The organism is Pseudomonas fluorescens, from assembly GCF_902498065.1.
Classification (GTDB): domain Bacteria; phylum Pseudomonadota; class Gammaproteobacteria; order Pseudomonadales; family Pseudomonadaceae; genus Aquipseudomonas; species Aquipseudomonas fluorescens_BJ.
The window spans coordinates 230,687-344,489 of the sequence record NZ_CABVIR010000004.1 but is presented as its reverse complement, the minus strand read 5'-3'; the positions used below and the strand labels follow the sequence as shown (position 1 = coordinate 344,489).

Here is a 113,803-nt window from a genome sequence, read left to right as displayed (position 1 = left end):
TCAAGTGCTCAATTGTGAATATCTGTGATACCTGGGTCACACTATTTAACTGCACATCCAGCCTGTGCCCTATTCACGACAACTAATTTAAATAAACTCCGGTTTAAATGTTTACTTGATGAAACACCCTGACTATTATTGCCGCACTGTCCCCTGCCATCCAGCGCCTAACATAAGGTAGTCCCCATGTCCTTGATCAACGAATATCGCGCCACCGAAGAAGCTATCAAAGAGCTGCAAGCCCGTTTGAAGAACCTGTCCCAAGACGACAAACTGCAAACCGAGCTGGAATTCGAAGGCAAACTGCGCACCCTGATGGGCGAATACTCCAAGTCCCTGCGTGACATCATTGCGCTGTTGGATCCAGAATCCAAAACCAAAGCACCACGCGGCGGCGCAGTAAAAACTACTGGCACCAAGCGTGCTCGCAAAGTTAAACAATACAAAAACCCGCACAACGGCGAAGTCATCGAAACCAAAGGTGGCAACCACAAAACTCTGAAAGAGTGGAAAGCCAAGTGGGGCGGTGACGTGGTTGAAGGCTGGGCTACCCTGCTGGGCTAAGCCGCAAGCTTGTCGCAGAGCAATCCGCGACAGAAAAGGACGCCAGCAAACGCTGGCGTTTTTTTATGCCCGAGATTCAGGCCTGAGCATTTTCAAAAATTCAAACGTTTGCGCAATGTCTGGACATAATTGTTCCACTCATTGAGCACCTCTTGCTGCAAAGGAGTCGCAGTAATGTTCAATTGGGCTGCCGCTTCTTCAAATGCTTCAAGGGTATTGGGCGCCCCCCACTCGGGCGCTGACAAACGTTGCTGACAGAATATTCGCCAGCGTTCTTGCTCTTCGAAACTCAACGTATCGGGAAAGTTACGGGCGCGATATCGAAACAATAATTCAGGTAAACGTTCGTCATCGAACGGCCATTGCTCTTGCGCCAATTGCGCCGGGTCAGCCGCTCGGACTTGCTCACAAAGACGCCGGTCCCGATCACCGATAAAACCATCGTATAACTGTTGTTCAGGGTCTTGGCTCTGGGCAAAATCCTCGCGGGCGTAAATGGCCTGAACTTTATCTCGCCACATTGTTTGTGCGGCACTTAGCCGCAGCGTGCGCTCCTGATAAAGCGCCATATCCAGCCCCAGGCGTTGCTGATCATCGGGACGAAGCACCGACAACGGCGCCACCACCGGGCATTTGTTGATGTGAATGAGTTTGAGCGGCACCGGCAGTTCGCCATCGGCCAGTTCATCGCGACGGGTATACAGACGCTGGCGCAAGGTCTCGGCATCCAGATCGAGCAAACCCTGAGGGTCCAGGTGCAGGTCACAGACAATCAACGCGTTCTTGTTGCGCGGATGCCAGGCCAGCGGCAACACCACGCCGACATAACTGCGTTCCGCCGAAAAACGCCCGGAAATGTGCACCATCGGCTGCAACAGCCGTACCTGATCCATCACCTTTTGTTTGCTGCGCAACTGGAACAGCCAGTCATAGAGCTTCGGCTGCTTTTCCCGAATCAGCCGCGCCAGCGCGATGGTCGCGCGAACGTCCGACAGCGCTTCGTGAGCATTGCCGTGATCGATGCCGTTGGCGGCGGTCAGGCGTTCGAGCTTGAGCGTCACCCGCCCCTCGTCGTCCGTCGGCCAAACCAAGCCATCGGGCCGCAAGGCATACGCCGCTCGCACCACATCGATCAGATCCCAACGACTGTTACCGCCCTGCCACTCGCGGGCATAGGGGTCGAAGAAATTTCGGTACAGGCTGTAACGAGTCATCTCGTCATCGAAACGCAAGGTGTTGTAACCCGCGCCACAGGTGCCCGGCGCCGCCAGCTGCGCGTGGACCCGCGTCATGAAATCGGCTTCGCTCAAACCGTGCTCGGCCAGTTGACCTGGCGTGATACCCGTGATCGCGCAGGCCATCGGATGCGGCAGGATGTCTTCACTGGGTTGGCAATAAAGATTGACCGGCTCGTCTATGACATTGAGATCAAAGTCAGTGCGAAGCCCCGCCACTTGCAGCGGACGGTCACAACGCGGGTTGATGCCGGTGGTTTCATAGTCGTACCAGAAGATCGAGGTCACGGGCTATTCCTGAACTGAAGATCGGCGAAGTCTAGGCGTTCACATCCCGCCCCGGCCAGTAATCTTGCATTCAATCACCTCTGACCACGCACCGTGCAATACATAGTTATGTCGTTTTCACCCGTGAGGCTGCTAGCATCGGCCCCACAGAGAATCCCGATCAGGCCACATCATCAGGTTGCCCATGCTCGAGACCACAGCACTGCCAAGGAAAGCGACGCTGTCCCCGCCACTGGATACGCGGTATCAGGTTGAAACGCCGGAAGGTATCGACTTGCCACTGCGCCCGGCCGGGTTGATGGTGCGTGCGCTGGCGTTCTGCATCGACCTCGGGCTGCGCGGGTTGATTCTGGGCCTGCTGTTTATTGTCCTCGCGTTTCTGGGGAAACTCGGCGCCGGGCTGGGCTCGATCCTGCTGTTCGCCGTGAGCTGGTGGTACATGGTGTTGTTCGAAGTGCTCAATCAGGGGCGTTCGCCGGGCAAGCAATGGATGGGCCTGCGGGTGGTGCAGGATGACGGCACACCGATCGGCTGGTCCGCTTCGCTGTTACGCAACCTGCTGCGATTCGTCGACCTGTTGCCGTTCGGCTATTTCCTCGGCGTCATCAGTTGCCTGCAACACCCCAGCTTCAAACGCCTTGGCGACCTGGCCGCGGGCACGCTGGTGATCTACCGCGAACAGCCACTCACCCGACCGCAAGTGCCCGAGGCAGAACCACGACGTCCGGCCTTCGCCATGACGCTGGCCGAACAACGCGCCATCCTCGGGTTTGCCGAACGCCAGGGTGAACTGTCCGAAGCACGGGTCACCGAGCTCGCCACCCTCCTCGCGCAACCGTTGAAGGTTCCAGCGCCACGAGCGGTGACGGAACTCAACGGCATCGCCCGCGGTTTGTTGGGCCCCGCATGAAGCAGAGTCTTTTCGAGAACCGCCACAAGGCTGAATGGGCGCAGTTTTCCCTCATGCTCGACAGGCTGGAGCGCAACAAAGACACCTCACGAGTCGCCAGTTTCGCGAAAGACTATCGCAGGCTCTGCCAACACCTGGCGCTGGCTCAGGAACGTGGCTACAGCAGCTTCCTGATCGACTCTTTGCAGCAACAGGTCTTGCGCGGGCATCAACAGCTGTATCGGCATCGCAGCCGTTTGGGCGCCAACGTGCTCGGCTTCATCCTCGCGGATTTTCCGCGGCTGGTACGCGAACAATGGCGCTTCGTGCTTGCCGCCAGCCTGATGTTTTTCGGCAGCCTGATCGGCTTCGCGCTGCTGGTGTATCTGTTTCCGGACCTGGTCTACAACCTGATCCCGGCGCAACAGGTCAGCGACATGCAAAGCATGTACGACCCCAATGCCGGACACCTGGGTCGCTCGGCGGAACGGGCGGCCAGTGAAGACTGGGTGATGTTCGGCTACTACATCATGCACAACATAGGCATCGCGTTTCAGACCTTCGCCAGCGGTTTGCTGTTTGGCCTGGGCAGCGTGTTTTTCCTGTTCTTCAATGGCTTGATGATCGGCGCGGTAGCCGGGCACCTGACGCAGATCGGCTATGGGCAAACCTTCTGGTCATTCGTGATCGGCCATGGTGCTTTCGAACTCAGCGCCATTGCCCTCGCGGGCGCCGCCGGCCTGCAACTGGGCTGGGCATTGATCGCGCCGGGGCGCCTGCCACGCGCTGAAGCCTTGCGAGTCGCGGCGCGCAAAAGCGTGTTGCTGATTTGCGGGGTCATGCTGTTTCTGCTGATTGCCGCGTTTATCGAAGCCTACTGGTCATCCATGACCGGGCCGACGCCGATGACCAAATATCTGGTCGGCGCGGCGCTTTGGTGTCTGGTGGCTATGTATCTGCTGTTTGCCGGACGGACTCGTCATGCGCCTGAGTGACGCCACCGTGGTGATCCGCCCTCGCACAACCTGGGAGGCCATGGACCTCGGCGTTCTGTTGAGCCAGCGGCACCGACGCCTGCTGATGACCAGTTGGGCCATCGTGACCTTGCCGGTTTTCGCCCTGCTCACCTTGTTGCTGTGGGATTCACCGTCCCTCGCCGCGTTCATTTTCTGGTGGCTGAAACCGGCCTTCGAACGCCTGCCGCTGTACATCCTGTCCAAAGCAATGTTCGGTGAAACGCCGACCTTGAAACAGGCGCTGCGCCAATGGCCCCAACTGCTCAAGCCGCAATTGCTTGCCAGTCTGACCTGGCGACGCTTGAGTCTGAGTCGCAGTTTCCTGATGCCGGTGGTGCAACTCGAAGGCCTGAGTGGGCAAGCGCGGCAACAGCGCTTGCAGGTGCTGTTGCAACGCGACGGCGGCGCGGCGCGGTGGCTGACGATCATCGGCGTGCATGTGGAAAGTGCACTGTGGATCGGCTTGATGATGCTGTTCTATCTGTTCCTGCCGCAACAGATCGAACTCGACTGGAGCTGGCAGACGTTGCTGTCCGCCGCCACGCAAGACTGGCATTGGCTGGAACACCTGACCAACGTGTTTTACGTGTTGGTGCTGGTGGTGTGGGAACCGGTCTACGTGGCCTGCGGCTTCAGCCTTTATCTGAACCGGCGCACGGTGCTGGAGGCCTGGGATATCGAGTTGGTGTTCCGCCGTCTGCGCCAACGCTTGAGCAGTACCGCCGGCGCCCTGCTACTGGCGGCATTTTTACTGATGCCCGCGGCGCAAAACCTGTGGGCCGCCGAGTCAGTCGTTTCGCCGGACAGCCCGCGGCTGCTGGACCAGCCACTGACCAGTCAGGCGTCCCGGGACAGCATCAGGACGATCCTCGATCAGCCGCCGTTCAAGAACAAGGAAACGGTCACCCGCTATCGTTTTGGCGGCGAAGACAAACCTGACGCCGAAACCCAGGACGAAGGCAAAGCTCCCGAGTGGTTGAAGGCGCTGCTCAAGTTGCTGGATAACCAGCGTTTCGGTGCCTTGGCGACCCTGATTGAAGCGCTGCTGTGGGGTATGGTGATCGGCGCTATCAGTTTGTTGATCTGGCGTTACCGTGACTGGTTGCAGGCGTTCGTCAGTCGCCGACCGGCGTTGCCGCGCAAAGTCACACGGACGCCACCACGGCAGGCATTCGGCCTGGACCTGAGCCGCGAAACCCTGCCTGCCGACATCGCCGCCAGTGCCGAAAGTCTCTGGCAATCCAATCCGCGTGAGGCGCTCGGGTTGCTCTATCGCGCCCTGCTCAGCCACTTGTTGCACGACTACAACATGGCGTTGAAACCGGCCGACACCGAAGGTGAAGTGCTGGAGCGCGTCAAACACCTGCAGCAACCAGCATTGCTGACTTTCAGCAAAAACCTGACGGGACACTGGCAAAACATGGCCTACGGGCATCGCCTGCCCGCCGCGCACGTGCAACAGGAACTCTGTGATGGCTGGCGAGCGCTGTTCGGCCCGGGAGCGGCGCATTGAACCGGCGGCTCTGGCTGGCGGGCGGCGTGCTCATCGCAGTGCTGTTGGCTGCGCTGAGTGTCTATCTGTATTTCAAGGCAACGCCCTATCAGACGGACATCGATCACGGCCCCTCGCCCGAAGCCCAGGCCAACCCTTATCTGGCCGCCGAGCATTTCCTGCGCAAACAAGGCCTGACCGTCGGCCATGCCAACAGTCTCGACATGCTGCCGACACTGGACCCGCGCCAGCACAGCCTTTTGCTGCTCGGCGACCGGTACAACATGACCCCGCGGCAGATTGACCAAGTGATGAACTGGACCCGCGCCGGCGGGCGTCTGTTATTCATCGCCGAATCGCTGTGGGATGAAAAAACCGGCCAAAGCAATGACCTGCTGCTCGACAGGGTCCAGGTGCACCAATCACTGAGCAAAGACCTCAAGGACCCGCCGCCGGAGACCGGCAAGGATCCTTACCCCAACCTGACAAAACTGTATCTTGAGGACGAAGACGGCCCGGCCTACGCCACCTTCGATACCGCATTCCATCTCGAAGACCCGAAAAATCTCGCGCAAGCCTGGGCCAACAGCGGCAAGGCCACGCACATGATGCAGCTCAACCACGGGCTCGGCTCGATCATCGTGGTCACCGATGCCGACCTGTGGAAAACCCCGGCCATCGACCAATACGACAACGCCTGGCTGCTCTGGTACTTGACCGCGGACACCCAGGTGACGCTGCTGTTTAACACCGATCACGACAACCTGCTGACCTTGTTGCTGCGCTACTTCCCTCAGGCACTGGTCGCGCTCATCGCCCTGATCGGCCTTGGCCTCTGGCATGTCGGTGTGCGCCACGGCCCATTGATTGAACCGGTGCCGAGAGCCCGCCGGCAACTTCAGGAACACCTGCGTGCCAGCGCCGATTTCATCTTGCGCCGCAGCGGTCAAGGCAGTCTGTTGCAAGCGTTGCAGCAAGACATCCTGCGCCGAGTGCGGCGCCGTCATCCCGGTTTTGAACAACTCGGCGTCGCCGAGCAATGGCTGGTACTCGCACGCCTGACCGGCCAACCCACACGCGCTATCAGCCAGGCCATGAGCCCACGACCGAAGCAACGGCTGTCCAGCGTTGAGTTCAGCCGTCAGGTCGCTCACCTGCAAACCTTGAGGAATGCCTTATGAGTGAACAGATCGAGCCCGGCGCACCGAGCCACGCCGAGCAGCAGCGCCAACGCGCCAGTCACCTGGCCCAAGCGGTAAGAGTAGAACTGCAAAAAGCCGTGATCGGTCAGAACACGGTGATCGACGACGTGCTCACCGCGTTGATTGCCGGCGGCCATGTGTTGCTCGAAGGCGTGCCGGGACTGGGCAAGACATTGCTGGTGCGCGCCCTCGCCCGCTGTTTTGGTGGCGAGTTCGCGCGCATCCAGTTCACCCCGGACCTGATGCCCAGCGACGTCACCGGACACGCGGTGTACGACTTGCAGACCGAGCAATTCAAACTGCGCAAAGGGCCGTTGTTCACTAACCTGTTGCTCGCCGACGAAATCAACCGCGCCCCGGCGAAGACCCAGGCCGCGCTGCTCGAAGCCATGCAGGAACGGCAAGTCACCCTCGAAGGCCGCGCTCTGCCCATCGCGCAACCGTTCATGGTGCTCGCCACGCAAAACCCCATCGAACAGGAAGGCACTTACCCGCTGCCGGAAGCCGAACTCGACCGCTTCATGCTCAAGGTGCGCATGGACTACCCCGACGCCGAACAAGAGCTGAGCATGGTGCGTCAGGTCAGCCGTTCGACCCGGGCCGACATGCTCGATGTGCAACCGCTGCGCACCGTTCTGCAAGCCAAGGACGTGTTGGCCTTGCAACGCATCGCCAGTGATCTGCCGCTGGACGATCAGGTCCTCGATTACGCCGTACGCCTGGCCCGCACCACCCGCAGCTGGCCCGGACTGACCCTCGGCGCCGGGCCTCGGGCGTCCATTGCACTGGTGCGCTGCGCACGGGCGCGCGCCTTGTTGCGCGGCGGTGAATTCGTGATTCCGGATGACATCAAGGGCTGCGCACTGGCGGTGCTGCGCCACCGTGTACGCATTGCACCGGAGCTGGATATCGAAGGACTGGAGGTCGATCACGTGCTGCGGCAACTGCTCGATCAAGTGCCGGCGCCGCGTCTGTGAAACCCTCGCGCCTGCTGCTGATCTGGCTCGCAATCCTGCTGGCCATCGGCATCGTGCTGGGTACCTTGCGCGCACTGGACATTGCGGTGCCCTCTAGTCTGTTGTCGATCAACTGGGGATTGCTGTTGGCGCTGCTGGCCCTGGCAATACTCGATGCTGTGCGCCTCACACGCCTGCCCTCACCCCGGATAACACGACAAATGCCAGGCAGCCTGGCACTCGGCCGTTGGAGCGAAGTGCTCCTTGAGGTTGAGCACAACATTCCCCAACCACTGACGATCCAGATTTTCGACCACGTCCCCGACGGCCTGAGCTTCGAAAATCTCCCTCTGTCAGTCGAACTTCAGCCCGGCCAACACACGCAGATCGGCTATCGGCTGCGCCCGCTCAAGCGCGGCCACTTCAACTTCGAACACTGCGAAATCAACCTGCCAAGCCCCTTGCACCTGTGGTCCGGCAAACGGCTTCTGAGTGTCACTGACCACACCCGCGTCTACCCCGACTTCGCCCGTCTCTACGGCGGCCAACTACTGGCGGTGGACAATTGGCTCAGCCAGCTTGGCGTGCGCCAGCGGCAACGACGGGGCCTGGGTCTGGAGTTTCATCAGTTACGGGAATTTCGCGAAGGCGACAGCCTGCGCCAGATCGACTGGAAAGCCACCGCCCGCCAGCGCACCCCGATTGCTCGGGAGTATCAGGACGAGCGCGATCAGCAGATCATTTTCATGCTCGACTGCGGCCGCCGCATGCGCAGCCAGGACGGCGAACTGGCACATTTCGATCATGCGCTGAATGCGTGCCTGCTGTTGAGTTACGTGGCGTTGCGCCAGGGCGATGCGGTGGGACTGAGCACCTTTGCCAGCGATCAACCGCGCTATCTTGCACCGGTGAAAGGTGCAGGTCAGCTCAACGTATTGCTCAACACGGTCTACGACCTGAACAGCACCCAACGCAGTGCTGACTATCAGGCCGCGGCAACTCATCTGCTGGCTCGACAAAAACGCCGCTCGTTAGTGGTATTGATGACCAACCTGCGGGACGAAGACGATGAGGAGCTGCTCACGGCGGTCAAACGCCTGAGCAAGCAACATCGCGTGCTGGTCGCCAGCCTGCGCGAAGACGTACTCGACAGCCTGCGTCAGACAACCGTGCAAACCTTGTCCGAGGCGCTGGTTTATTGCGGGACGGTGGACTTCTTGAATACACGGGCCGAACTTCATGAACGGCTGAATGCCCATGGCGTACCGGTACTGGATGCAAGCACTCATGAACTGGGCGCCGCGCTGGTGACGCGCTATCTGGAATGGAAGAAGGCCGGGGTGTTTTAGTGGTGGTACGCAGAGTGCGCCACTGCTTAAGGATCAAGCAGAGCCCGCCAGCTCGTGCGCCTGATGCCTGCCATCCGTCGATACTTATTGTCTGTACCGACGCCATCGCGGGCAAGCACGCTCCCACAGTGTTCCGGGGTGTTCACACATTATGTGATCGCCATAAAACCTTGTGGGAGCGGGCTTGCCCGCGATGGCGATTGTAAATACACCGCTGTCGTCAGGCAGAAGCGGGCAACGGCTGAAAACTGAAGTACCGCTTCAACGCCTCCACCAATTGCCCATACTCCGGCGGTGCCCGTTGCAGACTGAACCCGGCGTCATAGTGGTGAGGCGTCGCATCCTCATGGCACCACAGGCAGCAGGCTTTGAGGTCAATGACCTGTTGGCAACCATCGGCCATGGGAATTTTCAGGCGCAGATCAAAATCGGCGCCGATCATCATCGGCAACTGACTGATAAGCATCAGCCCGTCTGCGGAGACGTTGCCGAGGAAGCCAATCGGTTTGTCGGTGACGCTGTTGAACACTCTCAGAAAATACGGCAGTTGATGCCGCTCGATCCGGCGGTCAGTGAACATGCTGAATTCGCTACGCAAGGCCCTTAAGCAGAGCCGCACTAATGCTTCGGAACGGGCCTGCCTGTCTAAAACGTGAGCCAGGCAATAGGCGCGCTCTCCCCAATCCCGGTGCGACAGTCCGTACTGCGCTGCCGCTTACTCCTGCCGATCACAGGTGTTACCTCGGTCGAGAGTCAAGGCGCTAAACCGGTTACTCGACTATAGCTCACCGTCGCGCGTGAGCCAGCCTTGGAATGACAACTGCAATCAGAAGCGCGTCGGACGCACCACCGCGGTGCTGCGCAGCGGGTAGTGCCCCAGCGACTGCAAGGTTTCCAGCCGGGCGCGGGCGCGGTAGGCATACTCGCTTTGCGGGTACGAAGCCTGGATGAACTGGTAGGTTTGCGCCGCATCCACGAACATCTTCTGTCGTTCCAGGCACAAACCGCGCAGCATCGACACTTCTGGCCACACATAAGGCCGCGCGCGGCTGGCACGTTCAACTTTGGACAGTTCGAGCGTCACCTGCTCGCAATTGCCACGGTCATAAGCGCTGTAGGCATTATTCAAATGATGGTTCATCGAAAAACGGGTGCAGCCCACAACACTGAGGGCAAGGGCGGCTATGAGCACGAATCGCATGGGGGTTCTCCTGTCTTGAGTTCTGTATCGACCCGTAGGCGAAAATCTTCAGGAATGTTCATTTAAAGATAAAGACGAATAACAAAGCGCTTCACAAAAAGTAGTGCAAACGAACAATGACTACACCCCAAGACCATAGTAGCCTCACTCAGCGCTTGAACTCAGGAGTCTTTGCATGTCCGTCCGTCGTACCAAAATCGTCGCTACCCTTGGCCCGGCCAGTAACTCGCCGGAAGTTCTAGAACAGCTGATTCTGGCTGGCCTGGACGTCGCCCGCCTGAACTTCTCCCACGGCACCCCCGACGAGCACAAGGCTCGCGCGAAGCTGGTGCGTGACCTCGCTGCCAAGCACGGCCGCTTCGTTGCCCTGCTGGGTGACCTGCAAGGCCCGAAAATCCGTATCGCCAAATTCGCCAACAAGAAGATCGAACTGAAGATTGGTGATCAATTCACCTTCTCTACCAGCCATCCTCTGACCGAAGGCAACCAGCAAGTGGTCGGCATCGACTACCCGGATCTGGTCAAGGACTGCGGCGTGGGCGACGAGCTGCTGCTCGACGACGGTCGCGTGGTGATGCGCGTCGATACCGCCACCGCCACCGAACTGAACTGCACCGTGATCATCGGCGGTCCGCTGTCCGACCATAAAGGCATCAACCGTCGCGGTGGTGGCCTGACGGCGCCGGCCCTGACTGAAAAAGACAAGGCCGACATCAAGCTCGCCGCGGAAATGCAGGTGGACTATCTCGCCGTGTCTTTCCCGCGTGATGCCGCCGACATGGAATACGCCCGTCAACTGCGCGACGAAGCCGGCGGCACTGCCTGGCTGGTGGCGAAAATTGAACGCGCCGAAGCCGTGGCCGATGACGCCACCCTCGACGCCCTGATCAATGCCTCCGACGCCGTCATGGTCGCGCGTGGTGACCTCGGTGTGGAAATCGGCGACGCCGAGCTGGTGGGCATCCAGAAGAAGATCATTCTGCACGCACGCCGCCACAACAAGGCTGTGATCGTCGCGACCCAGATGATGGAGTCGATGATCCAGAACCCGATGCCGACCCGCGCCGAAGTGTCCGACGTGGCCAACGCCGTGCTCGACTACACCGACGCCGTCATGCTGTCGGCAGAAAGTGCTGCCGGTCTGTACCCGCTGGAAGCGGTGCAAGCGATGGCGCGCATTTGCGTCGGCGCTGAAAAGCATCCGACCAGCAAGACCTCCAGCCACCGCATCGGCAAGGTCTTCGAAAGCTGCGACCAGAGCATCGCGCTGGCGGCCATGTACACCGCCAACCACTTCCCGGGCGTGAAAGCGATCATCGCCTTGACCGAAAGTGGCTACACGCCGTTGATCATGTCGCGCATCCGTTCTTCGGTACCGATCTACGCGTTCTCCCCGCACCGCGAAACCCAGGCCCGCGCGGCCATGTTCCGTGGCGTCTACACCGTTCCGTTCGACCCGGCCTCGCTGCCGCCTGAGCAAGTCAGCCAGGCTGCGATCGACGAACTGTTGAAACGCGGCGTTGTGGAAAAAGGCGACTGGGTCATCCTGACCAAGGGCGACAGCTACCACACCATCGGCGGCACCAACGGGATGAAAATCCTGCACGTTGGCGATCCGATGGTCTGAGTGACCGGTTGCTGAAAACAAAAGCCCCGCCATGTGAATGGCGGGGCTTTTTGGTTTTCGATCTTGAAGGTGTGTTGCCTGGGCTGACGCCATCGCGAGCAGGCTCGCTCCCACATTTGATTTGCGTACACCACAAATCCCCTGCTCGCGATGGCGGCAGCCCGGCCAACGCCAATTCAACGCCGATTGATAAACCCCGACAACGCCGCCATCGCCTCCGGCGAACGCAGCCGCTGGGTGAACAACGCGCCCTCTTCTTCTATCACCTTGCGCAGCTGTTCGCGGTCCGGGGCTTTCATCAATTGCTTGCTGATGCGCACCGCTTCCGGTGGCAGCGACTCAAAGCGCAACGCCATCTCCCGCGCCTTGGCCAACACCGCTTCGCCACTGCCCAGCGCTTCGGTCGCAATCCCCCACTCGGCCGCTTGCTCCCCGCTGAAACCTTCGCCCAGCAGTAACAATTCAGACGCTTTGGCATGCCCAAGCAAGCGAGGCAATAAAAGACTGGAGCCGAATTCCGGACACAAGCCGAGGTTGACGAAGGGCATGCGCAATCGCGCATCGCGGCTGACATACACCAGATCGCAATGCAGCAGCAGCGTCGTGCCAATTCCGACTGCCGCACCGGCCACAGCAGCGATCACCGGTTTGCGGCATTCGAGCAGATTAAGCATGAAGTGGAACACCGGGCTGTCGAGGTTGCTCGGCGGTTGTTGAATGAAGTCGGCGATGTCGTTGCCGGCGGTGAAACACTCGGCACTGCCAGTGATCAGCACGGCGTTGATGTCGGGGTCGGTGTCAGCCTGTTTCAACGCTTCGACCAAGTGGCTGTACATGGCGCGGGTCAGGGCGTTTTTCTTGTCGGGGCGATTCAGGCGCAGGGTCAACAGGCCGCGTTCGCGTTCAATCTGGATGGCATCGGTCATGGTCGGTCTCGCGTCTGAGAAATCAGCGCTCAACCGCGGGGCAGGAAGACGTCGGCCAGCAGTTGATTGCGCGGCAGTCCCGCCAGGTACAGGCGCCGGGCGAAGGCATCGACGCTGTCGGGGGACCCGCAGAGTAAGGCCTGGGTTTGCCGGGAAACAAGCCGCAGTTGCGCCAAAGCCGCGGCCAACTCGGTCGGTGTCCACAGTTCGATGTTGAGGTTCGCACGACTGGCGGCCATGGCTTGCAGGGGTTTGGCCAGATAATGCTCATCGGCATCATGGGCCAGGTGAATAACGCGGATGACGCCCTGGTGATCCTGTCGCAGGGCTTCACGCAAGACGCCAAACAACGGGCCCAACCCGGTGCCGGCGGCCATCAGCCACAGTGGCCGGTTATGCCAGTCGGCGTCGTAATGCAGTGCGCCGCCGCGCAGTTCACCAAGACGCAACGAGTCGCCAATCTGCAACTGACGCGCGGCATCACTGAATGCGCCGGGCTGGCGACAATCCAGGTGAAACTCCAGAAAGCGGTCTTCTCCCGGCAGGCTGGCGAGTGAGTACGGCCGCGCCACGCTACCGGCCCACAGCACCAGATGCTGCCCGGCGCTGTAGCGCAACGGACGCTGAGGTGTCAGGCGCAAACGCAGCACATTGCTGCTCAACCAATCGACGGCGGCGACCTCGGCCGGTTGGCCGTCCTGTTGTGGGTCGAAGGCATGCACCTGCAAATCCTCGACCACCTGACACTGGCACGCCAGACGCCAGCCTTGCTGACGCTGCTCTGCACTCAAGGCATCGGGGCGGCTGTCATTCGGCAATCCTTGCGTGCATTGCACCAGGCACGCATGACAACTGCCGGCGCGGCAACTGTAGGGAACGGACACGCCGTTTTGATTCAACGCATCAAGCAGGTTGCTGCCCGCTGCTACCGACCATTGCCGATCGCCGACCCGCAATTCAGGCATCGGCGTTCTCCCACGCCGCCGCGCAACGATTGCGGCCGTCGCGTTTGGCGCGATAGAGCGCCTGATCGGCACGCTGCAAGGCATCGTCGAGATCGTCACCCAGTTCCAACAGTGTCATGCCCGCCGACAGGCTGATATTGCCGACCTTCAGGCCGATCAACTCGACATCAGTGAAGGCAATCCGTAGCCGCTCGCAACAGGACGTCAGGCGTTCGGCGCTGCAATCGGGTAGCAGCACCACGAACTCTTCGCCACCATAACGGGCCAGCACGTCACCCTCACGCAGACAGGCATTGGCCACACCGGCGAAAGCTTGCAGCACCTGATCGCCGGCAGCGTGGCCGTGCACATCGTTGATGCGTTTGAAATGGTCGAGGTCGATCAGCGCCAGGCCATGCACCACGCCGAGCTCCATGGTGTTGAGCTCGCGGGAGGCCAGGCGCAGGAAATGCCGGCGGTTGAACAATCCTGTCAATTCGTCGGTAGCCACCAGGTCTTCGAGCTGACGCATCATTCCGCGCAGGGTGTCTTGATGCGCCTGCAAGGCGAACCGGCGCTGACGCATCCGCTGGCGCGAGGCCTGGACATGTCGGGCATAAAGCTCCAGCCACACCAGTACGATAAACAGTACGCACACCTGCAACGCGGCCAGCGCCGGGTCGGCCAACTGGAAGTGGTAGCCCTCCCACAGCGTGATCGCACTGAAGCTGAAAAACACCATCAACGCGCATCGAGCAAAGGCCCGGCGCGACAGGTGAAACAGCCCGAACAACAGAATCAGCACGTAGAACACCAGGAACGCGCCACGGGCTTCGTCCAGATGGGCGATCAGCCACGTCTGCCAAGTCAGCCCCAGCAACACTTGCGCTTCGGTCAGGCTCGGGTCGGAAAACCGCAGGTTGCAGCCGCTGTAAAACACCGCGAACAGCGCCGCCTGGCTGATGACCACCAGCGCGCTGCCAACGGCGACGCTGGCCAGGGGTTGATCGTAATGACCGGTGAAAAACGCCAGCCACAGCAGCATTAGAGCCAAGGCGTAGGTGCCGGCCGCAAGGGCAAAACGTTTGAGCAAAAGGCGCTGGATAGCGTTATGGGTCAATCGTTGACTCACCGTGCGAAAGGAGGCTGACCGAGTGTCTTACTCTACAGACCGAATGCCACTGTAGTGACGTGTTTGATAAATGACCATTCAATTTTCAGAGCGAAAAACTGGCGTCAATGCGATGACCGACTGAACGCTAATTTGCGCACGATCCTTTGTGTCTGGGCTTGCTCGCGAATACGGCTCCTACAGGGGAACGCGCTCGCCGACTCAATCCGTATCAACGACCTATGCGACCAACGATTGACTGCCGGCGCGTGTACCCGGGACCGAGGCGCGTTATACTGCCGCGCCTTTTTAGCGTCGCGCCAGCATGCCCGGCGTGCCTTGTAAAGGTGCTTGCAACCGACCGATGCACCCAAGCTGCAAGCACCTTATTGAATGTTCCCGTCTTTTAGAGGAGCGCGACTCATGACCGTGATCAAGCAAGACGACCTGATTCAGAGCGTTGCCGACGCCCTGCAGTTCATTTCCTATTACCACCCCGTGGATTTCATCCAGGCGATGCACGAAGCCTACCTGCGCGAAGAATCGCCAGCGGCCCGTGATTCGATGGCGCAAATTCTGATCAACTCGCGCATGTGTGCCACCGGCCACCGCCCGATCTGCCAGGACACCGGCATCGTCACCGTGTTCGTCCGCGTGGGCATGGACGTGCGTTGGGATGGCGCCACCATGGGCCTGGACGACATGATCAACGAAGGCGTGCGCCGGGCTTACAACCTGCCGGAAAACGTCCTGCGTGCCTCGATCCTCGCCGACCCGGCGGGCGCTCGTAAAAACACCAAGGACAACACCCCGGCCGTTATCCACTACTCCATCGTTCCGGGTAACACCGTGGAAGTGGACGTGGCGGCCAAGGGCGGCGGCTCCGAGAACAAGTCGAAGATGGCCATGCTCAACCCGTCCGACTCGATCGTCGACTGGGTACTGAAGACCGTTCCGGAAATGGGCGCCGGCTGGTGCCCACCGGGCATGCTCGGCATCGGCATCGGCGGCACCGCCGAGAAAGCCGCGGTCATGGCCAAGGAAGTGTTGATGGAATCCATCGACATTCACGAGCTGAAGAAGCGCGGCCCGTCCAACCGTATCGAAGAGATGCGCCTGGAGCTGTTCGAGAAGGTCAACCAACTGGGCATCGGCGCCCAGGGTCTGGGTGGCCTGACCACCGTGCTCGACGTGAAGATCATGGATTACCCGACCCACGCCGCTTCGTTGCCGGTGTGCATGATCCCGAACTGCGCCGCCACCCGTCACGCGCACTTCGTGCTCGACGGCTCCGGCCCGGCCTCGCTGGAAGCGCCACCGCTGGATGCCTACCCGGAAATCGTCTGGGAAGCCGGCCCGTCGGCCCGTCGCGTCAACCTCGACACCCTGACCCCGGAAGACGTGCAAAGCTGGAAGCCGGGCGAAACCGTCCTGCTCAACGGCAAGATGCTCACCGGTCGCGACGCTGCGCACAAGCGCATGGTCGAGATGCTGAACAAGGGCGAAACCCTGCCGGTGGACCTCAAAGGTCGCTTCATCTACTACGTCGGCCCGGTTGATCCGGTGCGCGAAGAAGTCGTTGGGCCAGCCGGTCCGACCACTGCAACGCGGATGGACAAGTTCACCCGTCAGATCCTCGAACAAACCGGCCTGCTGGGCATGATCGGCAAATCCGAGCGCGGCCCGACCGCAATCGATGCGATCAAGGACCACAAGGCCGTTTACCTGATGGCAGTCGGCGGCGCGGCTTACCTGGTGGCGCAAGCGATCAAGAAATCCCGCGTAGTGGCTTTCGCCGAACTGGGCATGGAAGCGATCTACGAGTTCGACGTGAAAGACATGCCGGTGACCGTTGCCGTTGATAGCAAGGGTGAATCGGTACACATCACCGGTCCTGCCATCTGGCAGAAAAAGATCAGTGAAAGTCTGGCGGTAGAAGTGCAGTAAGCGCTTCGACTGACAAAGAAAAAGGCGACAGGAGCAGGCTCCTGTCGCCTTTTTTGTGGCTCATGTTATGGTGCGCCCCCTCCGTACACATTGTGTAACGCCCAGCATGTTTGAGACCTCTCGCACCCTGCGTCTGACGCTGTACACCTTTCTTATCCTTGCCGGTGCAGCCCTCGCCGCCACCCTGGCCATGCGTCACGCCGAGCGCCAGGCGCTGGTCGAAGACGCGGCGCGCGCCAATCAGCAATTGGGTTTGTACGCCGCCTCTCTGCACACCCTGATCGATCGCTACCGCGCCCTGCCCGCCGTTCTCGCCCTTGACCCGCAATTGCGTTCGGCGCTCACCGGGCCGGTCACCGCCGAACAGCAGGACGCGTTGAACCGCAAACTGGAAAAGATCAACGGCGCGGCCGAGTCCTCGACGCTGGAACTGCTCGACCACACCGGCCTCGCCGTGGCGGCGAGCAACTGGCGTTTGCCCAGCAGTTACGTCGGCCACAACTACGGTTTTCGCCCCTACTTCAGCCAGACCCGCACCCAGGGCACCGGGCGCTTTTATGCGGTGGGCGTGACCAGCGGGATTCCCGGTTACTTCCTGTCCAGCGCCGTCACCGATGACGATGGCCGGTTTCTCGGTGCGATGGTGGTGAAACTCGAGTTTCCCGAACTGGAGCGCGAATGGCGTCAGGGCAGCGACACGCTGCTGGTCAGTGACGCCCGCGGGATCATCTTCATCGCCAATCAGCCGGGCTGGCGCTATCGCCAGTTGAAACCGCTGAGTGACAGCGACCTCGCTGAACTCAAGGCCACCCGCCAATATGACAAGCAGCCGCTGACGCTGCTCGGCTATCAATCGCTGCGGCGCTTTGACGACAACAGTGAACTGACGCGGGTCGATGGCCCGGACGGTAAAGCGGATTACTTGTGGGAGTCCTTGCCGCTGGCCGCCGAGGGCTGGACGCTGCACCTGCTGCGGCGTCCGCAAGTGGCGCTTGAAGACCGTCGAAACGCCGCGCTCGCCGCTGCCGGGTTGTGGCTGACGCTGGTGTTTCTGCTGCTGTTCCTCAACCAGCGCTGGCGTCTGGCGAAGATGCGCCAGCGCAGTCGCGAAGAACTCGAACAACTGGTGGAAGAACGCACCCGCGACCTGCGCACGGCGCAGGACGGTCTGGTGCAATCGGCCAAACTGGCCGCCCTCGGCCAGATGTCGGCGGCACTGGCCCATGAAATCAATCAACCGTTGACCGCCCAGCGCATGCAACTGGCCACGCTGCGGCTGTTGCTCGATCACGGCCGGGTCGACGACGCCTACAAGGCACTGAAACCGGTGGATGACATGCTGACGCGCATGGCCGCCCTCACCGGCCACCTGAAAACCTTCGCCCGCAAAAGCCCCAGCGGCTTGCGCGAACGCCTGGACCTGGCTTCGGTGGTGGACCAATCGTTACAACTGCTCGACACGCGCCTGCGCGATGAACAGGTCAGCACCGTGCTGCACCTGACGCGCCCGGCCTGGGTGCGGGGGGATGCGATTCGTCTGGAACAGGTGCTGATCAACCTGCTGCGCAATGCCCTGGATGCGATGCAGGACAAACCCTGCAAACGTCTGGAAATCCGCCTCGAAGCCGACGAACAACTGTGGCGCCTGAGCGTCATCGACAACGGCGGCGGCATCGCCGAAGAGAATCTGCCGAAGGTCTTTGATCCGTTTTTCACCACCAAACCGGTGGGCGATGGCCTGGGCATCGGTCTGGCCGTATCCTTTGCCATCGTTCACGAATCGGGCGGCCGCCTGAGTGCCGACAACCACGACAACGGCGCGGTGTTCACCCTCACCCTGCCCATCGATCCGGAGGCGCCCGGCGCATGCTGAATTCAGTGATGGTGGTCGACGACGAAAGCAGCATCCGCAGCGCCGTCGAGCAATGGCTGAGCCTGTCGGGTTTCGAGGTGCAGCTGTTCAGCCGCGCCGATGAATGCCTGGCGCAGCTACCGAAGCATTTTCCCGGGGTGATCCTCAGCGACGTGCGCATGCCTGGCATGACCGGGCTGGAACTGCTCGCCGAAGTGCAGCGCCGCGATGCCGACTTGCCGGTGATTCTGCTGACCGGGCACGGCGACGTGCCGATGGCGGTCGATGCGATGCGCGATGGCGCCTACGATTTCCTCGAAAAACCCTTCAGCCCGGAAACCCTGCTCGGCAGCCTGCGCCGTGCGCTGGACAAGCGCCGGCTGGTGTTGGAAAACCGCGCGTTGCACGAACAGGCCGATAACCGCGCCAAACTCGACGCGACGTTGCTCGGCGTGTCCCGTGGCCTGCAGACCCTGCGCCGGCAGGTGCTGGATCTGGCGGCATTGCCGGTGAACGTGTTGATTCGCGGTGAAACCGGCAGCGGCAAGGAGCTGGTCGCCCGTTGCCTGCACGACTTCGGCCCGCGTGCCGACAAGCCGTTTGTCGCGCTCAACTGCGCGGCGATCCCCGAGCAGTTGTTCGAGGCTGAGCTATTCGGGCACGAGAGCGGCGCGTTCACCGGCGCGCAGGGCAAGCGCATCGGCAAGCTCGAATACGCCGATGGCGGCACGCTGTTTCTCGATGAAATCGAAAGCATGCCGCTGGCCCAGCAAGTGAAATTGTTGCGGGTGCTGCAGGAGCAGAAGCTGGAGCGGTTGGGTTCCAATCAGAGCATTCGCGTGGATTTGCGGATCATCGCTGCGACCAAACCCGATCTGCTGGATGAGGCCCGGGCCGGACGGTTTCGTGAGGATCTGGCCTATCGGTTGAACGTCGCCGAATTGCGTTTGCCGCCGTTGCGTGAGCGTCGCGAAGACATTCCGCTGTTGTTCGAGTCGTTTGCGCAAAGCGCTGCCGAACGATTGGGGCGCACATTCCCGCCGCTGACCGGCCCGCAGTTGAGCCATTTGCTGAGCCATGACTGGCCGGGCAATGTGCGCGAACTGGCGAACGTGGCCGAGCGGCAGGTGTTGGGACTGGGTGAGCCGGAACCGGTCGGGATCGATCCAGGCCAGTCGCTGGCGGCGCAAGCGGAAGCGTTCGAAGCACATTGCCTGCGCGCGGCGCTGACCCGGCACAAGGGCGATGTAAAGGCAGTGCTTGAAGAGCTGCAACTGCCCCGTCGGACGTTCAATGAAAAGATGCAGCGGCATGGGCTCACGCGGGAGATGTTCCTGCAAGACAGCTGATTTTGCAGTGCCTGCACTGGCCTCATCGCGAGCAGGCTCGCTCCCACATTTTGAACGGTGTACGCGGGCCATTGTGGGAGCGAGCCTGCTCGCGATGAGGCCGGCACACACAACACAAACTCCAAGTTCATAAGCGATTTTTCGCTCACACTCAATTTCCGATAAGCGGATTTCCGCTCACTCAAGCGTCAACCCCCCTCTAAACCGGCCCTCTCTCGATTGGCACACCTCCTGCTATAGCCCCCTCAGGCTGCGTTTAAACGCGCTCCACAAAAACAATTAAACGAAGGATCCTTCAATGGATAACTCCAACGCCCTGCCCCTTGGGTCGGCTGCCGTGCCGGCCAAAGAAAGAACCACCGCCAGTCGCATCAAATCGATCTTCAGCGGTTCGGTCGGCAACATGGTCGAGTGGTACGACTGGTACGTCTACGCCGCCTTCTCGCTGTACTTCGCCAAAGCCTTTTTCCCGAAAGGCGACACCACTGCACAACTGCTCAACACCGCTGCGATCTTCGCCGTGGGCTTCCTCATGCGTCCGATCGGTGGCTGGCTGATGGGCCTCTACGCCGACAAGGCCGGTCGCAAGAAAGCGCTCATGGCTTCGGTGTACCTGATGTGTTTCGGCTCGCTGGTGATCGCCCTGAGCCCGGGGTATGAAACCATTGGCATCGGCGCGCCGATCCTGCTGATTTTCGCGCGTCTGCTGCAAGGCCTGTCGGTCGGTGGCGAGTACGGCACCTCGGCCACCTACCTCAGCGAGATGGCGACCAAGGACCGTCGCGGTTTCTTCTCCAGCTTCCAGTACGTGACCCTGATCTCCGGCCAGCTCATCGCGCTGGGCGTGCTGATCGTGCTGCAAAACTTCCTGACCACCGAAGAGCTGTATGCCTGGGGCTGGCGCATCCCGTTCGCCATCGGCGCACTGTGTGCCGTGGTCGCGCTGTACTTGCGTCGCGGCATGGAAGAGACCGAGTCGTTCACCAAGGTCAAGAAAGAGAAAAAAGAAAGCGCCATGCGCACGCTGATGCGCCATCCCAAGGAACTGATGACCGTGGTCGGCCTGACCATGGGCGGCACCCTGGCGTTCTACACCTACACCACGTACATGCAGAAATACCTGGTGAACACCGTCGGCATGAGCATCTCCGACTCCACCACCATTTCCGCTGCCACGCTGTTCCTGTTCATGTGCCTGCAACCGATCATCGGCGGGCTGTCGGATAAAGTCGGTCGTCGGCCGATCCTGATTGCCTTCGGTGTCCTCGGCACCCTGTTCACCGTGCCGATCCTCACCACCCTGCACACCATCCAGAGCTGGTGGGGCGCGTTCTTCCTGATCATGGCGGCGCTGATCATCGTCAGCGGTTACACCTCGATCAACGCGGTGGTGAAAGCCGAGCTGTTCCCGACCGAGATCCGTGCGCTGGGCGTTGGCTTGCCCTATGCCCTGACCGTGTCGATCTTCGGCGGTACCGCTGAATACATCGCGCTGTGGTTCAAGAGCATCGGCATGGAAACCGGTTACTACTGGTATGTCACCGCGTGTATTGCCGTGTCGTTGCTGGTGTACATCACCATGAAAGACACCCGCAAACATTCGCGGATCGAGACGGACTGAGTTCGTTAGCGCCACAAAAATAGGGGCAGACCTTAACGGGTCTGCCCCTTTTGTTTACTACCGACACAAAACCCTGTGGGAGCGAGCCTGCTCGCGATAGCGGTGTATCAGATACAAATTGGCTGACTGACACACCGCTATCGCGAGCAGGCTCGCTCCCACATTTGAATCTCATCGCTGGAAATTATCCGTTCGTCCTTGCACCATGACTGCCTCCCGATCCTCCCGGAATATATGCCATGCCCGACGACATCCACTTCTACGAACCCGCCAACGGCCACGGCCTGCCCCATGACCCGTTCAACGCGATCGTCGGCCCGCGCCCCATCGGCTGGATTTCCTCCCAGGATGCCAACGGTCGCCTGAATCTGGCGCCGTACAGTTTCTTCAACGCCTTCAATTACATTCCGCCGATCATCGGGTTCTCCAGCGTCGGACGCAAAGACAGCCTGAACAACATCGAGCAGACCGGCGAGTTCGCCTGGAACCTGGCGACCCGGCCGCTGGCCGAGCAGATGAACCAGAGCTGTGCGATGGTCGCGCCGGAAATCAACGAGTTCGAGTTGTCAGGGCTGACGCCCGTTGCGTCGAAAATCATTCAGGTGCCACGGGTTGCAGAAAGCCCGGTGTCCTTCGAGTGCAAGGTCACGCAGATCATTCAGTTGCAACGCGCCGACGGCAACGTGGTGCCGAGCTGGCTGATTCTCGGCGAAGTGGTCGCCGTGCACATCGCCAAATGGCTGTTGAAGGACGGGGTGTACGACACCGCCGCGGCAGAACCGATTCTGCGCGGTGGCGGGCCAGCGGATTACTTTCAGCTGGGCCCGGAAGCCTTGTTCAAGATGTTCCGCCCGGGGGCGGTCAAGTAATTACCAGATCAGCTCGCCGTCTTCGCCGACGCCCTTGAGGTGCGTCAGTTTCAGGGCGGCAGCCTCGTCCGCTTCTTTGGCGGTCTTGAAGGTCTGGTCTTCCAGCAATTTGTTGAAGCGCGGTGCGCCCGAGCCACCGATGGCTTTGGTGGCAATCGCCGCGTAGTAACCGCCTTCGCGGGGCACTACAGCGGATACGGCTTCGAAGGTGTCAAAGGCTTTGCGTGCCATGTCGCGGATCCTGGCTGATTGAGAGTTGCGCCATTAAACCCTCAACCCGCGAGTTTGTGTACCCACGACCGGGACTGCCCCAACGCCTGGGTCGCCGACACCTCCTTGAACGTATGAAAATCCAGACTGTTGACCACCAGTTCCTGCACCAGCTCGGCGAAAATCTCCATTGCCGGCGTGCTGAAATAAGCAATCATCGCTTGCTGATGGGTCCAGAAACCGGAGACCAGCCACAACTCCGGATCGCACTGTGAATGCTGCAAGGAAAAACTCAGGCAGCCAGGCGCGGCGCGCGACGGCTCGATCAAGGCGCTGAGGCGCGCACCGAGTTCCGCCGAACGCCCGGCGCGGGCCCGGACGAAGGCCATATGACTGACGGGGATCTGCGTAGACATGTTCAACCCTCCCAGGTACTCGAGTGGCAGCCGTGGGACGGGCTGCGACAGGATCCAAGGTTAAGCGCCCGCACGCTGCCCCGTTAGTCGATTCCTGCCGGCTTGTTGCACAATCCTGCGAAGCTGCCTTCAGCGCCTGTAACAATGTGTAAAACCTGTAAGCGGGCTGAAACACGAGGTTCAAGCAAGTTTTCCTTGCGCGCAACTGCCATACCGGCCGACCTCTGCAACCCCGTGCAGAATCAGGCAAGCTTTTCGCAGGATGTGTCTACCGCCCTGCCTTGCACAAATTTAAGCTCTGCTCATTCCCACTGTTTCGCCGAGGATGCCCTGCATGTCGTCGCTCGATCACTTTCAAGCCCCGCCGGACGCCGACATGGAGAAGCAGCGCGCGGAACTGGCAGCCATCATCCGTCGCAACACCACAGAGGATGGCAATTATGCGACCGCCGTCGGCTCGCTGTTTTTGGGCAAACACAGCAAGTCCCATGACTTCGCCCCGGTGCTGGCACAACCGGCGTTGTGCATCATGGCGCAGGGGCGCAAAGAGGTCAGGTTGGCCGACGAATTCTTCAATTACGATCCACTGAATTACCTGGTGGTGTCGGTCTCCATGCCCCTGAGCGGGCGGATCGTGAACGTCACGTCTGAAGAACCGATCCTCTCGGTACGGCTGGACATTGACCCGGCGGAAATCACCGCGCTGATTGCCGACGCCGGCCCGCTCGGCGTACCAACCCGTCCGACCGGTCGTGGCTTATATGTCGAACGAATCGACACCGCGATGCTCGACGCGGTGCTGCGCCTGGCGCGTTTGCTGGACACGCCGAAAGACATTGCCATGCTCGCGCCGTTGATTCGTCGGGAGATTCTCTATCGGTTGTTGCGCAGTCAGCAGGGCTATCGGCTGTATGAAATTGCCATCGCCAACAGCCAGAGCCACCGCATCAGCCAGGCGATCAAATGGCTCAACGGCAATTACGAGCAGCCGCTACGCATCGATGATTTGGCCAAGGAAGTGAATTTGAGCGTGTCGACCTTGCATCACCGGTTCAAGGCGATGACGGCGATGAGCCCGTTGCAGTATCAGAAGCAACTGCGCTTGCAGGAAGCGCGGCGGTTGATGCTGGCGGAAGGATTGGAAGCATCGGCGGCGGGGTATCGTGTGGGGTATGAAAGCCCGTCGCAGTTCAGCCGTGAGTACAGCCGATTGTTCGGCGCGCCGCCGTTGCGGGATTTGGCGCGGTTGCGGTTGAGTGTCTGATTCAGCCTTGAGGGTGTAACTGATGGCCCCATCGCTGGCAGGCCAGCTCCCACAAGGATTGCGGGTGATCACACAATAAGTGACCACCGATAAACCTGTGGGAGCTGGCCTGCCAGCGATGAGGCCAGTAAGGCTATAAAAATTCAGGATCCGGCGCCGAGCACCCGACAAGCCTCCCACAAGGATTGCGGGTGATCACAAAATCGTGTGAACACCGATGAACCTGTGGGAGCTGGCCTGCCAGCGATGAGGCCAGGTCAGGCTGTAAAAATTCAGGATCAGGCGCCGAGCACCCGACAAGCCTCCCACAAGGATTGCGGGTGATCACAAAATCGTGTGACTACCGATGAACCTGTGGGAGCTGGCTTGCCAGCGATGGGGCCATTAAGGCCCACATCAATCCGGATCAGGCACCGAGTACGCGGCAAGCCTCGGCCGGCAATGTCACCGACACCGGGTTGCCAATGCTCAACCCAAAACCCTGACACGGCGTGCTCAGCGCCGTAAACGACACGCCCGAACACTCCACGGTCGTCTCGATCGTCGCGCCGATATCACGCACGAACGTCACGGTGCCCAGCAAGCGATTCCCCGCCGACGCCTGCGGCTGCGACAGTTGCAAGTCCTCAGGGCGGATCAGCATCTTGACCTTCTCCCCCGCCGCAATGCTCGTGCAGATCGGCACGTGCAGGGCATCCCCCCCCGGCAGGCTGACCTGGCCGTTACCGAGCGCGGTCGCCGGGAAGATGTTGCCCGAGCCAATAAAGTCCGCGACAAACTCGTTGGCCGGGTGGCGGTAAATCTCGATCGGCGTGCCCACCTGCTGCACACGATGCTCACCCAACACCACGACGATATCGGCCATGGTCATCGCTTCACGCTGGTCGTGGGTGACCATGATGGTGGTGATGTTCAGGCGTTGTTGCAGTTGACGAATCTCCACCTGCATCGACTCGCGCAGCTTGGCGTCCAGCGCCGACAGCGGCTCATCCAGCAGGAGGATTTTCGGGTGGTTGGCAATCGCCCGGGCAATCGCCACGCGCTGGCGTTGACCGCCAGACAGTTTCGCCACCGGGCGATCAATCATTTCCTGCAACTGAATCAGCTCCAGCAGCTCCACCACTCGCGCCTGTTGATCAGCCTTGCTGACCCCGCGCAGTTTCAGCGGGTAGGCGATGTTTTCCCCAACCGTCATGTGCGGAAACAGCGCCAACGATTGAAACACCATGCCGAAATTACGCTGATGCGCCGGGGTGTGGCCGATGTCTTCGCCGTCGAGGCGGATCTCGCCGCCGGTCAGGGTTTCAAGACCGGCGATCATCCGCAGCAAGGTGGTTTTACCGCAACCCGACGGGCCGAGGAAACACACCAGTTTGCCTTCCGGCAAATGCAGGTTCACATCCTTTACCGCGCAGGCCGAGCCGTAATGTTTCTCGACGTTTTCCAGAATCAGACCAGACATATGAATCACCTCAAGAATCAGAACGAAACGCCACCTTCACCGACCAGCTTCTCCAGCGCCCAGATCAGGACGAAGTCGATCAGCACGATCAGCACGGCAAACGAAAATACGGTGGGGTCGAGCGACGACACGGTGCGGCTGTACATCCAGATCGGCACGGTCATGACATCGATGGTGTAAAGGAAATAGGTCACGGTGAATTCGTTGAACGAGACGATGAACGCCAGCAGCATCCCCGCGAGAATCCCCGACTTCATCAGCGGCACCACCACATCGATGATCGCCCGCGTTGGCGAAGCACCGAGCATTTGCGCGGCCTCTTCGACTTCGCTGCCGATGGAGAGCATCGCCGCCGTGCAGTTTTTCACCACGAATGGCAGCGCCAGGATCACGTGGGCAATCACCAGCCGCGAAGTGGTCATCTGGAACGGCAGGCTGTCGAACACCAGCAGCAACGCCAGGCCCAACACCACCATCGGAAACACCAAGGGCAAAGACATAAGCTGCAGCGCCACCGCTTTGCCGCGGAACTCGCACCGGGTCAGCGCGTAAGCCGCCGGCACCGCGATGATGGTGGCGAAGACCATGGTCAGGCACGCGACCATCAGGCTGGTGGTCATGGCTTTGCCGAGGCTCAGCACATCGCTGGAATCCGGCGACACGAAGGTGTGCCAGGCGGCCTTGTACCATTGCAGGCTGTAGCTGCTCGGCGGGAAGTCGAGGTTCGACGCACCGCTGAACGACATGACGATCATGGTCAGGATCGGCAACACCGCCAGCAGCAAAATGAAGCCTGAGAGGATGCCGGCAAACTTGCCGGTTTCGCCGGGCAGCAGCCCATAACGTTTCTTGATCACAGAGCTCATTGCGAAGCCTCCAGCATGCGCCGACGACGGCCAGTGATGTATTCGGACAGGGTCATGATCGCGAGCGTGGTGACAATCAGCACCACACCGGCGGCGGACGCGGCGGGCCAGTTCATCAGCGGGGCGATCTGGTCATGGACCATCACCGCCAGCATCGGCACGCGCCGGCCACCGAGCAGCAACGGCACCACGAAGCTGCTGGCGTTGTAGGCGAAAACAAGGGTCGCGCCGGTGATGATCCCCGGAAAACTCATCGGCAGAACCACCTGGCGGAACACTTGAAAGCGACTGGCGCCGAGGGTGGCGGCGGCCTCTTCGTAAGTGCGGGCGACGCCGCGCATGGCGCTGGCAATCGGCAACACGGCCAACGGGAACGCGGTTTGCACCAGGCCCATCAACACGCCGTTCTGGTTGTACAGGAGCATGATCGGTCGCTTGATCAGGCCCAGGCCCATCAGGGCCTGATTGAGCATCCCGCCCGGGCCGAGAATCACCAGCCAGCCGTAGCTTTGCAGCAGCAGGTTGACCAGCAACGGCAGCAGCACCGCGGCGAGGAAGATCCTGCGCACAAACGGCGAAGTCAGGCGCGACATGGTGTAGGCCACCGGGATCGCCAGTACCACGGCGATCACTGCGCTGATCAGCGCCAGGCGCAAGGTCAGCAGCAAGGATTTGAGGTAATACGGTTCCAGCAACTGGGCGTAACTGGCCAGGCTGAACCCGGTCCATTCCGCGCCTTTGGTGCCGACGCTCATGCGCAGCACCAGCAGGCTGGCGGCAATCAGCACGCCGAGAAACAGCATCGACGGCGTGAGGAAAAACCAGGCGCGGGTCGTCGGCGAAACACCCCGATTGGCGCGCGATGCAGCGGCGGCGACCGGATGAGTCAGAGGTTGGTGTTCCATAGCAAGGGTCTCGTCAATGGAAAGCAGCTGGCAAACACAGGCTTTGAATCCACATCAGCCCCCTGTGGGAGCGAGCCTGCTCGCGATAGCAATCTGTCAGTCACATCAATGTGACAGGTAGGCCGTCATCGCGAGCAGGCTCGCTCCCACAGGGGATCTTCTGTGAGTTGAAGATCCTGTGTTCGCCACTCGATCAGGAAGAAAAGATTTCCGTGTAGCGACGAATCCATTGGTCATGCACGGAGGCCAGGAAGGCGTTGTCGTGCATGATCGCCTTCTCGGCAATCTGCTCAGGCGTGAGGATGTACGGGCTCTTGCGCGCTTCGGCAGAGATGATCGCCTTAGCGTTGACCGGGCCGTTGTAGATGTCTTCAGCCATCTTGCCCTGTACCAGCGGGTCCAGAGAGTGGTTGATGAAGGCGTAGGTCAGGTCGGTATCGCCCGGACGATTCTTCGGCATTACCGAGAGCATCAGGTCGGTGTAGAAACCTTCCTTCATGCCGAACGTGGCACCCAGGCCGTAGGCCGGATCGCGGATCTGCTTCGGGAAGAAGGCCGGAGCGTACAGGCCGCCCATGTCCAGGGAACCGGTGCGGAACAGCTCGGCGATCTGGTTCGGGTTTTCACCCAGGGTCACCACACGATCTTTCAGCTCGGCGAGTTTCTTGAAGCCTGGCTCGATGTTGTGCTCGTCACCACCGGCCAGTTTGGCGGCGATGATGATCAGGTCCATGGCCTCGGTCCAGTTCGGCGGCGGCAGGAAGATGTTCGGCGACAGCTCCGCGTCCCACAGGGCGGCGTAACTGTCCGGCGCTTCCTTGATGGTGCGAGTGCTGTAGACCAGGCTGTTGCACCAGAGCAGGTAACCGATCCCGTGGCCATTGGCCCCGGTGCGGTATTTCTCCGGGACATCGACCAGGTTGGGAATGCGGTTGAGGTCGGGTTTTTCCAGCAGGTTGGCGGCGGCCAGACCTTCGGCGCCGACGCCGGCCAGGGTGATGATGTCGTACTGCGGACGATCACCCGCGGCCTTGAGTTTAGCGACCATTTCCGAGGTGCTGCCGGTGCGGTCAGCGATGACCTTGCAGCCGTACTTGTCTTCGAAAGTCGCCGCAATGTTGCGCAGCGCAGCCAGGCCGGTGTCATCCGACCAGGTCAGCAAGCGCAGAGTCTTGCCCTGGAAACGGGTATCGCTGGCATTGGCCTTGACGAAGGGCAAGCTCATGGCCGCCGCTGCAACCGAAGCCACGCCCACGGTTTTGATAAATTGACGTCTGTTCAGATCATGCTCGCCCATTACGGACTCCCTTTGTTTTTGTAGGTATAAGGCAGGTCGAAACTGTTGCATCCGCGCGGCCGGACCAGCGTTATCCCTCGTATTTTCGGGGGTTTGGCTGAACCAGTGAGTTCATCCTGAGGTCGTGCAAAAAAGCTGACTATCGATAAAAACTCATCGAAGCCATGACATCAGTGCATGCCTCGATACGAGGCATGCACTCACCTTTTTCGTGCCGTCAGACGGCGCGAATCACGTGTTTGATTTCCTGGAAAGCCTGCAAGCCCCACGGCCCCAGTTCGCGGCCGATGCTGCTCTGCTTGTAGCCACCCCAGGCGGTCTGCGGGAAGATCACTTGCGGCGCGTTGATCCACACAAGCCCCGCCTGCAAAGCGTTGGCGACCCGATCCGCCGCCTCGACATCACGCGTCACCACGCTGGCCACCAGGCCGAACTGGCTGTCGTTGGCCAGGGCAATCGCCTCGGCTTCGGAGGTGAAACTGCGCACGCAGATCACCGGGCCGAAAATCTCTTCACACCACAACGCACTGTCGAGGGGCACTTCGGTGAAAATTGTCGGCTGCAAAAAATAACCGCGTGGCAGATCTGCCGGACGATTGCCGCCGCAAATCAGCTTGGCGCCGATACTCAAGCCACGGTCGATGTGGCCGAGCACGCGCTGGTATTGCGCCTGGTTGACCAATGCGCCCATTTCCACGTTCGGGTCGAACGGGTCGGCCACGCGGATGGCTTCGGCGCGGGCCTTCAGGCGCAGGAGGAATTCGTCGGCCAGTTCATCGGCGACCAGCACACGGCTGGTGGCCGAGCACATTTGCCCGGCGTTGAAGAAACCACCGCCACAGGCCACTTCCACGGCCAGTTCGATGTCGGCATCGGCCAGCACCAGCAGCGAGGATTTACCGCCCAGTTCGAGGCTCACGCCCTTCACGGTTTCGGCGGCGCGTTGCATCACCTGCACACCGACCGCATTGCTGCCGGTGAAGGAAATCTTGGCGATGCGCGGGTCTGCCGACATTGGCGCGCCGACCGCCAGACCAGTGCCGCAGACCACGTTGAACACGCCCTTTGGCAAACCAGAGTCAGCGATGATCGCCGCCAGCTCCAGCTCCGGCAGCGGCGTCACTTCAGAGGGCTTGAGCACCACACAGCAACCGGCGGCCAGGGCCGGCGCAAGTTTCCAGGCAGTGGTGACCATCGGGAAATTCCACGGCACGATCAGGCCGACTACACCCGCAGGTTCACGTCGCACACGGGCACTGAAGTCGTCGGTCGGCAGCTCGACGTTGCTGTCTTGCTTGGCATCGAGGCCTTCGGCCAGGCCGGCGTAGTACTCGAATGTGGCGATCACGTCATCGACGTCGATGGCCGCTTCGAACAGCGGCTTGCCATTGTTGCTCGACTGCAAATGCATCAATTGCTCGCGACCGGCCTGTACGCCGGCGGCGATGTTGCGCAGGATCGCGCCACGCTCTGCGCCGGTGGTTTGCGACCAGGCCTTGAAGGCTTCGGTCGCTGCGTTTGCCGCTTGGTCAACCGCGCTTGCATCGCCGCCATTCACGGTGGTCAGCAGCGCTTCAGTGGCCGGGTTGATCACACGCAGGTGTTCGCTGCCGGCCAACCATTTTCCGTCAATGAACAGACCGTCGAGGGTGGTGGGAAAAGTCATTTCGACACCGCCTTCATCCACTGGGTCTGATCGATTTCAATCAGGGTCGGGCCCTGACGATCGGCGGCGATGCGCAAGGCGCTGCGCAGTTGATCGACGCCGTTGACCGCTTCGGCCGCACAGCCCAATGCCTTGGCGACCCCGATGAAGTCCGGGGTATAGATGTCCACGCCGACCGGTTCGATGGCGCGGTTGACCATGTATTTCTTGATCTCTTCGTAGCCTTGGTTGTTCCACAGCAGGACGATCACCGGGGTACGCGCTTCAACGGCGCTGGCCAGTTCCGGCAGGGTGAATTGCAGGCCACCGTCGCCGATCAGGCACACCACCGGAGGACGCGCGCCGTTTTCAGCGCTGCCGCCAAGCCAGGCGCCAATCGCCGCAGGCAAGGCGTAACCGAGGGTGCCGTAGCCGGTGGACGAGTTGAACCAGCGACGCGGGCGTTCCGGGTTGAAGGTCAGGTTGCCGGTGTACACCGGTTGGGTCGAATCGCCGACGAACACGGCGTCCGGCAATTCGTGCAGGACGGTTTCGAGGAAACGGGTCTGGGCCAGGGTCGGCGCGTCCCAAGTGGCGGCGAGGTCTTCGCGCAAGCGCGCGGCGCGGACCTGGCCCCAATCGTTTTGGCGCTCGGCCAGCGATTTGTGAGACAGCGCGCCCAGCAAGGCTTGTGCTGCGTTACGCGAGTCGGCCACCAAGGCGACCTTCGGCGGGTAGTTGCGCACGGTCTGGTCAGGGTCGATGTCCACGCGCAGCAGCACGCCTGGGATTTCGAAACCGCCGGCGAAGGTGACGTCGTAGTCGGTCTCGGCCAGTTCGGTGCCAATGGCCAAAACAACGTCGGCCTCGGCCACCAGTGCGCGGGTTGCGACCAGGCTTTGGGTCGAACCGATCAACAGCGGATGGCCGGATTCGAGCATGCCTTTGGCATTGATGGTCAGCGCCACCGGCGCGTCGAGCAGTTCGGCCAGTTCAGTCAATTCGGCAGCGGCATCGATGGCACCGCCACCGGCCAGAATCAGCGGACGCCTGGCGCCGGCGAGCAGCTCGGTCATGCGGCTGATCGCGCTGGGCGAAGCGCCGGCGCGGTCGATGTTGACCGGCAGGCTGCTGAGCAGGTCATCGGCCTCTTCGACCAGCACGTCCAGGGGAATTTCGATGTGCACCGGACGCGGGCGACCGGCCTGGAACAGCGCGAAAGCGCGGGCCAGGACGCCCGGCAACTCGGACGCCGACATCAGCGTGTGGGAGAACGCTGCCACGCCGCCGACCAAGGCGCTCTGGTTCGGCAGTTCATGGAGCTTGCCGCGACCGCCACCCAACTGGTTGCGAGTCTGCACACTGGAGATCACCAGCATCGGGATCGAATCGGCGTAGGCCTGACCCATGGCGGTGGTGATGTTGGTCATGCCCGGACCGGTGATGATGAAGCACACACCCGGTTTTCCGCTGGTGCGTGCATAACCGTCAGCCATGAAACCGGCGCCCTGTTCGTGACGCGGAGTGACGTGGTTGATGCTCGAACGGGCCAGCCCGCGATACAGCTCCACGGTGTGAACCCCGGGGATGCCGAACACCTGCTCGACCCCGTAATCTTCGAGTAACTTGACCAATACTTCGCCGCACGTCGCCATGTCTTTTGCCCTTTTTGTTCGTTTGAGACGCCGGGCCTGCGCAGTGTTTATGATGAGCGGGCAGGTCCAGGGATGGCCTCATTGGAACGGGCGACACGTAGCCGCAACAATGGATAAAAAGTCATACTAGCCATGTCCTCACGTCATACCTTGGATCCCAATGAAACGATTGCCTCCCCTGCCGGCGCTGTACACTTTTCTGATCACCGCGCAGTGCTGCAACTTCACCCGTGCGGCCGAACAGCTGTTCATCACCCAGGGCGCGGTGAGTCGGCAGATCGCCGGGCTGGAAGAGCATCTGGGTTATGAGCTGTTCATTCGCCAGGCCCGCGGCTTGGATTTGACCGCTGAAGGACGGGAGTGGCTGCCACGGGTGCAGCAGATTTTCGGCCTGATCGACGAGGCGGTGGAGCAGATCGGTGAGAAGCGCGAAACCCTGCAACTCAAGGCGCCGACCTGTGTGATGCGCTGGTTGTTGCCGCGCCTTTTACAGTGGCAACGGGAGCGTCCGGATGTGCCGGTGGAGTTGACCACCACGGTCAAGCACGGCGTGGATTTTCATCGCGAGCAATTCGATGCGGCGGTGATGTATGGCGCGCCGCCGGACAGTGCGTTGACGTCTTATCTGCTGTTCGATGAGCAACTGACCCCGGTGTGTTCACGACCGATGCTGGAAGGCCCGACGGCCTTGCAGGCACCCGCGGATCTGCAACAGCATTTGCTGCTGCACCCGACGCGGGATGAGCGCGACTGGAATGCCTGGTTGAAAGCGGCGGACCTTCATTTGAGCAATGTCAGCAAAGGCCAGCACTTCGAAACCCTGGACTTGGCGATGTCGATGGCATCCCAAGGGACGGGTGTGGCGATTGGCGATTGGTCGTTGATTGGCGACGACCTGAGCGCCGGGCGACTGGTCATGCCGTTTGAATTGAAGGTAAAAACCGGGTTGGCGTATTACCTGGTTTTCCCGGAGAAACCCGCGCCTTCACCGAAGTTGCGCGAGTTGATGGGGTGGTTGGTCGAGCAGGCCCAGAGTCGGTGACGGCCCAAAAGCATCGCCGGCAAGCCGGCTCCTACCAGGTTTATGTTGTCCCCCTGTAGGAACTGGCTTGCCGGCGAAGGTATAAGCCGCGCCATCAATACCCGACAGTAAACCGCTGACGGGAGTGCTTCGGCGTCTCAACTTCGTCCAGCATCGCAATCGCATAATCAGCAAACGTAATCCAGCTGCGCCCCGCCCCGCTCACCAGCAAATCATCCTTGCCGATTCGAAACGACCCCGTGCGATCACCTTCGATGAACTCCGCAGAGGGCGACACAAAGGTCCAGTCCAGATCTTTTTCCTTACGCAGGTTCTCCAGGAATTGAGCACCGGCACTGGCCTCGGTTTTGTACTCTTCAGGAAAACCTTTGCTGTCGATAACGCGAGTACCGTCCGGCAGCAACAGCGAACCCGCCCCGCCGACCACCAACAGACGTTTCACCCCGGCCTGTTTCAACGGCCCGATGACGGCGCTGGCAGGCAGGGTCGCGAAGTGCGCGGCGCTGATCACCACGTCATGACCCGCGATTGCCGCTTGCAGCGCTTGGGCATCGAGGGCGTCAACGTTCTTGTTGACCACCCCGGCACGCTGGCCGATTTTCGACGTATCGCGAGCGATGGCCGTAACGCTATGACCACGACGCAGGGCTTCTTCCAACAATTGGCTGCCGGCACGGCCGGTGGCACCGATGATTGCGATGTTGCTCATGACGTTCTCCAGTGTGGATCAGTGTGAGTGGGTCAATCGGGTTACCACTTCATCTCGCCCTTGGCGACTTTGGCGCTCAGCTCCAGCGAGCTTTCTTCGCCCAGCTTCGGGTAGCGTTTTTTCATCGCGGCGATCAGCGCGGCAGCGTCTTTGGCCTTGGCGGTTTCTTCGTCGAAGGCCTTGATGTAATCGGCAGTGAACTGCACGGCAGCCAGGGAACGGGCGCTCTCACCAAGGTAGTGACCCGGCACGATGGTGTGCGGTTTCAGGGTTTCGATGGAATGCAGCGTAGCCAGCCAATCAGCGTGGGACTGAGCGGTTTGGGTATCGGCCATCCACACGTGAATGTTTTCTGCGACGACTACGCCACCGACCACTGCCTTGATCGACGGGATCCACACAAAGGTGCGATCCGGTTGCCGGCCATCAAGACCGACTACCTGCAGCTTCTGCCCTTCGAGCATCAGGCTGTCGCCCTTGAGCACGCCCGGCACGATGGTTTTGGCCGGCACGTCGGCGCCCATTTTCGGTCCCCAGAACGCCAGTTTGCCGTCGACGGTTTGCTTGATGTGGTCCACGGTCGGCTGCGAGGCGAGCACTTTGGCATCGGGGAACGCGGCGGTCAGGGTGTCGAGGCCGAAGTAGTAATCCGGGTCACCGTGGCTGATGTAAATGGTGGTCAGTTGCTTGCCACTGGCGCGAATTTTTTCCACCACTTGCTCGGCCTGGGACTTGCCGAATTGCGCGTCCACCAGAATCGCGTCCTTGTCGCCGCTGACCAGCACCGACGTCACCGGGAAGATCGCTTTCTCGCCGGGGTTATAAACATCCAGCGTCAGCGTCGATGCCGCCGCGTGGGCCGCGAAACCAAGGGTAGCCGTGGCCAGCAAAATACGCTTGAGGGAAGTGAAACCGATCATCTGTTGCTCCGTTGTCCGAGTGCCATGCTTGGCGATGGAACAGAGCTTAGTTGCCTGACTCAGTACAAAAAATGCGATGCTGGAACATAGTTTGTTTCTGAAAGCGGGCAAATCATGGATCGTCTACAAGCAATGCGCGTATTCGTCACAGTGGTCGACCTCGGCAGCCAGTCGGCCGCCGCCGATCATCTGGACCTGTCGCGGCCGGTGGTTTCGCGGTATCTGGCGGAACTGGAAGACTGGGTCGGCGCACGCCTGATGCATCGCACTACACGTAAATTGAGCCTGACCGCTGCCGGCAGTGAAATACTGCCGCGCTGTCGGCAGATGCTCGACCTGTCCACGGACATGCAAGCAGCCGTCAGCGAACCGGACGATGCACCGCGTGGCCTGCTGCGAATCAGCGTCAGCACCTCGTTCGGCCAGGCGCAATTGGCCGATGCGATGGCCGCCTACGTCAAGCGTTACCCCGGCGTCAGCATCGACCTGCAGATGCTCGACCGCACGGTGAACCTGGTGGATGAGCGCATCGATCTGGCGATTCGCACCAGCAATGACCTGGACCCGAACCTCATTGCGCGGCGGCTGACGGTCTGCCGCTCGGTGATCTGCGCTTCTCCCGCCTACCTGCAAGAACACCCGACGCCAATACAGGTGGAAGACCTGAGCCAGCACAACTGCCTGACTCATTCCTACTTCGGCAAAAGTCTGTGGCATTTCGAACAGGACGGCGAACCGGTCTCGGTGCCGGTGCAGGGCAACATCAGCGCCAATGAAGCCAGTACGCTGCTACGCGCAACGATCGCCGGCGCCGGGGTGGCGATGCTGCCGAGTTATCAGGCGGGTGTGCATATCCACAGCGGCGAACTGATCCGCCTGCTGCCCCAGGTCGAACCGCGCCAGATGAACATCTACGCGGTGTATGCCTCACGCAAACACATGCCGGCGGCGCTGCGCAGCGTGCTGGATTTTCTGGTGCTCAGATTCCCCGAAGAACCCGCGTGGGATATCGGACTTTAAGAGGCCCCTGTGGGAGCGGGCTTGCCCGCGATAGCGATCTATCAGTCACATCATTGCTGACAGGAAGGCCGTCATCGCGGGCAAGCCAGCTGCCACAGGGAACATCAGTGTTCTGAATGTCGGGATACATGCGCAGAACGCGTGACTGGCAACTCACTGCCGCTGACCTATGCTGAAAGGAGTACCGAAGGGTATTCGTTCAGAGGTCAACGCCATGAACACGAAAACAAGAAGATACCTCGCCATTTTCATCACCTGCGCGGCGACGCTGGCGCTGTACGGCACCGCGGCCTGGCGCGTCGAGCAGTTGCGAAACCTGCCCCGTGAGTACGCGAGTTGTAATTTCGAGCGTTGCATTCCCCACAACGCCACCCTCAACGCCCTCCGATAACGACGAAGATCAGGCCTCGTTGTCCTGATCGGCCTTCAAGCGGTCGCGGAACGCCTTGGGCGAGATTCCCACACGACGCCGGAACAGGCGCGTGAAGTTGGTCGGATCGGAAAACCCCAACACATCGGACATTTCGTAAATGGTCATGCTGGTGTAAGTCAGCAAACGCTTGGCCTCCAGCAATTGCCGCTCGTGCATGATCTGCAACGCCGGTTGCCCCGCCAGTTCACGGCACGTGCCGTTGAGGTGCGACACCGAAATGCCCAAGCGATGCGCCAGATCTTCGACCTTGACGTGCTGACGATAGGTCTCTTCCACCAGTTGAATAAATCCGTTGAGATATTCCCGCGCGCGCTGCGGTCGCTGAGTGGCCGAGCGACGCTGCAGCACCTGCCGGCTGACCCACACCATGATCACGCTGACCAGCGAATGCATGAGCATTTCCCGGGCCGGTTGATGGCCGGTGTATTCGTTTTGCAACGCAGAAAACAAACTGTTGAGGTACTCACCGTCATTGCCGGCCGGATAACTTTCGGCCTGCGCCAGGGCGTTCACCGAGTTGCCCAGTTGCGCCTGAAGATGGGCGACCAGCGGCGCTGCCAGCGTCAGGACGAATCCTTCGACATCCTCGGAAAAACGATAACCGTGCACCGATAACGGCGGCAGGACCAGGATCGCCGGTTCGTTCAGCTGCGTGCGTTTGCCTTCGATTTCAAGCTCTGCCTGACCTTTGAACACGAAGAGCAACTGGCACAAATCGGCGTGGCGGTGGGGTTTGATTTCCCACTGATGTTCGCGGCTGCGTTTGGAGATGGTTTCGCAGTGCAACAAGTCCGGGGTCGGCCAGTCCAGGCTTTCACCATAGAGCTTGAACACCGGTATCGAAGGCAGGGCAGGCTTGTTCATAACTTCAATCCAGGCCTCGGAAGGTGGCGGGCGATAATCGCACCGATTGGCAGAATGTACAGCTATCGGCTCAGTTTTCACCTTCAATTGACAGACCCGCAAGTGAAAAATGCAAGCACTCGATCCATAAAAATAATTCACCGACTCTGGTCGTGTGGAGCTTGCGAGTCCTAAAAACAATGAAAACGCTGAAAACCCAAATCGCTATCATCGGTGCCGGTCCGTCTGGTTTGCTGCTCGGTCAATTACTGCACAACGCCGGTATCGACACCCTCATCCTCGAACGCCAGACCCCGGACTATGTGCTCGGGCGAATCCGCGCCGGTGTCCTCGAACAAGGCATGGTAGAGCTGCTGCGTCAGGCCGGTGTCGGCCAGCGCATGGACGCCGAAGGGCTGGTTCACGGCGGCTTCGAACTGGCCCTCGACGGGCGTCAGGTACACATCGATCTGCAAGCCTTGACCGGGGGCAAAACCGTGATGATCTACGGGCAGACCGAGGTCACCCGTGACTTGATGGCCGCTCGTCGGGAGGCCGGTGCGCAGACGATTTACGAAGCCGTCAACGTCGTACCCCACGGCATGAAATCCGATGAAGCCTACGTGACGTTCGAAAAGGACGGCGAAACCTTTCGGCTCGATTGCGACTACATCGCCGGTTGCGACGGTTTTCATGGTGTGGCGCGGCAATCGATTCCCGCCGAGCAACTGAAGGTCTTCGAACGGGTTTATCCATTCGGCTGGCTGGGGATTCTCGCGGACACGCCACCGGTTCACGATGAGTTGGTCTACGCCCGTCACGAACGCGGTTTTGCCCTGTGCAGCATGCGCTCGGCGACCCGAACCCGGTATTACCTTCAGGTGCCTGCTGACGAACACGTTGAGAATTGGTCCGATCAGCGTTTCTGGGATGAGCTCAAATCCCGGCTGCCTGCTGCGTTGGCCGAGTCTTTGGTGACCGGGCCGTCCATCGAAAAAAGCATCGCGCCGTTGCGCAGTTTCGTGGTCGAACCGATGCAATACGGCCGGATGTTTCTGGTCGGCGACGCTGCTCACATCGTCCCGCCGACCGGCGCCAAAGGCCTGAACCTGGCGGCCAGTGACGTCAGTACATTATTCAATATCCTGCTGAAGGTTTACCGCGAGGGCCGCGTCGACTTGCTGGAAAAATACTCCGAGGTCTGTCTGCGCCGGGTCTGGAAAGCCGAACGGTTTTCCTGGTGGATGACCTCGATGTTGCATCGCTTTGACGATCACGACGAGTTCAGCCAACGCATCAGTGAGTCGGAGCTGGACTACTTCGTCAGCTCTGAGGCGGGTCGAAAAACCATTGCAGAAAATTATGTCGGGCTTCCTTATGAGGCTATCGAATAGCCTGCTACCGACTTACACTGGCGAGCATCCCCGCTCGCCATTACCTCTTGCGGGACTTTCACTGCCCGCAGGTTCCAACGTGACCAATCTCAACCAGCCTGACACGCCTAAACCGGCCATTCGCAGCGTGCTGATCGCCCTGATGCTGGCGATTTTTCTCGGCGCGCTGGACCAGACCATTGTCGCCGTATCGATGCCGGCCATTTCCGCACAGTTCAAGGATGTCAGCCTGTTGGCCTGGGTGATTTCCGGCTACATGGTGGCAATGACCGTGGCGGTGCCGATCTACGGCAAACTCGGCGACCTGTACGGTCGGCGCACGTTGATGCTGTTCGGCATGGGGCTGTTCACGATAGCTTCGTTGTTCTGCGGCATGGCCCAGAGCATGGAGCAACTGGTATTGGCGCGCATTCTTCAGGGCATTGGCGCCGGCGGGATGATTTCAGTCAGCCAGGCGATCATCGGCGACATCGTGCCACCCCGCGAACGGGGTCGCTATCAAGGTTATTTCAGCAGCATGTACGCGGTGGCCAGCGTGGCCGGTCCGGTGCTCGGCGGTTACATGACCGAATACCTGTCGTGGCGCTGGGTGTTCCTGATTAACCTGCCGCTGGGTCTGGGCGCGTGGCTGGTGGCCAATCGCACGTTGGTGGGGCTGCCCGTACCGCAGCGCAAGCCGATCATCGATTACCTTGGCACGCTGCTGATGATAATCGGTCTGACGGCCTTGTTGCTCGGTATCACCCAGGTCGGCCAGGGCCACTCGTGGCGCAGCGCCGAGGTGTTGGGTTTGCTCGGCTGTGCGGTGGTGGTCCTGGCCTTGTTCGTCCGACATGAGCGCCGTGCGCGGGAGCCGTTGCTGCCCATGCACCTGTTCGCCAACCGCAATGCGATCCTGTGCTGGTGCACGATTTTCTTCACCAGTTTCCAGGCGATTTCGTTGATTGTGCTGATGCCGCTGCGCTTCCAGAGCGTGACGGGCGCCGGAGCGGATAGCGCCGCGCTGCACCTGTTGCCACTGGCCATGGGTTTGCCGATCGGTGCGTATTTCGCCGGGCGCCGGACCTCGGTGACAGGGCGCTATAAACCGATGATCCTCGCGGGCGCCCTCCTCATGCCGATCGCCATTCTCGGGATGGCATTCAGCCCGCCACAGGCCGTGGTGCTCAGCAGTCTGTTCATGGTGCTCAGCGGGATCGCCTCCGGCATGCAGTTCCCGACGTCATTGGTCGGGACGCAGAACTCCGTGGAACAACGGGACATCGGCGTGGCGACCAGCACCACCAACCTGTTCCGCTCCCTGGGCGGCGCGGTGGGCGTGGCGTTGATGTCGGCGCTGTTGCTGGCGTTACTGCAAGACTCGAGTTTCGCCCATCTGGCCGGCTCGACGCTGATTGCCGAGGGCAGCTCGGGGAACGTCTTGCTGGACGGCCTGAACGCCGCGCCGGGGGATGCACAGAACGCCTTGCGCGCCGAGCTGCTGCTGACCTTCCGGCATTTGTTGATGGTCAGTGCCGCGGTGTCGTTGCTGGGGTTGGCGGCGGCGATTGCCATGCCGAACCGGGTGTTGCGGGGGCGGGAGGACAAGGCTCGATAGATACACCGAGTCGCCTGCTCGCGATGGCGGTCTGTCAGTCACCACCATCAAGGGCTGTAATACCCGACCGCCACCAGAAAATGCCCGACCTTCTTCAGGTACGCATGCTTGTCCTCGACCTTGCCGGTCACCGGGTTTTTCCACCGATATTCATATTCGCCAGAATCCTGCTTGGCGATCAACGCCAGGATCGGCTCGCCCACCGGCTTGCCTTCAGGGTCCTTGATCTTGCCGAAATCGGTATTGATCAGCCGCAGGTTGGTACCGTGGGCGACATAGCGCTGGGTGTCCAGATCGACGACAAACACATACAGGTCATCCTGCAAGTAACCGCCCTTCAGCGAGTTGATCGCCGTGAGCGTACCCTTCTCGTCCTTGGCCAGATCGGTCGCCGCTTTGTTCAGTAACGCCATCGCCTGCTCCGCCGACGCCCGTGGCAAGTAGTAACCCACCGCCAGAATCCGCTGGCCGACCCGTTGATAGAACACATGCTTGCGTTCGACCTTTCCGTCGGACCAGTTCTGCCAGCGATATTCCGCCTGCTGAATGCCATTGCCCTCCGGCACCTTCAACGCGTCCTTGAAGGCCTTTTGCAAATCCGGCCCGAGCACATCCGACACATCACGCCCGATCAACGCCGACGAAGGCCCACCGCTGGCGAGCATCACGCCGTTGGTATCGAGCACGAATACGTAGCGGTCCTTGTCGACAAACTCGCCCTGTCGGCTGAAGGCCGCGAACGCCTTGTCACCGTTGTCGTGGTAATAGGCCAGGGCTTTTTCCAGCAAGGCGATGGCAGCCTTGCTGTCGTCCTTTTCGGTGCCGGCAGCCTGAACCTGCCCCATACACAGCAACAGCATCGCGCCCAGCAGGGCCAACCTGTGCAAAAACCCCATTGCGCATCCCTCGTTCTTGTCAGTGTTTCAAGAGCGTAGACGGCAATGGGGCATGTATGGATATTCAGCGAACCGCAGTCTGCAAAATGGTATTGCAGCGAATTACCGCGTCCTCACCCTCAAGGCCTGGCACGCAACTGCTGCTGCAAGTTCTGAATCTGCGCCTGCAGGGTGTTGATGTTGCGGGTGACCGAAGCACGGAAAGCGTCGAACTCGGCGGTGTTGGACGAGGCAGGCCCGGCGGCCGGGCGGTTGTCCTGCTCGCTTTTGAGCACGATCATGTCCTGTTCCAGACGCTCGATCGCGGCGCTCGGGTTGCCTTGTTTTTTCAGCGCAACGATGTCGGCGCCGAGGCTTTTCAGCTGTGCGTCGAATTTTTCAGTGTCCGCCGGCGCGCTTTTCAGGGCGGCCAGTTCGCTGCTCAGGGCTTTGACCTGGGCCTGCAATTGCGTGTTGGCGGTCTGGTGCTCGGTGTTCTGGGCGGTGGCTTGCGCCAGGCGCTTGTCCAGATCGGCGGTTTGCGCGGTCATTTGCGCCAGACGCTTGTCCAGGTCCGAAGTCTGGCCGACAACGCCTTGCTGCTGCTTGCTCTGGTCCTGGAGTTTGCTTTCCAGCTGCTTGATTTGCAGTTTCAGCGCTTCGCTGTCGCTGGTGACGTTGGTCTGGCTGGCGACGACCTTGCCAGAAATGTCCTGCAAGCGCCCCGCAGCGTCCTCACTGATCCGCGCGAAACTTTCCTGGGTGGCCACCAGTTGCTGTTCCATCAGCGAGATCTGCTGAAAGCTCCACCAGGCAAGGCCAGCGAACGCAAAGAACAAGGCGCCGACCAGTGCCCACAACGGGCCGGAGCTGGCAGCTTTGACCTTGACCACCGGCGGCGTGCGCGAATGCACGGCGGTGCGGGCGGTGGGCACAAAGTCATCGTCATCGAGGCTGTCGGCACGCAGGCTCGGTACATCGTCGAAGTCGTCGTTGGCATCGTTACGCATGGACATTGAGTCAACCTTTGTGGAACGCGGTGATGGCTTGATGCGGCGAAGTATAAACCCGTCGGCCGCATCGATTGACCCTGAACCTCACTCTCCGTTCAGTAACGGGATTTGTCAGTGAATGCCCTGAGCCTTCCACCAGCCGCAGAATTCGTCGAGGGCGGTCCACAGACTGACCTTCGGGTCGTAATCCAGATAATGCCGCGCGCGACTGATGTCCAGGGTGAAATTTTTGTTCATGACCTGCATGCCCAGGCGCGACAAGGTCGGTTCGGGGCGACCCGGCCACAGCTTGCAAGCGCCCTCGTTGAGCGCCGCCACGGCGTAAGCCAAGCCGTAGGAGCGGTAGCGGGTCACCTGTGGGACGTCCATTTTGCGCATGACGTAATTGACCACATCCCACAACGGAATCGGCGCGCCGTTGCTGATGTTGTAGGCCTTGCCCAAGGCTGAATCACTGGCCAGCAAGCTGCTGAGCAAGGCTTCGTTGAGGTTTTGCACGCTGGTGAAATCGACCTTGTTCAAGCCGTTACCGATGATTGCCAGGCGACCTTTGTGTTGCATTTTCAGCAATCGCGGGAAGATGCTCATGTCGCCGGCACCGGTCACGAAACGCGGGCGCAAGGCCAGGGTTTCAAGGCCGAACTCCTGGGCGCCGAAGACCTTTTGCTCGGCCAGGAATTTGGTCGCGGCGTAGGGATGCTTGAAGCGCTTGGGCACCTGTTCTTCGGTCAATCCGAGGTGATCGCGGCCGTCAAAGTAGATCGACGGCGAGGACAAATGCACCAGTCGTCGCACCCGTTGTTTCAGGCAGGCTTCGACCACGTTTTCGGTGACCTGCACGTTGCCCTGATGAAAGTCCTGATAGCGCCCCCACACGCCGACAGCCCCGGCGCAATGCACCACGGCTTCGACATCGGAACACAGGTCGCGTGCCAGTTGCGGGTCACTCAAGTCGCCCGCAATGAACTCGGCGCCACGGCGCACCAGGTGTTCGACGCTTTCGGCCCGGCGACCGTTGACCCGTACATCCAGGCCCTGCTCCAGGGCGAAACGCGCAAAGCGCCCGCCAATGAAGCCGCTTGCGCCGGTGACCAGAATCTTCATGTAGTGCTCCGAATATTTCGTTTTGCGTAGTGCGTGAGGTCTTGACGCTGCCGGTCAGGTCAACGGCACCAGCCATTGCCTCGACGAGCGCACCAATTGATCGGTCAGCAACCCCAGCAACTGACCGCCATTGCGCCAATGATGCCAGTACAGCGGCACATCGATGGGCTTATCTGGCAAAAGCTCCACCAGAACACCGCGTTCAAGTTGCTCGCGCACCTGCAATTCCGGCACCAGTCCCCAGCCGAGACCGGCCTCCGTCAGGCGAATGAAGCCTTCGGATGATGGGCATAAATGGTGTTCGAAACCGCCGTCGACGCCGAGGGAAGCGAGGTAGCGATGCTGTAGGAAATCGTCCGGGCCAAACACCAATGCCGGCGTTTTCGACAACTGTTCGGCGCGAACGCCGTGCGGAAAATGCCGGGCGATGAACGCCGGGCTGGCCAGTGCGCGATATCGCATGGCGCCCAACAGGACGCTGCGCGCCCCGGCCACCGGACGTTCGCTGGCACAGACACACGCGGCCACTTCGCCTGCACGCATGCGTTTGAGGCCGACGGTCTGGTCTTCGACCACCAGATCCAGCAACAGATGTTGTTCGGCGCAAAAGTCACCGACCGCTTCGGCCCACCAGGTGGCGAGGCTGTCGGCATTCAGGGCGATGCGCAGACGTTCCGGCAGACCTTCTTCATCCAGCGCAGGGACCAGCGTCTGCAGATCGCGCTCCAGCAAGCGAACTTGCTGCACGTGGTTGAGCAAGCGCCGACCGATTTCCGTCGGCGCGGGCGGCGTAACCCGCACCAGCACCGGCTGGCCGACCCGCGCTTCCAGCAATTTGATGCGCTGCGAGATCGCCGATTGCGACAACCCGAGCACCTGCGCGGCACGTTCGAAACCGGCCTGCTCAACCACCGCAGCCAAGGCAGACAGCAATTTATAGTCGAACATCAGTTTTCCTAATGAGCGATCAGCATGATTGGTTTTTCTTATACAGGTTAGCAGCAGAGAATGCCCGGCAAGAACTCTTGAACAAGGATTACCGACATGGCTGGCGAAACTTCATTGGCCACATTGCTACGCAGCATGAGCCCGCAACTCAACGCAGGCGAATACGTGTTCTGCACCCTGCGTGACGGTCAGTTGCCATCGGGCCTCGAAATTGTCGGCAGCTTTCGCGAGCAGGAAGGTCTGACGGTGATTCTGCAACGTTCCCACGCTGAACAGGCCGGTTTCAGCTTCGACTACGTCGCAGCCTGGATCACCCTCAACGTGCATTCGGCCCTGGACGCCGTAGGCCTGACCGCCGCGTTCGCCACCGCGTTGGGTCAGGCCGGAATCAGCTGCAACGTGATCGCCGGTTACTTCCACGATCATTTATTTGTCGGCCTGGCCGATGCCGAACGCGCCCTGCAAGTGCTTCGGGATCTGGCAGCCAACGCGGAGTAAAAACTTATGTGGCAAAGCTATGTGAACGGCCTGTTGGTGGCCGCGGGGCTGATCATGGCGATCGGTACTCAGAATGCGTTTGTACTGGCCCAGAGCCTGCGACGTGAACATCACCTGCCGGTGGCGGCGCTCTGCGTGACGTGCGACGCGTTGCTGGTGGCGGCCGGTGTATTCGGTCTGGCGACCGTGCTGGCGCAAAACCCGACTTTATTGGCCATCGCTCGTTGGGGTGGTGCGGCGTTTCTGCTGTGGTACGGCAGCCTCGCACTGCGTCGGGCCTGCTCGAAGCAAAGTCTGCAACAAGGTGAAAACCAGACAGTACGTTCGCTGCGCGCGGTGATGCTCAGCGCCCTGGCGGTGACCTTGCTCAACCCGCACGTTTATCTGGATACCGTGTTGCTGATTGGCTCTCTCGGTGCGCAACAAACCGAGCCCGGGGCTTATGTCGTGGGCGCGGCCAGTGCGTCGTTGCTGTGGTTCTTCACGTTGGCGCTGGGCGCTGCATGGCTGGCGCCGTGGCTGGCTCGTCCGAGCACTTGGCGGATTCTGGATCTGTTGGTCGCCGTGATGATGTTCACCGTGGCTGGCCAACTGATCATCGCTTCCTGATATTCCAAAAGGCTCTGGAACCTCTATTCCACACAGTTGTTGCGTGGTTATGCCGCACCCCCGGTGCTATGATCCGGTTCGATGCGCCGCAAAGAGTACAAACTCCCCGGCGCTTGTATGGCCGCCCGTGATCGGCCTTGCGCTCACCGCAACTGACCTGATTAGGAGAATCATCATGGCTTTCGAATTGCCGCCGCTGCCTTATGCACACGATGCCCTGCAGCCGCACATTTCCAAGGAAACTCTGGAATACCACCACGACAAGCACCACAACACCTACGTCGTGAACCTGAACAACCTGGTGCCAGGCACCGAGTTCGAAGGCAAGACTCTGGAAGAAATCGTCAAGTCTTCCTCGGGCGGTATCTTCAACAACGCCGCTCAAGTCTGGAACCACACTTTCTACTGGAACTGCCTGGCGCCAAACGCCGGCGGTCAACCAACCGGCGCACTGGCTGAAGCCATCAATGCTTCCTTCGGTTCGTTCGACAAGTTCAAGGAAGAGTTCAGCAAGACTTCCATCGGCACTTTCGGTTCCGGTTGGGGCTGGCTGGTGAAAAAGGCTGACGGTTCCCTGGCCCTGGCCAGCACCATCGGCGCCGGCAACCCGCTGACCAACGGCGACACCCCGCTGCTGACCTGCGATGTCTGGGAACACGCTTACTACATCGACTACCGCAACGTTCGTCCGAAATACGTCGAAGCGTTCTGGAACCTGGTCAACTGGAAATTCGTGGCTGAGCAGTTCGAAGGTAAAACCTTTACTGCTTAAGATCGACGCCAGTCAAAAAACCCGGCTTTTGCCGGGTTTTTTTTGGGTTCCAGAACCCCTACAGAATTCGAGTACAACCGAAAAATATCTCTCGGGTATTGGGCCGCCATCGCTGGCAAGCCAGCTCCCACAGGGACTGAGGTGAGCCTGTGAAATCAGGTCGGCTGTCAGGCCGTCATCGCCGGCAAGCTGGTCTCGCTCCCACAATTGAAAGGTGCACATCAGCAGAAAGCAGGCCGATTTCCCACAATGAAACCAGCCATCAGCCCCTTGCCCCAACGCCACAGACGTCTAACATCAACCAAAAGGAAAATATGTCCAAATCCCCCTCAAGTTGAAGGACTCGACTACCGACACAGTACTAATAGGGCAATGACTCCAGGCAACAGCATTTCGGCCAACCCCACAGGCAAATTCCCCTGTGTTCGATTGTCCCTTTGACTGCCATCACCGGATTGCCAATACTCATGGCAACTTGATGCTACCTGCACGGAACAAGGAATGACTCTTTGAAGCTGGAACTCAAGAACAGCTTGTCGGTAAAGTTGCTCCGGGTCGTGCTCCTGTCGGCATTGATCGTCGGCGTGGTCTTGAGCTGCGCGCAGATCGTTTTCGATGCCTATAAAACACGCCAGGCCGTGGCCGGCGATGCCCAGCGCATCCTCGACATGTTCCGCGACCCCTCGACCCAGGCCGTCTACAGCCTGGACCGGGAGATGGGCATGCAGGTGATTGAAGGCCTGTTTCAGGACGACGCCGTACGCCAGGCCTCCATCGGTCACCCCAATGAAGCCATGCTGGCGCAAAAGTCCCGCGAGTTGCAGCAATCCAACAGCCGCTGGCTGACCGACCTGATCCTCGGCAAGGAACGCACCTTCACCACTCAACTGGTGGGTCGCGGCCCCTACAGCGAGTACTACGGCGACCTGAGCATCACCCTCGACACCGCCACCTACGGGCAAGGGTTCATCGTCAGCTCGGTGATCATCTTCATTTCCGGGGTATTGCGCGCCCTCGCCATGGGACTGGTGTTGTATCTGGTCTACCACTGGCTGCTGACCAAACCGCTGTCGCGGATCATCGAGCACCTGACCGAAATCAACCCGGACCGCCCCAGCGCGCACAAGATTCCACAGATCAGGGGCCACGAGAAAAACGAACTGGGCATCTGGATCAACACTGCCAACCAGTTGCTCGAATCCATCGAGCGCAACACTCACCTGCGCCACGAAGCGGAAAACAGTCTGCTGCGCATGGCCCAGTACGACTTCCTCACCGGCCTGCCGAACCGCCAGCAATTGCAACAGCAACTGGACAAGATCCTCGTCGACGCCGGCAAACTGCAACGTCGGGTCGCGGTGTTGTGCGTCGGACTCGATGACTTCAAGGGCATCAACGAACAGTTCAGCTATCAGACCGGCGACCAGCTGCTGCTGGCGCTGGCCGATCGCCTGCGAGCCCACAGTGGTCGACTCGGCGCTCTCGCCCGCCTCGGCGGCGATCAGTTCGCACTGGTTCAGGCCGATATCGAACAACCCTACGAAGCTGCCGAACTGGCACAAAGCATTCTCGATGACCTGGAAGCGGCATTTGCCCTCGATCATCAAGAGATTCGCCTGCGCGCCACCATCGGCATCACGCTGTTCCCCGAGGATGGCGACAGCACCGAGAAGCTGCTGCAAAAAGCCGAGCAGACCATGACCCTGGCCAAGACTCGCTCGCGCAACCGTTATCAGTTCTATATCGCCAGTGTCGACACCGAGATGCGTCGCCGTCGTGAACTGGAAAAGGACCTGCGCGACGCCTTGGTTCGCGACCAGTTCTACCTCGTCTACCAACCGCAGATCAGCTACCGCGATCATCGGGTGGTGGGCGTCGAGGCATTGATTCGCTGGCAACATCCCGAACATGGGCTGGTACCGCCGGACCTGTTCATCCCGCTGGCCGAGCAGAACGGCACCATCATTGCCATTGGCGAATGGGTGCTGGATCAGGCCTGTAAACAGTTGCGCGACTGGCATGACCAGGGCTTCACCGACCTGCGCATGGCGGTGAACCTGTCCACGGTGCAGTTACACCACGCCGAACTGCCACGGGTGGTCAACAACCTGTTGCAAATGTACCGCCTGCCACCGCGCAGCCTGGAGCTGGAAGTCACCGAAACCGGCCTGATGGAAGACATCAGCACCGCCGCCCAGCATCTGCTGAGCCTGCGTAGATCCGGCGCGTTGATTGCCATCGACGACTTCGGCACCGGTTACTCATCGCTGAGTTACCTGAAAAGCCTGCCGCTGGACAAGATCAAAATCGACAAGAGCTTCGTACAGGATCTGCTCGATGACGACGACGATGCGACCATCGTTCGGGCGATCATTCAGCTGGGCAAGAGCCTTGGCATGCAGGTCATTGCCGAAGGCGTGGAAACCGTCGAGCAAGAGGCCTACATCATTTCCGAAGGCTGCCACGAAGGTCAGGGCTACTTTTACAGCAAACCCCTGCCGGCACGAGAACTGGGCGCCTATCTGAAACAGGCTCAGCGCAGCAATGCCGCAATCTTGTAGGAGCGAGCCTGCTCGTTCCTACAGAGTGAAACGAGGCGGCGATCTTTTGATCCACGGCATAACCGTTGGCTGAATAAGAAATATTTCCAAGCACAACCCTTTACAGATAATGCGAAAGATTTGCATTATGTCGCAGCTTTGCGCCCTCGTTGCGCTATTCCACCCCCTTCTCGAAGCAGGATGTTCGCCATGATTCGTATGCCTCTGGCTACCGCCAGTCTGTTGGCCATCGCTATTTCCCTCGCCGGTTGTGGCGAAGGCAAAGACAAAGCTGCCGCTCCAGCGCCTACGCCAGCCGCTACTACCACGGCCCCGGCTGCTGCGCCTGCTGCTGCCGGCAAAGTCGACGAAGCCTCTGCCAAAGCCGTTGTCGCGCATTACGCCGACATCGTCTTCGCCGTTTACAGCGATGCCGAATCCACCGCGAAAACCCTACAAACCGCTGTCGATACCTTCCTCGCGAAGCCAAACGCCGACACCCTGAAAGCCGCCAAGGCTGCCTGGGTCGCTGCTCGCGTTCCGTACCTGCAGAGCGAAGTGTTCCGCTTCGGCAACACCATCATCGACGACTGGGAAGGTCAGGTGAACGCCTGGCCACTGGATGAAGGCCTGATCGACTACGTCGACAAATCCTACGAGCACGCACTGGGTAACCCGGGCGCAACCGCCAACATCATCGCCAACACTGAAGTTCAGGTCGGCGAAGACAAGATCGACGTGAAAGACATCACCCCGGAAAAACTCGCCAGCCTGAACGAGCTGGGTGGTTCCGAGGCCAACGTCGCGACCGGCTACCACGCCATCGAATTCCTGCTCTGGGGCCAGGACCTGAACGGCACCGGCCCTGGCGCCGGCAACCGTCCTGCTTCCGATTACCTGGAAGGCAAAGGCGCCACCGGCGGTCACAACGATCGTCGTCGCGCTTACCTGAAATCCGTGACTCAGCTGCTGGTCAGCGACCTGGAAGAAATGGTCGGCAACTGGAAGCCGAACGTGGCCGACAACTACCGCGCCACCCTGGAAGCAGAACCGGTGGATTCCGGCCTGCGCAAAATGCTGTTCGGCATGGGCAGCTTGTCCCTGGGCGAACTGGCGGGCGAGCGTATGAAGGTTTCCCTGGAAGCCAACTCCCCTGAAGACGAACACGACTGCTTCAGCGACAACACCCACAACTCGCAGTTCTACGATGCCAAGGGCATTCGTAACGTGTACCTGGGCGAATACACTCGTGTCGACGGCACCAAAATGACCGGTGCCAGCCTGTCCTCCCTGGTGGCCAAGGCTGACCCGGCGGCCGACACCGCGCTGAAAGCCGACCTGGCTGCAACCGAAGCCAAGATGCAGGTCATCGTCGATCACGCCAACAAGGGTGAGCACTACGACCAACTGATCGCCGCCGGCAACACCGCTGGCAACCAGATCGTTCGTGACGCCATCGCTTCGCTGGTCAAGCAGACCGGTTCGATCGAAGCCGCCGCTGGCAAACTGGGCATCAGCGACCTGAACCCGGACAACGCTGATCACGAGTTCTGATCAACGCTGGCTGAGTGATTCAAGAGGCGACCTCCGGGTCGCCTTTTTCATGCGCGATATTTGGGGTGATGCCAATGGCCTCATCGCGGGCAAGCCAAGCGCCCACAGGTTCGATGCAAAACCCTGTGGGAGCGGGCTTGCCCGCGATAGCCGCGCCCCGACCTCATGTGAAACCCTGCCCCACATCAACCAAACGATAATTCCTCTTATTCAATCTCCCCTGCCCTGTTAGACTTTGCGCCCTTGTTTTGCTCGTCATGCAGGATGTCTGATGCCCTCGCTGCCTCTTCGCTTGTCCGCACTGTTTCTGGCCCTGGGCCTGAGTGCCTGCGATGACGCCCCGCGTTTTACCCAGGCCGAACCCGGTGAAGCCCGGTCCGGTGGCGCAGCGACCGTGCGCAAGACCGATCAGAACGCCTTCTCCCTGCCCTCCGCCAATCTGCCGCCGTCACGGCGTGTGGACTTCAGCGTCGGCAACAGCTTCTTCCGCAACCCCTGGGTGATCGCCCCGTCGACCACCACCGCCCGGGATGGCCTCGGCCCGTTGTTCAACACCAATGCTTGCCAGAACTGCCACATCAAGGACGGTCGCGGTCATCCGCCCACGCCTGATGCGGCCAACGCGGTGTCGATGCTGGTGCGCCTGTCGATTCCCGACGCGCCGCAATACGCCAGCGTCATCGAGCAGCTCGGTGTCGTGCCGGAGCCGGTCTACGGCGGCCAGTTCCAGGACATGTCGGTGCCCGGCGTGGCCCCCGAAGGCAAAGTTCGGGTCGACTACACGCCGGTACCGGTGCGCTTCAAGGACGGCACCGAGGTCGAGTTGCGCAAACCGACCTTGCAGATGACTCAGCTCAACTACGGCCCGATGCACCCGGACACGCGTTTCTCGGCGCGCATCGCCCCGCCGATGATTGGCCTCGGCCTGCTCGAGGCGATCCCGGAAGAAGCGCTCCTCGCCAATGCCGCCGCGCAGGCCAGAGAAAAAAACGGCATCAATGGCCGGCCGAATCAGGTCTGGGACGACGCGCAACAGAAAACGGTCGTTGGGCGATTCGGCTGGAAAGCCGGGCAACCCAACCTTAATCAACAGAACGTCCACGCGTTTTCCGGTGATATGGGCCTGACCACGAGCCTGAGACCGATCGATGACTGCACCGACGCGCAAACCGCCTGCAAACAGGCGCCGAATGGCAACGGCCCGGACGGCGAACCGGAAGTCAGCGACAACATCCTGCGCCTGGTGCTGTTCTATAGCCGCAACCTCGCCGTCCCGGCACGCCGCGATGTCGGCACGCCTGAAGTGCTGGCCGGCAAGAATCTGTTTTACCAGGCCGGATGCCAGTCCTGTCACACACCGAAATACACCACCGCCGCCAACGCCGCGGAACCCGAGTTGGCCAATCAAGTGATTCGCCCGTACAGCGATCTGCTGCTGCACGACATGGGCGAAGGTCTGGCCGACAACCGCAGCGAATTCCGGGCCAGCGGCCGCGACTGGCGTACGCCGCCGTTGTGGGGCATCGGCCTGACGCAGGCCGTCAGTGGCCACACCCAATTCTTGCATGACGGCCGCGCCCGAAATCTGCTCGAAGCCGTGCTTTGGCATGGCGGCGAAGCAAAAGCGGCCCAGCAACAGGTTTTGTCTTTCAATGCCGAGCAGCGCGCTGCGTTGCTGGCATTTTTGAATTCCCTTTAAACGTATTCCTTAGCGGGAGCCCAACATGTTCCGTCCCAAGCTGTTGTTCACCAGCCTTGCCGCACTCGCCCTCGGCGCTTGCTCACCGCAGGATCCGCAGGCCGTTACCTCGGCCGCCATCGCCAAGTCGGTGATCCTGCCGACCTACACGCGCTGGGTTGAAGCCGACCGCCAGTTGGCCGTCAGTGCGCTGGCCTATTGCGAAGGCAAGGAAAACCTCGACACCGCCCGCGCCGATTTCCTGCATGCGCAGAAAGCCTGGGCCGAGTTGCAGCCGTTGCTGATCGGGCCGCTGGCCGAGGGCAACCGTGCCTGGCAAGTGCAGTTCTGGCCGGACAAGAAGAACCTCGTCGGCCGTCAGGTCGAGCAACTGGTCAGCGCCCAACCCCAGATCGATGCCGCTGCCCTGGCCAACTCCAGCGTTGTGGTCCAGGGTCTCTCGGCCTACGAATACATCTTGTTCGACAGCAAGCCTGACGTGGCCAACGACGCGCAGAAAGCCAAATACTGTCCACTGCTCAAAGCCATTGGCGAACGGCAGAAACAGCTGGCCGAAGACATTCTGAAAAGCTGGAACAACACCGACGGCATGCTCGCGCAGATGAGCAAATTCCCGAACCAGCGCTACGCCGATTCCCACGAAGCGATCGCCGATTTGCTGCGTGTACAGGTCACCGCGCTCGACACCCTGAAGAAGAAACTCGGCACGCCGATGGGCCGCCAGAGCAAGGGTGTGCCGCAACCGTTCCAGGCCGATGCATGGCGTAGCCAGTCGTCCCTGGCCGGCCTTGAAGCCAGCCTCGCCGCCGCCAAAACGGTCTGGGAAGGCGTCGACAACAAAGGCCTGCGCGGCTTGTTGCCAAGCGAGCAGAAACCCTTGGCCGACAAGATCGACGCCGCTTACGCCGCGTCCTTGAAACTGTTCGCCAGCAACCAGCGCTCGCTGACCGAGATGCTCAACGACGACGCCGGTCGCCAGCAGCTCAACGATATCTACGACAGCCTCAACGTCGTCCACCGCCTGCACGAAGGCGAGCTGGCCAAGGCGCTGGGCATCCAACTGGGCTTCAACGCCAACGACGGCGACTGATGAGGGTGACTGCCATGCTGCGACGACAGGCTCTGACGTTAGGTAGTTTGCTGCTGGGAGCAGTGACACTGGGCGGCTGGACGCTGTTCAAGCAAAAGGACAAGAGCCCGCTGCTGCTGTCGGCGCGGGACGATGGCGATGGCAAGCACTACGCCGTCGGTTATCGGCTGGACGGCACGCAGGTGTTCGCCACCCAGGTCGGCCAGCGTTGCCACGACATCATCAACCACCCGACGCGGCCGATCGCGCTGTTCGTTGCCCGGCGTCCAGGCACCGAAAGCTACCTGATCGACCTGCGCGACGGCACGTTGCTGCAAACCGTGGTCTCGCAGCCGAACCGGCATTTCTACGGTCATGCGGTGATTCACCAGAGCGGCGACTGGCTGTACGCCACCGAGAACGACACGTCCGATCCCGGTCGTGGCTTGCTGGGTGTGTATAAGTTCGAAGGCGAGCGTCTGGTGCACAGCGGCGAGATGTCGACCCACGGCATCGGCCCGCATCAGGTGTCGTGGATGCCCGATGGCGAAACCCTGGTGGTGGCCAACGGCGGCATCCGCACCGAGGCTGAAAGTCGGGTCGAGATGAACCTCGACGCCATGGAGCCGAGCCTGGTGCTGATGCAACGCGACGGTACGCTGCTGAGCAAGGAAACCCTCGCCCAGCCAATGAACAGCGTGCGGCATCTGGGGATCGCCAGCGACGGCACCATCGTCGCCGGTCAGCAATTCATGGGCCCTTCCCACGAATCTTCGGAACTGTTGGCCATCAAGCGGCCCGGTCAACCGTTCGTGGCATTTCCGGTGCCGGAGCATCAGTTGCAGGCCATGGGGCATTACACCGCCAGCGTCGCGGTGCACAGTGATTTGCGGCTGGTCGCGTTGACCGCGCCCCGGGGCAATCGCTTTTTCATCTGGGACCTGGACAGCGGTGAAGTGCGCCTGGATGCGCCGCTTCCCGATTGCGCAGGGGTCGGTGCGGTGGCCGACGGGTTCGTCGTGACGTCGGGACAAGGCCGATGCCGGTACTACGATTGCCGCCAGACAAACCTTGTTGCAAACCCCCTCGAACTGCCTGCGGGGCTCTGGGATAACCACCTGCATTTGATGGCGTAATGGAGCAGTTGCTTCAGCAAACGCATTCCCCCTGTAGGAGCTGGCTTGCCAGCGATGGCGATCTGAAAATCACCGCAATAGCTTAAGGCCCCATCGCCGGCAAGCCGGCTCCTACAGGATGGGGAAACCCCGAAAACATCGATTGGAATACCCTGTGCACTCGGAGTAATGTGCCCGACTGTCTCGCCTGATTTTCTCCAAGGAAGTGGAAATATGCTGCGTCGCCGCATGCTGATCATGTTGGGTGTTGTTCTGCTGATCGTGCTGGTCCTGGCCGGTTATAAAGCCTTCTCCATCTACACGATGATTCAAGGCTTCTCCGCGCCTAAACCGCCCATAAGCGTTGCCGTGGCCACGGCCATCGAACGGCCCTGGCAAGCCCGCCTGCCTACCGTCGGCACGCTCACGGCGCTGCAAGGCGTGGACCTGAGCCTGGAGACCGACGGCACCGTCATCGATTTGCAGTTCGAGTCAGGGCAGAAGGTCAAGGCCGGCCAACCCCTCCTGCGTCTCGACAGCGCCGTGGAAACTGCCTTGCTGGAAACCGCCCAGGCCGACCTCGGGCTGGCCCAGCTCGATTACGGTCGCGGTAGCCAACTGGTGGGCAGCCAGGCCATTTCCAAAGGCGAATTCGACCGACTTTCGGCGGTGCTGAAAAAGAGCAAAGCGACGGTCAATCAACTCAAGGCTGCGCTCGGCAAAAAAAGCATCGTCGCGCCCTTCAGCGGGACCATCGGCATTCGCCAGGTGGACGTTGGCGACTATCTTGCCAGCGGCACCATGATTGCCACTCTGCAAGACCTCAGCAGTCTCTACGTCGACTTTTTCGTGCCCGAGCAGTCGGTGCCGAAGGTCGCCATCGGCCAGCCGGTTGAAATCATCGTCGCGGCCTACCCGGCGCAGACTTTCCCCGGCACCATCAGCGCGATCAATCCGAAACTCGAGAACAGCACGCGCAACATGCAGGTCCGCGCGACCCTGGCCAACCCCGACGGCAAACTGTTGCCGGGCATGTTCGCCAGCCTGCAGGTGATGTTGCCCGACCCGCAGCCGCGCATCGTTGTGCCGGAAAGTGCGATCACGTACACGCTGTACGGCAATTCGCTGTACGTCGTCGCGCAGAAAAAAACCGAAGACGGCCAGGTGGAAAAAGATGCCAAGGGTGAACCCATCCTGATCGCCGAACGTCGCTTCATCGAAACCGGCGAACGCCGCGACGGTGTGGTGGTGATCACCAAAGGTGTGCAGAACGGCGAAAAAGTGGTCACGGCTGGCCAGATCAAACTGGACAACGGTGCACACATTGCCATCAGCGACGACAAGACCCTAGCCGAGAAGAACAGCCCGCCGCGCGCGGACTGATCAAGGAATCCCCATGGCTTTTACCGACCCGTTCATCCGCCGCCCGGTGCTCGCCACCGTGGTCAGCCTGCTGATTGTGCTGCTGGGCTTCCAGGCCTGGAGCAAGCTGCCGCTGCGCCAATACCCGCAAATGGAAAACGCCCTGATCACGGTGACCACCGCGTACCCCGGGGCCAACGCCGAAACTATCCAGGGCTACATCACGCAACCGATGCAGCAGAGCCTGGCGAGTGCCGAAGGCATCGACTACATGACCTCGGTCAGTCGCCAGAACTTCTCGGTGATCTCGATCTACGCGCGCATCGGCTCCAACAGCGACCGCTTGTTCACCGAGTTGCTGGCCAAGGCCAACGAAGTGAAAAACCAGTTGCCTCAGGACGCCGAAGACCCGGTGCTGAGCAAAGAGGCCGCCGATGCGTCGGCGCTGATGTACATCAGTTTCTTCAGCAAGGAGCTGAGCAACCCGCAGATTACCGATTACCTGTCACGGGTCATCCAGCCAAAACTGGCGACCCTGCCGGGCATGGCCGAGGCCGAGATTCTCGGCAACCAGGTGTTCGCCATGCGCCTGTGGCTGGACCCGGTGAAACTGGCCGGTTTCGGCCTGAGCGCCAGCGATGTGACCGATGCCGTGCGCAAGTACAACTTCCTCTCCGCCGCCGGCGAAGTGAAAGGCGAGTACGTGGTCACCAGCATCAACGCCAACACCGAGCTCAAATCCGCCGAAGCCTTCGCCGCGATTCCACTCAAGGTCGAGGGCGACAGTCGGGTGCTGCTCAGCGATGTCGCGCGGGTCGAGATGGGCGCGGAAAACTACGACACGATCAGCTCCTTCGGTGGCACGCCCTCGGTGTACATCGGCATCAAGGCCACGCCCGGCGCCAACCCGCTGGACGTGATCAAGGAAGTGCGCAAGATCATGCCGGACCTGGAGGCCCAGCTGCCGCCAAACCTCAAGGGTGAAATTGCCTACGACGCCACGCTGTTCATCCAGGCCTCGATCGACGAAGTGGTGAAAACCCTGTTTGAGGCGGTGTTGATCGTTATCGTCGTGGTGTTTCTGTTCCTCGGGGCGCTGCGTTCCGTGGTGATCCCGGTGGTGACGATTCCGTTGTCGATGATCGGCGTGATGTTCTTCATGCAGATGATGGGCTACTCGATCAACCTGCTGACTCTGCTCGCAATGGTATTGGCCATCGGCCTGGTGGTGGACGACGCCATCGTGGTGGTGGAAAACATCCACCGGCACATCGAGGAAGGTAAAACCCCGCTGGATGCAGCCATCGAAGGTGCCCGGGAAATCGCCATGCCGGTGGTTTCGATGACCATCACCCTGGCGGCCGTCTACGCACCGATCGGCTTCCTGACAGGCCTCACCGGGGCGCTGTTCAAGGAGTTCGCCCTGACCCTGGCCGGGGCGGTGGTGATCTCCGGCATTGTCGCCCTGACGCTGTCGCCAATGATGTGCGCCTTCCTGTTGCGCCACGACGAAAACCCCAGCGGCCTCGCTCACCGGTTGGACCTGATTTTCGAAGGCCTCAAGCGCCGCTACCAGCGCCTGTTGCACGGCACGCTCAACACGCGGCCGGTGGTGCTGGTGTTCGCGGTGATCGTGCTGTGCCTGATTCCGGTGCTGCTCACCTTCACCAAGTCGGAACTGGCACCGGACGAGGATCAGGGCATCATTTTCATGCTGGCCAACGCCCCGCAGCCGACCAACCTTGATTACCTGAACACCTACACCGACGAATTCATCGGCATCTTCAAGGCATTTCCCGAGTACTACTCCTCGTTCCAGATCAACGGCTTCAACGGCGTGCAATCGGGGATTGGCGGTTTCCTGCTCAAACCGTGGAACGAGCGCGACCGCACGCAAATGGAAATCCTGCCCGCGGTCCAGAGCAAACTCGAAAGCATTCCAGGGTTGCAGGTGTTCGGCTTCAACCTGCCCTCCCTGCCGGGCACCGGTGAGGGGCTGCCGTTTCAGTTCGTCGTCAATACCGCCAACGATTACGAGTCGTTGCTGCAAGTGATGGACCGGGTGAAAAAGCGTGCGATGGAGTCCGGAAAGTTTGCGTTCGTCGACGTTGATCTGGCCTTCGACAAACCTGAAGTGGTGGTCGATATCGATCGGGCAAAGGCCGCGCAAATGGGCGTGTCGATGCAGGATCTGGGCGGCACGCTGGCGACGCTGCTGGGCGAGGCGGAGATCAACCGCTTCACCATTGAAGGTCGTAGTTACAAAGTCATCGCGCAGGTCGAACGGCCCTTCCGGGACAACCCCGACTGGCTGAACAACTATTACGTGAAGAACTCCAAGGGTGAACTGCTGGCCCTGTCGACCCTGATTACCGTGACCGACCGGGCACGACCACGACAACTGAATCAGTTCCAACAGCTCAATTCGGCCATCCTGTCCGGGGTTCCGCTGGTGAGTATGGGTGAAGCACTCGATGCCGTGCGTCAGATTGCCGGGGAAGAAGCGCCTGCGGGTTTTGCCGTCGACTACGCAGGGGCATCACGGCAGTACGTTCAGGAAGGCAGCGCGCTATGGGTCACTTTCGCCTTGGCGCTGGCGATCATTTTCCTGGTGCTGGCCGCCCAGTTCGAAAGCTTCCGCGACCCGCTGGTGATTCTGGTGACGGTGCCGCTGTCGATCTGCGGCGCGTTGATTCCGCTGTTCCTCGGCTGGTCGAGCATGAACATCTATACCCAGGTCGGGTTGGTGACGTTGATCGGATTGATCAGCAAGCACGGGATCCTGATCGTCGAGTTCGCCAACCAGTTGCGCAAGGACAAGGGCCTGACGCCGCGCGAAGCGGTGGAAGAAGCGGCGGCCATTCGCCTGCGACCAGTGCTGATGACCACCGCCGCAATGGTGTTCGGCATGGTGCCGTTGATCATCGCCACGGGGGCGGGCGCTGTCAGCCGGTTCGACATCGGTACGGTGATTGCCACGGGCATGTCGATCGGGACGTTGTTTACGTTGTTTGTGTTGCCGTGCGTGTACACGCTGCTGGCTAAACCCGATAAGCCTGTAAACGCTTAACTCCTGTAGGAGCCGCCCGCAGTAAGCCGGCTCCTATAGGGATTGGTGCAAGCCGTGAGGCATCGGGCACAAAAAAGGCCTCGCATTTGCGAGGCCTTTTATTTGGGCTTCAATCTGGTCAACTCTGCGGCCTCAGTCCTTGAGAAAGTCCGAACATGAACAGCAATAAATCATGATCCGGTTGGGTTGCAACGGTCGCCTTCGCGACCCGCGGCATCGGACAACGCGCATCCCCGTTCACCGAACCGAGGACTTGCGTGCGGGGCTGCTCCCAAGCCGCCACCGCCAGTGAAGCAACTGCCAAGGCTCCTATCAAAAACAAACCTCGTGCAATTTCGAGTTTCATTGCTATAAACCTTTGATAGCGCTGCCAAACGCCGTCTCATAAAGGTAGACGAGGTTCTTCCAGTCCGTATCGCTGAACGACGAGTGGCGACGCAATTGCCTCATGTCATGGGCAGCGGCGCGACGGGCGGTCAATCGCTGCCGACACTTCTCCAGATCGATCAACGCAACCTCGACGTTGGCGGCCTCGCCTTCGCCTGTGATTCGCACGAATATGTGCTTGGGATAAAGACAGCCGTGCTGCCACCGGCCCTTGTGCATGCGGGCCAGATTCTCGGCCAGATCCTTCAGCACCCGATCATGCACTGCCTCGCCATGACGCTCGCGACCACCGCCTGCATACCAGTGTTCGATTTCTTCGAAACCGTCCAGTGCCTTGGTCACCAGCAATGCACGCCACGTGTGAACAGGGTCGTGCTGCGCACCGCAGAAAACGATTTCCGGAACGCGTACGTCGATCAGGCGCATTCCCATGAGCGCATCTCGCTCACGCAACACCGTCGGCCGACCGAAAGGATGCAACCAACTACGATAGATATGTCCGGTCTGACGTTTGGCGTAGAGCAGTTGTCCATTGCTGCTCTTGATACGCTGCACACCACTTTCGCCACCGCGACGAACGTTGGGTTCTTCAACCCATTCACCGTGTTGATTCCAGAAATAGTCAAAACGGTCTTGGGAAGCAACGTCATTTTCTGCTGCACATTGCACGGCCATTAAGTTACCTCTTGCGTAAAACGTAAACCCGCCACATGGCATAGAGCGGTAGAAAATCCAGTTGTTCCTGAATACGAAACCCGACCTGTTCGAACTCCTTTTCGATCGTAGCAGCCGGTAACACATATCGGTTTTGGTAACCGACATGCACACGTGTTGTTTCAAGCCGCCTGCGTTTCCAGGCTTTGAAGTTGCCGTCCACCCACAACGAAAGGATCACGCTGTCACGCGTGACGCGCTCGAATTCACGCAGAATGGCCTGTCGATGCTCGGCTTCACCAATGTGGTGCATCAGGCGCATACAAAAAATACTGTCGACGGCGTTATCAGGCAAGGCGATGTCGAACACAGAAGTGTGCAAGGGTTGTACCCGTTTCACCACATCGGCCGGTTGCGCTTTCAAAGCGATCCTCAACATCGACTCGGAGTTGTCCGCTCCGACAATCACCCGGTTGGTTTTTTCCGCCAGTACTGGCCAGAAGCGCCCGGCACCGCAGGGTAAATCGAGAACCAGGCCAGGCTCGCCGGCCAGCGTCAACGCCTTGCGCGCCAGTTGCTCGTCACGCCAGTGGGACAGTCGGCGGCCGATTCCGTCCTGATGTTTGCGCAGGTATTTCTGTGCGTGTTGATCGTCGTATTTTTCGGAGAAATCAAGTTTGATCGGGCCAGCCATCATGAAGGACTCCTGAGCATCTGCTGACCACTACCCTAGGGAGTGGCGTGTCAGCGTCAGGTCATGCCTTCGTGAAAAAATCGTGGTGTAAAACCCCGATGTATTTCGAGGTTTTACAGGGGGACAACAGTGGCCGAGGGCCACCAACGAAATCAACTGTCGCGCTGACTCAACTCCACCTGAAAACGGCAGCCATTGGGCTCCATGTTCGTCAGGCTGACACTCCACCCCTGGTTTTCGCAAATCCGCTGCACCAACGACAGACCCAACCCCAGGCCTTCACCGCGTTTCTCGTTGCCACGCACGAACGGCTCGAACATCGCCTCGCGTTTTTCCTCGGGAATGCCCACACCGCTGTCCTCGACCGTGAAACCGGTGGACGTCAGCGTCAAACGGATGAAGCCCCGTTCGGTGTAATGCAGCGCATTGCGCAGCAAGTTGCCCATGACCGCGTGCAGCAGGGTGGCGTTGTAGCAGGTGCTGGCCGGATTGCCCGGTTCAAACATCAGCGACAAGCCTTTCGCCTCGATCGGTTCTCGCCATAAATTGAGCAGCCCATCGGCGACCTGGCTCAAGGACTGCTGCGGCGCCATGCTGGCGTCTTCACGTTGGGCGCGGGCCAACATCAGGAAGGTCTGCACCAGCTCGCGCATCTCTTCGCAGGCACGGGCGATTCGCTCGACTTGAGCCCGACCGCGCTGGTCGATACCGGGGTTTTCCAGCAGCAGCTCACAGGAACTGGCCAGCACCATCAACGGGGTGCGCAATTCGTGACTGACGTCGCTGGTGAACAAGCGCTCCCGGGTCAACGCCTGGCGCAGGCGGCCGAGGGTGGCGTCGAACGCCACCGCCAGCTCGCCCACTTCATCAGCCGCGTAGTCCGGTGCCAACGGGGGCGCCAGCCCCAAGAGCTGATCGCGGTGACGTACCTGCCGGGCGAGACGCACCACGGGTGCCATCACTTTGCGCGCGAGGATCCAGCCGAGGAACACCGCCAACGCCAGACTCAGGACGAAGCCCACCAGCACCACGGCGAACAACACCCGCTCACGCTCTTCGAAATCACTCTGATCCTGCAGCAGCACATAACGCCGGCCGTCGACGACTTCGACCATCGCGTGATACGACAGCTGCTCGCGGAACACCTCGTGAAAACCCGGCTCAAGATGACGCAAATCCTTGGGTAACTCGAAATCGCCCGGCCCGCCGCTGAAATAAAACAGCTGATCTGGCTCAGGGCGATGGCTCCAGTCCGAGACACTGTCCATCAACAACAGACGTTGCAGATCGCCGCCCAGACCTGCCGATATCAGTTTTTCCTCCACCAGGTGCACGGTCGCCACAATGCCCATGGCGAAGGCGCCTGCCACCAATGCGCTCATCAGTGCAAAGGCAATGATGATCCGTTGAGCAAGGCTCTGCTTAAACTCCATCACGGCCCTCGGCCAAGCGATAACCCACACCGTGCACGGTTTGCAGCAATGGCTTGGCGAACGGTTTGTCGATCACCTGGCGCAATTGGTGGACGTGGCTGCGCAGGCTGTCGCTGTCCGGGCAGTCATCGCCCCACAGGGCCTCTTCGAGAATTTCCCGGCGCAAGACGTGCGGGCTTTTCTGCATCAGCACCGCCAACAGTTTCAGGCCGACCGGGTTGAGTTTCAGCAAGCGCCCTTCGCGAGTGACTTCCAGGGTATCGAGGTCGTAGCTCAGGTCGCCGACCTGCAAGGTGCGACGACCGCCACCCTGGGCCCGGCGCATCACCGCTTCGATCCGCGCGGCCAGTTCAGAGAGGGCAAAGGGTTTGACCAGGTAATCATCAGCCCCTGACTTGAAGCCTTGCAGGCGATCGTCCAGTTGATCGCGGGCAGTGAGCATGATCACCGGGGTGTCGCGACGAGCGTCTTCGCGCAGGCGTTTGCACAGGGTATAGCCATCGATGCCGGGCAACATGATGTCGAGCACGATCAAGTCGTAATGCTCGGTGGCCGCCAGGTGCAGGCCTGACAAACCGTCCTGCGCGCAATCCACGGTGTAGCCTTTGAGCCCCAGATAATCGGCCAGATTGGCCAGGATATCGCGGTTGTCTTCAACCAATAGAATTCGCATGGGCACCTCCTCCGTACACAGTAACGGCCGTCTTGGCCCGCGCAGCTTAAGGCCTGGCGGGGCGCAGAGCCAGAACTGTGTGCAGTGGCCAAACCCATTGATAAACCGGTGTGAAGTTGACGATTTTTTCACTATCGGTTCACACGACGGTGACAGAAACAGGCCCAAACTCCGCGCGGCTGCGCTCTCAAGAACATTTAACCGACCAAGGAACTGCCATGGTTTCGACCACTGCCCGCCCCGCCTCTCGCCCTCTCAACCTTTGGGTGTGCCTGGGTGTTCCCGCCGTTGCCGCGATCATTTTGTTGCTGCTGGAACTGACATCCGTGGACATGGACCTGGCCCGGCTGTTCTATGACCCGGTGGCCGGAGACTTCATCGGACGCCACAGTTTTTTCCTCGAAGACATCCTGCATGACCGTGCCAAGCAATTAGTTATCGCCTTTTCGGTGTTCTCCATCTTCGGTTTCATCGGTGCCTTTTTCATCGACCGGCTCAAACCGTTCAAACGGGAACTGGGCTGTCTGGTGCTGTCCCTGGGCCTGGCGACATCCTTCGTCACGCCGGTCAAAGCAGTGACGGCAGTTCAATGCCCATGGAGTCTTGAACAATTCGGCGGGCACGAGACGTATAGCGAACTGCTCAGCCCACGCCCCCCTACCGATAAACCCGGTCGTTGCTGGCCCGGCGGGCATGCCGCGACCGGGTTCACGTTGTTTGCGTTGTTCTTTGTCCTGCGGGATCGGCGTCCGCGTCTGGCGCGTAAAGCCTTTATCTTTGCCTTCGCGCTGGGCACGGTGTTTTCCGTGGGCCGGATGCTGCAGGGCGCGCACTTTTTCTCGCACAACGTGTGGACAGCGATTTTCTGCTGGCTGATTTGTCTGGGGTCGTATTACTACATCCTGTATCGACCGGCCTCCAAGGCTGAGAGAGAGTCCGCAGCACAGCCGGTCAGCGCCTGAAATACAAAACCAATGTGGGAGCGAGCTTGCTCGCGATGAGGCCATGACATTCACTGTTGATGGTGATTGATAGACCGCTATCGCCGGCAAGCCGGTTTCGCTCCCACAGTGGTCCGATGCAATTTCAAGATCCAGCAAATCGACGGCAATAAAAAACCCCGCCTGCTTTCGCAGGCGGGGTTTTTATGTGCAGGGTAAGGCTGGCTTACATCATGCCGCCCATGCCGCCCATACCGCCCATGTCTGGCATGCCGCCGCCAGCTGGTGCGTCGTCCTTGATCTCGGCGATCATGGCTTCGGTGGTGATCATCAGGCTGGCAATCGACGAAGCCGCTTGCAGAGCCGAACGAGTCACTTTGGCCGGGTCCAGGATACCCATTTCGATCATGTCGCCGTATTCGCCGGTGGCAGCGTTGTAACCGTAGTTACCCGAACCCTGCTTGACCTTGTCGACAACTACGCTTGGCTCGTCGCCGGAGTTGGCAACGATCTGGCGCAGTGGCGCTTCAACAGCGCGACGCAGCAACTGGATGCCAACGTTCTGGTCATCGTTGTCGCCTTTCAGCTCGGAGATAGCCTGCAGAGCGCGAACCAGTGCCACGCCACCGCCAGGTACCACGCCTTCTTCAACGGCTGCACGGGTAGCGTGCAGGGCGTCTTCAACGCGGGCTTTCTTCTCTTTCATTTCAACTTCGGAACCAGCGCCAACCTTGATCACTGCAACGCCGCCGGACAGCTTGGCCAGACGCTCTTGCAGTTTTTCACGGTCGTAGTCGGACGAAGTGTCAGCCACTTGCTGACGGATCTGCAGAACGCGAGCCTGGATGTCAGCCTCAACGCCGGCACCGTCGATCACGGTGGTGTTTTCTTTGGACAGGATCACGCGCTTGGCATTACCCAGGTGTTCCAGGGTAGTGCTTTCCAGGCTCAGACCGATCTCTTCGGAGATAACGGTACCGCCAGTAAGAACAGCGATGTCCTGCAGCATGGCCTTGCGACGGTCGCCGAAGCCTGGAGCCTTGACGGCTGCGACTTTGACGATGCCACGCATGTTGTTCACAACCAGAGTCGCCAGGGCTTCGCCTTCAACGTCTTCGGCCACGATCAGCAGTGGACGGCCGGCTTTGGCAACGGCTTCCAGTACTGGCAACATTTCGCGGATGTTGGAGATTTTTTTGTCGACCAGCAGGATCAGCGGACCGTCGAGCTCGGCAGTCATGGTCTCTGGCTTGTTGACGAAGTACGGGGACAGGTAGCCGCGGTCGAACTGCATGCCTTCAACAACCGACAGTTCGTTTTCCAGGCCCGAGCCTTCTTCAACGGTGATCACGCCTTCTTTACCGACTTTTTCCATGGCTTCGGCAATGATGTCGCCGATGGAGTTGTCGGAGTTGGCGGAGATGGTGCCGACCTGAGCGATGGCCTTGGTGTCAGCGCAAGGCTTGGACAGGGCTTTGAGCTCTTTGACGATCGCGATGGTCGCTTTGTCGATACCGCGCTTCAGGTCCATCGGGTTCATGCCGGCAGCGACGGCTTTCAGGCCTTCGTTGACGATCGATTGAGCCAGAACGGTAGCGGTGGTGGTGCCGTCGCCTGCGTCATCGTTGGCACGGGAGGCAACGTCTTTGACCAGCTGCGCGCCCATGTTTTCGAAGCGATCTTTCAGCTCGATTTCTTTGGCTACGGAAACGCCGTCCTTGGTGATGGTCGGAGCGCCGAAGCTCTTCTCGATGATCACGTTACGGCCTTTAGGGCCCAGGGTCGCTTTTACTGCGTCAGCCAGGACGTTTACACCGGCGAGCATTTTTTTGCGGGCGGAGTCGCCGAATTTTACTTCTTTAGCAGCCATGATCGATATTCCTTAAATACTTTGTAGTAGCGGGAAAATGAGCGGGGAATCAGCCTTCGACTACAGCGAGGATTTCGCTCTCGCCGATAACCAGCAGGTCTTCGCCGTCAACTTTCACAGTGTTGCTGCCGGAGTAAGGGCCGAAAACAACCTTGTCACCCACTTTCACGGACAGCGCACGCACTTCACCGTTTTCCAGAACTTTGCCTGGGCCTACAGCGAGGACTTCGCCCTGGTTTGGCTTTTCAGCAGCCGAACCTGGCAGGACGATACCGCCAGCGGTTTTCTTTTCTTCTTCGCTGCGACGGACGACGACGCGGTCATGCAGAGGACGAAGCTTCATTGTCGATCTCTCCTAATTGTGGTTTTCATCGGCCGGTGTATTCCCGGCGGGTTTAACAAATCCGGCGGTGCCGGGTGCGACTCGACAAGCGAGACGCGGAAGTCTGTCTGGCGTGATTGCCAGAAACCTTGCGGTGACCGTTACATAAGGGCGCATAAGCTTATTACAAGGGCGGGGATCGAAATTTTTTGCGTTGATACCCCGAAAACAAACACGGCACCCGAAGGTGCCGCGCAGGTGAAACGATTTATTTGGAATCGCGGTGTTCGAACTCACCTTCGATCACGTTCGGCTCACGGCCCAGCGGCTCGCGCGGAGCAGGGCCGCCACGTGGCTGAAGATCATCGGCGAACGCACGCTGACGGATCGCCGCCTCTTCGGCACGCTGGCGCATTTTATTGGCCAGCAGTCGACGGGAGATCGGCAGCAACATGATCAGGCCCAGCACGTCGGTGACAAAGCCCGGCAGAATCAACAGACCACCGGCCAGGGCCAGCATCAGGCCTTCGAGCATGGTCTGAGCCGGCAGCTCGCCGCGGTTCAGACTTTCACGCGCACGCAGCGCGGTTGCCAGGCCGGCGATGCGCAGCACAAACACGCCGAGCATCGAGCCGAGAATGACCAGCAGCAGCGCCGGGAAAAACCCGATCGCTCCGCTCACCTTGACGAATACGAACAGCTCCAACACCGGAAACAGTACAAAGAGCAATAAAAAAGGGCGCATCAAATGGTTCCTCAACGCAAGAATGCCTTGCCAGTCTTCCCTAGATGACGTCGCCCTTTCGTGAATTCAAGCGTCGGCCACTTCATTTTTCGGCCAATGTTCGGCGTGAGCCAGAAAAACCAAGGCTTCGCGGACTTGTGTCGGCGTATTACATGGCGCTTGAAACGGCAGCCAGTACAGCGCCTGACCAATGCGCAGGTGCATGCCTTCGGTGTCGATCCCGACCAGTTGTGCCGGCTCGGTGTTCGGCAGGCCCGCCAGTTCGACGTAGTGGGCGATGGCTTTGGCGTGATCGGCGTTCATGTGCTCGACCATGCTCACCTCAGCCTTGCCGGCGAACGGATTGGCCAACGTCAGTTGATCAACCCAATGAATCGCGCCGAAGCCACCGATGTAACGGTGCCGCACGGGTTTGAGCACCCAGAAATCGAAATCGTGGGCCTTGTGATAATTCTGCGAATCAGGGAAGTAACGGTAGTAGCGCTCGGCGGCCGCTTCAATCGCAGCCGCGTCCTCGAGTTGCTCTGCTTCGGCGAGGTACGTCAGGCGGCCGACCGCTTGCACGTCTTCAGCCCCGCGCTCACCGACGAACAGCGAACATTTCGGATCTTTCTGCAGATTGTGGGTGTGCTGGGCGATGCGACTGATCAGGATCAGCGGCCGGCCCTGCTCGTCCAGGCAGTACGGAACCACGGAGCCAAACGGGAAACCGGGCATCGCCTTGGAGTGCGTCGACAGCACTGCGCGGTATTCCTTGAGAAGCAATTCTCGGGCATTCTTGGCCGCTTCAACGCTCAATTTATGACTCCTTATATAGAATCCGTCGAAAAAACGGACAGGCGACTGGTGAAAGTTCCAGTCCGCCATCGGGCAGTTCTCATGTGCACATCCGGTGCAGATCGAGAGGCTCTCTTGAAGGAAGACCACTCCAACCTGTTACCGGGGCATGCGAATGCAACTCACTGACAAAGTAATCATTATCACTGGCGGTTGCCAGGGTTTAGGCCGTTCCATGGCCGAGTATTTCGCCGGCAAAGGCGCGAAGCTTGCGCTGGTTGACCTGAACCAGGAAAAACTCGACGACGCCGTTGCCGCGTGCAAAGCCAAGGGTGTCGAGGCCCGCGCCTATCTGTGCAACGTCGCCAATGAAGAGCAAGTGACGCACATGGTCGCTCAGGTGGCCGACGATTTTGGCGCGATCCATGGCTTGATCAACAACGCCGGCATCCTGCGCGACGGGCTGCTGTTGAAGGTCAAGGACGGCGAGATGACCAAGATGAGCCTGGCCCAATGGCAGGCGGTAATCGACGTCAACCTGACCGGCGTGTTCCTGTGCACCCGGGAAGTGGCGGCGAAAATGGTCGAGCTGAACAACAGCGGCGCGATCATCAATATCTCCTCGATTTCCCGTGCCGGCAACGTCGGCCAGACCAACTACTCCGCTGCCAAGGCCGGTGTCGCTGCGGCGACCGTGACCTGGGCCAAGGAACTGGCGCGCTATGGCATTCGTGTGGCGGGTATTGCGCCGGGCTTTATCGAAACCGAGATGACGCTGGGCATGAAGCCGGAAGCGCTGGAGAAAATGACCTCCGGAATTCCGCTCAAACGCATGGGCAAACCGGAAGAGATCGCGCATTCGGCGGCGTACATTTTCGAGAACGACTACTACACCGGCCGGATACTGGAAATGGATGGCGGGTTGCGGATCTGAAGCCCCCATAGATCAATGTGGGAGCTAGCCTGCTAGCGATTGCGGTGGTTCAGCCAACATATTTGTTGCATGTAAATCCGCTATCGCTAGCAGGCTAGCTCCCACAGTTGATTGTGTTTCAGATCATCAATCGTCGCTGATGGTGATGTTCGGCATCGCCGGCGACACCGCTTCCTGCAACACGATCCGCGCGCCGACATGACGGGCCAGTTCCTGATACACCATCGCAATCGGGCTGTCCGGCTCGGCGATCACCGTTGGCTTGCCACCGTCGGCCTGTTCGCGAATGGCCATTGCCAGCGGCAACGAGGCCAGCAGTTCGACGCCGTACTGGCTGGCCAGCTTCACACCCCCGCCCTCACCGAACAGATGCTCGGCATGCCCGCAGTTCGAGCAGATGTGCACGGCCATGTTTTCCACCACGCCCAGCACCGGGATGTTGACTTTGCGGAACATCTCCACGCCTTTGCGCGCGTCCAGCAACGCCAGGTCTTGCGGGGTGGTGACAATGACCGCGCCGGCCACCGGGACTTTCTGCGCCAGGGTGAGCTGGATGTCGCCAGTGCCGGGCGGCATATCGATGACCAGGTAATCCAGATCGCCCCAGGCGGTTTGTGTCACCAGTTGCAACAGCGCGCCGGAGACCATCGGCCCGCGCCAGACCATCGGCGTGTTGTCGTCGGTCAGGAACGCCATGGACATCACTTCGACGCCATGGGATTCAATCGGCACAAACCACTTCTGATCCTTGACCTTTGGTCGGGTGCCTTCGGGAATGCCGAACATGATGCCCTGGCTCGGACCGTAAATGTCCGCGTCCAGAATCCCGACCTTGGCGCCTTCGCGGGCCAGGGCCAGCGCGAGGTTGGCGGCGGTGGTGGATTTGCCCACACCCCCTTTGCCGGACGCTACGGCGACGACGTTCTTGACGTTGGCCAGGCCCGGAATCTGTGCCTGAGCCTTGTGCGCGGCAATCACGCTGGTGATGTCAACGCGGGCGCTGCTGACGCCGTCGAGGCCTTCGATGGCCATTTGCAGCATCTGCGCCCAGCCACTCTTGAACAGGCCGGCGGCGTAACCCAGTTCCAGCTGGACGCTGACGCGATCGCCCTGGATCTCGATATTGCGCACACACCCGGAGCTGACCGGGTCCTGGTTCAGGTAAGGGTCGGTGTATTGGCGAAGGACGGCTTCCACCGCTGCGCGATTGACGGCGCTCATGGGCAACTCCGATAGCAAGACTGGAAAATCAGGCGGGTATCGTACCTGTTCTGATGGTTTGGCGGGATGCCGAAAAGATTTGCAGGAGTCCGGTTTGCCGGCGATGGTGTCCTCACGTCAGCCATCGCCGGCAAGCCGGGCTCCTGCAGGGACATGTGCCGTTGCGCGAATCCCTGTTACTCATCCAATGAAACAGGCGCACGGGGTGAAAAATATGCGCCGGCGCTTTATAGTGGCCGACCTCCGTTTCATCAAGTAGCCGAGCCCCATGTCCGAGCCACGCAAGATCCTCGTCACCAGCGCCCTGCCCTATGCCAATGGTTCGATCCATCTTGGCCACATGCTGGAATACATCCAGACCGATATGTGGGTGCGCTTCCAGAAGCACCGCGGCAACCAATGCATCTATGTCTGCGCCGACGACGCCCACGGTTCGGCCATCATGCTGCGCGCGGAAAAGGAAGGCATCACCCCGGAACAACTGATCGCCAACGTCCAGGCTGAACACAGCGCCGACTTTGCCGAGTTCCTGGTGGACTTCGACAACTTCCATTCCACTCACGCCGAAGAAAACCGTGAGCTGTCGAGCCAGATCTACCTGAAGCTGCGCGACGCCGGGCACATCGCCACGCGCTCGATCACGCAGTATTTCGACCCGGAAAAGAAAATGTTCCTGGCCGACCGCTTCATCAAGGGCACCTGCCCGAAATGCGGCACTGAAGACCAGTACGGCGACAACTGCGAAAAATGCGGTGCAACCTACGCACCGACCGACCTTAAAGATCCGAAGTCGGCGATCTCTGGCGCCACCCCGGTGCTCAAGGATTCCCAGCACTTCTTCTTCAAGCTGCCGGACTTCCAGGAGATGCTGCAAACCTGGACCCGCAGCGGCACATTGCAAGACGCCGTCGCCAACAAGATCGCCGAATGGCTGGATGCCGGCCTGCAACAGTGGGACATCTCCCGCGATGCGCCGTACTTCGGTTTCGAGATTCCAGGCGAGCCAGGCAAATACTTCTACGTCTGGCTGGACGCGCCGATCGGCTACATGGCCAGCTTCAAGAACCTTTGCGACCGCACGCCGGAGCTGGATTTCGACGCGTTCTGGAACAAGGATTCCACCGCCGAGCTGTACCACTTCATCGGCAAGGACATCGTCAACTTCCACGCGCTGTTCTGGCCCGCGATGCTCGAAGGCGCCGGTTTCCGGAAACCGACCGGCATCAACGTGCACGGCTACCTGACCGTCAACGGTCAGAAAATGTCCAAGTCCCGTGGCACGTTCATCAAGGCCCGGACTTACCTCGATCACCTGTCGCCGGAATACTTGCGCTACTACTACGCGGCCAAACTGGGCCGTGGCGTCGACGATCTGGACCTGAACCTCGAAGACTTCGTGCAGAAGGTCAACTCCGACCTGGTCGGCAAAGTCGTCAACATCGCCAGCCGTTGCGCCGGCTTCATCCAGAAAGGCAACGCCGGTGTGCTGGTGGCCGGTAACGCCGCACCGGAACTGACCGAAGCCTTCCTCGCCGCAGCGCCAAGCATCGCCGAAGCCTACGAGGCTCGCGACTTTGCCCGCGCCATGCGCGAAATCATGGGCCTGGCCGACCGCGCCAACGCCTGGATCGCCGACAAGGCCCCGTGGTCGCTGAACAAACAGGAAGGCAAGCACGACGAAGTCCAGGCGATCTGCGCGCTGGGCATCAACCTGTTCCGCCAGCTGGTGATCTTCCTCAAACCGGTGCTGCCACTGCTGGCCGCCGACGCAGAGGCATTCCTCAACGTCGCGCCGCTGACCTGGAACGATCATGCGACCTTGCTCAGCAACCATCAGCTGAACGAGTTCAAACCGCTGATGACCCGTATCGACCCGGTGAAAGTGCAAGCCATGACCGATGCTTCGAAAGAAGACCTGACCGCGAGCCAGACCGACACCGGCGAAGCTGCACCTGCCGGCAACGGCGAACTGGCGAAGGATCCGCTGTCGCCGGAAATCGAGTTCGATGCGTTTGCCGCCGTCGACCTGCGCGTCGCCCTGATCGTCAAGGCCGAACACGTGGAAGGTGCCGACAAGCTGCTGCGCCTGACCCTCGACATCGGTGATGAGCAACGCAACGTGTTTTCCGGCATCAAGAGCGCTTATCCGGATCCGTCCAAGCTCGATGGTCGCCTGACCATGATGATCGCCAACCTCAAGCCACGGAAAATGAAGTTCGGTATATCCGAAGGCATGGTGATGGCGGCCGGCCCTGGCGGCGAAGAAATCTACCTGCTCAGCCCTGATAGCGGTGCCAAACCGGGTCAGCGCATCAAGTAAGCGCCAGCGGTAAACCGATCCCACAGTCGTGCCCGGCGCGACTGTGGGATTTTCATGTCTGGCCCCCCCTCCTTCCTTGCCGGATAATGCCTAAGCTTTTTAGACCACCCCGTTAAAGAGCCTTCTTTCTTCCGGCACGATCATGACCGAGATGCTTCTTACGCTTATCAGTGCTGCCCTGATCAACAACGTCGTGTTGCACTGGCCGCTGGGCGTCGATCCGCTGCTGGGCACCGAACGCCGTCAGGTGCATGCGCTGGGCATTGCGACGACATGCCTGATGCTGATCGTCGCAATACTCGGCTATGCGCTCTATCACTGGCTACTGGCGCCGCTGGAGCTGACTTCGCTGCGGTTGTTCGTGTTCCTGCCACTGAGCGTGTTGTTGATCACGCCACTGCTGAAGCTGCTGCCGAAAGTGTTTTCGACGCTTTCGTTCGAAGGGCTCTGGCCGCTGCTGCTCGGTAATGCTGGAGTGCTCGGTCTGGCGCTGATCAACACCCAGGAAAACCAGGGGTTTTTCCACGCCACAGCCCTGAGTCTCGGCGCCGGGCTGGGGTTCTGGCTGGTGCTGAGTCTGTTCAGCGACTTGCGCCAGCGCACCCTCGATAACGATGTTCCCCTGCCCTTTCGCGGCCTGCCGATCGACCTGATCGGCGCCGGACTGATCGCAGTGGCTTTTCTCGGATTCAGCGGACTGATCAAAACATGAGTCTGATTCAACGCATCGACGCCCTCTTGCCGCAGACCCAGTGCGGCAAATGCGGTCATCCCGGGTGCAAGCCGTACGCCGAAGGCATCGCCAGCGGCGAGCCAATCAACAAGTGCCCGCCTGGGGGCAGCGAAACTATCGCGGCCTTGGCTGAATTGCTGAAAATACCGGTGCTGGAGCTGGACGTCAGTCGTGGTTCGGCCCCGGCGCAAATCGCCTACATCCGCGAAGCCGAGTGCATCGGTTGCACCAAGTGCATTCAGGCCTGCCCGGTAGACGCCATTGTCGGCGCAGCGAAATTGATGCACACGGTCATCATCGACGAATGCACCGGTTGCGACCTCTGCGTTGCCCCCTGCCCGGTGGACTGCATTGAAATGCGGCCATTGCCGCTGGCCTCGGTGCTGCCGATTGTCGGTGGCCTGGCGGCCAGCCCTGAAGAACAACAGGCGCGCGCCGCCAAACGCAATCACGCGCGACGTCGCTTTGAACAACGCAACGCGCGCTTGCACCGCGAAGAAGAACAGAAACTCGTCGAACGTCAGGCCCGGGCACATCGCACTGCACAGCAGCAAAGTGAAGTGACAACGCTTGACCCGGTTCAAGCCGCGCTGGAGAGAGTTCGTGCGCAGAAAGCGGCCAATGCCGACGCAGCGTTGAAAAAAGCCAAAATCGATCTGGCGATGAGCCGCGCGCAACTGAACAAATCGCTCAAGGCGTTCGGCCATCCGCCAACCTTCGAACAGCAGTCGCAACTGATCGTCCTGCAACAGCAATTCGACGCCGCCGAACACGCCTTGGCGCAGTTGGAAAGCAGCGCACCACCTGCCGCTGCGCCTGCGGCGCCCATGAAGGATGCCGAGCTGAAACGGGCGAAAATCCAGTTAGCCATGCGCCGCGCCGAACTCAAGAAAGCGCAAACCAGTGACGCGCCAGCCGAGCAGATCGAAGCCCTGGAGCAGGCCTTGGGCGACGCTGAAAAAGCCCTGCACGCGGCAGAAACTGCAAGCGAGCAGCCGTTACCTGCCCTGACGCGTGTCGAAAAACGCCCCATCGACAGCCAGCTTCGACAGCTGAAAACCGAATTGGCCTACGCTCGCGCCGATGTCAGCAAACTCGAACGTCGCACCGACACCCCCGCCGAGTTAATGGACAAGGCGCGCGCCCGCTTGCAAGAAGCCGAGCGTCAGGTGGAGGCCTATGTCACCCCTTGAATCGGTCGACGAGCGCCTTCAACAGGCCATGAAGCTGGTATTGCTGGCCACCGTGCCGGGGATGCTGGTGTTGTTCTGGTTGTATGGCTGGGGCGTGTTGATCAATCTGATGCTGGCCGGCATTACCGCGCTGGCCGTTGAAGCGGCGGTGTTGTGGCTGCGCAAACGCCCGCTCAAACCGACCTTGAGCGACGGCAGCGCGCTGGTCAGTGCAACGCTGCTGGCCCTGGCCTTGCCACCGTATTGCCCGTGGTGGTTGACCGTCTGCGCCGTGGCATTCGCGATGTTCGGTAAACAGCTGTATGGCGGCGTGGGGAAAAACCCGTTCAACCCGGCGATGCTTGGTTTCGCTCTGGTGCTGGTGACCTTTCCCCAACCAATGACTCACTGGCCTTCGTCGCACGGCATGGACCTGCTCGGGGGTCTGCAGCAAGTGTTCGGTTTCAGCCTCAGCCAGACGCCGGATGCGTGGGTCCAGGCCACGGCGCTGGATAGCCTGCGAATCAACAAAAGCCTGACCATGGACGAACTCTTCGCCGGCAATCCGGCGTTCGGTCACTACGGCGCGCGTGGTGTGGAATGGGTCAACCTGGCGTTTCTGGCGGGCGGTTTGTTTCTGCTGCAACGGAAAGTATTCAGCTGGCATGCGCCGGTGGGCATGCTTACCAGCCTGTTCGTCATCAGCCTGCTGTGCTGGAACGGCTCGGGCTCCGATTCCCATGGCTCGCCGTTGTTTCATCTGCTCAGTGGCGCGAGCATGCTCGGAGCATTCTTTATCGTTACGGAACCGGTGTCCGGCGCAAAGAGCCCCGGCGCCCGACTGCTGTTCGGCGCGGGCGTGGGACTGCTGACCTATCTGATTCGCACGTGGGGCGGCTATCCCGACGGCGTGGCGTTCGCGGTGCTGTTGATGAACCTCTGCGTGCCGGCGCTGGAGCGGTTTGTCGCGGCCAGGCAGGAGCAGATTTCGTCATGAGCCGGACATCGAGCGCTTTGATTCTGCTGTTACTGGCAGGCCTGGGGATTGGCGCGACCTGGCTTGTGCAGTACAGCAGCGCGCCACGTATCGCAGCCGAACAGCGACGGATCGACAGCCGCAACCTGCTGGATCTGCTGCCCTCAGACAGTTACGACAATCAACCGCTGGAGCAGCCGCTGCACGTCGACAACACGGCATTGACCAACAGCACCTTGCTGGGCGGCTACCTCGCTACCAGGGCCGGCCAACCCGCTGCTGTCCTGCTGCGCAGCCAGACCATCGGGTATGCGGGCGCCATCGATTTACTGATTGCCATCGACACGAACGGCAAACTGCTGGGGGTCAAAACCCTGAAACAATCGGAAACTCCGGGCTTGGGTGCGCGAATCGCCGAATGGCCCAATGCCTGGCTTCAGGGTTTCACCGGCAGCTCCTTGAACGAGCCCGCCGACAGCGGCTGGGCCTTGAAAAAGGATCAGGGTCAATTCGATCAAATCGCTGGCGCGACGATAACCTCCAGAGCCGTGATCAACGCGATCCACGAGGCATTGCGCTACTTCGATGAACACTCGCGCCAGTTGATCGGGAGCAGTCTCCATGAGTAAGTCTGCAAATTTACAGAACTCGCTGATGCTCGCACCATTGATCGGCGCCACTGACTCGTTAGTGACCGCGCTGGGCGTGTGGTTGATGTTCATCGTGGTGATCAGTGCATTTGGTGCGAGCATGGCGGCCTTGCGATCCCGACTGATCCCGGCATCCCGCTTGCTCGCCGGCGTCCTGCTGGCGGCCACGCTGACCAGTTGTGTGGAACTCGCCGCCCAGGTCTGGTCACTTCAATGGCACCAACATTCGGGGCTTTATGCAGGACTGATCGCTTTGCAATGCGTCGTGCTGGAACACACCGGTTTTTTCCAGAGTGCATGGCGTGAGCGCCTGCGCCTGTGTGTCCTGTTCGGCGTGTTGATGGTCGGCCTGGGCCTGCTGCGCGAGCTCCTCGGCGACGCAGGCGTGCGCCTGGCCACGTTGGCACCTGGCGGATTCATTTTGCTGGGACTGCTGATCGCCGCCTGGCAGGCCTGGCCCCGCCCGACGCCCTCACATTGATCACTTTCGAGGAAACGCACTGCCCATGAATGCCGCAAAACGTCTGGAAATATTCCGCAGGCTGCATGAAGACAACCCCGAGCCGAAGACCGAACTGGCCTACTCCTCGCCATTCGAATTGCTGATCTCGGTGATCCTCTCGGCACAATCGACCGATGTCGGCGTCAATAAAGCCACCGCCAAACTCTACCCGGTGGCCAATACGCCGCAGGCGATTTACGCGCTGGGCGTGGAAGGTCTGTCCGAGTACATCAAGACCATCGGCCTGTTCAACAGCAAGGCAAAAAACGTGATCGAGACCTGCCGCTTGCTGGTGGAACGCCATGGCGGGGAAGTGCCGCAAACCCGTGAAGAACTGGAAGCGTTACCCGGTGTCGGCCGCAAGACTGCCAACGTGGTGCTCAATACTGCTTTTCGCCAACTGACCATGGCCGTGGACACCCATATTTTCCGGGTCAGTAACCGTACCGGTATCGCTCCCGGCAAGAATGTGGTCGAGGTCGAGAAAAAACTGATGAAGTTCGTGCCGAAGGAATATCTGCTCGACTCCCATCACTGGCTGATTCTTCATGGACGTTACGTTTGCCTGGCCCGCAAGCCTCGCTGCGGCAGTTGCAGGATAGAAGACCTGTGTGAATACAAGCAAAAGACTTCGGACGATTGAGGCACTATTAGGTTTTTTGATATATCGATTGAAAAAATCTTTTTTACCCGCGAGGCGATTGTCGATATAAGGGGCGCCAAAGGCAGTCTTAGCCTGGAGTTAACCTTATGAGCACTGGCAAAGAGCAATTGGACGTAGAAGACGACTTCACACCCGTTGAGGCCGATGACGTGGAACCGGTGGTTGAAGTGGCAAAGACCAACCTGAGCAAACGCCGCACCATCGACAATCTGCTCGAGGAGCGCCGATTGCAAAAGCAGTTGGCTGATTACGATTTTGACCTGTGACCCCTGAAAGCCTCCCTAAACGGAGGCTTTTTACTAGGTGCGAAACCTTGAAAACGCCCACTCTTTACGCCCCGTCAATCCCTGGCCCCGTCATACCAGCCCATTGCGTTGAGCCAGTTCGATCAGGTCTACCAGGGACCGCGCATTAAGTTTCAACAACAACCGAGTCTTGTAAGTACTCACGGTTTTATTGCTGAGGAACATTCCATCGGCAATTTCCTTGTTGGTCTTGCCACGGGCCAACTGCTGCAAAACCATCATCTCCCGCCCCGAAAGGCGATCCACCATATCGGCTTCACTGGCATTCCCCAGACTGGAGCGCACGGTATGCAAGGCTTGATTGGGAAAGTAACTGTAGCCTGACAATACAGCCTTTATTGCACTGAGCAACTCAGTGAGGTCCTGTTGTTTGCAAACATATCCGGCAGCACCGGATTGCATGCAACGCATCGAAAAATGGCCGGGCGCCTGTGAGGTCAATATCAGTACTTTCATTGGCATCGCTGCCGATGCCAAACGTGCAATGACTTCCAGCCCATCCAGTTTTGGTATTCCAATATCCAGTATGACAATATCCGGCATATGTTCACGCGCCAGTTGCAAGGCATCCACGCCATTATCTGTTTCTGCAATGACCTCGTAGCCATGACGCTCCATCAGCATACGTACCGCAAGACGAATGACGGGGTGATCATCCACGATCAGCACTTTATTCATGGGCAAGTCCAATTTTCGCTGTTCGAATTTTTAGAGCCCGCACAATAGCCTAGTCGTTTCACCCATGGCATGCCGCCCCCCCCGGCCACCCGCACCGAGAGACATTCCCTACAAACAACGCGGAATATTCTTACAAAAAATCTTGAAAAACAGCGAACCAGAAACTTTATCTGTCTCATGATATTTCAACTTTCAACAGTTTTTTGTTTCGACTTACAACCGGAGCGCCCCACAATAACAGTTGACCAAGATGATCCGACACACCTCAACGATTGAGCTACCCTTGTGAAGATAACCGATATTTTCGGCTTGGCCCTTGCACCATAAATATCAAACATAAAGCCTTGCAGCAAAAGTCAATTAACAACAAATGAATAGCAAAACAGACACATCCGAATTATAAATCCACCGCCACCCTATTAACTTCACACCCCAAAAAACAACTCGCTAATCCAATGAGAAAAGACAAATCAATATGAGCAATAATTATGATAAAACCAAAACAAAGAATCACCACCCCCATGACAGTCATCGCGATATTCGCAACACTGTCTGAAACGTCGGCTGCCATCTCACTGCCCTTCCTCGACGACAAAGATAAAGAGATCTATATATGGTTCTTGATCAGCTTTCCCTTTTATTTGCTTCTTCTTTTCTTCGCCACACTTAATTTCAACTATCGATCGCTTTATGCGCCATCCGATTTTGAAAAGGGGAAGCACTTCATAAAGGTCATGGACAAGGCAGAGCGTTCAGGTCACGCACAAGATCAGCCCGACAAGATCGGCCTGCAGCCAAATCTCTCGACTCAAAACCCTATTCGGCTGCCAGAGTTGATCAAGGACCTGCACATCGTTGATGCGCGATGGATGAACAAAAAAAATGAGTTCCGCGCCCTTCTGGAAAAGCTTCGCCAGCCCAAGGGGAATCAGGCACACGTTGTCGTGTTTCTCGTTGTTGGCGAATCGGAGACATTACTGAAAGAAAGCGCACTCAAGGTTTGCAGAAACGCGAAAAAACGCAGCAGCGCAACGTTCTGTATTGCTTACAATTTGAGTTCACATGACGTGACGGTCATTGATCAACGTTGCCGGGCTGACACACAGCAGGCAGTCGCTCTTTAAGATCAATGGGAGAGAAGCAGACAGGAAGATCTTCAAAACAACAAGAATGTTGAATCGCAATGTCAGACAGAAAATCCCTGTTTTCAAATGTGTGGCCTTGTCCAGGACAAGGCCACACATTCCATCAGCGTGTCAAAGGGCTCAGAACAGCTTGCGGCCTTTGTTTGCTGCGATACGCATGCGCAACGCGTTGAGCTTGATGAAGCCCGCCGCATCGGCCTGGTTGTAGGCGCCGCCATCTTCCTCGAAGGTCGCGATGTTGGCATCGAACAACGATTCGTCGGACTTGCGACCGGTGACGATCACGTTGCCCTTGTACAGCTTCAGGCGCACAACGCCATTCACGTGAGCCTGGGACGCATCGATCATCTGTTGCAGCATCAGACGCTCAGGGCTCCACCAGTAACCGGTGTAGATCAGACTGGCGTATTTAGGCATCAGCTCGTCTTTGAGGTGAGCCACTTCACGGTCCAGCGTGATCGATTCGATTGCACGGTGGGCGCGCAGCATGATGGTGCCGCCAGGGGTTTCGTAGCAGCCACGGGACTTCATGCCCACGTAACGGTTCTCGACGATGTCGAGACGGCCGATACCGTGCTCGCCACCGATACGGTTCAGGGTCGCCAGCACAGTGGCCGGAGTCATTTCGACGCCATCCAGTGCAACGATGTCGCCGTTACGGTAGGTCAGTTCCAGGTACTGGGCCTTGTCTGGAGCCTTCTCCGGGGAGACGGTCCACTTCCACATGTCTTCTTCGTGCTCGGTCCAGGTGTCTTCCAGCACGCCGCCTTCATAGGAGATGTGCAGCAGGTTGGCATCCATCGAGTACGGGGATTTTTTCTTGCCGTGACGCTCGATCGGGATGTTGTGCTTTTCAGCGTAATCCATCAGCTTTTCACGGGAGAGCAGGTCCCATTCGCGCCACGGAGCGATCACTTTCACACCTGGCTTCAAGGCGTACGCACCCAGTTCGAAACGAACCTGGTCGTTGCCCTTGCCGGTGGCGCCGTGGGAAATGGCGTCAGCGCCGGTTTCGTTGGCGATTTCGATCAGGCGTTTGGCGATCAACGGACGAGCGATGGAAGTACCCAACAGGTACTCGCCTTCGTAAACGGTGTTGGCGCGGAACATCGGGAACACGAAGTCACGCACGAATTCTTCGCGCAGATCGTCGATGTAGATTTCTTTTACGCCCATGGCCTGAGCCTTGGCGCGGGCCGGCTCGACCTCTTCGCCCTGCCCCAGGTCAGCGGTGAAGGTCACCACTTCACAGTTATAAGTATCCTGCAGCCACTTGAGGATCACCGAAGTGTCCAGGCCGCCGGAATACGCCAGAACGACCTTGTTTACGTCCGCCATGCCATCACTCCACGGGGTTCTACGGAAAGCCGTCAAGTCTACCGGTCATGCAGAATAATTTACAGAGGCGCGACAGCTTATGACGACGAAGCGACAGATTATGTCGAGCGCGCGACGATGACCGACGGGTCAGGAAGTCTTCGCCGCGCTCGCCGATGCTGTTGATTGGGGCGCCGGTTGCTCGGTGGGCGCGACCCGTGCGAGGTGCACATTGACCCGACGGTTCTTCGCCCGATTGGCCGCATTGGTGTTGGGTGCCACCGGATAACGCTCGCCGTGAAAGCGCACGGTAATCTGCGACTCCTGCACACCGTTGGCCTTGAAGAACTCCATGACCGCCAGGGCTCGACGTCGTGACAGGTCACGATTGGTCAGGCGATTGCCGCTGTTGTCGGAGTGGCCGTCGAGCTCGATGTGATTGACCGTCGGATCGGCCTTCATGAACTCCAGCATCACCTGCAACTGAGACTTGGCCTGCGCGTCGAGATCCAGGCCGTCACCGGGAAAGCCGATCTGCGTCTGTTTAACCTGCTCGAAATTCTTCGGCAGCAGTTTCGCCACGCAGCCCTGATAATCGTTGAACGCCTTGCTGAACTTGACCGGCAACAGCCGCACTTCCGAGACCCGGCCATCGCCCGAAAAATGTCGGACAACCGGGCTGCGCCCATCCATCAGACCACTGATCAGGCGTCCGGCCTGAACTTGTGAGCTGTTGAACAGCACGTTGCCGCTGCCGATCCGCACGGAACCCAGGTTGATGTCGCCACGCCCCGGCTGCCAGGGTGCAGCGGCCGCCAATAAGGTCGCCGAGCCGCCGCCAACCATCGAGTTGTAGGCTTTCAGACGAAACGTCGCCTGCTCGCCGGCGCGGCGCACGAACTCACCCGAACCGAAATCGGTGATCGGTTGAATCAGGCGGCACTCGAACTTGTCCCCTTCGACCGTCCACTCGATGCTCTCCAGACGGGTCTGGAAAGTGAGCGCCATCGCGGGAAGGCTGGCAAACACGCTGAGCAAGGCTAAATAACGCTGGCGCACGGGAGGCTCCACTGGCTTCTACAACAAAAAGACCGACACACACATGTTTACGGCATACCTGTTGGATATCGGAAGCTTCCTGCAAAACTTGATAGCGAGTGCCTGAGAGAGTCTTTTCCGGTAGCATTCCCCTCAGTTTGACCCGCCTGGAATCCCCTCATGTCCGACCGCCTGACCCTGCTGCGTCCCGACGACTGGCATATTCATCTTCGCGATGGTGCCGTGTTGACCAATACCGTTGCGGATGTCGCGCGCACCTTTGGTCGCGCCATCATCATGCCCAACCTGGTACCTCCGGTGCGCAACGCCGCTGAAGCCGACGGCTATCGCCAGCGGATTCTCGCTGCACGTCCGGCCGGCAGCCGTTTCGAACCGTTGATGGTGCTTTACCTCACCGACCGCACCCAGCCCGAAGAAATTCGTGAAGCCAAGGCCAGCGGTTTTGTGCACGCCGCCAAGTTGTACCCGGCTGGTGCAACCACCAACTCGGATTCTGGCGTCACCAGCATCGACAAGATTTTCCCGGCGATCGAGGCCATGGCCGAAGTCGGAATGCCTTTGTTGATTCACGGTGAAGTCACCCGTGGCGATGTCGATGTGTTCGACCGCGAAAAAATCTTCATCGATGAGCACATGCGTCGCGTAGTCGAGCGTTTCCCGACGCTCAAAGTGGTGTTCGAACACATCACCACCGCAGACGCCGTGCAGTTCGTCAACGCGGCTCCGGCCAACGTCGGCGCAACCATCACCGCACATCACTTGCTGTACAACCGCAACCACATGCTGGTGGGCGGGATTCGGCCGCACTTCTACTGCCTGCCGATCCTCAAGCGCAATACCCACCAGGAAGCCCTGCTCGACGCCGCCACCAGCGGCAGCGAAAAGTTCTTCCTCGGCACCGACTCGGCGCCGCACGCCCAGCATGCCAAGGAAGCCGCATGCGGCTGTGCCGGTTGCTACACCGCTTATGCGGCGATCGAGATGTACGCCGAAGCGTTCGAACAACGTAACGCGCTGGACAAGCTCGAAGCCTTCGCCAGCCTCAACGGTCCGCGCTTCTATGGCCTGCCGGTGAACACCGATCGCATTACCCTGGTCCGCGACGAGTGGACCGCCCCAACCAGCCTGCCATTTGGCGAGCTGACCGTTATCCCGCTGCGCGCCGGTGAAAAACTGCGCTGGCGCCTGCTGGAGGAACACGCGTGAGTGAAGACCATTTCGACGACGAACAGGACGGTCAAGGCGGCGGAGGTGGTCCACGCCACCCGATGGCAGCTCGATTCCGTGGTTACCTGCCAGTCGTTGTCGACGTTGAAACCGGTGGTTTCAACTCTGCCACTGACGCCTTGCTGGAAATAGCCGCTACCACCATCGCCATGGACGAGAAGGGTTTTGTATACCCTGATCACACCTACTTCTTCCGCGTCGAGCCTTTTGAAGGCGCCAACATCGAAGCAGCCGCGCTGGAGTTCACCGGGATCAAACTCGATCACCCGCTGCGCATGGCGGTGAGTGAAGAAGCGGCGCTGACCGATATCTTCCGTGGCATCCGCAAGGCATTGAAAGCCAACGGCTGCAAGCGGGCGATCCTGGTCGGGCACAACAGCAGTTTCGATCTGGGCTTCCTGAACGCAGCGGTTGCGCGCCTGGACATGAAGCGCAACCCGTTTCATCCGTTCTCCAGCTTCGACACGGCAACCCTGGCCGGTCTGGCCTACGGTCAGACGGTCCTGGCGAAAGCCTGCCAGGCAGCCGACATCGACTTCGACGGTCGCGAGGCTCACTCGGCTCGCTATGACACCGAGAAGACGGCCGAGCTGTTCTGCGGCATCGTCAATCGCTGGAAACAAATGGGCGGCTGGGAAGACTACAACGACTGAATGATTCCTGTAGGAGCGAGCCTGCTCGCGATGAGCCTGAGCGCACCCCGGTGTGTCAGGCCGCCAGCGTTATCGTTGACGACCCTCGCGAGCAAGCTCGCTCCTACAAATCCCGCCCATAAAAAAACCGGCCTCAACGGCCGGTTTTTTTATGCCTCGAATGCGCCTTACAGGGCAGCAGCATTCTCGGTCAGGTAAGCTGCGACGCCTTCGGTCGAAGCGGTCATGCCTTTGTCGCCTTTCTTCCAGTTGGCAGGGCAAACTTCGCCGTGCTCTTCGTGGAATTGCAGAGCGTCGACCAGACGGATCAGCTCTTCGATGTTACGGCCCAGCGGCAGGTCGTTGATGATCTGCGAACGGACAACGCCTTTGTCGTCGATCAGGAACGCGCCACGGAAAGCCACGCCGCCTTCGGATTCAACGTCGTAAGCCTTGGCGATTTCGTGCTTCAGGTCGGCCGCCATGGTGTAGCGAACTTCGCCGATGCCACCATTGTTGACCGGGGTGTTGCGCCACGCGTTGTGGGTGAAGTGCGAGTCGATCGAAACAGCGATCACTTCAACATTGCGGGCCTTGAAGTCGGACATGCGGTTGTCCAGAGCGATCAGCTCGGATGGGCAAACGAAAGTGAAGTCCAGTGGGTAGAAGAACACCAGGCCGTATTTGCCTTTGATGGCCGACGACAGGGTGAAGCTGTCGACGATTTCGCCATTGCCGAGTACGGCCGGTACGGTGAAGTCAGGGGCTTGCTTGCCTACGAGTACGCTCATTGAATATCTCCTGGTGTAAAAACGTGAAGTTCCGGGTTTGCGCCAGCCTGCCACCCTCAGGCGACAGCCCTGTGACACCCACCCGCTTCATAAGGACCGGTCATCATACACTGCGTTTTTGAGCTGTCTTCAACGGTTTTTCACCGACAGGTTAAATTGCCGACGTTGCGCTTACTGGCAGATTGCCCAAAGAAAACCGTTCGTCAGTCCCGCACGCTTATAACGCAAAGCTGTCAGAAACCACTTTGACAATCATTCTCGTTAACATTAAGATCCATCGCAACTGAGTCACCACCAGCGACGGTTCTTAGCTTATGTATGTCTGCCTCTGCACTGGCGTCACCGACGGACAAATCCGCGAAGCGATCTATGAAGGATGCTGCAGTTACAAGGAAGTCCGCCAAGCTACCGGCGTAGCCAGCCAATGCGGCAAATGCGCCTGCCTTGCCAAGGAAGTGGTGCGCGAAACCCTGACCAAATTGCAAACAGCCCAGGCTGCGATTCCTTTCCCGGTAGAATTTACTGCCGCGTGAAATCCCCTATTTCAAAGAACCGGACTCATGTCCGGTTTTTTTATGCCTGAAAATCAATTGGTTACGCACCAGACGCGGAACACAAACATTCTTATTCCGATTAATTTTCACTTAAGTTTCAATAACTTAGGTTTGACACTCTTAATTGTGCGGATCAAACTCTGCTTTATAGACAGCTAATATAGGGCAGGACCCCATCATGAAAGGCGACGTTACAGTCATCCAGCATCTCAACAAGATCCTTGCCAATGAGCTGGTCGCGATCAATCAATATTTTCTGCATGCGCGCATGTATGAAGATTGGGGTCTGAACAAGCTCGGCAAGCACGAGTACCACGAATCCATCGATGAGATGAAACACGCGGACAAGCTGATCAAGCGCATCCTGTTCCTGGAAGGCCTGCCGAACGTGCAGGACCTGGGTAAGCTGCAGATCGGCGAGCACACCCAGGAAATGCTTGAGTGCGACCTGCGCATCGAACGAACCGGCCATGCTGACCTGAAAGTCGCGATCGCTCATTGCGAGACCGTTGGCGACTTCGGTAGCCGCGAACTGCTCGAAGATATTCTTGAATCCGAAGAAGAACACATCGACTGGCTGGAAACCCAACTGGGCCTGATCGATAAAATCGGTCTTGAGAACTATCTGCAATCGCAGATGGGCGAAGAGTAAGTTAGCGCTCGTTAAACTCGAGACAATAAAAAGCCCCGCGCTCTTTTGAAGAGGCGGGGCTTTTTCATGCCCGAGATTCGCAGGGCAAACCTGTAGGATCAGGCTTCGGTCTTGGTCGCAGCAGCCGCTTCAACAGCCGCTTTGATGGTGCTTTGCAGCGAACCGTCTGCAGCCATCTCGGTCATGATGTCGCTACCGCCGACCAGTTCACCACCCACCCACAGTTGCGGGAAAGTTGGCCAGTTGGCGTATTTTGGCAGGTTGGCGCGGATTTCCGGGTTCTGCAGGATGTCCACGTACGCAAACTTTTCACCACACGCCATCACGGCCTGCGCGGCTTTCGCGGAGAAGCCACACTGCGGGGCATTCGGCGAACCTTTCATGTAAAGCAGAATGGTGTTGTTGGCAATCTGCTCTTTAATCGTTTCGATGATATCCATGGAGCACCTCGGCTGAACTTTCCGACTCAGGGGTCGGCACGGTGGCGCATTGTAACGGAAACCCGAGCGCCATGCTCGGTCTCCCCGACAGACTCAATCAAGCCGCTACCACGGTCACTGGCACACCGTTCAATGCCGCATTCCCCGACAACTCATCGAGTTGACACTCGTCGGTCAGGTCATTGGCGCTGGAACCCGGCTGGCCGCTGGCAATCGTCATCTGCACACCGGGTCGCGCATGGCCCCAACCGTGCGGCAGGCTGACCACGCCTTTCATCATATCCAGACTGCCCAGCACTTCCACTTCGATCATGCCGACCCGGGAACTGACCCGTACCCGCTGCCCATCGCTGAGCCCGCGACTGGCGAGGTCGTCCGGATGCATCAGCAATTGATGACGCGGCTTGCCTTTCACCAGACGGTGGTAGTTGTGCATCCACGAGTTATTGCTGCGCACGTGACGACGGCCAATCATCAGCAGTTCATCAGCAGCCGGGGCTTGCAGCGCCGCAAAACGCGCGAGATCGGCGAGGATCGCCGCCGGCGCTGCCTGAATGCGCTGATGGGCGGTTTTCAGGCGTGGCGCCAGGTTGGATTTCAGTGCGCCAAGATCAACGCCATGGGGCTGATCAAACAGCGTCGCCAAGGACAACTTGTGCGGCGAAGCGTCGCCGTACAACCCCATTCGCAAGCCACGGTCGATCATCTGCGCAGGGGGAATCGTCGGTTTCAGCTCCTTGCCGGTCTTCGCGGCAAACGCCTTGGCCAACCCGACGAAAATCTCCCAGTCGTGCAACGCGCCTTCCGGTTTGGCCAGGATCGCGCGGTTGAACCGGCTGACGTTACGCACTGCAAACATGTTGAACGTGGTGTCGTAGTGATCGTTTTCCAGGGCTGAAGTGGACGGCAGGATCAGGTCGGCATAGCGCGTGGTTTCGTTGATGTACAAGTCAATACTGACCATGAACTCCAACCCGTCCAGGGCCTGCTCCAGTTGCCGGCCATTGGGCGTGGACAGCACCGGATTGCCGGCTACGGTAATCAGCGCGCGGACCTGCCCCTCCCCCTCGGTGAGCATTTCTTCGGCCAGCGCCGACACCGGCAGCTCGCCGCCGTATTCCGGACGCCCGGACACGCGGCTCTGCCACAGATTGAAATGTCCGCCCGAAGTAGACGCCACCAGGTCCACCGCTGGTTCGGTGCACAACGCCCCCCCGACGCGATCGAGATTGCCGGTGACCAGGTTGATCAACTGCACCAGCCAATGGCACAACGTGCCAAATGCCTGAGTGGAAACGCCCATGCGCCCGTAACAGACCGCGGTCGGCGCTGCTGCGAAGTCCCGCGCCAATTGACGGATCTGCTCGGCGGGCACGGCACACAGCGGGCTCATGGCTTCGGCGGTGAAACCCGCGACGGCCTCGCGCACGTCATCCAGGCCGTCGACCGGCAAATGGCTGTCGCGGGTCAGACCTTCCGCAAACAACGTGTTGAGCAGCCCGAACAGCAATGCCGCGTCCCCCCCCGGACGCACGAACAGATGCTGATCGGCAATCGCGGCCGTTTCGCTGCGGCGCGGATCGACCACCACCACTTTGCCGCCCCGAGACTGAATCGCTTTCAGACGCTTTTCCACATCCGGCACGGTCATGATGCTGCCGTTGGAGGCCAGCGGATTGCCGCCAAGGATCAGCATGAAGTCGGTGTGATCGATGTCGGGAATCGGCAACAACAAACCGTGGCCGTACATCAAATGGCTGGTCAGGTGATGAGGCAATTGATCGACCGACGTCGCGGAAAACCGGTTGCGGGTTTTCAGCAGACCCAGAAAGTAATTGCTGTGGGTCATCAGCCCGTAGTTGTGCACACTGGGATTGCCTTGATAAACCGCCACCGAGTTCTGCCCGTGGCGCTCCTGTATCGCCGCCAGGCGTTCGCCTACAAGGTTGAAGGCGTCTTCCCACTCGATGGGTTGCCATTCGCTGCCGACGCGCAGCATCGGCTGACGCAGACGATCAGGATCGTTCTGAATGTCTTGCAGGGCAACGGCCTTGGGGCAGATGTGCCCGCGACTGAACGTATCCTGGGCATCGCCCTTGATCGAGGTGATCTGCACAGCACCATCGAGCTCGGTGGTCTCGATGGTCAGGCCGCAGATGGCTTCACACAGGTGGCAGGCACGGTGATGGAGAGTCTTGGTCATGGCCAGTCTCTGTCTTGTTCTGGGCGGGCAATAGCGGCCGCGGGAACAAAACTATGGCGCGTGACCCGTCACTGCGCCAGCGACGTTCGTCTTGTGAATCGGCGGCCATCAGGCCAGCCGATGACCGCTCGGGATCAGTTCGACGGCAGCCTCGGCGGCGCCTGCAACTGAATCTCCTGGATGGTTTCTATCTGTTCGTGAGCGACATGCACGCCAGTGAGTTCGCCGATCAGTCGCCAGTGCTCGTCGAGCCCGGCGCTGATGGTGGCCATGCGGTCGATCATCCGCCGGCCTGCGGCCTTGGTCACCTCGTCATTACTTCGCAAAAGCTCAAAGGACATTGAGGTCATCGAAGCGGTGAGATGCGTCAGTGAGCGGGCCGTGAGACCAAGTAATTCCATCAATTGCTGTTCTTTCGATTCCATTCCGAAGGCTTCCTGCGTCGCTCGTAACTTAGTTATAACCCAGCACATTGCATTAGCAAGTGTTTCAGACGAGGCACATTGCCACTAGAAGACTCGAATACCGGGTCAGAAACCGACCATCAGCGCACCATGGCCGCCCTGTTTGATTGCAAAGCCCCACAGCCCCAGTGTACAAATGAACGGCTGCTGTCAGGAAACAGGCTTCAAAAGCGCTACTGTGGTCCACCCCCATAGCCCCTCTGAAATCCCCTAAAAACCGTAGCCCTATTGGTAAGACGCGACATTTAATTATAAGATCGCGCCTTCCCCTATTTCGTCGCCCCGTGCGGCTTACGCCGCAGGTCTCGCCCGTTGTTCCGTTAAACAAGGCTTTGAGCATCTGCGGTTTGTAGCAAAAAGGTAGTCAATGATGAGCGCAAGGCACTTTCTCTCCCTGATGGATTGCACGCCCGAAGAGCTGGTCAGCGTGATCCGTCGAGGCGTTGAGCTCAAAGACCTGCGTAACCGCGGCGTACTGTTCGAGCCTCTGAAAAACCGCGTGCTCGGGATGATTTTCGAGAAGTCCTCCACGCGCACCCGTATCTCGTTCGAGGCCGGCATGATCCAGCTCGGCGGCCAGGCGATCTTCCTGTCGCCGCGCGACACGCAACTGGGCCGTGGCGAACCGATCGGCGACGCCGCCATTGTCATGTCGAGCATGCTCGATGCGGTGATGATTCGTACGTTTTCCCACAGCACATTGACCGAATTCGCCGCCAATTCGCGCGTCCCGCTGATCAACGGTCTGTCCGACGATTTGCACCCGTGCCAGTTGCTGGCCGACATGCAAACCTTCCTCGAACATCGCGGCTCGATCCAGGGCAAAACCGTGGCCTGGATCGGCGACGGCAACAACATGTGCAACAGCTATATAGAAGCGGCGATCCAGTTCGACTTCCAGTTGCGCATCGCTTGCCCTGAAGGCTATGAACCCAACCCTGAATTCGTGGCCAAGGCCGGTGATCGGGTGACCATCGTCCGGGATCCGAAGGATGCCGTACGGGGCGCTCATCTGGTGAGCACCGATGTCTGGACCTCCATGGGCCAGGAAGAGGAAACCGCCAAGCGCCTGAAGCTGTTCGCACCCTTCCAGGTCAACCGCGCCCTGCTCGATCTGGCCGCTTCGGACGTGCTGTTCATGCATTGCCTGCCGGCGCACCGTGGCGAGGAAATCAGCGTCGACCTGCTGGACGACAGCCGCTCCGTCGCCTGGGATCAAGCGGAAAACCGCCTCCACGCACAAAAGGCCCTGCTCGAGTTTCTCGTCGAACCGGCGTATCACCACGCATGAGCCAGCCATTACTGCTTAATCTGCGCAACCTCGCTTGCGGCTATCAAGACCAGCGCGTCGTGCAGAACCTCAACCTGCATTTGAATGCCGGCGACATCGGTTGCCTGCTTGGCTCCTCGGGCTGCGGCAAAACCACCACCCTGCGGGCGATTGCCGGTTTTGAACCGGTGCACGAAGGTGAAATCACCCTGGCGGGCGAGACAATCTCAAGCGCCGGGTTTACCCTCGCCCCGGAGAAACGCCGGATCGGTATGGTGTTTCAGGATTACGCCCTGTTTCCACATTTGAGCGTGGCCGAGAACATCGGGTTCGGGATCCGCAAGCACCCGCAAAAGGATCGCGTGACCGAAGAGCTGCTGGAACTGGTCAACCTGAAAAACCTCGGCAAACGCTTTCCGCACGAGCTCTCGGGGGGTCAGCAGCAGCGTGTCGCCCTGGCCCGCGCCCTGGCGCCGGAGCCGCAACTGCTCCTCCTCGACGAACCGTTCTCCAACCTCGACGGCGAGTTGCGGCGCAAGCTCAGCCACGAAGTGCGAGACATCCTCAAGGCCCGTGGCACCAGCGCGATTCTGGTGACCCACGACCAGGAAGAAGCCTTCGCGGTGAGCGATCATGTCGGGGTTTTCAAGGAAGGTCGCCTGGAACAGTGGGACACGCCCTACAACCTGTATCACGAACCGCTGACGCCCTATGTGGCCAGTTTCATTGGTCAGGGCTACTTCATTCGCGGCCAGTTGAGCAGCCCGGAATCGGTGCAGACCGAGCTGGGTGAGTTACGCGGCAATCGGGCTTACACCTGGCCGATTGGTGGCGCGGTGGATGTGCTGCTCCGTCCGGACGATATCGTTTATGCACCGGACAGCGCCTTGAAGGCACGGATTGTCGGCAAGTCGTTCCAGGGTGCGTCGACGTTGTATCGGTTGCAGTTGCCAACAGGTGCGCAGCTGGAATCGATTTTCCCGAGCCATGCTGATCATCTGGTCGGTGCAGAAGTGGGCATTCGCGTGGCGGCCGAACATCTGGTGTTGTTCCAGGCGTCCGGCAGCACAGCGGCGCAGATTCCTGCGATGGACTCCGGTGTCCGGCGGCACAGCACCGCCAACTGACCAACACAATCTCTGTGGGAGCGAGCTTGCTCGCTCCCACAGAGGGTAGCGTCAACCCAACATCAATGTTCCACTGGCCACCAGCGTTGCATTTCCGCCGATCTTGACCCGATCGCCTTCCAACCGACAGAACAACTCCCCGCCGCGTTTCGAACACTGATATGCCGTCAGACTCGACTTGCCCAAACGTTTCGACCAGTACGGAATCAGGCTGCAATGGGTGGAACCGGTCACCGGGTCTTCATTGATACCGATCGCCGGCGCGAAGTACCGCGACACAAAATCATGCTTGCTGCCCTTGGCGGTGACGATGGCGCCCGGCCACGGCAGTTTGGCCAAAGCCACCATGTCCGGCTGACAATCGAGCACCGCCTGCTCCGACTCCAGCACCACGAACAATTCATTCGAACCCAACACATCGACCACTTCGACGCCCAAGGCGCGTTCGACATCCAGTGTCACGCCGACTTCAGACGGCACGATTGCCGGAAAATCCAGCCATAAGCGACCGCCCTCACGACTCACGCTCAGCGGGCCGGATTTACAAATGAAGTCCAGGCGTTCGACCGGTTCTTTATAGATCTCGAACAACACGTACGCGCTGGCCAGGGTGGCATGCCCACACAAAGGCACCTCGGTGGTGGGAGTGAACCAGCGGATGTGCCAGCCCTGCCCTTCACGCACCACAAAAGCGGTTTCGGCGAGGTTATGTTCAGCGGCAATTTTCTGCATCAACTCATCGGCGAGCCAGGCATCGAGCCGATAGACCATCGCCGGGTTACCACTGAACGGCCTGTCACTGAACGCATCGACCTGATGAAACTCAAGCTGCATAACTTTCTCCCTGATTCAGGCGCGGCCGATATCGGCGAACTTGGCTTGTGTGTGTTCGGCCAATACTGCGGGGGCGAGTTCCACTTCCAGGCCACGTCGACCGGCACTGACAAAAATGCTGGCGAAGGGCTGAGCCGAATTATCGATAAAGGTGCGCAGGCGCTTTTTCTGTCCCAGCGGGCTGATGCCGCCCAACAGATAACCGGTGGAACGTTGCGCAGCGGCCGGGTCGGCCATTTCGACTTTTTTCACACCGGCTGCATGCGCCAGGCCCTTCAAGTCCAGACTTCCGACGACCGGCACCACCGCCACCAGTAATTCCCCTTTCTCGCTGGCCGCCAACAAAGTCTTGAATACCTGCGCCGGGTCCAGCCCCAGTTTCTCCGCGGCCTCCAGCCCATAAGACGCGGCCTTCGGATCATGTTCGTAACTGTGCACGCGATGTTCGGCACGAACTTTTTTCAACAAATCCAATGCGGGGGTCATGACAGCTCCAGACTGGGCGGCAGAGAAAAAATACTGCGCTGGATTCTAGGACATTGCTCCATAAAAGGCTCTATCACGGCAGCGTTTCCAGTGCTTGGCGCGGTTTTTTACCGTTCGTCAGAGTTCGTCCTGTTCACAAAACAAAACGATCATTCATGTGACTAATAGTTGCATTGTGACCGATAGTTCACTTTCGACCTTTGACAGCAGTGTTTCTTGTCTATATTTTTTCGAAACTGAATACCGTACAACGTGACAACGCAACACTCAGCAGTAAGCCAGGAACAGGATGGGGATCCTGTCCCGGTGAAAATCGCGCTTTGACCATGACGAAAAAAGCGCCAGACAACAAAAACAAAGAGGTTTTCGATGACAACTGCTTTACAACAACCGTCACTTTCAAGCCAATGCATGGCCGAATTTCTGGGCACTGCACTGTTGATCTTTTTTGGTACCGGTTGCGTTGCCGCGCTCAAGGTCGCGGGTGCCAGCTTTGGCTTGTGGGAAATCAGCATTATCTGGGGCGTCGGCGTCAGTATGGCGATCTACCTGACCGCCGGAGTTTCCGGCGCTCACCTCAACCCTGCCGTCAGCATCGCGCTGAGCATTTTCGCCGACTTCGAAAAACGCAAACTTCCGTTTTACATTCTTGCCCAGGTGGCTGGTGCGTTCTGCGGCGCGTTGTTGGTTTACACGCTGTACAGCAATCTTTTCTTCGATTACGAACAAACTCACCATATGGTGCGTGGCACTCAAGCCAGCCTCGAACTGGCGTCGGTGTTTTCCACCTTCCCCAACCCGGCTTTGTCCACTGCCCAGGCTTTCCTGGTTGAAGTGATCATCACCGCGATCCTGATGGGCGTGATCATGTCCCTGACCGACGACAACAACGGCCTGCCCAACGGGCCAATGGCGCCACTGCTGATCGGCCTGCTGATTGCCGTGATTGGCAGCTCGATGGGGCCGCTGACCGGTTTTGCGATGAACCCGGCGCGTGACTTCGGACCGAAGCTGATGACTTTCTTTGCCGGCTGGGGTGAAATTTCCTTCACCGGTGGGCGCGATATCCCCTATTTCCTGATTCCGATTTTTGCACCGATTGTCGGTGCCTGCCTCGGTGCTGCAGCGTATCGCGGGCTGATTGCCCGTCATCTGCCCAGCGCCATACCTGCTACAAAGGACGCAACACCGGCCATTGACGGCAAACCAAGAACTTCTTGATACCGTTGGCGCACGATCCTGCCCATTTGATCGCGCGCCTGACCTCACTCCCTTATTTCGTCCAAGGCAATCGACATGACCGACATTCAGAATAAGAACTACATCATTGCCCTCGATCAGGGTACGACCAGCTCCCGCGCGATCATTTTCGACCGCGACGCGAACGTGGTTTGCACCGCCCAACGCGAATTCGCCCAGCATTACCCTCAAGCCGGCTGGGTCGAACACGACCCGATGGAAATCTTCGCCACCCAAAGCGCCGTGATGGTCGAGGCCCTGGCGCAAGCCGGCCTGCATCACGACCAGGTGGCGGCGATCGGCATTACCAACCAGCGCGAAACCACCGTGGTCTGGGACAAGACCACCGGCCGCCCGATCTACAACGCGATCGTCTGGCAGTGCCGCCGCAGCACCGAGATCTGCCAGCAGCTCAAGCGCGACGGCCACGAGCAATACATCAGCGAAACCACCGGCCTGGTCACCGACCCGTACTTCTCCGGCACCAAGCTCAAGTGGATCCTCGACAACGTCGAAGGCAGCCGTGAGCGAGCGCGCAAAGGCGAACTGTTGTTCGGCACCGTCGACAGCTGGCTGATCTGGAAATTTACCGGCGGCAAGGTTCACGTCACCGATTACACCAACGCCTCGCGCACCATGCTCTTCAACATCCACACCCTGGAGTGGGACGCGAAGATGCTGGAGGTGCTGGATATTCCGCGCGAGATGCTGCCGGAAGTTAAATCCTCGTCGGAAATCTACGGCCACACCAAAAGCGGCATCGCCATTGGCGGTATCGCCGGAGATCAGCAGGCTGCCCTGTTCGGCCAGATGTGCGTCGAGCCAGGCCAGGCGAAAAACACCTACGGCACCGGCTGCTTCCTGCTGATGAACACCGGCGACAAAGCGGTGAAGTCCAAGCACGGCATGCTGACCACCATCGCCTGCGGCCCGCGCGGCGAAGTGGCCTACGCGCTGGAAGGTGCGGTATTCAACGGCGGCTCCACCGTTCAGTGGCTGCGTGACGAGCTGAAAATCATTAATGACGCCCACGACACCGAATACTTCGCCAACAAGGTCAAGGACAGCAACGGCGTGTACCTGGTGCCAGCGTTCACCGGCCTGGGTGCTCCGTACTGGGACCCCTATGCCCGTGGCGCATTGTTCGGCCTGACTCGCGGCGTACGCGTGGATCACATTATCCGTGCAGCGCTGGAGTCGATTGCCTACCAGACGCGCGACGTGCTCGACGCCATGCAACAGGATTCCGGCGAACGCCTCAAAGCACTGCGCGTGGATGGCGGTGCAGTGGCGAACAATTTCCTGATGCAGTTCCAGGCCGACATCCTCGGCACGCAGGTCGAGCGCCCGCAAATGCGCGAAACCACCGCACTCGGTGCGGCGTACCTGGCCGGTCTGGCGTGTGGCTTCTGGGGCAGCCTGGAAGAACTGCGCGGCAAGGCGGTGATCGAGCGCGAATTCGAGCCGACACTGGACGAAACCGCCAAGGAAAAACTCTACGCCGGCTGGAAAAAAGCGGTCAGCCGCACGCGTGACTGGGAACCTCATGAAGGCGCTGAATAAGCCCACGTAAGCACTCGTATCTGTATGTAACTGGTAGGGAGCAGATTCCTGCGGCATCATGGGCAAATTTTGCACGGCAGCCCAAAGGAAGCCCCATGAATCTGCCTCCCCGTCAGCAGCAAATCCTCGAACTGGTTCGCGAACGCGGCTATGTCAGCATCGAGGAAATGGCCACGCTGTTCGTTGTTACACCGCAGACTATTCGCCGCGACATCAATCAGCTCGCGGAGTCCAATTTACTGCGTCGCTACCATGGCGGCGCTGCTTACGATTCCAGCGTTGAAAACACTGCCTACGCGATGCGCGCCGATCAGATGCGCGATGAAAAGCAGCGTATCGGCGAAGCCATTGCCGCACAGATCCCTGATCACGCCTCGCTGTTCATCAACATTGGCACGACCACCGAATCGATCGCCCGGGCGCTGCTCAACCACAACCACCTGAAGATCATCACCAACAACCTGCATGTGGCTTCGATGCTCAGCGCCAAGGACGACTTCGACGTTCTGCTGACGGGCGGCAATGTGCGGCGCGACGGTGGCGTAGTCGGTCAGGCCAGTGTCGACTTCATTAACCAGTTCAAGGTCGACTTCGCCCTCGTCGGCATCAGCGGTATTGATGAAGACGGCAGCCTGCTGGACTTCGATTATCAGGAAGTGCGGGTGTCGCAGGCGATCATCGCCAATGCGCGGAAGGTGATTCTGGCGGCGGACTCCAGCAAATTCGGGCGCAACGCCATGATTCGCCTGGGGCCGATCAGCTTGATCGACTGCCTGGTGACCGATCAGCAGCCTGTGCCGGCGCTGGCGCAATTGTTGAGTCAGCACAAGATTCGGTTGGAAGTGGTCTAACCCCTAGGCTGTACCGACGCCATCGCGGGCAAGCCCGCCCCCACAGGATTTGTACATGACCTGTGGGGGCGGGCTTGCCCGCGATGACGATTGCCCATGCAACACACCTCTAGCGACTTAATCGCGCGCTTAAATGTTCGTAAATTTTCCTTTACCCGCCCTTCGATCAGTATTTTCAATCGAAGTTGACTGGCTGTGCGCGGCTTTATGGGCTACCATTTTCGCAAATGAACATTAATGTTCGAAATCCAATACCGAAAATCAAAAAAACCGAGGCCATCCGATGCCCACTTCTACCTTGCCTACGCCCCCACTCGCCGAGGTCTACGATATCGCCGTCATCGGTGGCGGGATCAATGGCGTGGGAATCGCAGCGGACGCCGCCGGTCGCGGTCTTTCGGTGTTCCTTTGCGAAAAGGATGATCTGGCCAGCCACACCTCGTCGGCCAGCAGCAAACTGATCCACGGTGGCCTGCGCTACCTCGAACATTACGAATTCCGCCTGGTCCGCGAAGCCCTCGCCGAGCGCGAAGTGTTGCTGGCCAAGGCGCCGCACATCGTCAAACAAATGCGCTTCGTCTTGCCGCACCGTCCGCACCTGCGTCCGGCATGGATGATTCGCGCCGGGTTGTTCCTTTATGACAACCTTGGCAAACGGGAAAAACTCGAAGGCTCGAAAAGCCTGAAGTTCGGCCCGGACAGCCCGTTGAAAAGCGAAATCACCAAAGGCTTCGAATACTCCGATTGCTGGGTCGACGATGCGCGCCTGGTGGTCCTGAACGCCATGGCCGCCCGCGAAAACGGCGCCCATGTCCACACTCAGACCCGCTGCGTCAGCGCTCGTCGCACCAAGGGCTTGTGGCATCTGCACCTGGAACGCGCCGACGGCAGCCTGTTTTCGATCCGCGCCAAGGCGCTGGTGAATGCGGCCGGCCCCTGGGTGGCCAAGTTCATTCGTGATGATTTGAAGATGGAGTCGCCGTACGGCATCCGTCTGATCCAGGGCAGTCATTTGATCGTGCCGAAGCTGTACGAGGGCGAACACGCGCACATTCTGCAAAACGAAGATCAGCGCATCGTCTTCACCATTCCGTACCTGAACCATTTCACCCTGATCGGCACCACCGACCGCGAGTACACCGGCGACCCTGCCAAAGTGGCGATCACTGAAGGCGAAACCGATTACCTGTTGAAAGTGGTCAACGCCCACTTCAAGAAACAGATCAGCCGCGACGACATCCTGCACAGCTATTCCGGTGTTCGTCCGCTGTGCAACGACGAATCCGACAATCCGTCGGCCGTCACCCGCGACTACACCCTCGCGCTGTCGGGCTCGGGCGAAGAAGCGCCGTTGCTGTCGGTGTTCGGCGGCAAGCTGACCACCTACCGTAAACTGGCCGAGTCGGCGCTGGCGCAACTGGCTCCTTACTTCACGCACATCAAACCGAGCTGGACCGCCACGGCGACCCTGCCGGGCGGCGAAGACATGACCACCCCGCAGGCGTTGAGCTCGCGGATTCGCGACCAATTCGACTGGGTGCCGACCGAAATCGCGCGCCGCTGGGCCACCACTTACGGCAGCCGCACCTGGCGCATGCTCGAAGGCGTGCAAAGCCTCAGTGACCTCGGCGAGCACATCGGCGGCGGTCTCTACACCCGCGAAGTCGATTACCTGTGCAGTGAAGAGTGGGCAACCACGGCGCACGACATTCTATGGCGTCGCAGCAAGCTGGGCTTGTTCACCACCCCGGACGAGCAGCAGAGGCTCGCGGATTACCTGAGCAAGGTCGAGCAAAACCGCAGCAAGATCGAAGCGGCCTGATCTCACCTCCGTTCAAACGAAAGCCCCTGAATCTCACGACTCAGGGGCTTTTTTGTATTCGGGAAACATCAATCCGCTGTAGCGGCGACCCTTGCATTCGGTTTTCCGAACATGACCTGTCGGTCTATTCGGTTAACCGGATTCTCTAACACCAAAAAACACGCCATAAATATTTAATATCCTTATAAATCAATGATTTGATCTAATTCGCCTGGTCTGGCACGAGTCATGCTCTACACTCTTGGACGAATGCTTGTTGCGCGGACCTTAAGTAGCCGACGGACATTCGAAGCACAAAAGGGCCGATGAACTGGCTCCATAAAAAAAACAATGTCGAGGAAAATTTGATGCGCATCGTTCCCCATATCCTGGGCGCAGCCATTGCTGCCGCTCTGATTACCACTCCAGTTTTCGCTGCCGAACTCACCGGCACACTGAAGAAGATCAAAGAGTCCGGCACCATCACCCTCGGGCATCGTGACGCTTCCATTCCGTTTTCCTATATCGCGGACGCTTCCGGCAAACCGGTTGGCTACTCCCACGATATCCAGCTGAAAATTGTTGAAGCGATCAAGAAAGACCTGGACCTGCCTAACCTTCAGGTCAAATACAACCTGGTGACCTCGCAAACCCGTATCCCTCTGGTGCAGAACGGCACCGTGGATCTGGAATGCGGTTCCACCACCAACAACGTCGAGCGTCAGCAGCAAGTTGACTTCTCCGTCGGCATCTTCGAAATCGGCACCAAGCTGCTGGCCAAGAAGGATTCGCCGTACAAAGATTTCGCCGACCTGAAAGGCAAGAACGTAGTGACCACAGCGGGCACCACGTCCGAGCGTATTCTCAAGTCGATGAACGCCGACAAGCAGATGGGCATGAACGTCATCTCCGCCAAGGACCACGGCGAATCCTTCCAGATGCTGGAATCGGGTCGTGCCGTTGCGTTCATGATGGACGACGCACTGCTGGCCGGTGAAATGGCCAAGGCCAAGAAGCCGACTGACTGGGCTGTGACGGGCACTGCACAATCCTACGAAATCTACGGCTGCATGGTCCGCAAGGGCGACGAGCCGTTCAAGAAGGCTGTAGACGACGCCATTGTGGCGACCTACAAATCCGGCGAGATCAACAAGATCTACGAAAAATGGTTCATGCAACCTATCCCGCCTAAAGGCCTGAACCTGATGTTCCCGATGAGCGACGAGCTCAAGGCGCTGATCGCCAATCCGACTGATAAAGCGGCTGACGACAAGAAATCCTGATTTCTGACTAACCTTACCTCCTGAGAGGGCTACTACTCTCTCAGGAGGTTGTCACTCCCTGCTGGCATTTCTGGAAACACTCGAACCGGTGGCTGTCGAGCCGATCGCGTGTGCCTGACTCTCAAGTCGGGCGGGAACGGAGCTTCCCCAGGCGGGCACTAGTACATCGATCGAATCCGAGGGGAGACCCTAATGAATTACAACTGGGACTGGGGCGTGTTCTTCAAGTCCACCGGCGTGGGCAGTGAGATCTATCTCGACTGGTACCTCACCGGTTTGGGCTGGACCATTGCCATCGCCATCGTGGCCTGGATCATTGCCCTGACGCTGGGCTCGATCCTGGGCGTCATGCGCACCGTACCGAATCGCATCGTGTCGGGCATCGCGACCTGCTACGTCGAACTGTTTCGTAACGTGCCATTGCTGGTGCAGCTGTTCATCTGGTACTTCCTGGTGCCCGATCTGCTGCCGCAAAACCTGCAGGACTGGTACAAACAGGACCTGAACCCGACCACCTCGGCGTTCCTCAGCGTTGTTGTCTGCCTGGGCCTGTTCACCACCGCTCGCGTTTGCGAACAAGTACGCACCGGCATTCAGGCGTTGCCGAAAGGCCAGGAAGCCGCTGCTCGCGCCATGGGCTTCAAGCTGCCACAGATCTACTGGAACGTGCTGCTGCCCCAGGCTTACCGGATCATCATTCCGCCGCTCACCTCGGAATTCTTGAACGTGTTCAAGAACACCTCCGTCGCCTCGCTGATCGGCCTGATGGAGTTGCTCGCGCAGACCAAACAGACTGCCGAGTTTTCCGCGAACCTGTTCGAAGCTTTCACCCTGGCAACGCTGATCTACTTCACCCTGAACATGAGCCTGATGCTGCTCATGCGCCTGGTCGAGAAGAAAGTCGCCGTACCGGGCCTGATCTCCGTAGGGGGTAAATGATGGAATTCGACTTCTCGGGCATCATCCCGTCCCTGCCGGGTCTGTGGAACGGCATGGTCATGACCCTGCAACTGATGGCGCTGGGCGTCGTCGGCGGGATCATCCTCGGCACAATCCTCGCGCTGATGCGCCTGTCCCACAGCAAACTGCTGTCGAACATCGCCGGCGCCTACGTTAACTACTTCCGTTCGATTCCACTGCTGCTGGTCATCACCTGGTTCTACCTGGCGGTGCCGTTCGTGCTGCGCTGGATCACCGGCGAAGACACACCGATCGGCGCATTCGCCTCATGCATCGTGGCCTTCATGATGTTCGAAGCGGCGTACTTCTGCGAAATCGTCCGCGCCGGTGTGCAGTCGATTCCCAAAGGCCAGATGGGCGCTGCCCAAGCCCTGGGCATGACGTACGGCCAGATGATGCGTCTGATCATCCTGCCGCAAGCGTTCCGCAAGATGACCCCTCTGCTGCTGCAACAGAGCATCATCCTGTTTCAGGACACCTCGCTGGTGTATGCGGTCGGTCTGGTGGACTTCCTCAATGCCTCGCGTGCCAGTGGCGACATCATCGGCCGCTCGAATGAGTTCCTGATCTTCGCAGGTCTCGTGTACTTCACAATCAGCTTTGCCGCCTCGCTGCTGGTCAAGCGTCTGCAAAAAAGGTTTGCCGTATGATCTCTATCAAGAATGTCAACAAGTGGTATGGCGACTTCCAGGTACTGACTGACTGCAGCACCGAGGTCAAAAAAGGCGAAGTGATCGTGGTTTGCGGCCCGTCCGGCTCCGGCAAATCCACCTTGATCAAATGCGTCAACGCGCTGGAACCGTTCCAGAAAGGCGACATCGTGGTCGACGGCACGTCCATCGCCGACCCGAAGACCAACCTGCCAAAACTGCGCTCTCGCGTGGGCATGGTGTTCCAGCATTTCGAGCTGTTCCCGCACCTGACCATCACCGAAAACCTGACCATCGCGCAGATCAAGGTGTTGGGTCGCAGCAAGGAAGAGGCCACCAAGAAAGGCCTGCAATTGCTGGAGCGCGTCGGTCTCTCGGCGCACGCTCACAAGCATCCGGGTCAGCTCTCCGGTGGTCAGCAACAGCGTGTGGCGATTGCCCGTGCGCTGGCGATGGACCCGATCGTCATGCTGTTCGACGAACCGACCTCGGCACTCGACCCTGAAATGGTCAACGAAGTGCTCGACGTGATGGTGCAACTGGCCCACGAAGGCATGACCATGATGTGCGTGACCCACGAAATGGGCTTCGCCCGTAAAGTGGCGGACCGGGTGATCTTCATGGACGCCGGCAAAATCATCGAAGACTGCAAGAAAGAAGAGTTCTTCGGCGACATCAGCCACCGCGCCGAGCGTACGCAGCACTTCCTCAACAAGATTCTGCAGCACTAAGCACCGGGCGCTTGCTCGAAGCCACACCAATCCCTTGTGGGAGCGAGCTTGCTCGCGATAGCGGACTGACATTCAACATCCATGTTGACTGGTATGGCCTCATCGCGAGCAAGCTCGCTCCCACAGGGGACGGCATCGGCTCACGATCAAGTGTTGTGGTTGACCCAAGGCATCTGTGATGAAATGCGACACCACTCTTTATCGCGCAGCGCCGCCATCACTCGTCGTGAAACCCCGTCTGATCCGCCATTTGTTCCTGCCGCCGCTGGTCATCGCCCTGATGATCGGATTGGGTTTCCTCGGCTTCTGGGTCAGCGAGCATTACGGGATCCGCAGCCTCAGCGAGAACGGCCAGCGTCAGCTCGAACTGCACGCCCGCGCCGTCGAGAGCGAGATCAGCAAGTACACCTACCTGCCCAGCCTGCTGGAACTCGAAACCAGTGTTTCGAAGCTACTGGCCGCCCCATCGCCGGAACACCGGCAAACGGTCAATGAATACCTCGAAGGCCTGAACCGGCGCAGCCGCAGTCGGGCCATCTACGTGATGGACACCACCGGTCGCGTCATGGCCACCAGCAACTGGCGCGACGTCGACAGTTACCTGGGTGAAGACCTGTCCTTTCGCGCCTACTTCCAGAACGCCGTGCGCGGTCAGCCGGGCCGCTTCTATGGCATCGGCAGCACCAATGGCGAACCCGGTTATTACCTGGCCCATGGCCTGGAAGAACACGGCAAGATCATCGGTGTCGCGGTGGTCAAAGTCCGCCTCGAAGCCATGGAAGAACGCTGGCAGCGCGCGCGCCTCGAAGCCTTTGTCAGCGACGAAAACGGCATCATCATTCTCTCCAGCGATCCGGCGCGCCGGCTGAAATCAGTTGTGCCACTGAGCGACGAGACCAAGGAAAAACTCGCCCGCAGCCTTCAGTACTACTGGTTCCCACTGAACGAACTGCAACCGCTGGCCCGGGAAAAACTGGCCGAAGGCGAGGAAAAACTGACCTTCCCGGCCAACAGCGAAGTGGAGTCCGACGAAGAGGACATCAGTTACCTCTCGCAAACCCGCCCCTTGAGCGACACCCCGTGGAATTTCACCCTGCTCACGCCGCTGCAGGATTTGCGTCGCGAAGCGATCAATCAGGGGATTCTGGTGGCCGTGGCGTTTGCCCTGGTGGCGTTCCTGCTGATTGCCTGGAACGAGCGCCGCAAGGTGATCGCCACCCGCCTCGCCGCCCGGGAAGCCTTGCAGGAAGCCAACAATCAACTGGAGCGTCGGATTACCGAACGCACCACCGACCTGCGCGCCAGCAACGAGCGACTCAAGGGTCAGATCCGCGAACGCCGTCAGGCCGAAGAGACCTTGCGCCGCGCCCAGGATGAACTGGTGCAGGCCGGAAAACTCGCAGCCATAGGCCAGATGTCCACCAGCATCGCCCACGAATTGAATCAACCGCTGGCGGCGCTGCGCACCTTGTCCGGCAACACCGTACGCTTTCTCGAGCGCGGGCAACTGGATGTGGCCAGCACCAACCTCAAAACCATCAACGAACTGATCGATCGCATGGGCCGGATCACCGCGAGCCTGCGCTCCTTTGCCCGGCGCGGCGACGACAAAGGCCAGGCCTGCCTCGGCAAAGCGGTGGACGCCGCGCTGCAACTGCTCGGCGGACGCGTGGAAAGTGTCCCGCTGCAATTGCATCGCGAATTCGCCGACGTACAGGTGCAGATTGACCAGACCCGCCTGGAGCAGATTCTGGTCAACCTGATCGGCAACGCCCTCGACGCCATGCAGTTGCAGCCCCAACCGGAATTGTGGCTCGAAGGCGAAGCGTTCGACGGCAAGTATCGCCTGCGGGTACGCGACAACGGTCATGGCATCGATGCCGAAGCGCGCAAGCATCTGTTCGAACCATTCTTCACCACCAAACCCGGTGAGCAAGGCCTGGGCCTCGGCCTGACCCTTTCCGCCAGCCTGGCCGCCGCGACGGGCGGACATCTGGGTGTCGAACACCCGGCCAGCGGTGGTACCACCTTCGTCCTCAGTTTACCGTTGGTAAGCCCTACTCCTGCCGAGCCAATATGAACAACGACCTTAGTGTGCTGATCGTCGAAGACGACCCCCATGTGCTGCTCGGCTGCCAACAGGCGCTGACCCTGGAAGACATTCCCTGCGTCGGCGTGGGCAGCGCCGAAGAAGCGCTGGAGCGGGTCGGTGACAACTTTGCCGGGATCGTCATCAGCGACATCCGCCTGCCGGGCATCGATGGCCTGGAATTGCTGACCCGCCTCAAGGCGCGCGATCGCAGCCTGCCGGTGGTGCTGATTACCGGCCACGGCGACATCTCCATGGCCGTCGGCGCGATGCAGAAAGGCGCCTATGACTTCATGGAGAAACCCTTCTCTCCCGAACGGCTGGTGGATGTCGCACGCCGTGCGCTGGAGCAACGCAGCCTGGCGCGAGAAGTGTCGTCGTTACGTCGACAGCTGTTCGAGCGCGACTCCCTCGAAGGCCGGATCATCGGGCGCTCGCCGGCCATGCAGAACCTGCGAGAACTGATCGCCAACGTCGCCGATACCTCGGCCAACGTGCTGATCGAAGGCGAGACCGGTACCGGTAAAGAATTGGTTGCGCGCTGCCTGCACGACTTCAGCCGTCGGCACACCAAACAGTTCGTCGCCCTGAACTGTGGTGGCCTGCCGGAGAACCTGTTCGAAAGTGAAATCTTCGGCCACGAAGCCAACGCCTTCACCGGCGCTGGCAAGCGGCGGATCGGCAAGATCGAACACGCCGACGGCGGCACGCTGTTCCTCGACGAAGTGGAAAGCATGCCGTTGCCGTTGCAGATCAAACTGCTGCGGGTGTTGCAGGAACGCACCTTGGAACGCCTCGGCTCGAACCAGAGTGTGGCGGTGGATTGCCGGGTGATCGCGGCGACCAAGTCCGATCTCGACGAGTCGAGCAAGGCCGGCGAATTCCGTAGCGACTTGTATTACCGGCTGAACGTGGTGACCCTGGAACTGCCGCCGCTGCGCGAACGCCGCGAAGACATCCTGCAACTGTTCGAACACTTCCTGCAGCAATCGTCCTTGCGCTTCGACCGCGCCGTGCCGGAGCTGGACAACCAGACCCTGTCGAACCTGATGAGTCACGACTGGCCGGGTAACGTGCGCGAACTGCGCAACGTCGCCGAACGCTTTGCCCTCGGCCTGCCGGCCTTCAAGAAGTCCGGCGCCATCGGCAGCAACCAGGGCCTGGCCTTCGCCGAAGCGGTGGAAGCCTTCGAACGCAACCTGCTCAGCGACGCCTTGCAACGCAGCGGCGGCAACCTGACCCAGGCCAGCCTGGAACTGGGCATGGCAAAAACCACGCTGTTCGACAAAGTGAAAAAGTACGGGCTGAGCCACTGATGGACCTGATGCTCAAGGCAACCCTGGGCGCGGCGGTGGTGCTGATCCTCGCTGCGCTGGCCAAGACCAAAAACTATTACATCGCCGGCCTGGTGCCGCTGTTTCCGACCTTCGCGCTGATTGCGCACTACATCGTCGGCAAAGGGCGCTCGCTGGACGATTTGAAGACCACCATCGTGTTCGGCATGTGGTCGATCATTCCGTACTTCATCTACCTGGCGACGTTGTACCTGATGGTGGACCGGATGCGACTGGAGGCTTCGCTCGCGGTGGCTGCGGTGGCGTGGTTGATGGCAGCGACCGTACTCGTCAGCGTTTGGCTCCGCTTCCAGGCCTGAACACATTCCCCTTGCTCCCACAGTTATTCCGCTCGCCATACGATCAGCTAACGATCCCGCCCTTTGATTCGCTCATGATCTGCCGGATCGCTCCGACAAAGGTCTCAACCGGCTGCCCGCCACTGACCGCGTATTGCCCATTGAACACCACGGTCGGCACCGAACTCACCCCACGCGACAGCCACAACTGCTCTTCCTCGCGGACTTCTTTGGCGAACGCGTCCGACGCCAGGATCGCCTCGGCCCGCTGGCGGTCCAGGCCAACGCTTTGCGCGATCTGCGCCAACTGAGCGGGGTCGGAAGGATTGCCGCCCTCCGTGAAATACGCCTTGAACAACGCTTCTTTCAGATTGAACTGCAACCCCTCCAGCCCCGCCCAGTACAGCAAGCGATGAGCATCGAAAGTGTTGTAGATGCGGCTGTTGCCGTCGGTGCGAAAGGCGAAACCGACTTCGGCGCCACGCGCACGGATCATTTCGCGGTTCTTCTGCGACTGCTCGGGGGTCGAGCCGTATTTCTCGGTGATGTGTTCGGTGATGTTCTGACCTTCCGGGCCCATCTTCGGGTTCAGCTCGAACGGCTGGAAGCGGATCTCGGCCTGGACTTCATCGCCCAGAAGATCCAGCGCCCGGGTCAGGCCGTACAGACCGACGACGCACCAGGGGCAGGACACGTCGCTGACGAAATCGATTTTCAGGGGGGTACTCATCACTCACCTCGAAGGCTGGATACGGGCCGCAAAGGTTGAACGATACACCTGAAGAACCGGGTACATCTGCTAGAAGTCGGGCGTCTGTCAGTTACAGAAGGTTGTGTTCAACCACCGGATCGATCTGCGCCCAGTGCGAGGTGTCTTCCCGGTGAGCCTGCAAATAAGGCAACACCGCCGCGAGCAATGGCGCTTTGAAGGCCTCCTGAAAACGATGCGCCAGCCCCGGAATCAGCTTCAACTGACTGCCCCGAATATGCGCCGCCAGGTGCACGCCATGCATCACCGGCAACAGCGGATCGGCAGTGCCGTGGACCACCAGCGTCGGCACGCGCAGTTGATTGAGCAGTGCCACCCGGCTCGGCTCGGCGAGGATCGCCATGATCTGGCGCTTCACGCCCTCGGGGTTGAACGCCCGGTCATAGGACAGCGCCGCCTGATGCAGCAACACCTGCCGGTCATCGCTCACCGTCGGACTGCCCAACGCCGCCAGCAAGTCGGCTTGCTGCTCCAGCGCCACTTCACGATTCGGCGCGCCACGGCGCGAAAGCAGTTGCACCAGCGCCGCGTTTGGCGCCGGCAAGCCTTCGGCGCCGGAACTGGTCATGATCAGCGTCAGGCTCTCGACCCGCTGCGGCGCCATCGCAGCCATGTGCTGGGCGATCATCCCGCCCATGCTCGCGCCCAGCACGTGGAACTGCTCGACGTGCAAGGCATCCATCAAGCCCAGCGCATCGTCGGCCATGTCCGTCAGGGAGTACGGCGCCGATACCGGCAAGCCGAGTTTGTAGCGCAGCACTTCGAAGGTCAGGTTGGCGTCGACCGGCGATTGCCGCCAGGTGGACAGGCCGACATCGCGATTGTCATACCGAATCACCCGAAAGCCCTGCTGGCACAGCGCGACCACCACCTCGTCCGGCCAGTGAATCAACTGCCCGCCCAGGCCCATCACCAGCAGCAATGCCGGGTCGGCGGCACGGCCGATGCTCTGGTACGCCAGGCTCACCTGTGCCAGATCCACCCGTTCGGTCGGAACATTGACATCGCATCGAGACGCCGCAAAGGACGGCAGGCCAAACAACAACGCGGCCAGGAAGGCCGCCGTTGAGAAAAATCGTGCACGCATGAAAAACACCGAAACGCAGAACCCCAGTAGAGCGCGAGTCTGATGAAGTTTGTTCAAGCGCGCTGCCACAGTTGCGTGACAGTTTGATGAAGATCGCCGAGCGGTCGTATTCAAGACCGCGTTATCGTTCATCGCGAGCAAGCTCGCTCCCACAGGTTCGATGTCGTACACAAAACCTGTGATCGACATCGAACCTGTGGGGCTTGCTCCGGGCGGCGTTCCGACGATGGCGTCCGGGGAGACGCCGCAGCGCTTAAGCCAACTGACTCCGCAACTGCCGTGCAGCCGCCACCATGTTCACCAGCGCCGCCTCCGTCTCCGGCCACGCCCGGGTCTTCAACCCGCAATCCGGATTCACCCACAACCGCTGCGCCGGAATGCGCTTCACCGCTTTGCTCATCAACTTGACCATCTCGGCCGTGTCCGGCACCCGTGGCGAGTGAATGTCATACACACCCGGACCGATGTCATTCGGGTAATCGAACGCTTCGAAGGCTTCCAGCAACTCCATGTCCGAACGCGAGGTTTCGATGGTGATCACGTCAGCGTCCATGGCCGCGATGGATTCGATCACGTCGTTGAATTCGCTGTAGCACATGTGCGTGTGGATCTGGGTTTCATCGCGCACGCCGGAGGCGCTCAAGCGGAACGCTTCCACCGCCCAATCGAGGTATTCCTGCCATTGCGCCCGGCGCAACGGTAAGCCTTCGCGGAACGCGGCTTCGTCGATCTGCACGATCTTGATGCCGGCGTTTTCCAGGTCGACCACCTCGTCACGCAGGGCCAATGCCAACTGCTGCGCCTGGACTTTGCGTGAAACGTCTTCACGCGGGAACGACCACATCAACATGGTCACGGGACCGGTAAGCATGCCTTTCATGACCTTGTCGGTCAGGCTCTGTGCATAGGTGATCCAGTCGACGGTCATGGCCTTCGGACGGCTCAGGTCACCGTAGATGACCGCCGGTTTGACGCAGCGCGAACCGTAGCTCTGGACCCAGCCAAAGCGGGTGAACAGGTAGCCGTCCAGCTGCTCGGCGAAATACTCGACCATGTCGTTGCGTTCGGCTTCACCGTGCACCAGTACGTCCAGGCCCAGGCGTTCCTGGACTTGCACCGCGTGGCGGATCTCGCTGTGCATGGCGTCGGTGTAGTCGTTGGCCGACAGTTTGCCTTGCTTGAACGCCTGACGCGCCAGGCGGATCGAACCGGTCTGCGGGAACGAACCGATGGTGGTGGTCGGGAACACAGGCAGTTGCAACCGTGCGCGCTGTTGCTCGATGCGCTTGGCAAACGGCGAATGGCGTTGGCTGTCGGCGGCACCGATGGCGTTGAGGCGGGCTTGCACTTCAGCTTTGTGGATACGCGGGGATTCGGCACGGCTGGCCTGAGTCGCCCGGCTGTCGGCCAGCGCGGTTTGCACCTTGGGCGATTGCGGATCGTTGAGGGCATCGCGCAACACGGCGATTTCGCCACACTTCTGCACCGCAAACGCCAGCCAGCTTTTCAATTCAGGGTCGAGTTTGTCTTCGCGCTCCAGGTCCACCGGGCTGTGCAGCAGCGAGCAGGAACTGCTGACCCACAGGTTGTCGCCGAAGCGTTCCTGGGCGAATTGCAGTTGTGCGAGCACCGGTTCCAGCTCGCAACGCCAGACGTTGCGACCGTTGACCAGGCCCACCGAGAGAATCTTGTAGGTCGGCAGACGATCGAGCACGTGGAGCAGTTGGTCGGGCGCGCGCACCGCATCGATGTGCAAGCCTTGTACGGGCAAACCGACGGCCAGACCGAGGTTGTCCTGCAGGCCGCTGAAGTAGGTCGCCAACAGTTTTTTCAGCGGCGAATACTGGAGGATGTGGTAGGCGCGCTCGAAGGCGTTTTTCCATTCTTGCGGCAGGTCGAGGGTCAGGATCGGTTCATCGATCTGCACCCACTCCACGCCTTGTGCCGCGAGGCGACCGAGGATTTCACCGTAGATCGGCAGCAGGCGTTCCAGCAGGTCGAGTTTGTCGAAGTCGTTGCCTTTGGCCTTGCCCAGCCACAGGTAAGTCAGCGGGCCGATGATCACCGGTTTGACGTTGTGGCCCAGCGCCCTGGCTTCGTCGACTTCGTCGAACAGCTGTTCCCAGCTCAGCTTGAACTGCTGGTCAGCGCTGAATTCCGGGACCAGGTAGTGGTAGTTGGTGTCGAACCACTTGGTCAGCTCCTGGGCGTATTGCGCCTTGGCATGTTCGCCGCCGCAGCAGGCTGCGGTAGCGCCGCGAGCCATGGCGAACAGGGTGTCGAGGGTCGGCAGGCCTCGGGCATCCTTGGCACTGTCGAAACGCTCCGGGATCACACCGAAGGTCAGGGAGTGCGTCAGGACCTGGTCATACCAGGCGAAGTCGCCGACCGGCAGCAGGTCGATCCCGGCGTCTTTCTGCAATTGCCAGTGGGTGGCGCGCAACTGGCGGCCGACGCTGTTCAGCGCGTCCTGATCGAGATCGCCCTTCCAGTAGGATTCGAGGGCTTTTTTCAGTTCGCGGTCAGCGCCGATGCGCGGAAAACCAAGTGTGTGGGCCAGAGCCATGGTGTGTTTCTCCCTGTAAAAGATGGCGCCATTGTCGACAGCCAACCCAACATGAGACAAACTCAACCTTTTCGTGTTGATCACAAGTTTTACTCATGGAGCCGCCCGGTGCTTGAAATCCGCCACCTGAAGACCCTGCACGCCTTGCGCGAAGCCGATAGCCTGGTCGATGCCGCCGACCGCCTGCACCTGACGCAGTCGGCGCTGTCCCACCAGTTCAAGGAGCTGGAAGAGCGCATGGGCATGCCGCTGTTCGTGCGCAAGACCAAACCGGTGCGTTTCACCAGTGCCGGTTTGCGCCTGCTGCAACTGGCCGACGCCACGTTGCCGCTGCTGCGCGGCGCCGAGCGTGATATCGCGCGACTGGCCGGTGGCACCGCCGGGCGCTTGCACATGGCGATCGAGTGCCACAGTTGCTTTCAGTGGCTGATGCCGACCATCGACCAATTCCGCGATGCCTGGCCGGAAGTCGAGCTGGACCTGGCCTCGGGCTTCTCTTTCGCGCCGCTGCCGGCGTTGGCCCGTGGTGATCTGGATCTGGTGGTGACCTCCGATCCACTGGAACTGGCCGGGATCACCTATGTGCCGTTGTTCACCTATGAAGCCATGCTCGCGGTCGCCAACCAGCACCGTCTGGCGAACAAGGCCTACATCGTTCCGGAGGATTTGCTCACGGAAACCCTGATCACTTATCCGGTGGAGCGTGATCGGCTGGACATCTTCACCCGCTTCCTGGAGCCGGCCGACATCGAACCGGCCCAGGTCCGCACCTCGGAACTGACGGTGATGATGATGCAGTTGGTGGCCAGCGGTCGCGGCGTGTGTGGCATGCCGCATTGGGCGCTGCATGAATACAGTTCACGGGGTTACGTGAAAGCCAAGCGGCTGGGCGAGAAGGGATTGTTTGCGACGTTGTACGCGGGGATTCGCGCAGACATGCTGGATGCGCCATATATGCGCGACTTCCTGCTGACGGCCAAGGACACGTCGTTTTCAACACTCGATGGCGTCAGCGCTGTCCGATAACAACACCTGTCTCCTGTGGGAGCGAGCCTGCTCGCGATAGCGAACTAACATTCGCCATCTATGTTGGCTGACACGCCGCTATCGCGAGCAGGCTCGCTCCCACAGGGGAATCGTGGTGGATTCAGATTTCTCGCCACATATGGATCTTGTCGAAGTAGTCCTCGCCCACCCGCACCGCCAGCGGTTCGAGGCCGAACTGGATGAAGCCGCATCGCCGGTACAGGTTGAACGCGGCCTCATTGCCGGCGGTGACGGTCAGCTGGATCAGCCTCAGGCCCGGTCGGGTTTGCGCTTCGGTCAAGGCCGCTTGCACCAGTTGATAACCGAGCCCGCGCTGACGGACCTTGCCGGACACGTACATGCCAAACAACGTCGCCTTGTGCCGAGCCTTTTCCCGAGGTTCGAAGGCAAGGCCGACGATGCCCGCCAACGTCCCTTCCTCAAACGCCCCGAACACCACATCGAGCTTGCCGGTCAGGCGCGATTCCCACCAGCTCAGCGGCATCGTGGCACGTTCGCGCACGCTGGAGGTAAACGCCTGGGGATGCAGGTCGTAGGCTTCGAGCATCAACGCCCGATAGTCCAGGGCATGGCTGGCATCAAGCCGTTCAATCCACATATTCATGCCGTCCGTCGTTGCTCAAGCATCAGCCGCACGGCCAGCGCCGCCAACACAAACCCCATGAAGTAACGCTGCACCGCCAGCCAGGTCGGGTTGTTGACGAACCACGACGCGATACCGGCGGCGAACAGCGCAATCAGCAGGTTGACGCAGAAACTGACGCTGATCTGCGTCAAGCCGAGGATGATGCTCTGGGTGAACACCGAGCCGTGCTCAGGCGTGATGAACTGCGGAAACACCGACAGGTAAAACACGGCGATCTTCGGGTTCAGGGCGCTGGTCAAAAAGCCCATGGTGATCAGTTTGCGCGAGGAGTCCGGTGGCAATTGCTGCGCCTCGAACGGTGAACGCGCGCCCGGTCTGACCGCTTGCCACGCCAACCACACCAGGTACAGCGCGCCGGCCCACTTCAACACTTCATAGGCCATCGGCACCGCGAGGAACACCGCGGTCAATCCCGCCGCTGCGGCGAACAGGTGCACAAAGAAGCCCGCCACCACACCGAGCAATGAAGTGACCCCGGCCTTGCGCCCCTGGCAGATCGAACGGGAGATCAGGTAGATCATGTTCGGCCCCGGCGTCAGTACCATCAGCAACGCGGCAGCAGCGAAGATCAGCAAGTCTTGAAGCGGGATCATGGCGGTTCCTTGGCGTGAATGATCAGGCGATTGCGTTGAGCGAGGCTCGATAAAACGGCAGGATCAGGTCGCGTGTCAATGGCGCCAGCGTGACATCGCCATCGGTGCCGGGGTCGATCCAGCGCACCTCTTCGATCTCCGCTGCAGGCGATACATCTGAATCGATGGTCAGCTGAAAGAGTTCGGCCTGTACGACAAATCCCGGCTCGTTGGCGGCCGGAGCCGAGAACTGCCCCAGATAGGTGGCGTGCGCCGGATTGATGGCCAATCCCAACTCTTCTTCCAGCTCGCGCGCCAGGGCGTGGACCGGTTGTTCATGGGCCTCGATCTTGCCGCCCGGTTGCATGAAAGCCTCGGTGCCGCGCTTGCGAACCAGGAGGGTACGACCGTCGGGACCGATCAACAGGGCGGCGGCAATGCGGATGATGCTCGGTGATGTGGCGGATGAAGGAGTCATGAACAAGGATTGGCCTTGGCTAAAAGGCGCAAGGATCACATGAGCGCGGGGAGTCGTCACGCCGAAAAATTTCTGCGATACACAGCCCCTGTGGGAGCGAGCCTGCTCGCGATAGCGGTTTAACATTCAACATCTACATTGACTGAGACGCCGCCATCGCGAGCAAGCTCGCTCCCACAGAAATCAGTGCAAGGCCTGGGAAGTCTCACCCTCCTCGAGAATCGCGCCATTCACTTCTTCGGGCACCCTGACGAAAATGCTGTATTTCGCACCCTCCATGGCTTCGAAGGCGATCAGCTTTTCTACCAGCGGCCCGTTCAGCACCTTGCCGGCGTTGAGCAGCAACATGCCGTTATCGGCGTTGAGGTTGCGCGCCAGGATCATCCCCGCGGTCAATTCCCGGGTGGTCATGACCTTGACCGTCGGATCGGCCAGAGAAACATCGCTCAGGTACGCGGCGCACACCTGAATGAAATCCTCCACCATCTCGGGGTCGTAGAGTTTTCCGGCATAGTTGCGGATATACACCAGCGCCTCATCACTGTTCATCTGCCGCTCCAGGATCAACCCGCGCTGCAACTCGATGAAATCCACGGCCAGTTTCAACAGCCGGGAACCGACCGGTATCGCCTCGCCCTTGAGCCGATCAGGAAAGCCACTGCCGTCCCAATGCTCCTGATGGTGAAGAATCAGACGGGCGGCGTCCTTCATCGGATCGAGCGTCATCAACAGTGATTCGCTCTGCTTCGGGTAATTGCGATAACGCTCGCGATCATTGTGGTGCAACAGGTCCACGGGAGCGGTCATCATGCTGTCGGTCCAGCTCAGCTTGCCGATGTTGTAGAGCGCCGCCGCCATGGTCAGGTCGCGACTGGTGCCCTCATCCAGGCCATGAAGCTTGCAGTACACCCGCACCAGCTCGATGATCTGGCGGTTGGTCTGTTTGGCCGGCGGCATGCGCAGGTTGGCCAGCAGCGAGAACATTTCGGTGCCGGTGACGTAGCTGTGCTTGAGCTCTTCGTAGGCCAGGTCGAGCATGTCGGCGGTCTGCTGCAGTTCAGCGGTGCGGGAGGCGACGCGTTTGTCCAGGGTGATGTTGAGCAGCTTCAATTTCTCGTTCTGTTCCCGCGTTTCCTGGACCAGACGCAACCGTTCACGCTCGGAGTGCTGATAGGCGAGTGATTGGCGCAATGTCAGCAGCATTTCCTCATCGTGCCAGGGCTTGCTGATGAAACGGTGGATCTGCCCCTCATTGATGGCTTTGATAATGGCTGACGGATCGGCATAACCGGTCAGCATGATCCGCACGGTTTCGGGGTAATGCTGGTGGACCTGGGCCAACAGCGTGGCGCCGTCCATGTTGGGCATGCGCGCGTCACTCATCACCAGATGGATGGGTTGTTGCGCCATGATTTCCAACGCCTGGGCGCCGCTGGTGGCCAGCAGCACCTCGTAAGGCTGGCTGCGCAACAGTCGACGCAGGCTGTTGAGGATGGACTCCTCATCATCAACCAGAAGCACCTTGGGTTTATCGGCATACGTCGTGGGGAGTTGCGCTTCCATGGCATTACCTCAAGCGAGAACGGCTACGGCGATATGTCGGCAATCGGGCAAACATCCCCAATTGCCGGATCCTGACCTACAGGTTAGATGATTTTCAACCCGCCACCGCAATGATTCGTTTCAGTCAGCTGCGCAAAGTCTGATCCCGGCGACTATGCTCACTTCACTCGGATCCATAATCTGTACGTTCGGCCAGGTGGTCAGGGAAAGGATGCCCCTTATGAACACTGTGAACCCAAACACTGCCTGTCCCGGCAAATGGCGATGAATCCGCTTCTGCCGCGGACCAATCGTCGGATTCTTATCGTCGACGACACGGCTTCGATCCACGAGGACTTCATCAAGATCCTCAGCCCGCCTTCGTTTGACAACGACAGCCTGACCAGCGCTGAAAACGCCCTGTTCGGCACGACGGCGGCCGTCACGCTGCAGAGTTTCGTCCTCGACTCGGCGTTCCAGGGCCTCGAAGCACTGGACAAGGTCGAGACGGCCCTGGCCAACGACATGCCTTATGCGATGGCCTTCATCGACATGCGCATGCCACCGGGCTGGGACGGCCTGGAAACCATCGAACGCCTGTGGCAGGTCGATCCGAAGCTGCAAGTGGCGCTTTGCACGGCCTACTCCGATTATTCCTGGGAGGACATCGACGAGCGCCTGGTACTGGGTGATCGCCTGCTGATTCTGAAGAAGCCCTTCGACGCCATCGAAATCCGTCAAATGGCCAGCGCCCTGACCGCCAAGTGGCAAATGACCGAAGATGCGGCGCTGAAGATGTCGCTGCTCGAACAAGCGGTCGAGGAGCGCACCAGGGAGCTGTCCGATGCCAACATCATCGTGCAGAACAGCCCGACCATTCTGTATCGGCTGCGGGGCGAGCCGTCGTTTCCGCTGATGTACATCTCGCACAACATCACCAAGTACGGGCATGTCGCGGCGAAACTGGTCGCTTCGGCCAATTGGGCCCAGGAGCTGATTCATCCCGACGATCAAGCGAAGGTCGACACGGCGATGGCGCGAGTGCTGGACCGCCATGCCGCCGGGGCTTCCATCGAGTTTCGGATGCGCACTGGCGAAGG

At 59.8% G+C, this 113,803-nt stretch carries 106 protein-coding genes (1 of these 106 only partly in view); 59 read left to right on the top strand and 47 right to left on the bottom strand.

From position 1 onward, the window contains the following. Positions 1-186: 186 nt before the first annotated feature. A complete protein-coding gene (mvaT, locus tag F8N43_RS17500; RefSeq protein ID WP_007933316.1) occupies positions 187-564 on the top strand; it encodes a histone-like nucleoid-structuring protein MvaT in 378 nt (125 codons plus the stop codon). Positions 565-656: 92 nt separating this feature from the next. Here the strand turns inward: mvaT and sbcB are convergent, their stop codons facing one another. Then, on the bottom strand, positions 657-2,087 hold the full coding sequence (gene sbcB / locus F8N43_RS17495; RefSeq protein ID WP_150654089.1) for an exodeoxyribonuclease I: 1,431 nt from the start codon (positions 2,085-2,087) through the stop codon (positions 657-659). Between the two features lie 184 nt (positions 2,088-2,271). On the opposite strand from sbcB, the gene F8N43_RS17490 reads away from it, so the two are divergent. Genes F8N43_RS17490 through F8N43_RS17465 form a run of 6 tightly spaced genes read left to right on the top strand, consistent with a single transcriptional unit; the run spans position 2,272 to position 8,991 of the window. Next, on the top strand, positions 2,272-2,997 hold the full coding sequence (locus F8N43_RS17490; protein WP_150639441.1) for an RDD family protein: 726 nt from the start codon (positions 2,272-2,274) through the stop codon (positions 2,995-2,997). Further along, positions 2,994-3,971: a stage II sporulation protein M gene (locus tag F8N43_RS17485; RefSeq protein WP_150654088.1), complete on the top strand. Its 978-nt coding sequence runs from the start codon at positions 2,994-2,996 to the stop codon at positions 3,969-3,971. Before F8N43_RS17490 ends, F8N43_RS17485 begins: the two co-directional genes overlap by 4 nt. Next, positions 3,958-5,505: a DUF4129 domain-containing protein gene (locus F8N43_RS17480; RefSeq protein WP_150639443.1), complete on the top strand. Its 1,548-nt coding sequence runs from the start codon at positions 3,958-3,960 to the stop codon at positions 5,503-5,505. Before F8N43_RS17485 ends, F8N43_RS17480 begins: the two co-directional genes overlap by 14 nt. Continuing rightward, complete coding sequence (locus F8N43_RS17475; RefSeq protein ID WP_150633226.1) at positions 5,502-6,665, top strand: DUF4350 domain-containing protein; 1,164 nt, start codon at positions 5,502-5,504, stop codon at positions 6,663-6,665. The genes F8N43_RS17480 and F8N43_RS17475 overlap by 4 nt, the downstream gene beginning before the upstream one ends. After that, a complete protein-coding gene (locus tag F8N43_RS17470; protein WP_150633227.1) occupies positions 6,662-7,663 on the top strand; it encodes an AAA family ATPase in 1,002 nt (333 codons plus the stop codon). Before F8N43_RS17475 ends, F8N43_RS17470 begins: the two co-directional genes overlap by 4 nt. Continuing rightward, on the top strand, positions 7,660-8,991 hold the full coding sequence (locus tag F8N43_RS17465) for a DUF58 domain-containing protein (protein ID WP_150654087.1): 1,332 nt from the start codon (positions 7,660-7,662) through the stop codon (positions 8,989-8,991). The genes F8N43_RS17470 and F8N43_RS17465 overlap by 4 nt, the downstream gene beginning before the upstream one ends. 220 nt (positions 8,992-9,211) lie before the next feature. On the opposite strand, the gene F8N43_RS17460 is transcribed toward F8N43_RS17465, so the two are convergent. Both F8N43_RS17460 and F8N43_RS17455 read right to left on the bottom strand, forming a co-directional pair. Beyond that, positions 9,212-9,571, bottom strand: a complete 360-nt coding sequence (locus F8N43_RS17460; protein WP_150639444.1) for a PilZ domain-containing protein — start codon at positions 9,569-9,571, stop codon at positions 9,212-9,214. Between the two features lie 246 nt (positions 9,572-9,817). Beyond that, entirely contained in the window at positions 9,818-10,192 is a 375-nt protein-coding gene (locus tag F8N43_RS17455; RefSeq protein WP_150633230.1) for a tetratricopeptide repeat protein, read from the bottom strand. Between the two features lie 175 nt (positions 10,193-10,367). Here F8N43_RS17455 and pyk point away from each other — a divergent pair, with 175 nt between their 5' ends. Next, on the top strand, positions 10,368-11,819 hold the full coding sequence (gene pyk / locus F8N43_RS17450; protein ID WP_150633231.1) for a pyruvate kinase: 1,452 nt from the start codon (positions 10,368-10,370) through the stop codon (positions 11,817-11,819). A gap of 176 nt (positions 11,820-11,995) precedes the next feature. On the opposite strand, the gene F8N43_RS17445 is transcribed toward pyk, so the two are convergent. From F8N43_RS17445 to F8N43_RS17435, 3 genes are read right to left on the bottom strand one after another with little or no spacing between them, the layout of a single operon-like run. Further along, positions 11,996-12,745, bottom strand: a complete 750-nt coding sequence (locus F8N43_RS17445) for an enoyl-CoA hydratase-related protein (protein WP_150654086.1) — start codon at positions 12,743-12,745, stop codon at positions 11,996-11,998. Between the two features lie 29 nt (positions 12,746-12,774). Next, complete coding sequence (locus F8N43_RS17440; protein ID WP_150633233.1) at positions 12,775-13,710, bottom strand: iron-sulfur-binding ferredoxin reductase; 936 nt, start codon at positions 13,708-13,710, stop codon at positions 12,775-12,777. After that, a complete protein-coding gene (locus F8N43_RS17435; RefSeq protein WP_150639445.1) occupies positions 13,703-14,809 on the bottom strand; it encodes a sensor domain-containing diguanylate cyclase in 1,107 nt (368 codons plus the stop codon). Before F8N43_RS17435 ends, F8N43_RS17440 begins: the two co-directional genes overlap by 8 nt. A 414-nt stretch (positions 14,810-15,223) precedes the next feature. On the opposite strand from F8N43_RS17435, the gene F8N43_RS17430 reads away from it, so the two are divergent. The 5 genes from F8N43_RS17430 (at position 15,224) to F8N43_RS17410 (ending at position 22,438) form a co-directional block, all read left to right on the top strand. Next, positions 15,224-16,747, top strand: coding sequence for a fumarate hydratase (locus F8N43_RS17430; RefSeq protein ID WP_150633235.1), 1,524 nt, complete (start codon positions 15,224-15,226; stop codon positions 16,745-16,747). 106 nt (positions 16,748-16,853) lie between these two features. Continuing rightward, positions 16,854-18,620: a sensor histidine kinase gene (locus F8N43_RS17425; protein ID WP_150654085.1), complete on the top strand. Its 1,767-nt coding sequence runs from the start codon at positions 16,854-16,856 to the stop codon at positions 18,618-18,620. Continuing rightward, positions 18,614-19,948, top strand: a complete 1,335-nt coding sequence (locus F8N43_RS17420; protein WP_150633237.1) for a sigma-54-dependent transcriptional regulator — start codon at positions 18,614-18,616, stop codon at positions 19,946-19,948. The genes F8N43_RS17425 and F8N43_RS17420 overlap by 7 nt, the downstream gene beginning before the upstream one ends. Before the next feature lie 298 nt (positions 19,949-20,246). Then, the gene (locus F8N43_RS17415) at positions 20,247-21,569 is read left to right on the top strand and encodes an MFS transporter (protein WP_150631149.1); all 1,323 of its coding nucleotides are present in this window, start codon (positions 20,247-20,249) and stop codon (positions 21,567-21,569) included. Positions 21,570-21,808: 239 nt separating this feature from the next. Beyond that, the gene (locus tag F8N43_RS17410; RefSeq protein WP_150631150.1) at positions 21,809-22,438 is read left to right on the top strand and encodes a flavin reductase family protein; all 630 of its coding nucleotides are present in this window, start codon (positions 21,809-21,811) and stop codon (positions 22,436-22,438) included. Here F8N43_RS17410 and F8N43_RS17405 read toward each other — a convergent pair whose 3' ends face one another. Both F8N43_RS17405 and F8N43_RS17400 read right to left on the bottom strand, forming a co-directional pair. Beyond that, on the bottom strand, positions 22,439-22,669 hold the full coding sequence (locus tag F8N43_RS17405; protein WP_150639448.1) for a hypothetical protein: 231 nt from the start codon (positions 22,667-22,669) through the stop codon (positions 22,439-22,441). A gap of 41 nt (positions 22,670-22,710) precedes the next feature. Beyond that, a complete protein-coding gene (locus tag F8N43_RS17400) occupies positions 22,711-23,064 on the bottom strand; it encodes a putative quinol monooxygenase (protein ID WP_150631152.1) in 354 nt (117 codons plus the stop codon). A 334-nt stretch (positions 23,065-23,398) separates the two neighbouring features. Here F8N43_RS17400 and F8N43_RS17395 point away from each other — a divergent pair, with 334 nt between their 5' ends. Beyond that, positions 23,399-24,328, top strand: coding sequence for an AraC family transcriptional regulator (locus F8N43_RS17395; protein WP_150631153.1), 930 nt, complete (start codon positions 23,399-23,401; stop codon positions 24,326-24,328). A 406-nt stretch (positions 24,329-24,734) separates the two neighbouring features. Here the strand turns inward: F8N43_RS17395 and F8N43_RS17390 are convergent, their stop codons facing one another. The 6 genes from F8N43_RS17390 to F8N43_RS17365 form a co-directional block, all read right to left on the bottom strand. Further along, on the bottom strand, positions 24,735-25,790 hold the full coding sequence (locus F8N43_RS17390; protein WP_150631154.1) for an ABC transporter ATP-binding protein: 1,056 nt from the start codon (positions 25,788-25,790) through the stop codon (positions 24,735-24,737). 17 nt (positions 25,791-25,807) lie between these two features. After that, positions 25,808-26,656, bottom strand: coding sequence for an ABC transporter permease (locus tag F8N43_RS17385; RefSeq protein ID WP_150631155.1), 849 nt, complete (start codon positions 26,654-26,656; stop codon positions 25,808-25,810). Beyond that, positions 26,653-27,561: an ABC transporter permease gene (locus F8N43_RS17380; protein ID WP_150631156.1), complete on the bottom strand. Its 909-nt coding sequence runs from the start codon at positions 27,559-27,561 to the stop codon at positions 26,653-26,655. The genes F8N43_RS17385 and F8N43_RS17380 overlap by 4 nt, the downstream gene beginning before the upstream one ends. A 193-nt stretch (positions 27,562-27,754) precedes the next feature. After that, positions 27,755-28,858 carry an extracellular solute-binding protein gene (locus tag F8N43_RS17375; RefSeq protein WP_010457579.1) on the bottom strand — a complete coding sequence of 368 codons (1,104 nt, stop codon included), beginning with the start codon at positions 28,856-28,858 and terminating at the stop codon, positions 27,755-27,757. Positions 28,859-29,075: 217 nt separating this feature from the next. Beyond that, a complete protein-coding gene (locus tag F8N43_RS17370; protein WP_150631157.1) occupies positions 29,076-30,524 on the bottom strand; it encodes an aldehyde dehydrogenase family protein in 1,449 nt (482 codons plus the stop codon). Then, complete coding sequence (locus tag F8N43_RS17365) at positions 30,521-32,158, bottom strand: 5-guanidino-2-oxopentanoate decarboxylase (RefSeq protein WP_150631158.1); 1,638 nt, start codon at positions 32,156-32,158, stop codon at positions 30,521-30,523. The genes F8N43_RS17370 and F8N43_RS17365 overlap by 4 nt, the downstream gene beginning before the upstream one ends. Before the next feature lie 160 nt (positions 32,159-32,318). Between F8N43_RS17365 and F8N43_RS17360 the strand changes: the two genes are divergently transcribed. Then, positions 32,319-33,200 carry a LysR substrate-binding domain-containing protein gene (locus tag F8N43_RS17360; protein ID WP_150654084.1) on the top strand — a complete coding sequence of 294 codons (882 nt, stop codon included), beginning with the start codon at positions 32,319-32,321 and terminating at the stop codon, positions 33,198-33,200. 94 nt (positions 33,201-33,294) lie between these two features. On the opposite strand, the gene F8N43_RS17355 is transcribed toward F8N43_RS17360, so the two are convergent. After that, positions 33,295-33,909, bottom strand: coding sequence for an NAD(P)-dependent oxidoreductase (locus tag F8N43_RS17355; protein ID WP_150639451.1), 615 nt, complete (start codon positions 33,907-33,909; stop codon positions 33,295-33,297). 41 nt (positions 33,910-33,950) lie between these two features. After that, positions 33,951-34,829, bottom strand: a complete 879-nt coding sequence (locus F8N43_RS17350) for an MBL fold metallo-hydrolase (RefSeq protein WP_150631161.1) — start codon at positions 34,827-34,829, stop codon at positions 33,951-33,953. A 114-nt stretch (positions 34,830-34,943) separates the two neighbouring features. Between F8N43_RS17350 and F8N43_RS17345 the strand changes: the two genes are divergently transcribed. Both F8N43_RS17345 and F8N43_RS29340 read left to right on the top strand, forming a co-directional pair. After that, positions 34,944-35,849, top strand: a complete 906-nt coding sequence (locus F8N43_RS17345; protein ID WP_224787835.1) for a LysR family transcriptional regulator — start codon at positions 34,944-34,946, stop codon at positions 35,847-35,849. Between the two features lie 214 nt (positions 35,850-36,063). Then, positions 36,064-36,240, top strand: a complete 177-nt coding sequence (locus F8N43_RS29340; RefSeq protein WP_191623667.1) for a hypothetical protein — start codon at positions 36,064-36,066, stop codon at positions 36,238-36,240. A 9-nt stretch (positions 36,241-36,249) separates the two neighbouring features. Here F8N43_RS29340 and F8N43_RS17340 read toward each other — a convergent pair whose 3' ends face one another. Then, a complete protein-coding gene (locus tag F8N43_RS17340; protein WP_150631162.1) occupies positions 36,250-37,146 on the bottom strand; it encodes a helix-turn-helix domain-containing protein in 897 nt (298 codons plus the stop codon). Positions 37,147-37,334: 188 nt separating this feature from the next. On the opposite strand from F8N43_RS17340, the gene pobA reads away from it, so the two are divergent. Together pobA and F8N43_RS17330 are read left to right on the top strand one after the other, a co-directional pair. Then, positions 37,335-38,519, top strand: a complete 1,185-nt coding sequence (gene pobA, locus F8N43_RS17335) for a 4-hydroxybenzoate 3-monooxygenase (protein WP_191623668.1) — start codon at positions 37,335-37,337, stop codon at positions 38,517-38,519. 79 nt (positions 38,520-38,598) lie between these two features. After that, on the top strand, positions 38,599-40,116 hold the full coding sequence (locus F8N43_RS17330; RefSeq protein ID WP_150631164.1) for an MDR family MFS transporter: 1,518 nt from the start codon (positions 38,599-38,601) through the stop codon (positions 40,114-40,116). Between the two features lie 47 nt (positions 40,117-40,163). Here F8N43_RS17330 and F8N43_RS17325 read toward each other — a convergent pair whose 3' ends face one another. The 4 genes from F8N43_RS17325 to F8N43_RS17310 all read right to left on the bottom strand — a co-directional run bounded on the left by F8N43_RS17325 (position 40,164) and on the right by F8N43_RS17310 (position 44,056). Further along, the gene (locus F8N43_RS17325; RefSeq protein WP_150631165.1) at positions 40,164-41,012 is read right to left on the bottom strand and encodes a cache domain-containing protein; all 849 of its coding nucleotides are present in this window, start codon (positions 41,010-41,012) and stop codon (positions 40,164-40,166) included. Between the two features lie 119 nt (positions 41,013-41,131). Further along, positions 41,132-42,007 (bottom strand): ATPase, encoded by an 876-nt coding sequence (locus F8N43_RS17320; RefSeq protein WP_150654083.1) that lies wholly within the window; start codon positions 42,005-42,007, stop codon positions 41,132-41,134. Positions 42,008-42,115: 108 nt separating this feature from the next. Then, positions 42,116-43,108, bottom strand: coding sequence for an NAD-dependent epimerase/dehydratase family protein (locus F8N43_RS17315; RefSeq protein WP_150654082.1), 993 nt, complete (start codon positions 43,106-43,108; stop codon positions 42,116-42,118). Between the two features lie 54 nt (positions 43,109-43,162). After that, positions 43,163-44,056 carry a LysR family transcriptional regulator ArgP gene (locus F8N43_RS17310; protein WP_150631168.1) on the bottom strand — a complete coding sequence of 298 codons (894 nt, stop codon included), beginning with the start codon at positions 44,054-44,056 and terminating at the stop codon, positions 43,163-43,165. Positions 44,057-44,152: 96 nt separating this feature from the next. On the opposite strand from F8N43_RS17310, the gene F8N43_RS17305 reads away from it, so the two are divergent. The 10 genes from F8N43_RS17305 to F8N43_RS17255 all read left to right on the top strand — a co-directional run bounded on the left by F8N43_RS17305 (position 44,153) and on the right by F8N43_RS17255 (position 58,344). Further along, on the top strand, positions 44,153-44,554 hold the full coding sequence (locus tag F8N43_RS17305) for an ACT domain-containing protein (RefSeq protein WP_150654081.1): 402 nt from the start codon (positions 44,153-44,155) through the stop codon (positions 44,552-44,554). 6 nt (positions 44,555-44,560) lie between these two features. Then, positions 44,561-45,163 (top strand): LysE/ArgO family amino acid transporter, encoded by a 603-nt coding sequence (locus F8N43_RS17300; protein ID WP_150631170.1) that lies wholly within the window; start codon positions 44,561-44,563, stop codon positions 45,161-45,163. Between the two features lie 175 nt (positions 45,164-45,338). Then, complete coding sequence (locus tag F8N43_RS17295) at positions 45,339-45,935, top strand: superoxide dismutase (protein WP_008034365.1); 597 nt, start codon at positions 45,339-45,341, stop codon at positions 45,933-45,935. 509 nt (positions 45,936-46,444) lie between these two features. Beyond that, the gene (locus F8N43_RS17290) at positions 46,445-48,496 is read left to right on the top strand and encodes a putative bifunctional diguanylate cyclase/phosphodiesterase (RefSeq protein WP_150631171.1); all 2,052 of its coding nucleotides are present in this window, start codon (positions 46,445-46,447) and stop codon (positions 48,494-48,496) included. A gap of 189 nt (positions 48,497-48,685) precedes the next feature. Next, positions 48,686-50,029: an imelysin family protein gene (locus tag F8N43_RS17285; protein ID WP_150654080.1), complete on the top strand. Its 1,344-nt coding sequence runs from the start codon at positions 48,686-48,688 to the stop codon at positions 50,027-50,029. A gap of 271 nt (positions 50,030-50,300) precedes the next feature. Then, positions 50,301-51,728: a di-heme oxidoredictase family protein gene (locus tag F8N43_RS17280; RefSeq protein WP_150631173.1), complete on the top strand. Its 1,428-nt coding sequence runs from the start codon at positions 50,301-50,303 to the stop codon at positions 51,726-51,728. Between the two features lie 25 nt (positions 51,729-51,753). After that, a complete protein-coding gene (locus tag F8N43_RS17275) occupies positions 51,754-52,818 on the top strand; it encodes an imelysin family protein (RefSeq protein WP_150631174.1) in 1,065 nt (354 codons plus the stop codon). A 14-nt stretch (positions 52,819-52,832) separates the two neighbouring features. Continuing rightward, entirely contained in the window at positions 52,833-53,933 is a 1,101-nt protein-coding gene (locus tag F8N43_RS17270; protein WP_150639455.1) for a DUF1513 domain-containing protein, read from the top strand. A 213-nt stretch (positions 53,934-54,146) separates the two neighbouring features. After that, entirely contained in the window at positions 54,147-55,295 is a 1,149-nt protein-coding gene (locus tag F8N43_RS17260; protein ID WP_150631177.1) for an efflux RND transporter periplasmic adaptor subunit, read from the top strand. A 13-nt stretch (positions 55,296-55,308) separates the two neighbouring features. Then, entirely contained in the window at positions 55,309-58,344 is a 3,036-nt protein-coding gene (locus F8N43_RS17255; RefSeq protein ID WP_150639456.1) for a multidrug efflux RND transporter permease subunit, read from the top strand. A gap of 118 nt (positions 58,345-58,462) precedes the next feature. Here F8N43_RS17255 and F8N43_RS17250 read toward each other — a convergent pair whose 3' ends face one another. The 5 genes from F8N43_RS17250 to colR form a co-directional block, all read right to left on the bottom strand. Further along, positions 58,463-58,690: a hypothetical protein gene (locus F8N43_RS17250; RefSeq protein ID WP_032828991.1), complete on the bottom strand. Its 228-nt coding sequence runs from the start codon at positions 58,688-58,690 to the stop codon at positions 58,463-58,465. Positions 58,691-58,692: 2 nt separating this feature from the next. Then, positions 58,693-59,406, bottom strand: a complete 714-nt coding sequence (locus tag F8N43_RS17245; RefSeq protein WP_150631179.1) for a lipopolysaccharide kinase InaA family protein — start codon at positions 59,404-59,406, stop codon at positions 58,693-58,695. A gap of 4 nt (positions 59,407-59,410) precedes the next feature. Continuing rightward, complete coding sequence (locus F8N43_RS17240; protein ID WP_150631259.1) at positions 59,411-60,079, bottom strand: class I SAM-dependent methyltransferase; 669 nt, start codon at positions 60,077-60,079, stop codon at positions 59,411-59,413. A gap of 152 nt (positions 60,080-60,231) precedes the next feature. Beyond that, complete coding sequence (locus tag F8N43_RS17235; RefSeq protein ID WP_150631180.1) at positions 60,232-61,512, bottom strand: sensor histidine kinase; 1,281 nt, start codon at positions 61,510-61,512, stop codon at positions 60,232-60,234. Further along, positions 61,502-62,185 carry a two-component system response regulator ColR gene (gene colR, locus F8N43_RS17230; protein ID WP_150631181.1) on the bottom strand — a complete coding sequence of 228 codons (684 nt, stop codon included), beginning with the start codon at positions 62,183-62,185 and terminating at the stop codon, positions 61,502-61,504. The genes F8N43_RS17235 and colR overlap by 11 nt, the downstream gene beginning before the upstream one ends. 218 nt (positions 62,186-62,403) lie before the next feature. On the opposite strand from colR, the gene F8N43_RS17225 reads away from it, so the two are divergent. Then, the gene (locus tag F8N43_RS17225) at positions 62,404-63,147 is read left to right on the top strand and encodes a phosphatase PAP2 family protein (protein WP_150631182.1); all 744 of its coding nucleotides are present in this window, start codon (positions 62,404-62,406) and stop codon (positions 63,145-63,147) included. A 205-nt stretch (positions 63,148-63,352) separates the two neighbouring features. Here the strand turns inward: F8N43_RS17225 and groL are convergent, their stop codons facing one another. The 4 genes from groL to F8N43_RS17205 all read right to left on the bottom strand — a co-directional run bounded on the left by groL (position 63,353) and on the right by F8N43_RS17205 (position 66,861). Beyond that, positions 63,353-64,996: a chaperonin GroEL gene (gene groL / locus F8N43_RS17220; RefSeq protein WP_027922861.1), complete on the bottom strand. Its 1,644-nt coding sequence runs from the start codon at positions 64,994-64,996 to the stop codon at positions 63,353-63,355. Between the two features lie 49 nt (positions 64,997-65,045). Then, complete coding sequence (locus F8N43_RS17215; protein ID WP_017340553.1) at positions 65,046-65,339, bottom strand: co-chaperone GroES; 294 nt, start codon at positions 65,337-65,339, stop codon at positions 65,046-65,048. 247 nt (positions 65,340-65,586) lie between these two features. Continuing rightward, positions 65,587-66,063, bottom strand: a complete 477-nt coding sequence (locus tag F8N43_RS17210) for an FxsA family protein (RefSeq protein ID WP_008032127.1) — start codon at positions 66,061-66,063, stop codon at positions 65,587-65,589. Between the two features lie 66 nt (positions 66,064-66,129). Continuing rightward, on the bottom strand, positions 66,130-66,861 hold the full coding sequence (locus F8N43_RS17205) for a HugZ family protein (protein ID WP_150631183.1): 732 nt from the start codon (positions 66,859-66,861) through the stop codon (positions 66,130-66,132). A gap of 154 nt (positions 66,862-67,015) precedes the next feature. Between F8N43_RS17205 and F8N43_RS17200 the strand changes: the two genes are divergently transcribed. Further along, positions 67,016-67,774: an SDR family oxidoreductase gene (locus F8N43_RS17200; RefSeq protein WP_150631184.1), complete on the top strand. Its 759-nt coding sequence runs from the start codon at positions 67,016-67,018 to the stop codon at positions 67,772-67,774. 126 nt (positions 67,775-67,900) lie between these two features. On the opposite strand, the gene apbC is transcribed toward F8N43_RS17200, so the two are convergent. Next, positions 67,901-68,995, bottom strand: coding sequence for an iron-sulfur cluster carrier protein ApbC (gene apbC, locus F8N43_RS17195; RefSeq protein WP_150654078.1), 1,095 nt, complete (start codon positions 68,993-68,995; stop codon positions 67,901-67,903). Between the two features lie 268 nt (positions 68,996-69,263). Between apbC and metG the strand changes: the two genes are divergently transcribed. The 8 genes from metG (at position 69,264) to F8N43_RS17150 (ending at position 76,278) form a co-directional block, all read left to right on the top strand. Next, positions 69,264-71,315 (top strand): methionine--tRNA ligase, encoded by a 2,052-nt coding sequence (metG, locus tag F8N43_RS17185; RefSeq protein WP_150631187.1) that lies wholly within the window; start codon positions 69,264-69,266, stop codon positions 71,313-71,315. 142 nt (positions 71,316-71,457) lie between these two features. Beyond that, positions 71,458-72,027: an electron transport complex protein RnfA gene (locus F8N43_RS17180; RefSeq protein WP_150631188.1), complete on the top strand. Its 570-nt coding sequence runs from the start codon at positions 71,458-71,460 to the stop codon at positions 72,025-72,027. Continuing rightward, complete coding sequence (rsxB, locus tag F8N43_RS17175; RefSeq protein WP_150639457.1) at positions 72,024-73,241, top strand: electron transport complex subunit RsxB; 1,218 nt, start codon at positions 72,024-72,026, stop codon at positions 73,239-73,241. Before F8N43_RS17180 ends, rsxB begins: the two co-directional genes overlap by 4 nt. Continuing rightward, a complete protein-coding gene (locus F8N43_RS17170) occupies positions 73,228-74,217 on the top strand; it encodes an RnfABCDGE type electron transport complex subunit D (protein ID WP_150639458.1) in 990 nt (329 codons plus the stop codon). Before rsxB ends, F8N43_RS17170 begins: the two co-directional genes overlap by 14 nt. Then, positions 74,214-74,825 carry an RnfABCDGE type electron transport complex subunit G gene (locus F8N43_RS17165; RefSeq protein WP_150639459.1) on the top strand — a complete coding sequence of 204 codons (612 nt, stop codon included), beginning with the start codon at positions 74,214-74,216 and terminating at the stop codon, positions 74,823-74,825. Before F8N43_RS17170 ends, F8N43_RS17165 begins: the two co-directional genes overlap by 4 nt. Beyond that, complete coding sequence (locus tag F8N43_RS17160; RefSeq protein ID WP_150639460.1) at positions 74,818-75,327, top strand: Rnf-Nqr domain containing protein; 510 nt, start codon at positions 74,818-74,820, stop codon at positions 75,325-75,327. Before F8N43_RS17165 ends, F8N43_RS17160 begins: the two co-directional genes overlap by 8 nt. A gap of 25 nt (positions 75,328-75,352) precedes the next feature. Then, positions 75,353-75,991, top strand: a complete 639-nt coding sequence (gene nth, locus F8N43_RS17155; protein ID WP_150631193.1) for an endonuclease III — start codon at positions 75,353-75,355, stop codon at positions 75,989-75,991. A 107-nt stretch (positions 75,992-76,098) separates the two neighbouring features. Continuing rightward, on the top strand, positions 76,099-76,278 hold the full coding sequence (locus F8N43_RS17150; protein WP_150631194.1) for a PA3496 family putative envelope integrity protein: 180 nt from the start codon (positions 76,099-76,101) through the stop codon (positions 76,276-76,278). 90 nt (positions 76,279-76,368) lie between these two features. On the opposite strand, the gene F8N43_RS17145 is transcribed toward F8N43_RS17150, so the two are convergent. Next, positions 76,369-76,995: a response regulator transcription factor gene (locus F8N43_RS17145; protein ID WP_008032148.1), complete on the bottom strand. Its 627-nt coding sequence runs from the start codon at positions 76,993-76,995 to the stop codon at positions 76,369-76,371. A 488-nt stretch (positions 76,996-77,483) separates the two neighbouring features. On the opposite strand from F8N43_RS17145, the gene F8N43_RS17140 reads away from it, so the two are divergent. Further along, positions 77,484-78,119 (top strand): hypothetical protein, encoded by a 636-nt coding sequence (locus F8N43_RS17140; RefSeq protein ID WP_150631195.1) that lies wholly within the window; start codon positions 77,484-77,486, stop codon positions 78,117-78,119. Positions 78,120-78,260: 141 nt separating this feature from the next. On the opposite strand, the gene F8N43_RS17135 is transcribed toward F8N43_RS17140, so the two are convergent. Together F8N43_RS17135 and F8N43_RS17130 are read right to left on the bottom strand one after the other, a co-directional pair. Beyond that, positions 78,261-79,478 (bottom strand): argininosuccinate synthase, encoded by a 1,218-nt coding sequence (locus F8N43_RS17135; RefSeq protein WP_007898502.1) that lies wholly within the window; start codon positions 79,476-79,478, stop codon positions 78,261-78,263. 129 nt (positions 79,479-79,607) lie between these two features. Further along, on the bottom strand, positions 79,608-80,516 hold the full coding sequence (locus F8N43_RS17130; protein WP_150654077.1) for a flagellar protein MotY: 909 nt from the start codon (positions 80,514-80,516) through the stop codon (positions 79,608-79,610). Positions 80,517-80,675: 159 nt separating this feature from the next. On the opposite strand from F8N43_RS17130, the gene pyrC reads away from it, so the two are divergent. Both pyrC and rnt read left to right on the top strand, forming a co-directional pair. Continuing rightward, positions 80,676-81,722 carry a dihydroorotase gene (gene pyrC / locus F8N43_RS17125; protein ID WP_150631197.1) on the top strand — a complete coding sequence of 349 codons (1,047 nt, stop codon included), beginning with the start codon at positions 80,676-80,678 and terminating at the stop codon, positions 81,720-81,722. Further along, complete coding sequence (gene rnt / locus F8N43_RS17120; RefSeq protein WP_007938919.1) at positions 81,719-82,396, top strand: ribonuclease T; 678 nt, start codon at positions 81,719-81,721, stop codon at positions 82,394-82,396. The genes pyrC and rnt overlap by 4 nt, the downstream gene beginning before the upstream one ends. A 167-nt stretch (positions 82,397-82,563) precedes the next feature. Here the strand turns inward: rnt and F8N43_RS17115 are convergent, their stop codons facing one another. After that, entirely contained in the window at positions 82,564-83,166 is a 603-nt protein-coding gene (locus tag F8N43_RS17115) for a peroxiredoxin (RefSeq protein WP_064679479.1), read from the bottom strand. Between the two features lie 314 nt (positions 83,167-83,480). Between F8N43_RS17115 and F8N43_RS17110 the strand changes: the two genes are divergently transcribed. Then, positions 83,481-83,699, top strand: coding sequence for a bacterioferritin-associated ferredoxin (locus F8N43_RS17110; RefSeq protein ID WP_008032160.1), 219 nt, complete (start codon positions 83,481-83,483; stop codon positions 83,697-83,699). A gap of 199 nt (positions 83,700-83,898) precedes the next feature. Then, on the top strand, positions 83,899-84,372 hold the full coding sequence (bfr, locus tag F8N43_RS17105; RefSeq protein ID WP_150631198.1) for a bacterioferritin: 474 nt from the start codon (positions 83,899-83,901) through the stop codon (positions 84,370-84,372). 98 nt (positions 84,373-84,470) lie between these two features. On the opposite strand, the gene grxD is transcribed toward bfr, so the two are convergent. The 3 genes from grxD to F8N43_RS17090 form a co-directional block, all read right to left on the bottom strand. Then, positions 84,471-84,812, bottom strand: a complete 342-nt coding sequence (gene grxD / locus F8N43_RS17100; RefSeq protein ID WP_150639462.1) for a Grx4 family monothiol glutaredoxin — start codon at positions 84,810-84,812, stop codon at positions 84,471-84,473. Positions 84,813-84,909: 97 nt separating this feature from the next. Continuing rightward, positions 84,910-87,015 (bottom strand): molybdopterin oxidoreductase family protein, encoded by a 2,106-nt coding sequence (locus F8N43_RS17095; protein ID WP_150654076.1) that lies wholly within the window; start codon positions 87,013-87,015, stop codon positions 84,910-84,912. Between the two features lie 134 nt (positions 87,016-87,149). After that, the gene (locus tag F8N43_RS17090) at positions 87,150-87,440 is read right to left on the bottom strand and encodes a hypothetical protein (protein WP_150639464.1); all 291 of its coding nucleotides are present in this window, start codon (positions 87,438-87,440) and stop codon (positions 87,150-87,152) included. Between the two features lie 409 nt (positions 87,441-87,849). Here F8N43_RS17090 and argF point away from each other — a divergent pair, with 409 nt between their 5' ends. Further along, on the top strand, positions 87,850-88,770 hold the full coding sequence (gene argF, locus F8N43_RS17085) for an ornithine carbamoyltransferase (protein WP_150639465.1): 921 nt from the start codon (positions 87,850-87,852) through the stop codon (positions 88,768-88,770). Further along, on the top strand, positions 88,767-89,876 hold the full coding sequence (locus F8N43_RS17080) for an ABC transporter ATP-binding protein (protein ID WP_150631203.1): 1,110 nt from the start codon (positions 88,767-88,769) through the stop codon (positions 89,874-89,876). The genes argF and F8N43_RS17080 overlap by 4 nt, the downstream gene beginning before the upstream one ends. A gap of 51 nt (positions 89,877-89,927) precedes the next feature. On the opposite strand, the gene F8N43_RS17075 is transcribed toward F8N43_RS17080, so the two are convergent. Both F8N43_RS17075 and ybaK read right to left on the bottom strand, forming a co-directional pair. Beyond that, the gene (locus F8N43_RS17075) at positions 89,928-90,710 is read right to left on the bottom strand and encodes a PhzF family phenazine biosynthesis protein (protein ID WP_150631204.1); all 783 of its coding nucleotides are present in this window, start codon (positions 90,708-90,710) and stop codon (positions 89,928-89,930) included. Between the two features lie 15 nt (positions 90,711-90,725). Then, positions 90,726-91,196 (bottom strand): Cys-tRNA(Pro) deacylase, encoded by a 471-nt coding sequence (gene ybaK, locus F8N43_RS17070; protein WP_007971306.1) that lies wholly within the window; start codon positions 91,194-91,196, stop codon positions 90,726-90,728. A 369-nt stretch (positions 91,197-91,565) separates the two neighbouring features. Here ybaK and F8N43_RS17065 point away from each other — a divergent pair, with 369 nt between their 5' ends. From F8N43_RS17065 to F8N43_RS17015, 11 genes are all read left to right on the top strand, one after another. Then, a complete protein-coding gene (locus F8N43_RS17065) occupies positions 91,566-92,417 on the top strand; it encodes an MIP/aquaporin family protein (RefSeq protein WP_150631205.1) in 852 nt (283 codons plus the stop codon). Positions 92,418-92,492: 75 nt separating this feature from the next. Continuing rightward, positions 92,493-93,998: a glycerol kinase GlpK gene (gene glpK / locus F8N43_RS17060; protein ID WP_150654075.1), complete on the top strand. Its 1,506-nt coding sequence runs from the start codon at positions 92,493-92,495 to the stop codon at positions 93,996-93,998. Between the two features lie 95 nt (positions 93,999-94,093). Then, positions 94,094-94,849 (top strand): DeoR/GlpR family transcriptional regulator, encoded by a 756-nt coding sequence (locus tag F8N43_RS17055; protein WP_150631207.1) that lies wholly within the window; start codon positions 94,094-94,096, stop codon positions 94,847-94,849. A 283-nt stretch (positions 94,850-95,132) separates the two neighbouring features. Next, a complete protein-coding gene (gene glpD, locus F8N43_RS17050) occupies positions 95,133-96,671 on the top strand; it encodes a glycerol-3-phosphate dehydrogenase (RefSeq protein WP_150640068.1) in 1,539 nt (512 codons plus the stop codon). A gap of 347 nt (positions 96,672-97,018) precedes the next feature. Then, positions 97,019-97,933 carry a glutamate/aspartate ABC transporter substrate-binding protein gene (locus F8N43_RS17045; RefSeq protein WP_031319096.1) on the top strand — a complete coding sequence of 305 codons (915 nt, stop codon included), beginning with the start codon at positions 97,019-97,021 and terminating at the stop codon, positions 97,931-97,933. Between the two features lie 192 nt (positions 97,934-98,125). Continuing rightward, positions 98,126-98,872: an amino acid ABC transporter permease gene (locus F8N43_RS17040; RefSeq protein WP_150640070.1), complete on the top strand. Its 747-nt coding sequence runs from the start codon at positions 98,126-98,128 to the stop codon at positions 98,870-98,872. Continuing rightward, positions 98,872-99,543, top strand: coding sequence for an amino acid ABC transporter permease (locus F8N43_RS17035; RefSeq protein WP_150631210.1), 672 nt, complete (start codon positions 98,872-98,874; stop codon positions 99,541-99,543). The genes F8N43_RS17040 and F8N43_RS17035 overlap by 1 nt, the downstream gene beginning before the upstream one ends. Then, positions 99,540-100,274: an amino acid ABC transporter ATP-binding protein gene (locus F8N43_RS17030; protein WP_008032183.1), complete on the top strand. Its 735-nt coding sequence runs from the start codon at positions 99,540-99,542 to the stop codon at positions 100,272-100,274. Before F8N43_RS17035 ends, F8N43_RS17030 begins: the two co-directional genes overlap by 4 nt. A gap of 178 nt (positions 100,275-100,452) precedes the next feature. Beyond that, complete coding sequence (locus tag F8N43_RS17025; RefSeq protein WP_150654074.1) at positions 100,453-102,354, top strand: sensor histidine kinase; 1,902 nt, start codon at positions 100,453-100,455, stop codon at positions 102,352-102,354. Continuing rightward, entirely contained in the window at positions 102,351-103,679 is a 1,329-nt protein-coding gene (locus F8N43_RS17020; RefSeq protein ID WP_150640072.1) for a sigma-54-dependent transcriptional regulator, read from the top strand. The genes F8N43_RS17025 and F8N43_RS17020 overlap by 4 nt, the downstream gene beginning before the upstream one ends. 8 nt (positions 103,680-103,687) lie before the next feature. After that, on the top strand, positions 103,688-104,017 hold the full coding sequence (locus tag F8N43_RS17015) for a GlpM family protein (protein WP_191623669.1): 330 nt from the start codon (positions 103,688-103,690) through the stop codon (positions 104,015-104,017). 43 nt (positions 104,018-104,060) lie between these two features. On the opposite strand, the gene F8N43_RS17010 is transcribed toward F8N43_RS17015, so the two are convergent. From F8N43_RS17010 to metE, 3 genes are all read right to left on the bottom strand, one after another. Continuing rightward, on the bottom strand, positions 104,061-104,726 hold the full coding sequence (locus F8N43_RS17010) for a DsbA family oxidoreductase (protein WP_150640073.1): 666 nt from the start codon (positions 104,724-104,726) through the stop codon (positions 104,061-104,063). 91 nt (positions 104,727-104,817) lie between these two features. Beyond that, complete coding sequence (locus F8N43_RS17005; protein ID WP_150631215.1) at positions 104,818-105,852, bottom strand: alpha/beta fold hydrolase; 1,035 nt, start codon at positions 105,850-105,852, stop codon at positions 104,818-104,820. A 253-nt stretch (positions 105,853-106,105) separates the two neighbouring features. Beyond that, on the bottom strand, positions 106,106-108,418 hold the full coding sequence (gene metE, locus F8N43_RS17000; protein ID WP_150640074.1) for a 5-methyltetrahydropteroyltriglutamate--homocysteine S-methyltransferase: 2,313 nt from the start codon (positions 108,416-108,418) through the stop codon (positions 106,106-106,108). 108 nt (positions 108,419-108,526) lie between these two features. On the opposite strand from metE, the gene metR reads away from it, so the two are divergent. Continuing rightward, the gene (gene metR, locus F8N43_RS16995; RefSeq protein ID WP_010457725.1) at positions 108,527-109,444 is read left to right on the top strand and encodes a transcriptional regulator MetR; all 918 of its coding nucleotides are present in this window, start codon (positions 108,527-108,529) and stop codon (positions 109,442-109,444) included. Positions 109,445-109,565: 121 nt separating this feature from the next. Here the strand turns inward: metR and F8N43_RS16990 are convergent, their stop codons facing one another. From F8N43_RS16990 to F8N43_RS16975, 4 genes are all read right to left on the bottom strand, one after another. Then, positions 109,566-110,063, bottom strand: a complete 498-nt coding sequence (locus tag F8N43_RS16990) for a GNAT family N-acetyltransferase (RefSeq protein WP_150631260.1) — start codon at positions 110,061-110,063, stop codon at positions 109,566-109,568. A gap of 2 nt (positions 110,064-110,065) precedes the next feature. Further along, positions 110,066-110,704 carry a LysE family translocator gene (locus F8N43_RS16985; RefSeq protein WP_150631217.1) on the bottom strand — a complete coding sequence of 213 codons (639 nt, stop codon included), beginning with the start codon at positions 110,702-110,704 and terminating at the stop codon, positions 110,066-110,068. Positions 110,705-110,726: 22 nt separating this feature from the next. Beyond that, complete coding sequence (locus F8N43_RS16980) at positions 110,727-111,161, bottom strand: NUDIX hydrolase (RefSeq protein ID WP_150639689.1); 435 nt, start codon at positions 111,159-111,161, stop codon at positions 110,727-110,729. Between the two features lie 183 nt (positions 111,162-111,344). Further along, positions 111,345-112,724 carry an HD domain-containing phosphohydrolase gene (locus F8N43_RS16975; protein ID WP_150654073.1) on the bottom strand — a complete coding sequence of 460 codons (1,380 nt, stop codon included), beginning with the start codon at positions 112,722-112,724 and terminating at the stop codon, positions 111,345-111,347. A gap of 258 nt (positions 112,725-112,982) precedes the next feature. Between F8N43_RS16975 and F8N43_RS16970 the strand changes: the two genes are divergently transcribed. Then, positions 112,983-113,803: the 5' portion of a putative bifunctional diguanylate cyclase/phosphodiesterase gene (locus F8N43_RS16970; protein WP_150654072.1), read on the top strand. Its footprint extends 1,486 nt past the window's final position; only the first 821 of its 2,307 coding nucleotides appear in the window; it begins with the start codon at positions 112,983-112,985; its stop codon lies off the right edge, out of view.

Excerpts from the sequence above, each read along its gene's own strand:
- F8N43_RS17030 (WP_008032183.1), top strand. The coding sequence starts at position 99,540 with ATGATCTCTATCAAGAATGTCAACAAGTGGTATGGCGACTTCCAGGTA.
- F8N43_RS17255 (WP_150639456.1), top strand. The coding sequence starts at position 55,309 with ATGGCTTTTACCGACCCGTTCATCCGCCGCCCGGTGCTCGCCACCGTG.
- F8N43_RS17300 (WP_150631170.1), top strand. The coding sequence starts at position 44,561 with ATGTGGCAAAGCTATGTGAACGGCCTGTTGGTGGCCGCGGGGCTGATC.
- F8N43_RS17425 (WP_150654085.1), top strand. The coding sequence starts at position 16,854 with ATGTTTGAGACCTCTCGCACCCTGCGTCTGACGCTGTACACCTTTCTT.
- F8N43_RS17045 (WP_031319096.1), top strand. The coding sequence starts at position 97,019 with ATGCGCATCGTTCCCCATATCCTGGGCGCAGCCATTGCTGCCGCTCTG.
- glpD (WP_150640068.1), top strand. The coding sequence starts at position 95,133 with ATGCCCACTTCTACCTTGCCTACGCCCCCACTCGCCGAGGTCTACGAT.
- F8N43_RS17320 (WP_150654083.1), bottom strand. The coding sequence starts at position 42,007 with ATGTCCATGCGTAACGATGCCAACGACGACTTCGACGATGTACCGAGC.
- F8N43_RS17485 (WP_150654088.1), top strand. The coding sequence starts at position 2,994 with ATGAAGCAGAGTCTTTTCGAGAACCGCCACAAGGCTGAATGGGCGCAG.
- F8N43_RS17150 (WP_150631194.1), top strand. The coding sequence starts at position 76,099 with ATGAGCACTGGCAAAGAGCAATTGGACGTAGAAGACGACTTCACACCC.
- F8N43_RS17460 (WP_150639444.1), bottom strand. The coding sequence starts at position 9,571 with ATGTTCACTGACCGCCGGATCGAGCGGCATCAACTGCCGTATTTTCTG.
- F8N43_RS17445 (WP_150654086.1), bottom strand. The coding sequence starts at position 12,745 with ATGACCGATGCCATCCAGATTGAACGCGAACGCGGCCTGTTGACCCTG.
- F8N43_RS17040 (WP_150640070.1), top strand. The coding sequence starts at position 98,126 with ATGAATTACAACTGGGACTGGGGCGTGTTCTTCAAGTCCACCGGCGTG.
- F8N43_RS17080 (WP_150631203.1), top strand. The coding sequence starts at position 88,767 with ATGAGCCAGCCATTACTGCTTAATCTGCGCAACCTCGCTTGCGGCTAT.
- F8N43_RS17315 (WP_150654082.1), bottom strand. The coding sequence starts at position 43,108 with ATGAAGATTCTGGTCACCGGCGCAAGCGGCTTCATTGGCGGGCGCTTT.
- F8N43_RS17065 (WP_150631205.1), top strand. The coding sequence starts at position 91,566 with ATGACAACTGCTTTACAACAACCGTCACTTTCAAGCCAATGCATGGCC.
- F8N43_RS17245 (WP_150631179.1), bottom strand. The coding sequence starts at position 59,406 with ATGGCCGTGCAATGTGCAGCAGAAAATGACGTTGCTTCCCAAGACCGT.
- F8N43_RS17280 (WP_150631173.1), top strand. The coding sequence starts at position 50,301 with ATGCCCTCGCTGCCTCTTCGCTTGTCCGCACTGTTTCTGGCCCTGGGC.
- pyk (WP_150633231.1), top strand. The coding sequence starts at position 10,368 with ATGTCCGTCCGTCGTACCAAAATCGTCGCTACCCTTGGCCCGGCCAGT.
- bfr (WP_150631198.1), top strand. The coding sequence starts at position 83,899 with ATGAAAGGCGACGTTACAGTCATCCAGCATCTCAACAAGATCCTTGCC.
- F8N43_RS17375 (WP_010457579.1), bottom strand. The coding sequence starts at position 28,858 with ATGGGCGAGCATGATCTGAACAGACGTCAATTTATCAAAACCGTGGGC.
- glpK (WP_150654075.1), top strand. The coding sequence starts at position 92,493 with ATGACCGACATTCAGAATAAGAACTACATCATTGCCCTCGATCAGGGT.
- F8N43_RS17260 (WP_150631177.1), top strand. The coding sequence starts at position 54,147 with ATGCTGCGTCGCCGCATGCTGATCATGTTGGGTGTTGTTCTGCTGATC.
- F8N43_RS17010 (WP_150640073.1), bottom strand. The coding sequence starts at position 104,726 with ATGAGTACCCCCCTGAAAATCGATTTCGTCAGCGACGTGTCCTGCCCC.
- F8N43_RS17325 (WP_150631165.1), bottom strand. The coding sequence starts at position 41,012 with ATGGGGTTTTTGCACAGGTTGGCCCTGCTGGGCGCGATGCTGTTGCTG.
- F8N43_RS17140 (WP_150631195.1), top strand. The coding sequence starts at position 77,484 with ATGATAAAACCAAAACAAAGAATCACCACCCCCATGACAGTCATCGCG.
- F8N43_RS17430 (WP_150633235.1), top strand. The coding sequence starts at position 15,224 with ATGACCGTGATCAAGCAAGACGACCTGATTCAGAGCGTTGCCGACGCC.
- F8N43_RS17285 (WP_150654080.1), top strand. The coding sequence starts at position 48,686 with ATGATTCGTATGCCTCTGGCTACCGCCAGTCTGTTGGCCATCGCTATT.
- nth (WP_150631193.1), top strand. The coding sequence starts at position 75,353 with ATGAATGCCGCAAAACGTCTGGAAATATTCCGCAGGCTGCATGAAGAC.
- mvaT (WP_007933316.1), top strand. The coding sequence starts at position 187 with ATGTCCTTGATCAACGAATATCGCGCCACCGAAGAAGCTATCAAAGAG.
- F8N43_RS17075 (WP_150631204.1), bottom strand. The coding sequence starts at position 90,710 with ATGCAGCTTGAGTTTCATCAGGTCGATGCGTTCAGTGACAGGCCGTTC.
- F8N43_RS17305 (WP_150654081.1), top strand. The coding sequence starts at position 44,153 with ATGGCTGGCGAAACTTCATTGGCCACATTGCTACGCAGCATGAGCCCG.
- F8N43_RS17135 (WP_007898502.1), bottom strand. The coding sequence starts at position 79,478 with ATGGCGGACGTAAACAAGGTCGTTCTGGCGTATTCCGGCGGCCTGGAC.
- F8N43_RS17380 (WP_150631156.1), bottom strand. The coding sequence starts at position 27,561 with ATGGAACACCAACCTCTGACTCATCCGGTCGCCGCCGCTGCATCGCGC.
- F8N43_RS17025 (WP_150654074.1), top strand. The coding sequence starts at position 100,453 with ATGAAATGCGACACCACTCTTTATCGCGCAGCGCCGCCATCACTCGTC.
- F8N43_RS17340 (WP_150631162.1), bottom strand. The coding sequence starts at position 37,146 with ATGAACAAGCCTGCCCTGCCTTCGATACCGGTGTTCAAGCTCTATGGT.
- F8N43_RS17170 (WP_150639458.1), top strand. The coding sequence starts at position 73,228 with ATGTCACCCCTTGAATCGGTCGACGAGCGCCTTCAACAGGCCATGAAG.
- F8N43_RS17390 (WP_150631154.1), bottom strand. The coding sequence starts at position 25,790 with ATGTCTGGTCTGATTCTGGAAAACGTCGAGAAACATTACGGCTCGGCC.
- metE (WP_150640074.1), bottom strand. The coding sequence starts at position 108,418 with ATGGCTCTGGCCCACACACTTGGTTTTCCGCGCATCGGCGCTGACCGC.
- F8N43_RS17355 (WP_150639451.1), bottom strand. The coding sequence starts at position 33,909 with ATGAGCAACATCGCAATCATCGGTGCCACCGGCCGTGCCGGCAGCCAA.
- F8N43_RS16990 (WP_150631260.1), bottom strand. The coding sequence starts at position 110,063 with ATGTGGATTGAACGGCTTGATGCCAGCCATGCCCTGGACTATCGGGCG.
- grxD (WP_150639462.1), bottom strand. The coding sequence starts at position 84,812 with ATGGATATCATCGAAACGATTAAAGAGCAGATTGCCAACAACACCATT.
- F8N43_RS17350 (WP_150631161.1), bottom strand. The coding sequence starts at position 34,829 with ATGATCGGTTTCACTTCCCTCAAGCGTATTTTGCTGGCCACGGCTACC.
- F8N43_RS17110 (WP_008032160.1), top strand. The coding sequence starts at position 83,481 with ATGTATGTCTGCCTCTGCACTGGCGTCACCGACGGACAAATCCGCGAA.
- F8N43_RS17365 (WP_150631158.1), bottom strand. The coding sequence starts at position 32,158 with ATGGCGACGTGCGGCGAAGTATTGGTCAAGTTACTCGAAGATTACGGG.
- F8N43_RS17165 (WP_150639459.1), top strand. The coding sequence starts at position 74,214 with ATGAGCCGGACATCGAGCGCTTTGATTCTGCTGTTACTGGCAGGCCTG.
- apbC (WP_150654078.1), bottom strand. The coding sequence starts at position 68,995 with ATGAGCGCCGTCAATCGCGCAGCGGTGGAAGCCGTCCTTCGCCAATAC.
- metG (WP_150631187.1), top strand. The coding sequence starts at position 69,264 with ATGTCCGAGCCACGCAAGATCCTCGTCACCAGCGCCCTGCCCTATGCC.
- F8N43_RS17310 (WP_150631168.1), bottom strand. The coding sequence starts at position 44,056 with ATGTTCGACTATAAATTGCTGTCTGCCTTGGCTGCGGTGGTTGAGCAG.
- F8N43_RS17275 (WP_150631174.1), top strand. The coding sequence starts at position 51,754 with ATGTTCCGTCCCAAGCTGTTGTTCACCAGCCTTGCCGCACTCGCCCTC.
- F8N43_RS17090 (WP_150639464.1), bottom strand. The coding sequence starts at position 87,440 with ATGGAATCGAAAGAACAGCAATTGATGGAATTACTTGGTCTCACGGCC.
- F8N43_RS17470 (WP_150633227.1), top strand. The coding sequence starts at position 6,662 with ATGAGTGAACAGATCGAGCCCGGCGCACCGAGCCACGCCGAGCAGCAG.
- F8N43_RS17115 (WP_064679479.1), bottom strand. The coding sequence starts at position 83,166 with ATGAGCGTACTCGTAGGCAAGCAAGCCCCTGACTTCACCGTACCGGCC.
- F8N43_RS17420 (WP_150633237.1), top strand. The coding sequence starts at position 18,614 with ATGCTGAATTCAGTGATGGTGGTCGACGACGAAAGCAGCATCCGCAGC.
- F8N43_RS17020 (WP_150640072.1), top strand. The coding sequence starts at position 102,351 with ATGAACAACGACCTTAGTGTGCTGATCGTCGAAGACGACCCCCATGTG.
- F8N43_RS17225 (WP_150631182.1), top strand. The coding sequence starts at position 62,404 with ATGGTTTCGACCACTGCCCGCCCCGCCTCTCGCCCTCTCAACCTTTGG.
- F8N43_RS16980 (WP_150639689.1), bottom strand. The coding sequence starts at position 111,161 with ATGACTCCTTCATCCGCCACATCACCGAGCATCATCCGCATTGCCGCC.
- F8N43_RS17415 (WP_150631149.1), top strand. The coding sequence starts at position 20,247 with ATGGATAACTCCAACGCCCTGCCCCTTGGGTCGGCTGCCGTGCCGGCC.
- F8N43_RS17480 (WP_150639443.1), top strand. The coding sequence starts at position 3,958 with ATGCGCCTGAGTGACGCCACCGTGGTGATCCGCCCTCGCACAACCTGG.
- F8N43_RS17015 (WP_191623669.1), top strand. The coding sequence starts at position 103,688 with ATGCTCAAGGCAACCCTGGGCGCGGCGGTGGTGCTGATCCTCGCTGCG.
- F8N43_RS16975 (WP_150654073.1), bottom strand. The coding sequence starts at position 112,724 with ATGGAAGCGCAACTCCCCACGACGTATGCCGATAAACCCAAGGTGCTT.
- F8N43_RS29340 (WP_191623667.1), top strand. The coding sequence starts at position 36,064 with ATGAACACGAAAACAAGAAGATACCTCGCCATTTTCATCACCTGCGCG.
- F8N43_RS17490 (WP_150639441.1), top strand. The coding sequence starts at position 2,272 with ATGCTCGAGACCACAGCACTGCCAAGGAAAGCGACGCTGTCCCCGCCA.
- pyrC (WP_150631197.1), top strand. The coding sequence starts at position 80,676 with ATGTCCGACCGCCTGACCCTGCTGCGTCCCGACGACTGGCATATTCAT.
- F8N43_RS17055 (WP_150631207.1), top strand. The coding sequence starts at position 94,094 with ATGAATCTGCCTCCCCGTCAGCAGCAAATCCTCGAACTGGTTCGCGAA.
- F8N43_RS17145 (WP_008032148.1), bottom strand. The coding sequence starts at position 76,995 with ATGAATAAAGTGCTGATCGTGGATGATCACCCCGTCATTCGTCTTGCG.
- ybaK (WP_007971306.1), bottom strand. The coding sequence starts at position 91,196 with ATGACCCCCGCATTGGATTTGTTGAAAAAAGTTCGTGCCGAACATCGC.
- F8N43_RS17160 (WP_150639460.1), top strand. The coding sequence starts at position 74,818 with ATGAGTAAGTCTGCAAATTTACAGAACTCGCTGATGCTCGCACCATTG.
- groL (WP_027922861.1), bottom strand. The coding sequence starts at position 64,996 with ATGGCTGCTAAAGAAGTAAAATTCGGCGACTCCGCCCGCAAAAAAATG.
- F8N43_RS17295 (WP_008034365.1), top strand. The coding sequence starts at position 45,339 with ATGGCTTTCGAATTGCCGCCGCTGCCTTATGCACACGATGCCCTGCAG.
- argF (WP_150639465.1), top strand. The coding sequence starts at position 87,850 with ATGAGCGCAAGGCACTTTCTCTCCCTGATGGATTGCACGCCCGAAGAG.
- F8N43_RS17095 (WP_150654076.1), bottom strand. The coding sequence starts at position 87,015 with ATGACCAAGACTCTCCATCACCGTGCCTGCCACCTGTGTGAAGCCATC.
- F8N43_RS17400 (WP_150631152.1), bottom strand. The coding sequence starts at position 23,064 with ATGTCTACGCAGATCCCCGTCAGTCATATGGCCTTCGTCCGGGCCCGC.
- F8N43_RS17210 (WP_008032127.1), bottom strand. The coding sequence starts at position 66,063 with ATGCGCCCTTTTTTATTGCTCTTTGTACTGTTTCCGGTGTTGGAGCTG.
- colR (WP_150631181.1), bottom strand. The coding sequence starts at position 62,185 with ATGCGAATTCTATTGGTTGAAGACAACCGCGATATCCTGGCCAATCTG.
- F8N43_RS17035 (WP_150631210.1), top strand. The coding sequence starts at position 98,872 with ATGGAATTCGACTTCTCGGGCATCATCCCGTCCCTGCCGGGTCTGTGG.
- F8N43_RS17200 (WP_150631184.1), top strand. The coding sequence starts at position 67,016 with ATGCAACTCACTGACAAAGTAATCATTATCACTGGCGGTTGCCAGGGT.
- F8N43_RS17395 (WP_150631153.1), top strand. The coding sequence starts at position 23,399 with ATGTCGTCGCTCGATCACTTTCAAGCCCCGCCGGACGCCGACATGGAG.
- F8N43_RS17410 (WP_150631150.1), top strand. The coding sequence starts at position 21,809 with ATGCCCGACGACATCCACTTCTACGAACCCGCCAACGGCCACGGCCTG.
- F8N43_RS17405 (WP_150639448.1), bottom strand. The coding sequence starts at position 22,669 with ATGGCACGCAAAGCCTTTGACACCTTCGAAGCCGTATCCGCTGTAGTG.
- F8N43_RS17370 (WP_150631157.1), bottom strand. The coding sequence starts at position 30,524 with ATGACTTTTCCCACCACCCTCGACGGTCTGTTCATTGACGGAAAATGG.
- F8N43_RS16985 (WP_150631217.1), bottom strand. The coding sequence starts at position 110,704 with ATGATCCCGCTTCAAGACTTGCTGATCTTCGCTGCTGCCGCGTTGCTG.
- F8N43_RS17360 (WP_150654084.1), top strand. The coding sequence starts at position 32,319 with ATGAAACGATTGCCTCCCCTGCCGGCGCTGTACACTTTTCTGATCACC.
- F8N43_RS17250 (WP_032828991.1), bottom strand. The coding sequence starts at position 58,690 with ATGAAACTCGAAATTGCACGAGGTTTGTTTTTGATAGGAGCCTTGGCA.
- F8N43_RS17455 (WP_150633230.1), bottom strand. The coding sequence starts at position 10,192 with ATGCGATTCGTGCTCATAGCCGCCCTTGCCCTCAGTGTTGTGGGCTGC.
- rsxB (WP_150639457.1), top strand. The coding sequence starts at position 72,024 with ATGAGTCTGATTCAACGCATCGACGCCCTCTTGCCGCAGACCCAGTGC.
- F8N43_RS17270 (WP_150639455.1), top strand. The coding sequence starts at position 52,833 with ATGCTGCGACGACAGGCTCTGACGTTAGGTAGTTTGCTGCTGGGAGCA.
- F8N43_RS17235 (WP_150631180.1), bottom strand. The coding sequence starts at position 61,512 with ATGGAGTTTAAGCAGAGCCTTGCTCAACGGATCATCATTGCCTTTGCA.
- F8N43_RS17385 (WP_150631155.1), bottom strand. The coding sequence starts at position 26,656 with ATGAGCTCTGTGATCAAGAAACGTTATGGGCTGCTGCCCGGCGAAACC.
- F8N43_RS17005 (WP_150631215.1), bottom strand. The coding sequence starts at position 105,852 with ATGCGTGCACGATTTTTCTCAACGGCGGCCTTCCTGGCCGCGTTGTTG.
- F8N43_RS17240 (WP_150631259.1), bottom strand. The coding sequence starts at position 60,079 with ATGGCTGGCCCGATCAAACTTGATTTCTCCGAAAAATACGACGATCAA.
- F8N43_RS17440 (WP_150633233.1), bottom strand. The coding sequence starts at position 13,710 with ATGCCTGAATTGCGGGTCGGCGATCGGCAATGGTCGGTAGCAGCGGGC.
- F8N43_RS17345 (WP_224787835.1), top strand. The coding sequence starts at position 34,944 with ATGGATCGTCTACAAGCAATGCGCGTATTCGTCACAGTGGTCGACCTC.
- F8N43_RS17180 (WP_150631188.1), top strand. The coding sequence starts at position 71,458 with ATGACCGAGATGCTTCTTACGCTTATCAGTGCTGCCCTGATCAACAAC.
- F8N43_RS17215 (WP_017340553.1), bottom strand. The coding sequence starts at position 65,339 with ATGAAGCTTCGTCCTCTGCATGACCGCGTCGTCGTCCGTCGCAGCGAA.